This window comes from Massilia pinisoli (assembly GCF_024753285.1).
Lineage (GTDB): Bacteria > Pseudomonadota > Gammaproteobacteria > Burkholderiales > Burkholderiaceae_D > Telluria > Telluria pinisoli.
This window is the reverse complement of sequence record NZ_JANUGW010000001.1, coordinates 115,022-230,364: the sequence shown is the minus strand read 5'-3', so window position 1 is coordinate 230,364 and position 115,343 is coordinate 115,022. Positions and strand designations below refer to the sequence as shown.

Here is a 115,343-nt window from a genome sequence, read left to right as displayed (position 1 = left end):
CTTGTCGACGACGGCACGCGCCTCGCCCTCGGTGTGATAGCCGAAACGGCTGGCGAAATTGCCGAACGCCCAGCGCGGCGGCAGGGGCTGGCGGCCCGTCAGCCGGGTCGTCTCGTCCATCACCTGCGCCCAGTCGTCGCCCGCGATCACCTGGTACGTCTTGCGGCCGCCCATCACTTCGTAGCGCAGGGTGCCGTCCGTGCGGCTGTCGAAATCGAGCCAGCCGGCCTGCGGATTATCGAAGTGCAGCGCGTACTTGTGCGACGACAGCGCCATCGGAATGCCATACCCCATCTGCTCCGCGTGGTTGCCGAAGCCGTAGGACGCCTTGTTGTACAGGCGGAAGCGGTGGCCGCGGCGGTCCATGCCGACGGCGCGCGAGCCGGCCCCGTAGAGCGCTTCGTCGCCCTCCAGCGCGAACTCGATGGTCTCGAGGTCACCCGCGTGGCCGTAACCACCTTTCTCCGCGACGAGCGGCCGGCCCTTGTAAGCATAGCTGATGCGCAGCGGCGACTTCACGACCGTCACCGCGATCCCGTCGGTGACGAGCTGGATGCGGCCGTCCGCCTCCGTGATCGTCGCCTTGGCCTGGCCGGGCGCCAGCACGACGGCATGCGAGACAGGGTCGAAAGACTCGCCGCGCGGCACGAACGTCGTCTCGACGATGTTGGCGTCATACGGCCGGATCAGGTAGCGGCCGTCGCTGGCGGCGATGTCCAAGGTGCCGTTGTCGTTGCGGTAGCCGAGGAACGTGCGGGCATTGGTCTGGGCGGACGCGGGCAGGCTGGCGAGCAGGCACAGGGCGAGCGCGGCGTGGGGGATGGGGTTCATAGTCTCCCGTCGTTGTCGTTGTTGGAAGCTGGAATTCTAACCTGTTAACGTAGAAAAGTTACATCGTAGCGCTACGCAAGGAAAGATCCTGTAAAATATCGCGTAGTTTGACTACTTCGACGCGCCGTGCGGCGGCCTGCCCATTCTCGGGTCAGAATAGCGGCAACGACAACCCACGAGAGACCCCATGCGCATCGCCACCTTCAACGTCAACGGGATCGGCAGCCGCCTCCCCGCCCTGCTGCAATGGCTGGAAGAGACGCAGCCCGACGTCGCCTGCCTGCAGGAGCTGAAGGCGCCGCAGGAAAAATTCCCGGAAATGGAGATCCGCGCGGCCGGCTATTGCCCCATCTGGCACGGGCAGAAAAGCTGGAACGGCGTCGCGATCCTCGCGCGTGGGGTGGAACCGCAGGAATTGCAGCGCGGCCTGCCCGGTGACCCGGACGACGAGCAGAGCCGCTACATCGAAGCGGCCGTGAACGGCATCCTCGTCGCGTGCCTGTACCTGCCGAACGGGAATCCGGCACCGGGGCCGAAATTCGATTACAAGCTGCGCTGGTTCGACCGGCTGCAGGTCCGGGCGCAGGAGCTGATCGACTCGGGTGCGCCCGTCGTCATCGCGGGCGACTACAACGTGATGCCGACGGAGCTGGACGTCTACAAACCGGAGCGCTGGCTCGACGACGCGCTGTTCCGGCCCGAGACGCGCGCGGCGTACCGCCGCTTGCTCGACCAGGGCTGGACGGATGCGCTGCGCACGATGCACCCGGACGAGGTGATCTACACGTTCTGGGATTATTTCCGTGACGCGTACGGCCGCAACGCGGGCCTGCGCATCGACCACCTGCTGCTCAGTCCCGCGCTGGCGCCGAGCTTGACGGCGGCCGGCGTCGACCGCGACGTGCGCGGGCGTCCGAAACCCAGCGACCACGCCCCGACGTGGGTGGAACTGGACTGGCCGAAGATCGGGTGACGGTCAGGCGGCTTTCGTGCGCCGCAACGGCGGCCTTCCCAGCACCATGCCGAGGCGCAGTGCGCTGTCGGTGACGACGTCGATGCCGGGCGTGTAGCCATCCTCGATCCAGCGCAGCGCGATGTGGATCACGCCGCCGACGATGCCCGCTTCCAGCAACGGATCGGCCGGCACGCCGGGCGGCACGACGAAGCGGCCCACCTGTTCGCCGATGGCGCGCAGCGCGGCATCGAACGCCTTGTCCACTTCCCGGCTGACGCCGCGGATCTCGACGAGGAACACCCGCGCCGAGCGGGGTTCGCGCTGCAGCGCCGCGAAATACGTGTGCAGCATCGCGCGCGCGCGCATGACGCGGCTGCGGCCGGCCTGGCGCGCCGCTTCCGTGATTTCGCCCAGCACGCTGTACGTAACGGCGTTGAACGACGCGATCAACAACTCCTCGCTGTTCGCGAACGATTCGTAAAAATACCGCTCGGTGAGTCCGGCCGCTTCGCAGACGGACTTGACAGTCGAATGGCGGTAGCCGCGCTCGCCATACACGGCGACGGCGGCGCCGATCAATTGCGAACGCCGCTGGGCGCGCCGTTCGTCCTGCGGGACGCCGCGATACGGCCGGGCGGTTTGTAAAGATTCTGGAGGCATCCTTCTATTTTCTCACAGAATATTGCGGGCAAAAATGTGACAATATTAAGTGTCAAGATAAAAACAAAACGACACGAGACACGATGCCAGACACCCAACACGCCGACCAGGAAGCCAGCACGGCCGCCGGCACGCCCCCGGCCGGCGCATATGTCGACGTGCTGATCGTCGGCGCGGGCCTGTCCGGCATCGGCGCAGCCTGGCATCTGCAGCGGGGCTGCCCCGGCAAAACCTATGCGATCCTGGAAGCGCGCGCGGCCATGGGCGGCACGTGGGACCTGTTCCGCTACCCCGGCGTGCGTTCCGATTCCGACATGTACACACTCGGCTACGGCTTCCGTCCGTGGCTCGACGGCCGCGCGATCGCGGACGGTCCTTCGATCCGCCGCTACATCGCGCAGACCGCGCGGGACGCCGGCATCGACCGCCACATCCGCTACGGCCACCGCGTCGTCGCCGCGCACTGGGACAGCGGCGCCGCCTGCTGGCACGTGGAAGCGGAGCACGGGGGACGGCGCGTACCGCTGCGCACCCGCTTCCTCTACATGTGCAGCGGCTACTACAGCTACGACGAAGCGTACCGGCCCCGCTTCGACGGCGAGGAGACGTTCACTGGCCGCATCGTGCAGCCGCAGTTCTGGCCCGCCGACCTCGATTACGCCGGGCGGCGCGTCGTCGTCGTCGGGAGCGGCGCGACCGCGGTCACGCTCGTGCCCGCGATGGCGCAGGACGCCGCCCACGTCACAATGCTGAAGCGCTCCCCCAGCTATGTCGTGAGCCGGCCGTCAGAATACGGTTTTGCGCGGCGCTTGCGCCGCTGGCTGCCCGCGCGCGCCGCGTACGCGCTGACGCGCTGGCGTGTGATCGTCGAAAGCATGCTGCTGTACCGCGTGGCACGCACCAAGCCCGATATGGCGAAGCGCAAGATCATCGAGATGGCGCGCCACCAGCTGCCCCAAGGCTATGACGCCGACACCCATTTCACGCCGGACTACAAGCCGTGGGACCAGCGCGTGTGCATCGTGCCGGACGGCGACCTGTTCCGCGCCATCCGCACGGGCCATGCGAGCGTCGCCACGGACCGCATTGCCCGCTACGTGCCGGAAGGCCTGCTGCTGGAATCGGGGCAGACGCTCCCTGCCGACATCGTCGTGCTGGCCACGGGTCTGAAGGTCAAGCTGATGGGCGGTGTCGCGATCACGGTGGACGGCCAGCCGTTCCACGCGAACGACGCGATGTCGTACAAGGGCATGATGCTGTCCGGCCTGCCGAATTGCGTGATGACGTTCGGGTACACGAATGCGTCGTGGACGTTGAAGGCCGACCTGACGGCGGCCTGGGTCGTGCGCCTACTGCGCCACATGGCGCGCAAGCGCGTCGACATCGTCGTCGCGCACCGCGACCCGGACGTGCAGCCCGCCCCGTTCCTCGGCTTCACGTCCGGCTACGTGCAGCGCGCCCGCGACGAGCTGCCGCAGCAAGGGGCGCGCCGGCCGTGGCAGGTCTACCAGAACTACCTGCGCGACATGCTCACCATCCGCCTCGGCCGCAAGGGAACCATGCCATGAAGCTCAATAACCGCGTCGCCGTCATCACCGGCGCCGGCAGCGGCATCGGCCGCGCCACCGCCCTCGCCATGGCCCGCCGCGGCGCCCGGCTCGCCCTCGCGGACGTCGACGGTGACGGCGTCGCCGCCACGGCGCACGAAGCAGCCGCACTGGGCGCCCACGCCACGCACCACGTGCTGGACGTGACGGACAGGGCCGCCGTCGCCGGTTTCCCGGCCGTCGTGCGCGCCGTGCACGGCAAGGTCGACCTACTCATGAACAACGCCGGCGTCGCGCTGGGCGGCACGTTCGAACAGGTCGGGGAAACGGATTTCGACTGGCTCATGGACGTCAACTTCGGCGCCGTCGTGCGCATGACGCGCGCCTTCCTGCCGCTGCTGCACGCGAGCGACGACGCGCGCATCGTCAACGTGTCGAGCATCTACGGCATCATCGCCCCGCCGGGCCAGGCGGCGTACGCCGCCAGCAAGTTCGCCGTGCGCGGCTTTTCCAACGTGCTGCGCCACGAGCTGGCGGGGACGACCGTCGGCGTCTCCGTCGTGCATCCGGGCGGCGTGGCGACGAAGATCGCGCAGAGCGCGCGCGCCCCCGTCGGCGCAACGGCCGAGCAGGTCGAACAGCGGCGCAGGACCACGCAAAAGATGCTGCGCATGCCGCCGGCACAGGCGGGCGAGATCATCGTGCGCGGCATCGAGCGGCGCGCGCCCCGCATCCTCGTCGGCGGCGACGCCAAAGCGGCCGCGCTGCTGGAACGCCTGGCCCCCACCGGTTACTGGAACCTCCTCAAGAAAGCGATCAAGCGATGACACTCGTCCTCTCCCTGCTGGCCGCCCTGGCCCTGCTCGTGCTCCTGTCGTACCTGTTCACTGTCTACATGGCGCGCAAGGTCGAAGCGCTGCTGCCGCCGACGGGCCGCTTCGTCGACGTGCCCGGCGCGCGCCTGCACGTGCGCGAGCTCGCCGGCGGCGACCCCGATGCGCCGGCCCTCCTGCTCGTGCACGGCCTCGCCGGCCAGCTGGACCACTACACGTTCGGCGTGACGGGCCGTCTGTCCGGCCGTTACCGCGTGATCGCCGTCGACCGCGCCGGCTCCGGCCATTCCACGCGCGCGCCGGGGACGCGGGCCGACCTGCACACGCAGGCCGACATGCTGGCGGCGCTGATCGACAAGCTGGGCCTCAACCGGCCATTCGTCGTCGGCCATTCGCTGGGCGGCGCGCTGTCCCTCGCGCTCGCGCTGCGCCATCCGGAGCGCGTGCGCGGCCTCGCGCTGATCGCACCGCTGACGCATATGCAGGAAAAGGTGCCGCCCGTGTTCGAGGGACTGACGATCCTGTCGCCGCTCTGGCGCAACATCGTCGCGTGGACGCTCGCCACGCCGGCGCAGATCAGGAACACCCGCGCCACGCTGGACCAGGTGTTCGGGCCGGAGCCGGTGCCGCACGATTTCGCCACGCGCGGCGGCGGCCTGCTCGCCCTGCGCCCGAGCGCGTTCCTTTCCGCGTCCGACGACCTGCGAGCGCTGCCCGACTGCCTGCCCACGCAGGAGACACGCTACGGCGAGCTCGCGCTGCCCGTGAGCGTCCTGTACGGCAAGGATGACCGCATCCTCGACTGGAAGGCGCACGGCCAGGCCCTCGTCGACAAGGTGGCGGGCGCGCGCCTCGAACTCGTCGAGGGCGGCCACATGCTGCCCCTGACGAACCCGGAAGTGACGACGGCGTTCATCCTCGACGCCGTCGGCGCATGCCACGAAAGCCGGCCGGCGGCCGCGGTCGCGGCCCAGGGCTGACGTTCAGCAGGCAGCGCGGGCGCTGGCCAGCGCCGCCGTCAGCGCGGCGAGGTCGTACGGCTTACGCAGCACGACGGCGTCCGGCCAGTTGTTGACTTCTCCCTTCCCGGTGGCGAACACGATCCGGATGCCGGGCGCCTGGACGCGCGCCTGCGCGGCCAGCAGGTCGCCCGTCATGCCGGGCAGCTGGACGTCAGTGATGAGGAGGTCGCATGCCGGCGAAATCAGCGCGAGCGCCTGGTCCGCTTCGACGGCCTCCAGCACCTCGTGGCCCAGGTGGCGCAGCAGCGCGGCCGTCGCGTCGCGGATCTCGTCCTCGTCTTCCACCAGCACGATGCGCAGCCGGTCCGGCGCCGGCGCGGCGGCCGGCACGATCGGCGGCGCGGCGTCCGCGTGCGCGCGGTTGCGCTGGTTCGCGAGCACCTGGCGGATGCGGCGCGCCAGGCTTTCGCGCGTGTAGGGCTTGCCCAGCAGTTCCACGCCCGGATCGAGCCGGCCGCCATGCACGATCGCGTTTTCCGTGTACCCGGACGTGAACAGCACCGCGAGGTTCGGCAGGCGTTCGCGCGCCATGCGTGCCAGGTCCGGGCTGCGCAGGGTGCCGGGCATGACGACGTCCGTGAACAGCACGTCGATCCGCACGCCCGACTCCACGACGGCCAGCGCGCTCGCGGCGTCGGCCGCTTTCAGCACGCGGTAGCCGAGCGCCGTCAGCATCTCGACGACGGTCGTGCGCACGGCCTCGTCGTCTTCCGCGACGAGGATCGTCTCCGTGCCGCCGACGGCCGCCTGCTGCGCGTCGATCGGCCCCATGGGCTCCTCCGCCGCCGTCGTGCGCGGCAGGTACAACTTGACCGTCGTGCCCTGCCCCGGTTCGCTGTAGATCTTGACGTGGCCGCCGGACTGCTTGACGAAGCCGTACACCATCGACAGGCCCAGGCCCGAGCCCTTGCCCTCGTCCTTCGTCGAAAAGAATGGCTCGAACGCCTGGCGCAGCACGTCGGGCGTCATGCCGGTGCCCGTGTCCGTCACCGCGAGCATCACGTACTGGCCCGGCGTCACATCGCCATGGGTGCGGCAATACAGGTCGTCCAGCACGGCGTTGTGCGCCTCGATCGTCAGCTTGCCGGCGCCGTCCATCGCGTCGCGCGCGTTGATCGCGAGGTTCAGCACGGCGTGTTCGACGTGCGCGACGTCGACAGCGGTGTTCCACAGGCCGCCCGAGATCACGAGTTCGACTTCGATCTCTTCGCCGAGCGCCCGCCGCAGCATGTCTTCCATGCCCGTCACGACGCGGCCGATCTTGACGACCTTCGGCTCCAGCGGCTGGCGGCGGCCGAACGCAAGCAGGTAGCTGGCGAGCTTCGCGCCCTTTTCCACGGCCTGGCGCGCGTTGCCGATCCAGCGCGGCGCTTCGCCGCTGCCCGGGTCCATCTCCAGCAGCTGCAGGTTGCCGGAGATGATCTGCAGCAGGTTGTTGAAGTCGTGCGCGACGCCGCCCGTGAGCTTGCCGATCGTCTCCATCTTCTGCGACTGCTGCAGCGCGAGTTCCGTGCGGCGGATCTGCTCGGCCTGTTCACGGTCGGCCGTGATGTCGCGCCCGATCGCGTGGATGAACGCGGCGTCGGGGGCCGCCGTCCACGACAGCACGCAATGACTGCCGTCCTTGCGCCGGTAACGGTTCTCGAACTTGTAGACGTAGTGGCCCTCGCCCAGCGACGCCATCTGTGCGAGCGTCGCCGCTTGGTCGTCGGGGTGGACGAGCTGCAGGAAGTTCTTGCCGACGATGTCGTGCTCGGACCAGCCGAGCAGCGACTCGAACGACGGGCTCACGGCTTGCACCGTACCGTCGAAGCCCGCGACGAGCATGATGTCGCGCGACAGCCGCCACATGCGGTCCCGTTCCGCCGTGCGCTGCGCGACCTGCGATTCCAGGTCGGCGTTCAGCGCGGCCAGGCGCTCGGCGTTGCGCTTCTGGTCCTCGATGTCGACGGTCGTCCCGATCCAGCGCACGACCTCGCCGTCCGGACCGCGCAGCGCGACGGCGCGCGTCAGCTGCCAGCGATAGATACCGTCCGCGCCGCGCTGGCGGAATTCCGCCTCGTAGTGGGCACCCGTCGCCACGGCCGTCGCCCAGTGGCGCTGCACACCGGGCAGGTCGTCCGGATGCACGGCGTGCGTCCAGCCGATGCCGGCCAGGCCCGCGTAGTCGCGTCCCGTGCACGCATATACGCGGGCGTTGAACCAGTCGCGCCCGCCGTCCTTCGTGGCCGTCCACACCTGGTTCGGCATGGCCTCGGCGAACGTGCGGAATTTTTCCTCGCTCTCGCGCAGCGCGCGTTCCGCCTCGACGCGCTCCGTCACGTCGCTGCCCTGCACGAAGATGCCCAGTACGGAGCCGTCCTCGCGCTTGACGGGCTGGTAGACGAAGTCGATGTAGTGCAGCTTGCGGGTGCCGTCGGGCGCAGCGAGCCACAGGGGGCTGGCCGTCGCCGCGTACGCCGTGCCCGTGAGGTAGACCTGGTCGAGGATCGCGACGACGCCCTGCGGCACCGTCTCCGGCAGCGCCTCGCGCAGCGGCCTGCCGACGAGATCGCGGTGGGCGGCGAGCGCGTGGTAGGCGGCGTTGGCCGAGCGGATCACGTGATCGGCGCCGGCCAGCTGCGCCATGAAGCCGGGCGCCTGCTCGAACATCGTCTGCAGCCGGCCATGCTCACCACTGAGCCAGCGCTCGGCGCGGACCTTGGCCGTCGTCTCGACGACGATGGCGATGACGCCCACGACGGCCCCGCCGGCATCGACGATGGGCGAGTAATCGAGATTCAACCACACCTGCTCGGGACGGCCGCTGCGGTGCAGGATGAGTTCCTTGTCGCGGTACGACAAGGTGCCGCCCGCGAGGCCAACCTTCATCACGTTGTCGTTGAAGTCGGCCACCTCGGGCCAGCCCTCGCGCACCTTCGTGCCGAGCACTTGTGGATGACGGCCGCCGGCAATGGCCGCGTAGCCCTCGTTGTAGATCATGACGCCATCCTCGCCCCACAAGGTGACGATCGGCACGGGCGAGCGCAGGATCAGTTCCACGGTCGTGCGCACGACGTCGGGCCAGCGGACGATGGGCCCAAGGCCCGTGCCGCTCCAGTCGTAGTCGTCGATGATTCCGCCCAGCGAGCCGCCGCCCGCACCGAAAGCCTTGACCGGAGCCGCCTGAGTCAACATCGCGTCGATCTGTCCATTGTGTTGAGAAGTCAGCAATTTTAATCGCGTTTGCGGGCAGGCGGGAACACGATACGCGCGGCCGCGCACACTTGCGCGGACCGGCGCCGTTTCGCTGCGCCGCGTGCTAACTTGCAGGGCTGATGCGGCGGGCATCCGCGCGGCGATCCCGCGTCGGCATGCTGCGGAGCAGCACGAAAATTCCCCGCGAAAACTGCCGTGCGCCGTGTTTCCGGAATTATCATGTTGCTGCCGCACACACCTTACCAAGGGGGAGCGTTTATGAGCCAGAGTCAACCTCTGTCGCTGCACGTCCCGGAGCCTACCGGCCGCCCGGGTTGCAAGACCGATTTTTCGTATCTCGACATCCATGCGGCCGGGTCCACGCCCCGGCCACCCGTCGACGTCCACTATCAGGAGACGGCCGAACTGGCCGCCGGCATGATCCGCGTGCTGGACGACGACGGCAATGCCGTCGGTCCGTGGGACCCGGGGCTGGACCGCGACACCCTGCGCTTCGGCCTGCGCACGATGATGAAGACCCGCATCTTCGACGCGCGCATGGTCATCGCCCAGCGCCAGAAAAAGCTGTCGTTCTACATGACGTGCCTGGGCGAGGAAGCCATCGGCACGGCACACGCGCTGGCGCTGCGCGACGGCGACATGTGTTTTCCCACGTACCGCCAGCAAAGCCTTCTGATGGCGCGCGAGTATCCGCTCGTCGACATGGTGTGCCAACTGCTGTCGAACGAAGCCGACCCGCTGAAGGGCCGCCAGCTCCCCGTCATGTATTCCGAGAAGGCGAAGGGCTTCTTCACCATCTCCGGCAACCTGGCCACGCAGATCCCGCAGGCCGTCGGCTGGGCGATGGCGTCCGCGATCAAGGGCGACACCAAGATCGCGTCCGGCTGGATCGGCGACGGCGCCACGGCGGAAAGCGATTTTCATACTGGCCTCACGTTCGCGCACGTGTACCAGGCGCCCGTGATCCTGAACGTCGTCAACAACCAGTGGGCGATCTCCACGTTCCAGGCCATCGCCGGCGGCGAGAGCGTCAGCTTCGCGTCGCGCGGCGTCGGCGCGGGCATCGCATCGCTGCGCGTGGACGGCAACGACTTCCTCGCCGTGTATGCCGCGTCGTGCTGGGCCGCGGAACGGGCCCGCTCGAACCTCGGCCCCACCTTGATCGAGTGGGTGACGTACCGCGCGGGCCCGCACTCGACGTCGGACGACCCGTCGCGCTACCGCCCTGCCGACGAATGGACGTACTTCCCGCTGGGCGACCCGATCGGCCGCCTGCGCCGCCACCTCATCGCCAAGGGCTGGTGGTCGGACGCGGAGCACGATGCGCTGCAGGCGGAACTGGAAGCGGAAGTCGTGGCCGCGCAGAAGGAGGCGGAACGCCACGGCACATTGATCGACGGCCGCGTGCCCAGTGCCGCGTCGATGTTCGAGGACGTCTACAAGGACATGCCCGAACACCTGCGCCGCCAACGCCAACAACTGGGGGTGTGACGTGAAGCGCGACATCGACAAGGATTTGAAAACGACCCCGATGACGATGATCCAGGCCCTGCGGTCGGCCATGGACGTCATGCTGGGGCGCGACGACAACGTGGTCATCTACGGCCAGGACGTCGGCTATTTCGGCGGCGTGTTCCGCGTCACGGACGGCCTGCAGGCGAAGTACGGCAAGCACCGCTGCTTCGACGCGCCGATCTCGGAAGGCGGCATCGTCGGCACAGCGGTCGGCATGGCGGCATATGGCCTGCGGCCCGTCGTCGAGATCCAGTTTGCCGACTATTTTTATCCGGCGACCGACCAGATCGTGTCCGAGGCCGCCCGGCTGCGCTATCGCTCCGCCGGCGACTTCACGGCGCCGCTGACGATCCGCATGCCTTGCGGCGGCGGCATCTACGGCGGGCAGACGCACAGCCAGAGCCCGGAAGCGTTCTTCACGCACGTGTGCGGGCTGCGCACCGTGATGCCGTCGAACCCGTACGACGCGAAAGGCCTGCTGATCGCGGCGATCGAGAACGACGACCCCGTCATCTTCCTGGAACCGAAGCGGCTGTACAACGGCCCGTTCGACGGCCACCACGACCGGCCCGTCGTCTCGTGGTCCAAGCATCCGAAGGGCGAAGTCCCGGACGGGTATTACACGGTCCCGCTGGACAAGGCGGCGGTGTTCCGCGAAGGGGCCGACCTCACGGTGCTCACGTACGGCACGATGGTGTGGGTGTCCGAGGCGGCCGCACAGGAGACGGGCATCGATGCCGAGATCATCGACCTGCGCACCCTGTGGCCGCTCGACCTGGAGACGGTCGTCGCGTCCGTGCGGAAGACCGGACGCTGCGTCGTCGTCCACGAGGCCACGCGCACGAGCGGCTTCGGCGCGGAACTGGCGGCCCTCGTGCAGGAGCATTGCTTCTACCATCTGGAAGCCCCGATCGAGCGCGTGACGGGCTGGGACACCCCGTACCCGCACGCGCAGGAATGGGCGTATTTCCCGGGACCGGACCGCGTGGGCGCGGCATTCAAGCGAGCGATGGAGGCCTGACCAGATGGGTACGCATGTGATCAAGATGCCGGACCTGGGCGAAGGCATCGCGGAAGTGGAAGTCGTCGCGTGGCGCGTGCAGCCGGGCGACGCCGTCGTCGAGGACCAGGTCCTGGCCGACGTCATGACGGACAAGGCGACCGTGGAGATTCCGTCGCCCGTGCACGGCACCGTCGTCGCGCTCGGCGGGAAAGTCGGTGAATCGCTGGCCGTGGGCGCGGAGCTGATCCGGCTCGAGGTCGAGGGCGCGGGCAATGCGCCGTCGTCCGCGAAGCAGGCCGCGCCGGCCGCGGACGAACCGGCCGATCTGCCGCACGGCTTCGTGCCGGAACCGGCGCGGGTGGCCGAAGCGGCAGCCAGTGTCGCGCAGGCGGCACCGGCCGTCGCGCCGCCCGCGCCGCCACCGTCGCCGCCGCCGCGCCCAGCGTCCGCCCCCGCGCGCGCGCCTGCGCCCGCACCCGCGCTGCGTGCCGCGGGCGAGAAGCCGCTCGCAGCGCCGGCCGTGCGCAAGCGCGCGTGGGACCTCGGCATTGAACTGCAATACATCGCAGGCAGCGGGCCCGCCGGACGCATCACGCACGCGGATCTCGACGCCCACGTGGCCGGGCACCGGACGGGACGCGGCGCCGGCGCCGACACGCGCTACGCGGAGCTGGACGGCGAGGAAGCCGTCCCCGTGATCGGCCTGCGCCGCAAGATCGCCGAGAAGATGCAATTGGCGAAGCGCCAGATCCCCCACTTCACGTACGTCGAGGAAGTGGACGTGACGGAGCTGGAAGCGCTGCGCGGCCAGCTGAACGCGCGCTACGGCGAGGAACGTGGCAAGCTCACGTTGCTGCCGCTGCTGATGCGCGCCGTCGTCCTGGCGGTGCGCAAATTCCCGGACGTGAACGCACGCTATGACGACCAGGCGAATATCGTCACGCGCTACCAGGCCGTCCACCTCGGCATCGCGACGCAGACGGACGCGGGACTGATGGTGCCCGTCGTGCGCCACGCGGAAGCGCGCGACCCGTGGGCATCTGCGACCGAGATCGCCCGGCTGGCCGATGCGGCACGCCAGGGCAAGGCCGCGCGCGACGAGTTGTCCGGCTCGACGATCACGATCACGAGCCTCGGCCCGCTGGGCGGCATCGTCAGCACACCCGTCATCAATCACCCGGAAGTGGCGATCGTCGGCGTGAACCGCATCGTCGACCGACCGGTCATCCGCAACGGCGGCATGGTGGCGCGCAAGCTGATGAACCTGTCGTCCTCGTTCGACCACCGCGTCATCGACGGCATGGTGGCCGCGGAATTCATCCAGACGGTGCGAGGCTACCTCGAGTCGCCGGCAACGTTGTTCGTGGAGTGAGCCCATGGCCGTGACTACCGAAAGCACCACCCTCCTCGTCATCGGCGGCGGCCCGGGCGGCTATGTCGCCGCCATCCGCGCGGGCCAGCTGGGCATCCCGACCGTGCTCGTCGAAGGCGCGGAACTGGGCGGCACATGCCTGAACATCGGCTGCATTCCGTCGAAGGCGCTGATCCACGCCGCCGACGCGTTCCACCAGGCCGCGAGCTACGCGGGCGAGTCGCCGCTGGGCATCTGCGCGGGCGCGCCCACGATCGACGTGACGCAGACAGTCGCGTGGAAGGACGGCATCGTCAAGCGCCTGACGGGCGGCGTCGGCGCGCTGTTGAAGAAGAATGGCGTGACCGTCGTGCGGGGCTGGGCGCGCATCCTGGACGGCAAGACGGTCGAGGTGCAGACAGGCGAAGATGCCCAGCGCATCCGCTGCGAACACCTGCTGCTGGCCACGGGATCAAGGCCCGTCGAACTGCCATTCCTCCCGTTCGGCGGCAACGTCGTGTCGTCGACAGAGGCGCTGGCACCGGCCACGCTGCCGGAGCACCTCGTCGTCGTGGGCGCCGGCTACATCGGCCTGGAGCTGGGCATCGCATACCGCAAGCTGGGCGCGCAGGTGACGGTCGTGGAAGCGGCGGGACGCGTGCTGCCCGCGTACGACGACGAACTGGCGAAGCCCGTGGCGGCGAGCCTGAAGCGCCTCGGCGTCGGCGTGCACCTGGAGTCCAGCGTGATGGGCCTCGCGGACGACGGCCGCGGCGTGCGCATGAAGAACGGCGGCGGCGAGGAGTCCGTGCTGGATGCCGACCGTGTGCTCGTCGCCGTCGGACGCCGGCCGCACACGGACGGCTACGGGCTGGAAAGCCTGCTGCTGGACATGAGCGGCCGCCACGTCCGCATCGACAACCAGTGCCGCACGTCGATGCGCAACGTGTGGGCCATCGGCGACCTGACGGGCGAACCGATGCTCGCGCACCGCGCGATGGCGCAAGGCGAGATGGTCGCGGAGATCATCGCCGGCAAGCGCCGTCACTTCACGCCGGCCGCGATTCCGGCCGTCTGCTTCACGGACCCGGAAGTGGTCGTCGTCGGGATGACGCCGCACGAGACGGCGACGCAGGGCGTCGACTGCATTGCGGCGAGCTTCCCGTTCTCCGCCAACGGCCGCGCGATGACCCTGGAGGCGACGGACGGCTTCGTGCGCGTCGTCGCCCGCCGCGACAATCACGTGATCGTGGGTTGGCAAGCCGTCGGCGGTGCCGTGTCGGAGCTGTCGGCCGCGTTCGTGCAATCGATCGAAATGGGGGCGCAGCTGGAAGACGTCGGGGGCACGATCCACGCGCATCCCACGCTGGGCGAGGCCGTGCAGGAAGCGGCGCTGCGGGCGCTGGGGCACGCGCTGCACATCTGACGCGACAAAGCACGGGCCGGAACACGCCACCCCGACGCGCTCCGCCCGTGCCGCGCACCAGATCGCTGGCACGCCCCCGGTCCCGGACCTGCGCCGGGCCTTGCTCGCTACCTGTCTACTTACGCGCGCGGTCTCGGTCTGTTCCGGCCTGCGCGTCGTCGTCCGACTGCCGGCTGCCCGCATTGCCTGTGCTCAGGCTGCCGATGCCCGTCAGCCCCGTCTGCAATTCGCCCGCTTCCTCGCCGACATAACCTTCGCTGTCCCGGTCCGCGTCGTTGCTCAAGAGGTCATCCGTACGGGCCCGCTGCTGGTTACCGCGCTGGCCGGACTGGCGGCCGACGTCGTCGCCCGTGCCGCCCGTGCCCAGGGTTTCGGCGCTGCTCGTGCCGTCCTTCGTCACCTGGTCGTAGTGTCGCCCTTTGGCGTCCTTGCCTTCGCTTTGCATGGACATGCGGTTCTCCATTCGTTGGCGTTGAATTCATCTTAGTCCGTGGCGTGGACGGGCCCTGTAGGCCGGCATGCGGCCGCCATGTAGGACATATCGGGCGAAAATGCAGCGAGGATATGCTATAAAACCGGGTTGCCGGACGAACAACCCGAACCATGACCGAACCGACCATCCTCGTGATCTACGCCCACCCGGCGCCGCACCGCTCGCCCATCCACCGCCGCCTCGCGGAGACGGCGCGCGCACTGCCCGGCGTGGACTTGTGCGACCTGTACGAAGCCTATCCCGACTTCGACATCGACGGCGAGCGCGAACGGGCGCGCCTCGCGGCCGCGCGCCTGCTCGTCTTCCTGCACCCGTTCCGCTGGTATGGCATGCCGGCCATCGTGAAGGAATGGATGGACGTCGTGTTGCAGCCCGGCTGGGCGTACAACGACGACAACCATACGGGCGAGTGCGCGCTGCGCGGCAAGACGTTCTGGCTCGTCACGACGACGGGCAGCGGTCCGGATGCGTACGGACCCGGCGGCCTGCACGGCCGGCCGTTCGCCGACTTCCTGCCGCCGTACGAGGCGACGGCCGCGCTGTGCGGCATGGGCTGGATCGCGCCCCTCGTCCTGCACGGCGCGGCGCAGGCGACGGCCGACGCAATCGACGCGTTCGCGGCCGAGTTCCGCCACCGGCTGGAAGGCTATGCGGGGCTCGCGGCGGCCGCCGCGGAGGAGCGCGCGCATGGAGCATAACCTGCTGCAGAACGCCGTCATCTACCTGGGTGCCGCGGTGCTCGTCGTGCCGCTGGCGAAGCGCCTCGGCATGGGCGCCGTGCTGGGCTATCTCGTCGCGGGCATCCTCATCGGCCCGTTCGGCATCCGCTTGATCGCGGACGGCGAGGACGCGCTGCACTTCGCCGAATTCGGCGTCGTGCTGCTGCTGTTCCTCATCGGCCTCGAACTGGAGCCGAGCCGCCTGTGGGCGCTGCGCCGTCCGATCTTCGGCTGGGGCGGCGCGCAAGTCGCCGGCGTCACGGCGGGCCTGTTCGGCGCCGTCCTGCTGGCCGGCATCGACTGGAAGATCGCACTGATCGCGGGCCTGGGCCTGTCGCTGTCGTCGACGGCGATCGCGCTCGCGTCGCTGGAAGAACGCAACCTGATGTCGACACCGGCCGGCCAGGCCGGCTTCGCGATCCTGCTGTTCCAGGACATCGCCGCAATCCCGATGATCGCCATCGTGCCGCTGCTGGGCGTGCCGGAATCCGCGGGTGGCGGCGGCAATGCGTGGATCGCCGCATTGAAGGTGGCGGGGGTGCTCGCGGGTCTCGTCGTCGCGGGCCGCTTCCTCATCCGTCCGCTGCTGCGCGTCATCGCCAAGACGGACGCGCGCGAGATCTTCACGGCGTTCGCGCTGCTCCTCGTCATCGCCATCTCGCTGCTGATGCAATGGGTCGGCATGTCGATGGCCCTCGGCGCCTTCATGGCCGGCGTGCTGCTCGCCGATTCCGAATACCGGCACGCGCTCGAGACGGACCTGGAACCGTTCAAGGGCCTGCTCCTCGGGCTGTTCTTCATCGCCGTCGGCATGTCCGTCGATTTCGCCGTGTTCCTCGCGCAGCCGGGGCTGGTGCTGGGCCTCGTCGCCGGCTTCCTCGTGATCAAAGTCGGGGTGCTGTACGGCCTGTCACGTACACTCCACATCGCGCGCGGCCAGCACCTGCAGTTCGCGCTGCTGCTCGCGCAAGGCGGCGAATTCGCGTTCGTCGTGTTCGGCGCGGCGGCGACGGCGCGCGTGTTCTCGCCCGAGGTGGGGTCCATCCTCGTCGTCGTCGTGGCGCTGTCGATGGTCGTCACGCCGCTCGCGCTGATAACGTACGACCGCGTAGCGGCCCGGCGCGAATGCGGCCGCAGCGAGCGCGATGCCGACCGCATCGAGCCGAACGAAGACCACGTCATCATCGCCGGCTTCGGCCGCTTCGGCCAGATCGTCGGCCGCTTCCTGAACGCGAACCACGTGCGGCTGACGGTGCTCGACCACGACCCGGACCAGATCGAGGTGCTGCGCCACTTCGGCTTCAAGGTCTTCTACGGCGACGCGACACGGCCCGACTTGCTCCGTGCGGCCGGTGCTGCGAAGGCCCGCGCCGTCGTCGTCGCCATCGACGACATCGAGGACAGCCTGCAACTCGTCGACGCCGTGCGCCGCGAATATCCCGACCTGCCCGTGTTCGCGCGGGCGCGCAACGTCACGCACTACTACCAGCTGATGGACCGCGGCGTGCAGATGATCGAGCGCGAGACGTTCGAGTCGGCGCTGCGGCTGGGCCGCACCGTGCTGACGGCGGGTCTCGGCCACAGCGCGTACGCGACGCGCCAGGCAGCCGTGAAATTCAGGCGGTACAACAAGCAGACGCTTGATACCGTCTACCCGTATTACAAGGACCGCGAGACGGCCGTGTCGGTGGCCAAGCAGGCGCGCGAGGAACTGGAAGCGATGATGTCGCGCGACCGCAAGGCGTTCGACGAGGAGACCGGTAGCGATTGGGACTAGTAGGGTGGACGGCTCCGCCGTCCACGCGTTCAACTCACGGCTGAAACGCCGCGTCGTGACCGCATCGATAAAAAACGTGGCGCGGCCGCTCACCCGCCGCTTGGACGCGTGGACGGCAAGCCGTCCACCCTACGGTGCCGCTTGAGGTGTCCAGGTGGGGCCCGGCGTGGTCGGCCTCCCGTCGACCCACTCGAGCCGGTCGATGCACATGCGCCGCCCCGTCTGCGCACGATCCCACGCGTGGTACACGATCCACGTCGTGCTGCCGTCCGGCCCCGTCGTGAACGAGTTGTGCCCCGGCCCCAGCAAGGCGCCACCCTTCGGCGTGCGCATCAGCAGCGCCTCGTGGCCGCCGTCCGGCCGCGTGTACGGCCCGAGCGGATGGTCAGCCACGACCCAGCTGACGCCATAGTTGTCGCGCTCCCAGGCGCCGCCACTGTAGAAGCAGTAATAGCGGCCGTCGTGGCACAGCACGGCCGCGCCCTCCACCGTGTGCCAGTCGTACACGCCGCCATACATCGCGCGGCCCTTGCGGAACACGTGCCAGTCTTCGTGCGGACGGACGACGATGCGCGGCTCGCCGGCCAGCGTGGTCATGTCCACGAGGCGGTCGACGACGATGCCCGTGCCCACCCGGTCGTCGTCCGTCGCATCGAGGAAGTCGACGCAATAGAACAGATACCACTGGCCGTCGGCCGCGCGGAACGGGTGGCCGTCGATGGCGAACGTCCGGTCCGGCACGAGCAGCTTGCCGCTGTCGACGAACGGGCCGGCCGGATGGTCGGCGACCGCCACGCGCAGCTTCTGGTCCGTGCCTTCCGGCTGCGACCCTGCCGAATAGTACATGTAGAAGCGGCCCTCGTGGCTCGCGACTTCCGGCGCCCAGTAATGCGTCTCGCCGATCGGCAGCAGCGCATGGCCGACCGGTTGCCACGCCACGAGGTCCGTCGAGCGCAGCACCGGTACCTGGCGACCGTCGGGCGCACCCGGCGCGGTCCCGTACGCGTAGTAGACGCCGTCGTGATGGAGCACGAACGGGTCCGCCATCACGTCGGGATACACCGGGTTGCGGTACGTCGTCGCCATGCGGGCCTCACAGCGAAAAGCGCAAACCGAGCCCGTACGTCGTCGGGTTGTAGCGGATGTCGCGCGGGATCATCGGCGAGCCCAGGTAGCTCTCGTACTTCTCGTGCGTCAGGTTGATGGCGTCGAACTGCACGGACACGTTCTTGTTGATCGCGTACGAGACGCTGAGGTCGACGTACGTGGCCGCCTTCACGATGCGGTCCATATTGAAGCGCGGTTCGGCGATCTGCTCCACGAAGCTGCCGCGGTGCGTGGCCGTCAGCCGCCCCGTGATGCCGTTGCCCTCGTACAGCAGCGCGAAGTTGTAGTTCTTCTTCGCGACGTTCGTCAGCGCAGTCGTGCGGAATTCCGTGCTCGTCGGCGAGACGAGCGTCTGGTTGTCGCCGTCGATCCACGTGTAGTTGAACTGCGCACCGAAATTGCTCCACGGGGCCGGCAGGAAGTCGAAGAATTTCTGGATGCCGAATTCCGCGCCGCGCAACGTGCCCGTGCCTGAATTCTGCGGACGCGTCACGCGATAGGTCTGGCCACCGATCGACTCGTCCGACTCCATGTTTTGCAGATAGCCGTTGATGTCGCGGTGGAACAGCGCGATCTGCGCGAAGCCGTTTTTCGGGAAATAGTATTCGAGCGTGGCGTCCGTGTTCACGGAGCGCGTCGGCCGCAGGTTGGGGTTGCCGGCGGATCCCGTGCCCGGCGCGTTGACGGTCGGTGGAATCAGCGAGAGCGCCGGGTTCAGCGACGCGAAGTCCGGCCGCGTGATCGTCTTGCCGACGGAGAGGTGCGACTGCAGGTTCTCGCGCCAGCCGACGACGGCCGCGAAGCTGGGCAGGAAGTTGTTCTCGGACGAATTCACGTCGATGGGCGTCACGACGTCGCCGATGCGGCTGTTGCCGTTCAGGTTGCGCGCGACGTGCACGTAGCGCGCGCCCACCGTGCCGGACAAATCGATGTCGCCCGCCTTCGTGTTCCAGCGCGCCGCGAGGTACACGGTGTTCGTGCTTTCCCGCTGGCCGAACGCGCGGGTCGGATCTTCGGCCGCGCGGCCCGGGGCCGCGCCGTAGAACGCGCGCACGGCGTCGGCCTGGTCGATCAGGAAGTCGCGCGACGGCGTGAGCCACGGCCCACCGAGGCGGTCGAGGCCCGGCACCAGGGCTTCGAAGCCCGGACCGAATGCATCGACGGGGTTGGCACGTACGTCGCCCGTGATGTCGCTATGGCCTTCGGCGCCGTGGAAGCTGGCGCGGTGCGTCGACAGGCGCAGACCTGCGTCGATGGCGGAGATGAAGCCGTCGCCCATGCGGTACGACACGTCGCCGCGCCACTGCGCCTGCTCGCCTTTCGAGACGCCCCAGTTCTGCACCATCCCGCGCAGCACGAACGCGCGCGGGTCGCGCAGCGCGACGGGGCTCGTCGGCGTGCTCACGCTGTTGTAGCCGCCGTGGCCGTCCGCGCCGTACGTGTAGACGCCGACGCTGGCGCCGGGAATCTGCTGGTCGACGATCACGGTGTCGTTCACGAACGTCGACTTGGTCCAGCCGAAGTTCGTGCTGCCCTTCCACGGGCCGTCGTGGTAATTCAGGCCCACGTTCAGGAAGTGCGACGTCGTGTGTTCCTTCACGCCCCACGTGGACGTGGCCGTGTACGGGTCCCAGTCGTACGGTCCGCCGAACTGCTTGGCCTGCGCGTACGCGGACTGGATCGGGCAGATGACGCCTTCCGGCGTGTTGCAGTAGCTGCCCTGCGGCGCCAGCTGGACGTTGTATAAGGTGGGCGTCCACGTCGTGATGGCGAGGATGTAGTCGACGGCGCTGCGCGCGCGGTAGCCCGTGCCGAGGTATTGCACGCTCGCTTCCAGGTTCGGATTCACCTTCCACTGCAGGGCGCCGTGGATGCTGCCGCGGTCGCGGTCGCCCGCGTTGTAGATGCCGCCCACGTTCGGCAGTTCGCCCAGGCGCGCGTCCGGTGTCAGCGGCGTCGGCGGGCCGTCGCCCAGCCGCGTGCCCACGCCGTTCGCGTCGACGGAGTGCACGTTCACCGGGCGGTCGACCCACTGCACCGGGAAGCCCCAGTGCTCGCGGTTGAACGCGACGTCGAACAGCGCGCCGATCTCGCCGTAGCTCGTCTTCCAGCGGTTGCTGGCCGCGAAGCCCATGCCGGGATTGTTCTTCGTCGGCGTCGCGCTGGACCCCGTCACCTTCTGCCGGCGGTCCTCGACGTAGCCCGTGACGTTCAAGCCCTTCAGGTCGAACGGCTGGCGCAACCGGACGTCGATGCCGCCCGCGATCCCGCCCTCGAGCTGGTTCGGCGTCGCCGTCTTGTACACGTCCAGGCCGCCGATCGATTGCACGGGCAGGTCCTGGTATTGCAGGCGGCGGCCATTCCCCGTGAAGTACTCCATGCCGTTCAACGTGGTCGTGACGTCGGGCAGGCCGCGGATGATGACCTGGCTCGTCTCGCCGCGGTCGCGTCCGACCTGCACGCCGGCGATGCGCTGCAGGGCGTCGCCGGCCGCGCGGTCGGGGAATTTGCCGATGTCTTCCGCGTTGATCGAGTCGACGACCTGTATGGAATCGCGCTTGATCGTCTCGGCACTGCGGATACTGCTGCGCAGGCCCGTGATGGTCACCTGTTGAATTTGCGCGGGTTGCGTCGGCGCGGCCGGCGTCACGGGTGCCTGCGCGGGGACTTCTGCTGGCGGGGTCGACGTGTCCGTCGTCACCTGGTTGTCGTTGGTCTGGGCGCCGGCCGCGTGGGCGCATAGCGCTAGGATGGCCGCGTACACGGGCCGTCTCTGGAACGTGGTCATGCGATTCTCCTCTCGATTATTAGTAATAATTATTATCTTGAAGCTAACGCAAATGCAGGCGCGGCGACGCACGCTTGAACACGGTCGACAGGGGGGATCAGGCCCGCGGCGGGGCCACGGAATCGCGTGCCACCAGAGGGCATTCCATCTTGATGTGGGCCTTGGCGGCGTGGATCGCGCGCACTTGCGCGATGAGAGAATCGGCCGCCCAACGGCCCATTTCGTAGTTTGGTAACAACACTGTGGTCAGCGGTGGATGCGTGTAACGCGCGATGTCCTGGTCGTCATACCCGACGACGGAGAGGTCGCGGGGCACCGCCAGCTTGCGCTCGCGCGCGGCGTCCAGAGCGCCGATCGCCATCAGGTCGTTGGCGCAGAACAATGCGGTGGGCCGTTGCGGCAACGCCAGCAGGTCGAGCGCGCGGGCATAACCGTCGGCCACCTGCCAGTCGCCGGAGCGCACGAGGGCGGGATCGTACGGGATGTCGGCCGACGACAGCGCCTGCCGGTAACCCTTCAGCCGCTCGGCCGCCGCCTCGATCCACTGCTCGCCGTTGATGAAGCCGATGCGGCGATGGCCCGACTCGATGAGGTGCATCGTCGCGGCATAGCCGCCCAGCAGCTCGCTCGGCACGACGGACGAGCGCGTGCGTTCGCGCGCGTGGCAGTTCAGCAGGACGGTGGGCGTACCGGCCAGCGCCGCCGGCACCGTCACGGCGCGCGTGAAGATCGTCGAATAAATCACGCCCAGCAACGCAGGATGCGCCAGCACGCGGGCGAACACGGCCGCCTCCCGCTCCGGGTCGCCCCGTGTGGCGAACACGGCGACGAGGCAATCGTGCTCCCACGCGGCCTCCTTCGCGCCGTCGATGGTCTGCATGGCGTGCGGGCTCGTCGTCAGCTCGTCCGTGAGGTACACGATCAGGTTGCGCGCGGTGGTTTCCGCCGCGGCGTGCGCATGGCGTTCGACGGGATAGCCGAGCTCGCGCGCGATGCGCAGCACGGCGTCGCGCGTCACCTTCGATACCTTCGCCCCGCTCATGTGGTTGATGACCAGCGACACCGTCGACTGCGAGACGCCCGCCAGCTTGGCGATGTCGGTCATCGTGGGGCGACGGGGACGCGGTGGCCTGGTCATGGGTGATTGTATTGGCAAAAGGACATCGTTCGCACAACAGTATCACTAATTATTACCTGCCGCCAGCGTTCCTCGTCAGCGCGCATGGGGACCTTCCCCGCAGCCCGCGAAATAATCGGAGAACGCGCGCACGAACCGTCCGACGTCGGCCGCGGGAAGCTGGTTGATGCCCGCCGCCGCGCGCCGGCCGCCGCCGCCAGGGAAGCCCTCGCACAACACGTTGGCGGGATGTGTGCCCGGCGCGCCCGAACGGACGCTGACGACGAACGCGCCATCGGGACACGGCGTGAGCACGGCAAAGGCGCACGTGCGCTCGGCGGCAGCGACGCGGTTGGCCAGCACGCCGGACACGCGCCGCGCCCAGCACGCCTCGGGCAGCACGTACACGGCGCCGTAGTCCCACTGCCATTGCGGCTCCAGGCCGCTCATGCGCGCGCAATCGTCGCGATACCCGTCGGCCAGCATGCGATATTCGCTTGAGGCGGCGATGAACGCGAACGGATCGGCGTACGGATGGAGCGCCCGGTACAGGGCTTCCGGCGCGACGTGCAGGTCGTCGACGCATTCGCCGTACGCGTTGTAGTTCAAGACCGTGCCCAGTTCCGCGAGCGCATCGGCCTGCGCGGCGGACAAGCCCATGCCGGCTGCCAGTACGCGCGCCGGCCCCGCCAGGTTGTCGCCGAACGCCGCCGCGACAGCCCAGGCCCGGTAGCGTCCCCCGAGGTAGCGGTCGACGAGGAGGCTCGTGCACACGGCGGGATCGTCGTCCCAGAACAGCTGCAGCCGCGGATGCGCGAACGCCTGTCGCGCCGAATGGTGGTCGAACCACGTCACGTGTGCGCCGGCGTCCAGGACAGCGCGCAGCGCCGCCGCATTGGCATCGATGGCGATGTCGAACACCGTTACTTCCGCGTCCTGGGCCGCATCGACCCGCCGGAGCAGCGCGACGTCGCGCTTGACGCCGGTGACGAGCGTGCTTTCGGCCGGATGTGCGAGACGCCACTGGTGCTGCGCGCAGATGCCGTCGGCGTCACCGTTGAAAACGTCGAAACGTCGGATGTCCATGGCTAGCGCAGGCGGTGTCCGAGACTGCCCGCGCATGGAATGTGCAACATGAATTCCCCTGTGAGCGATCCAAGTTAGGTCATCATGCAATCATTTATGACATCATAACAACTTATGCTCATGCAATGCCGAAATCAAGAGGCCGTGCCGGTGACGATTCAGCGATTCATCGACTCGAATCCACGACCGGCGACACCTGCTTCACGGTGCTTCGGGGCCAGATGACGCGGCGCTGACACAGTCTGCAATGTCGGCGGGAATAATAAGGCCACGTATGGATGAGAAACAGAGAAGTCAACTCACGCGGATGGGATGGGACATACACGGAGCCGTTGAAAGTGCGTACCTTCGCCATCCGGCCACCAGGGACGTTCCCGCCGATTGGAAGGAGAAACAGCGCTTGCTCCTGGCGGATATGGCGATCCATTTGCTGCAGACCGCGCTGAAGCCGGGCGCCATCGAACTGGATCAGTTGAAAAACAACCTCCATTCGATCCTGACACTGTCGGATCAATTCTTGCCGCATGCCGGGTTAAAAGCGGCAACCGAGAAACTGTACGCCGAAAGCCCGGTCGGCCCCGCTGTTTGACGAGCAGCGAAGACGGTCGAACGTCTTCCACGGCCTGCTCATGAAATGGCCGCCTTCGGGATGTCACAACCGCTGCGGCCCACTCCCCTGCTCCGACAACTGGTCCAGCGGATTGCGCAGCTTGCACGCCTCGATCGACAAACACCCGCAGCCGATGCAGTCGTCCAGCTGGTCGCGCAGGCGCGTGAGCTGCGCGATGCGGTCGTCGAGCTCGGCCCGCCACAACCGGGACAGGCGGCTCCAGTCGGCCTTCGTCGGTGTGCGTTCTTCCGGCAGCGATGCCAGCGCGGCGCTGATTGCGGCAAGCGGAATCCCGATGCGCTGCGCCACCTTGATGACGGCCACGCGGCGAAGGACATCGCGTCCGTAACGCCGCTGTCCACCCATGCTGCGCACGCTGCGAATGAGGCCTTTCGATTCGTAGAAATGCAGGGCTGACACCGCCACGCCGCTGCGCCGCGCCACCTCGCCCACCGTCAATGGCCGCCCGATGTCGGCCGGATCGATTTTTGCCACTTTTTCCTCTTGACCTCAAGTTAACTCGAGGTTTTACACTGCTTTCCGTCGCTACGCAACCACGAGGAGACCCGCATGAACAAAGCCGTGAGCACCGTCGACATGAACAAGGCCCTGGTCCGCGCGCTGTACGAAGACTGCATCAACGGGCGCGACCTGGACAGGCTGGACACGCTGATCGGTGCCGATTTCGTCGGCGCCCGCGGCGAACGTGGCCCGCGCGAATTCCGCGCGACGATCGAAGCCGTTCTGACCGGATTTCCCGGCGTGCGCTTCGACGTGCATGACCTGTTCGGCGAGGCCGACAAGGTGGCCGCGCGCTGGACGTTCCGCGCCGTGCACGGTGGCCGCTTCGCCGGCCTGCCGCCGAGTCGGGCGGAGGTCACGCAGGAAGGGAACGTGATCTACCAGCTGCGCGACGGGCAGATCGTCCGCGCCTGGCTGCAGGCGGACCGCCTGGGCGTGCTGCAGCAGATCGGCGTGGTGCCGCAGACGTTCGCCCAACCGGCCGAGCCGCGCCCGATCTGACGGTCAGGACGCGGTCGTGGCGCGCTCGCGCAGCATGGGCAGCGCGGCGCCCTGCCCGTCGAACAGCCACGCGCGGGCCGGATCGAAGCGCAAATGGACGGGCGCCCCCGGCGCGGGCAGCGGCACGTCCGGCGGGCATTTTGCAGCGACCATCCCCTCGACGCCGTCGACCTGGACGTAGGCCAGCGTGACGTCGCCCAGGTATTCGGCCAACGCGAGGCGGCCGGGAATGCCCACACCACCAGCCGTGTCCAGGCGCAGATGCTCGGGCCGCACACCCAGCGTGAGCGCAGCGCCGGGTTGTGCCGCGCTCGCGTCGGCGGCGACGTGGACGATGCCGCCACCCGGCACGCGCACGGCCGCGAGACCGTCGGCCTGCCCGTCCAGGGTGGCTGGAAACGCGTTCATGCGGGGCGAGCCGAGAAAGCCGGCCACGAACAGGTTCGCGGGCCGCTCGTACAGTTCGAGCGGCGTGCCCACCTGCTCGATGCGGCCGCCGTTGAACACCACGATCTTCTGGCCGAGGGTCATCGCCTCGACCTGGTCGTGCGTCACGTAGATCATCGTCGCGCCCAGTTCCTTGTGCAGGCGCGCGAGCTCCACGCGCGTCTGCGCGCGCAGCGCCGCGTCCAGGTTCGACAGCGGTTCGTCGAACAGGAACACTTCCGGCTTGCGCACGATGGCGCGGCCGATCGCCACGCGCTGGCGCTGGCCGCCGGACAAGGCCTTCGGCTTGCGGTCCAACAGGTGCCCGATCTGCAGGATGTCGGCCGCGCGCTGCACGCGCTCGCGAATCTGCGCCTTCGGTACCTTCGCCAGATTCAACGCGAACCCCATGTTCTCCGCGACGGACATGTGCGGGTACAGCGCGTAGCTCTGGAACACCATCGCGATGCCGCGTCGCGCGGGCTCGATCGTGTTGCTCACGACGCCACCCAGCTCCAAGGTGCCGTCCGTGATGTCTTCCAGGCCCGCGATCATGCGCAGCAACGTCGACTTGCCGCAGCCGGACGGTCCCACGAAGACGACGAACTGGCCGTCGTCGATGTCGAGGTCGACGCCCTTGATGACGGGGTTGTCCCCGTAGGTCTTGCGGATGCCGCGCAGCCTCACCGATGCCATAAGATCACCTGCTCCTTATCCTTTCAAGCCGCTCGCCGCGAGGAAGCCCTGCGTCACGCGGCGCTGGAACAGCACGTACGCGAGCGCCACGGGCGACGCGCCCAGCAGCGCGGCCGCCATCAGCTGGGCGTAGCGCACGCCGAACGCGTCGTACGTCTGCGTGAGGCCCAGCGGTATCGTCATCATATCGTTCGACGTGACAATGATGAAGGGCCACAGGAAGTTGTTCCACGCGGCGATGAACGTGACGATCGCCATCGCCCACACGATGTTGCCCGAGATCGGGAGGTAGACGCTCCACAGCACGCGCAGCGGCCCGGCGCCGTCCATCACGGCGGCCTCGCGGAAGTCGGCCGGGATCGCGTCGAAGAACTGCTTGAACACATAGATCACGACCGGCGACACGACCTGCGGCAGCACGATGCCGGCGTACGAATTGATGAGCCCCAACTGGTGCATCGTGCGGAACAGCGGCACGAGCAGTGCCTCGAACGGCAGCAGGAAGCCCAGCATCGCGATGCCGAACACGATGCCGCGGCCCTTGAAGCGCAGCTGCGAGAACGCGTACGCGGCCATCAGGCTGACGGTCATCGTCACGACGGTCACCAGCAGCGCGACGATGAAGCTGTTCAGCAGCCAGCGCACGACGTTGCCGGCGCCCAGCGTCTTGCGGTAGGCGTCCAGGGTCCACGTCTGCGGCAGCCAGTGGAAGCGTGTCGCCACCGTCTCCAGCTCCGGCCGCAGCGACGTGGACAGCGCCCACAGCAGCGGAAACGCCCACAGCGCCGCGAGCACGACGGCGCACAACGCGCCCGCGACGGTCCAGAACGACGTCGGCTTCATGCGTCCCTCCGCGCCAGCCACTTGACGATCCAGGCCTGTACCAGCGACAGCAGGACGACGATGGTGACGAACGCCATCGCGATCGCCGCCGCGTAGCCGGCATCGCTCTGCGTGAACGCCGTCTCGTACATATAGTGCAGCGCGACGCGGGTCGTGTTGAACGGGCCGCCGCTCGTCAGGATATAGGTCTGGCCGAACACCTTCAGCGACGCGATCAGCTGCAGGATCGCGGCGGTGGATACGACGGGGCGCAGCGCCGGCCACGTGATCGTGCGGAACAAGGTGAAGCCGCGCGCGCCGTCCAGCGCCGCAGCCTCGTACAGCTCTGCCGGGATGTTGCGCAGGCCCGCGAGAAACAGCAGCACGTTGAAGCCGACCGTCCACCAGATCGTGCCGATGGCGACGGCCGGCAGCGCCCAGTGCGGATCGGCGAGCCACGCGCGTTCGCCGCCGAGCACGTGGTTGACGACGCCGGACGACGGCTGCAGCATCCAGTCGGCGATGAGGGTCATGACGGAGATCGGCAGCACGAACGGCAGGAAGAACGCGGCCTGCAGCCAGCCTTGCACGCGCGTGAAGCGGTCGACGAGCATCGCCATTAACAGGCCGAGGGCGCACAGCGGGATCACGGTCAGCAGCGCGAAATAAAAGGTGTTGCCGACCGAGTCCCAGAACGACGGGTCGTTGAGCAGCGTGTGATAGTTATCCAGGCCGACGAAGGCATTCGTGCGCGTCAGGCTGCTTTCCGTCAGGCTGAGCCAGAGCGTCTCCAGCGCCGGCACGAAGAAGAACAGGCCGAACGCGGCGAGGAACGGCGCCAGCAGCAGCCAGGCGGGCAACGTGTCGCGCCTGGCCGTCGTGGCGCCGGTGTGCGGGGCGAGTGGTGTTTCGTCTCGGCGCATGCGGACCTCAATAACGGGGCGGACGCTTGCGCACGAGGCGCGCCGCTTCCGTCTCGAACCGGTGTACGGCCTGCGCCGGTGTCATGTAGCCGTACAGCGCGGCCGGCAGGAATTTCGACGCGATGGCTTCCAGCGGCCCCGCTGCCCCCATGTACCAGCCATCCGGGTCGTACACGGCGTCGTTCGCGGCCTGTATGTATAGCGCGTTCGGCATCAGGCTCTTCGCCGCGGGCGATTCCGCCACCGGCGCGTAGGCGGGGATGTGGCCGCCCTGCGCCCACCCCAGCGAGTGCTGGCTGACGTAGGCGACGAAGCGAAGGATGGCTTGCACTTTCGCAGGCGTGGGCTCGAGACCGGGGTTCGCAGGCAAAGCGAACGCGTGCGAATCGGCCCACGTGGAGGCGTTCGCATACATCCTCGGCAGCGGCACGATGCCGTACTCGAAGCCCAAGGTGCCCGCCTTCGTCGCACGCACGAGTTCCGGCACTTCCCACACGCCATTCAGCATGAATGCGGCATTGCCGCCCATGAACTGGCTCGTCGAGGCCGGATAATCGAGGCCGGCCTGCGCATAGCCGCGTGTGAACCAGTCGCTGATCTGGGCAAGCGTCGCCGCGCCCGCCTGGCCGTACGTGAAGCGGCCGTTCGCGATGATGGTCACGTTCTGCTGCGCGAGCATCGCGAGCCACAGGCGCCAGATGGCGTACGAACTCTGGCTGCTCTCCATGGTCAGGCCGCGCCGCCCAGTGCGCTCCGTGGCGGCCCGGAACGCGGCCGTCAATTCAGCGATGCCATCGAGCGGTTTCAGGTTGCCCGCGGCGTCCAGCAGGCCGGCCTGGCTGGCGAGCGTCTTGTTGTAGTACAGGACGAGCGGATGCACGTCGAGCGGCACGGCATATGTCCGCCCTTCGTACTGCGCCTTGGCCCATTGGCGCGGCAGGTAATCCTGGCCGCGCAGGCCGGCGGATGCCAGCTCGGCGGGCGAAACGGGCCGCAGCACGCCGCCGCCCGCGAGGTTGACGATGCGCGACAGGTGGATGGTCGCCACGTCCGGTCCGGCACCCACGACCGATGCCGTGATCAGCTTCGTATAAAAGGGTTCGCCCCATCGCAGGGTCGTGCTGACCACGCGCACGTCGCGCTGGCTGGCGTTGAAGTCGTCGACCAGCGCCCGCATGCGCGCGCCGTCGCCGCCCGAAAGCAGCGTCCACATCCTGACTTCGACCTGCGCCCGCGCGGGGGCGCTACCGCCCGCCAGCACGAGGATCAGGGTCGCAAGCAGCGCGGCGGCGCGCGGGAATCCGCGTCGCGCCACGTCGTCTCCTTGTCGTTCGTTGGGTGGAGCGCGTCCTGCTCAGGCGACCTTGCGGCGGGTCCGCGCTCCGGGAGCGCCACGCCCGCGGCGTTCGAAGCCCGGCGGACGCCCGGACGGTCCGGACGCCGGGGCCGGCGGCGCGGGTGACCCGTCGGGCTGGCCGGCCTGCGGCGGCTGGTGCTCTCCCGGATAGGCTAACACTTCCGCCGTTTCTCCGACGCGCGTCCACTCGACGGGGAAATCGGGCCCGCGCCGCGCGCGCCAGCGCTGGCTGTGGCCGAGCGGGTCGAGCACCCAATCCTGCAGGTGCGCCTGCGGTCCGCGCGTCGCCTGTGCCAGCGCTTCGATCGGGGCCTTCGGCACGCGCTCCGCGGTCAACAGGCCGTTCTTTTCCAGGAAGGTGTCCGTGAGCTGCGTGTAGCAGAAGCCGGACAGCGGGCGGCATTTGTGGACGGCCGCCATCAGTTGCTGGTAACGGGCCAGCAATTCCTTGCTGTCCTTCGCGACCGAATAGCCCCAGCCGGCTTCGTCGCCCGGCGTCGACATGGCGACGCCGCCGAATTCGGAGAGGAACAGCGGACGCCCCAGACCGGTGAAGCCGTCGATGACGAGCTTGCGCCGGTCCGGCTGGACGTGTTCCAAGGTGTAGGCGACGGCTTCGCGGCTGCCGTAGCGTTCCACCAGCACGGCTGGATCCTCCGCGTAGTCGTGCACGCATACGAGGTCGCCGCACGGCATCTCCCAGCCGTCGTTGCCGACGACGGGACGCGTGCCGTCCAGCGCCCGCGTCATGTGGTACAGCGCGCGCACGAAGTCGATCTGGCGGCGGTCGTTCATCAGCTCCGGCACGCCCCACGACTCGTTCGTCGGCACCCACGCGACGATGCACGGGTGCGAGATGTCGCGCTCGACGAGCTCCTTCCACTCTTCCATCACGCCGTGCACGGTCGCGCTGGAGAAGCCGTATGCGGACGGCATCTCGCCCCACACGCACAGCCCCAGCACATCGCACCAGTACAGCCAGCGCGGGTCCTCGGATTTCTGGTGCTTGCGGACGCCGTTGAAGCCGAGCCGCTTGATGAGCAGGACGTCGTGGCGCAACTGGTCGCTCGATGCCACCATCAGGCTGTCGGGCCAGTAGCCCTGGTCGAGCACCATGCGCAGGAAGTACGGGCGGCTGTTGAGCACGAAGCGGTCGCCTTCCACGCTGACGGTACGCAGCGCCGTGTAGCTCTGCACGCTGTCGATGAGGCTCCCGTCCGCGGCGCGGATCTCGATCTCCGCATCGATCAGCTGCGGACTCTCCGGGCTCCACATCCACAGGCCGCGGGCGTCGTCGATGCCGGGGTCCGGCAGCTGGAAGATGCGCGACAGGCGCGGCCCCGTCAGCAGGCAGCGGTCGTTGACGAGCAGCCGGTCACCCAGCTTCAACGTCACGTTGGCCATCCCGCCTTCCGGCACGTGGGCGATGTCGGCATCGAGCCGGACCTGCCACGCGGCGACGTCGGACGTCCAGCGCAGCTGCGCCACGTGGGCGCGCGGCAGCTTCTCGATCCAGACGGTGCGCCAGATGCCGCTCGTGCGCGGATACCAGATCTTGTGCGGCTCCGGCTCCCAGTCCATCTTGCCGCGCGGCTTGTGCATGTCCTGCGGGTCGTCCTCGGCCTGCACGGCGATGTCGAGGATGGAACCGTCGAGGTGGCGCGTGACGTCGAGCGAGAACGGGCTGTGGCCGCCGCGGTGCTCGACGGCGAACCGGCCGTTGACCCACACGCGGGCCCGGTAGTTGACGGCGCCGAAGTGCAGCATCAGCCGCTCGTCGGGGCCGGGCACGAGGCCGGGGTCGAGCGGGATCTGGCGCCGGTACCACACGCGCCGGCGGTAGCCGCGGTCGTGCACGCCGCTGGCGCGCGCTTCGGGTGGATACGGGACGATGATCGTGCGGTCGAAAGGCACGTCGGCGGGGTCGACATGCTGGGCCGTATCGTCGAACATGGCCTGCCAAGGGCCGTCGAGGCTGCGCCAGGCGGCGCGCCGCAATTGTGGGCGGGGATATTCCACGTTTGCGCTCCTTCGTCTGCTGTCCAACCTACTCTATGAGCCGCGCCCCGTGCTGGCAAGGCCTTTCACGCTCGGTTACAAACGGGGCATCAAGGCGTCGTATCAGCGAGACAGGCGGGCCACGGACACGTGCTCGAACACCGCGCGGTGGCCGGCACCGCCCATCGCGACGAGACCCAGCCGCGCCTGCGGCCCGAGCCGGTGCGTCCACGTTGCGCCGCCGACCCAGGTGGTCCCGTCGCGGCTCGAATATGCCGTATAACGTTCTTCCCCACCCGCCCGGTGGACATCGAGGCGCAGCCACGTGGTCGGGCCGGGCGTGCCGGCGACCGTGTTGCCGTAGCGCGGATAGTGCGCCGGCACGGGCGCCAGCTCTTTCGCGAACTCGACCTGGTGCAGCCCGCCGTGCGCCATGTCGACGAGCTTGACGTAGTTGTCGTCGTCGCGCATGACGACGACGCCGGCCTGCACCGCGGTCGCGCAGCAGGCGTCGGGCGCGTCCAGCGTGACCTCGGCCTCGATGCGGTAGTCGCCGTCGGGCAGCGGCGTTTGCAGGACGCTCGCCGTGTTCGTGTCCACGTGCAGGTCGGTCCCCTCGGTCGCCAGCGCCAGGCCGTCGCTGCCGAGCGACCAGCTGTCGTCTGCCGGTGCGCGCAGCCAGGTCCAGCGGGCGTCGAGCTTGGGTCCGCGGAACGTGTCCGTCCACAGCGGTGTCGCGCGTTCCGCGCTCGTCTGCGCGGGCGCGGCCGCGCGCGGCCGTGCGCCCGGCGCGACGGCGGGTGCAGCGCGCGGCGCATCGCTGGGCGCACCGCGCGCGACGGGCCAGCCGTCGACCCAGTCGATACGGTCGAGCAGCGCCACGCGCCGCGTCAGCTTGTCGCGGGCGCTGAAGAACGGTTCGCCCACGTCGATGCCGTGGTAGATGGTCCACCACTGGCCGGCCGCGTCGGGAAAGACGGTGTTGTGGCCGACGCCCACCCAGCGGTTGCCGCTTTGAAACAGCACCGGGGTGCCACCCGCGCGTGGCGCGGCCATGTCCTGCCCGAGACTGTCGACGAACGGCCCGGCCGGCGTGCGCGCCCGGCCCACGTACACGGCATACCCCGTCAGCGGGCCGTTGCAGCAATCCGTGGTCGACCCGAACAAATACCACCAACCGTCGTGCTGCACGACCTCGGCGCCTTCGTAGCGCCAGGCGGCGCCGACCCGTTTCGGCTCGCCTTCGACCACGAGGCCGTCCGCGCGCAGCGGCTGCACGAAGATGCCGCCGCCGTAGCTGCCGTAATAGATCCACTTGCGGTCACCGTCCTCGACGACCTTCGGATCGAACGTCCACTCGAAGTCGCAACCGGGGCCGGCCCGGCGCGGCGGGACGACAGGGGCGGCGGCGGGCACCCACGGGCCGGCCGGGTTTTCGGCGATGGCGACGCCGACGGCGCTGTCCTTGTCGCAGCCGGGCTGCGGACTGCGCGCGTCCGCCACGTCCGTCACGGTGAAATAGAGGTAGTAACTGCCGTTCAGGTATTCCGGTTCCGGCGCCCACAGGCCGGACGTGGGCGCCGCCAGCCCGGCGGGACGGTCGGCGAACGCGTCCCCGACGTAGTTCCAGTGCACGAGGTCCGTCGAGCGGTAGATGGCGATCATGTGAAAATGCCAAGGACCGGATTCGCCGTGCTGCGGACGTTCCGTCTTGCTGACCGGGTCGCTCGTGCAATACAGATACCATGTCGGGGGCTTCGCGCGCGGGTCGCGCAGCACGGCCGGGTCGGCGCAGTTCTGCGCGGCGTCGCCGTTCGCCAGGCGCACGGTCAGCGGATTGCGGTAGGTGGCGGCCGGGGCGCCCCATGCGGGTACGGCCAGACCGAGCGCGATCACCCATGCCGCGAGATGCCCGAACGATATCATCGCCCCTCCTTGAGTTGGCGCGAGCTTATCCCAAGCCGTCGCCGGGGGTTGCACGGTTGCGAAAGCGGGCCGCCGGGCGGGCGCCAACACGTGCGCTCTGGTATCATGGGACCTGTTTCCGCTTCGATTTCGCACGCCAACGATGCCCACCACGATGTCATCCCGCACCGCCGCCCGCTTGCTGTTCGCGGTACTGCTGGGCGCCGGTGCGGGCGCCGCCGCGGCGAAGGACGCGCAGCTGCGTCCCTGGCCCGCCGGCCAGCCGACGCCCGCGCTGCAGGTGACGGGCCTCGACGGCAAGGCATGGAACCTGGCCGCATTGCGCGGGAAAGTCGTCGTCGTGAACTTCTGGGCCGCCTGGTGCGGCCCCTGCGTCGACGAGTTGCCCGTGCTGGGCGCGCTGGCGGGACGCGACGGCGTGGAGGTCGTGGGCGTCAACTACAAGGAGCCGCTGACGAGCATCCAGAAGTTCACCGCCGCGCATCCGCTGCCCTACGTCGTGCTGCGCGACCGCACCGGCGACGCGTTCAAGCGCTGGACGCCGGGCGTCATGCCGACGACGATCGTCGTGGACCGGCGCGGGCGCGCGCGCTGGCGCACGGTGGGCGAGATTCCGCCGGACGATACACGGCTGCGCGCAGCCATCGACGCGCTGCTGGCCGAGCCGGTGCCGCAACGATCACACAACCAGAAATAGCAAAATAGAGAACGAGGGAAAACGACCATGCAAGACTCCAACCTGAACACCACCCGCCGCGCGCTGCTGAAAGCGGCCGGCGGCCTCGCCCTCGCGACGGGCCTGCCCGGCACCGTCCTGGCCACGCCAGACCAGGAACGCCATTTCGACCCGCGTCCGGGCGACTGGAAGAGCTACGAGGTGGTGACGAAGGTGAGCCTGCAGCACGCGTCCGGCCCGTCGACCGTGTGGATCCCGCTGCCGTCGATCGATACGGAATGGCAGCGCAGCCTGTCCAGCAACTGGACGGGCAACGCGACGAAGACGCACGTCCAGACCGACCCGCATTACGGCGCGCGCTTCCTCGTCGCCGAATTCGACGGGCGCGTCCCGCCGGCGCTCGAAGTCGTCTCGCGCGTGCAGACGCGCGACCGCGCAGTCGACTGGAAACGCCAGGCGCCGGGCACCGAGACGCCGGAGGACCTGCGCCTGTGGCTGCAGCCGACCGACCTGGTGCCGCTGAACGGCATCGTCAAGAAGACGGCGCTGACGATCACGAAGGGCGCGCGCACGGACGAGGAAAAAGTCCAGCGCCTGTACGACTGGATCGTGCTGAACACGTTCCGCGAGCCGAAGGTGAAGGGCTGCGGCACGGGCGACATCAAGACGATGCTCGAAACGGGCAACTTCGGCGGCAAGTGCGCGGACCTGAACGGCCTGTTCGTCGGCCTCGCGCGTGCGTCGGGCGTGCCCGCACGCGACGTGTACGGCATCCGCGTCGCGCCGAGCGCGTTCGGCTACAAGGAACTGGGCGGCAAGCCGGCGTCGCTGCAGGGCGCGCAGCACTGCCGTGCCGAGGTGTACCTGAAGCGCCATGGCTGGGTCGCGATGGACCCGGCCGACGTGGCCAAGGTCATGCGCCAGGAAACGCCGAACTGGATCAAGGACCCGGACAATCCCGTCGTCGCCCCCGTCAAGCATGCGCTGTTCGGCGGCTGGGAAGGCAACTGGATGGGCTATAACTTCGCGCACGACGTGCGCCTGCCCGGCTCCGCCGCGGGCAAGGTCGGCTTCCTGATGTATCCGCAGGCGCAGAGCAACGGCGAAGCGTACGACCCGCTCGATCCGGATTCGTTCAAGTACACGATCACGTCGCGCGCCCTCTGACCCGCCGATCCGCCATGCCCACGCTCGCGCGCCAACCCGTCGATACCGCCGACCGCAAGGCCGGCAGGCTGCTCGCCGTCGCGGTGCTGGCGTCGCTGCTCGCGTCCACCTGCTGCGTGCTGCCGCTCGCGCTCGTGCTGGTCGGCATCACGGGGGCATGGATGGCCAATCTGCAGGCCTTGAAGCCCGTCACGCCGTACGCCGTCGCCCTCACGCTCGGCGCGCTGGCGTGGGCGGGCTGGCTCGTGTTCCGCCCCGCGCGCGCGTGCGACGTCGCGGACGGCGCTTGCGCGACGACCCGTCCCCTGCTGCGCCGCATATTCATCGCCTGCGCCCTGTTCGTCGCGCTGTTGCTGGGCTTTCCGCTGATCGCCCCATTGTTCTATTGAGGACCGCCATCATGACTCCGACCCGCACCCTCGCCCTCCTTGCGCTGCTCGCCGCCGCCCCGTTCGCCGCAGCCAAGCAGCAGACCGTCCAGCTCACCGTGCCGACGATGGACTGCGCCACCTGCCCCATCACCATCAAGACGGCATTGTCGAAAGTGCCGGGCGTGTCGAAGGTGCAGGTCAGCTATGCGAAGCGCGAAGCCATCATCGTCTACGACGACACGCGCGCCACGGTCGCCGACCTCAAGAAGGCAACCGAGGACGTCGGCTATCCGGCGATGCTCAAGACGTCGCACTGATTACGCGCGCCGCTCGGTCAGGAACACGAGCAGCACCGCCCCGATCAATCCCATCCCCACGGCGCACGCGGCCTGCCAGCCGCCGTGCGCGAAACTCCACGCCCCCAGCGCCGACCCCGTCGCGCCGCCCAGGAAGAACGTCGCCATGTACAAGCCGTTGACGCGGCCGCGCACTTCCGCGCCCAGCGCATAGATCGCGCGCTGGCCCAGCACGAGGTTGCCCGACACGGCGAAGTCCAGCGCGACGGCCGCCCCCACGAGCAGGTACAGGTTTGGCCTACCGCCCGCGGCCGCGCCCAAGGTGGGTACGAACGACAGCAGGCCGAGCACCATGCAGAACGCCGTCGCCGGACGCGTCCACCCGCGATCCGCCACGCGGCCGGAGATCGGCGCCGCGATCGCGCCCGCGACGCCGGCCAGCGCGAACCACGCGATGTCGCGCTGGTTCATGCCGTAGGCCGGGCTCGCGAGCAGCAGCGGCGTCACGGTCCAGAACACGCTGAACGCACCGAACATGCCGGCCTGGTAGATGGCGCGCCGGCGCAGCACGGGCAGGTCGCGCACGAGCCCACGCATCGATGCCAGCAGCGCGGGATACGCGAGCGCCGAATGCGGGCGGCGCGGCGGCAGCAGTACGCGCAACACGAGCGCGAGCCCCACCATCAGCACGGCCGACAGCCAGTACACGGCCTGCCACGACCACATGTGCGTAATAAAACTGGCGACGGGGCGGGCCAGCATGATCCCGAACATCAAGCCGCTGACGACGTTGCCGACCACGCGGCCGCGCACGTGTTCCGGCGCCATGTGCGACGCGTACGGCACGAGCACCTGCACGGCGACGGCGCCGAAGCCGATCAGCAAGGCGCAGGCGAGGAACATGGGCGCGGGTTGCGCGAGCAGCGGCACGAACGGCGCCGCCACGAGCGCAAGGACGAGCAGGCCGACGAGGGCGAGCACGAGCCGGCGGTTTTCCAGCAGATCGCCCAGCGGCACGACGAGCAGCAGGCCCGCGCAATAGCCGATCTGCGTGAGCGTGACGAGCAGCCCCGCCGCGCCGGCCGGCAGGCCAAGGGCTTCGCGGATCGGACCGACGAGCGGCTGCACGTAGTACAAGTTCGCGACGATCAGGCCGCACGCGGCGGCGATCAGGAGCATCAGCCAAGTGGGCATCGCAGGATGCGGTGCGGGCTCAATGCGAGGACGGTCGAGCACTGGGGTGGACAAAGGCGGTGAAGTCAATCCTGCGCTCCAGGCAAAACGGCAAGTGTAACGCGCGCTGCCGATTCTTGCCGGCCGCTGCGCGGCGCGCCTGCCGTCAGGGCGCCTCCATCCAGTCGTATTCCCAGCTCCACGGCATGTCGTCGGGGCCCAGCGCCTGGCGCCCCAGTTCCGGATACAGGCGTTCGGCGCGCACGTCGTTCGACAGCATCACGACGCAGCGCTGGCCCGCCTCCATGCACAGCACGAAGTTGGCCGTCATGTCGTCGTGGCCGCCCTTGAACCAGCCAGTGCCCGAGCGGTCTTCGAACGTGACGACGCCCAGGCCCGACGCCAGCTTCTGCGGCCACGCGACCTCGCCGCCGGCCAGCGTCGGGAACTGGTGGCGCGACGTGATGGGGAGCCACCCGGTCGCCAAGGCGGCGCGCGTGTCCGGGCGCAGACCGTCGCCGCGCATGATGCCGGCCCACAGCTTGGCCTGGTCGGCGATCGTCGTGTCCATCGAGCCGGCCGCGCGCACGCGGTAGCGCCGCTCGTGCGGCTGCATGGCGCCGTCGAAGCCGTAGCCGTCCGCCACGTTCTCGGCGAAGTCGGGACGCCAGTGCATGCTCGTGTTGCGCATGCCGAAGCGGTCGAAGACGCGGCGCTGCATCTCCTGGCCCACGTCCAGGCCCAGGCCGCGCTCAACGATCAGCTGCAGCAGCGTATAGCCCTCGCCCGAATAGGCATAGCGCGAGCCGGGATCGAAGTGGATGCGCAGGTGGCCGTCCGGCTCGAGCCAGCGGAAGTTCGCGAAGCCACCGCTGTGCGCGAGCAGCATGCGCGGCGTGAGCGCCTGCCAGCGCGGGTCGCCGGCGAGGTCGGAAAAATCGTACGGCCGCACGTGGTACGCGGGCAGCGGCTGCGGCAGCAGCTTCGTCACCGGTGCGTCGAGATCCAGCTTGCCCTCGTCCGCGAGCTGCAGCACCATGTATGCGAACGCGGTCTTCGTGAGCGACGCGCCGGACATCACCGTGTCGGGCGTCAGCGGCTGGCCGAGCGCCGCGTTGCGCGTGCCGAACACGCGCACGCGCGCGACCTGGCCATTCTCGATCGTCGCCAGCGCCAGGCCTTGCACCTGCTCGCGCCGCATGACGCGCTGCACCTCGGGGTCGGACAGCGATTGCAGGGGCCGCAGCGGGGGCGCGCAGCCCGCCATCGTCCAAGCCGCCACGCTCAGCGCCAACCATCTCCCCAACCGCATGCATCCTCCACGACCCGCCGGCACCGCCCCGCGCGGCGCCACAACCCGCCATGATGCCATGCCTGCGGAAAAAGCGCCGGGCGCGCCCGTCATTGCGCGCGGCGGTAAACACGCACGTAGTCGACGAGCATCTGCTGGGGGAACACGGTCGTGGCGTCCGGATTGCCGGGCCAGCCGCCGCCGACCGCGAGGTTCAGGATCACGAAGAACGGGTGCTCGAAGACCCAGTCGCCCTTGACGGTGTCGGCCCGCGCCGTGTGATAGAGGACGCCGTCGCGGTACCAGCGGATCTCGCGCGGTTCCCATTCGACGGCGTAGACGTGGAAGTCGTCGGCATAAGTGCCGCGGTCGAGCACGGACGGCTCGCCGATGCCGTGCTCGCCGCTGTAGCCCGGTCCGTGCAGGGTGCCGTGGACGATGGCCGGTTCGCGCCCGATGTTTTCCATGACGTCGATCTCGCCGCAACGGGGCCAGCCGACTTTGTCGACGTCGGCCCCCAGCAGCCAGAACGCGGGCCAGATGCCCTGCCCGCGCGGAATGCTGATGCGCGCCTCGTAATGGCCGTACGTGCGCTCGACCTTGCCGGCCGTCTTGATGCGCGCCGAGGTGTAGTGACGGCCGCCGTAGTCGTCGCGGCGCGCCTCGATGACGAGGTTGCCGCCATCCACGCGCACGTTCTCCGGCCGCGCCGTGTAGAACTCGAGTTCGTCGTTGCCCCAGCCGTTGCCTCCGGTCTCCGGCACCCACTTCGTCCGGTCCAGCACGGGGCCGTCGAATTCGTCGCTCCAGTCGAGCACCCAGCCGGGCGGCTGCGTTTGCATCTGGGCGGACGCCGGCCCCGCCGCGGTCAACCACGCTGCGCCCAACACGGCCGCGATCCTGCGCATCGTCATCGATTCTCCCGTACGGAATGAACTCGAAAAGGCTCAGAAGTGGAAACGCTACCACGCCGTTTCCAATATAGCACTGCCGATTTTTCGATGTCAAACGGGACGACCACCGCCCGTCGCGGCCTCGCTCCGGGATCCGGGGCAACACCAGCTGCCATAAGTGTTGCATGAACGGCACGCGGTGCGGCCATGGTAGCCATGATCAACTGAACAATCCGTTGACAATAAATTTTTCTGACCATAAGATTCGAGCACGATATGGAAACGTTTCCATGCAATTGGAAACGGAAATGATGAGGAGGACAGACGGATTTGAGACCAGCCCGTGCGCGAGCGCCGAAGAATAAACAGAGAAAAACACAGGAGACCCCATGCATTACCCCAAGGCACACCCAAAACTGATCAGCCTGGCCGTGGCGAGCGCGTGCGCCGCCTTCATCCCCGCCTACGCCCAGACCACCGCGGCCGACGACAGCCGCGGCGGCGACATCCCCACCACCGCCGTGCAGCAAGTCGTCGTGACGGGCCTGCGCCAGTCGCTGGCATCGTCGCTGAACCTGAAGCGGCAGTCGGACGGCATCGTCGACGGCATCGTCGCCGAGGACATCGGCAAATTCCCGGACACGAACCTGGCCGAATCGCTGCAGCGCATCTCGGGCGTGTCGATCGACCGCGTGAACGGCGAAGGCCAGAAGATCACGGTGCGCGGCGTGGGTCCCGACTTCAACCTGGTGCTGCTGAACGGCCGCCAGATGCCGACGTCGAACCTGGGCGACCTGAATGGCCGCTCGTTCGACTTTTCGAACTTGGCGTCGGAAGCGATCTCGCAGCTGCAGGTCTACAAGACCAGCCGCGCGGAGAACCCCGCGGGCGGCATCGGCGCCACCGTCAACGTGATCACGGCGCGTCCGCTGGACAAGCTGGGCACCTGGTCCAGCATCGGCATCAAGGCCGTGCACGACACGTCGAACAACAAGCTGCCGGGTGACGTCAAGGCCAGTTCGTCGACGACGCCTGAATTCTCGGGCATCTATTCGACCACGTCGAAGGATGGCCACTGGGGCCTGGGCGTATCGGCCAGCTACCAGGAGCGCAACCTCGGCTTCAACCAGGCGGCCGTGTCGAACGGCTGGCGCGGTCCGTTCCGCGGCGACGAGAACAACTGGGGCACGATCCCGAACGCGGGCCAGCCGGGCTCGGAAAACGTCGGCAACCATCCGAAGCCGACCGATATCTACGAGGTGCCGCAGAACCTCAACTACAGCATGACGGGCGTGAAGCGCCAGCGCACCAACGGCCAGCTCACGTTGCAGTGGCAGCCGGTGAAAGAGCTGACGACGACCCTTGACTACACGTACTCGGAAAACAAGCTGCAGACGAAGCGCAACGACGTCTCCGCGTGGTTCAACTTCGGCCCGTCGGCGTCGACGTGGACCAACGGCCCGGTCGCCGCGCCGCTCGTCTACACGGAGTTCATCCCGGCCGGGAACAGCGACATCGCGATGGGCGGTGCGGACTTCGCCACCAAGACGCAAAACAAGTCGCTCGGCTTCAACACGCAGTGGCGCGCCACGCGCGACCTGAAGCTGGAATTCGACGCACACCACTCCACCGCGGAATCGAAGGCGGACAGCCCGTTCGGCTCCAACAATACGCTGGGCACGGCGAGCTTCTCGCGCGGCGACACGACGGCCGACTTCTCCGAGGACTTCCCCGTCCTGTCGGTCAAGGGCGCCGACTTCGTCAACGCGCCGCAGCAGGTCACGGGCTCCGTGTTCCAGAACGGTTACATGAAGGGCGAAGTGAGCCAGGCCCAGTTCAAGGGCCGCCTGCGCATGCTGGAAGCGTCGAACCTGAACTTCGGCGTCGGTGTCACCAACGTCAAGAACCGCTCCGCGTTCTCGACGCAGCAGCGCGACTCGTGGACCGGCGCGACGAAACCGTCCGACTACCCGAGCAGCCTGTGGCACGCCGACTCCGTGCGCCAGTACTTCGACCAGCTGTCCGGCAGCCGCAACCCGAACCTGTTCAACACGTTCTACACGTTCAACTTCGCGCAAGTGCGCGACACCGTGTCCAAGGCGTCCGGCATGCCCGAGATGTACCTGCCGAAGAACACGTTCGACACCGACCAGCGCACCGAGGAAAAGTCGAAGAACCTGTTCGTCCAGTTCAATACGGACTGGGACACGGCACTCCCGATGCACACGGCGATCGGCGTGCGCTACGAGAAGACGGACGTCGTCTCGACCGCCCTCGTGCCGACGGCCACGTCGATCACGATGGTCTCCGCGAACGAATTCCCCGTGCAATTCGGCTCGCCCTCGTTCACCACGTTGACGGGCAAGTACCACAACCTGCTGCCGTCGGTCGACTGGGACATGGACCTGCGCGCCGACATGAAGGTGCGCGCGAGCTATGGCGAGACGATCGGCCGTCCGCGCTACGACCAGATCGCCGGCGGCCAGATCCTGAATACGCTGGCGCGCGTCGACGGCGGCACGGGCTCGCAGGGCAACCCGGCGCTGAAGCCCGTCAAGTCGAAGAACTTCGACCTGTCGTGGGAGTGGTACTACGGGAAGGACAGCTTCTTCTCCGTCAACGCGTTCTATAAAGACCTGGAAAACTACGCGGGCCAGTCGAAGATCGACGCCACGCCGTTCAACCTGCACACGCCGGTCGGCGGCGCGCTGTGGAACGAAGCGTCGGCATCCGGCTGCGGTGCGGACACGGGCTGCATCCGCAACTACATCTTCACTCACCATCCGACGGCGCCGGGTGTGACGGTGACGGGCACGGACAGCAGCGGCAACCCGACCGGCAGCATCGTCGGCCAGCCGGGCGATCCGGTCGCGCACTTCCAGATCACGACGTTCTCGAACCAGAAGAAGGCGAGCCTGAACGGCCTGGAATTCAACCTCCAGCACATGTTCGGCAACACCGGCTTCGGCGTGTCGGCGAACTACACGTACGTACACTCGGGCCTGCGCTACGACAACGGCAGCACCGGAGAGCAGTTCGCGCTCGTCGGCCTGTCGAACTCCGCGAACCTCGTCGGCATCTACGAGAACGACAAGTGGAACGTGCGGGCCGCGTACAACTGGCGCGGCGAGTTCCTGTCGTCGACGTTCGACGGTTCGGGTCCCAACCCGAACTACGTGGAACCGTATGGCCAGTTCGACCTGTCGGTGGGCTACAATCTGACGTCGAAACTGAGCCTGCAGTTCGAAGGCATCAACCTGATGAACGCGACGAGCCGCGTGCACGGCCGCGACCAGCATCAGGCTCTGTTCGTGACGCAGTCGGGTCCGCGCTACATGGTCGGCGCGCGCTACAAGTTCTAACGTAGCCCATCCGCCGCGGACTCCGGTCCGCGGCGGATGTGTAGCCTGCCGTAATCGGTTTCAGCGTATAAAAAGTTGTTCCAAATACAGCATTTTCAGGTAGACTCATGCGGCCCACCGGAAATAAGGAAGCTGTGATGAGTCAACCCATCCAACAGGTCGTCGTGGTCGGCGGCGGGTCCGCCGGCTGGCTGACGGCGGCCGTCCTCGCGGCCGAGCATCCGCGCCTGTCCGTCACGCTGGTGGAGTCTCCCGGGGTGGCGCCGATCGGCGTCGGCGAGGGCACGTGGCCATCGATGCGGGAAACTCTGCAGCGCATCGGCGTCTCCGAAGCCGCGTTCTTCCGCGAGTGCGACGCCGCATTCAAGCAGGGTTCGCGTTTCGATGGCTGGGTCGACGGTGCTGCCTCCGACACCTATTTCCACCCCTTCTCCCTGCCCCATGGCCACGGCGACGCGAACCTCGCGGCCGCGTGGCAGCGGGCGCACCGCGGCACGCCGTTCGCCGACCTCGTGAGCTACCAGCCGCACCTGTGCCGCGCCGGCTGCGCGCCGAAGCAGCCGCAGACGCCGGAATTCGCGGGGGTCGCCAACTACGGCTACCACCTGGACGCCGGCAAGTTCGGCCTGTTCCTGCAGCGCCACTGCGTCGACAAGCTGCGCGTCCGCCACGTACAGGCGCACGTCACCGACATCGTCTCGCTCGACAACGGCGACATCGCCGCGCTGCGCACGCGCGAGGCGGGCGCGATCGAGGGCGACCTGTTCATCGACTGCACGGGCATGGCCTCGCTGCTGCTGGGCCGCCACTACGGCGTGCCGTTCGTATCGCAGCGCGACGTGCTGTTCAACGACCGCGCGCTCGCCGTGCAGGTGCCTTACCCCACGCCCGACACGCCGATCGCGTCGCAAACCACGTCGACGGCGCAGGCCTGCGGCTGGACCTGGGACATCGGCCTGCCCACGCGGCGCGGCGTCGGCTACGTGTATTCCAGCGTCCACTGCGGCGACGACGAGGCCGAGCGCACCTTGCGGGCCTACCTCGCCGGCACTGGCATCGTCGGCGACATTGCGGCGCCGCGCAGGATCGCGTTCGACCCGGGCTACCGCGCGCGCTTCTGGGAACGCAACGTCGTCGCCGTCGGCCTGTCCGCCGGCTTCATCGAGCCGCTGGAAGCGTCCGCGCTCGCGCTCGTGGAATTGTCGGCCGGCTGGCTCGCCGACGACCTGCCCGCCACGCGCGCGCAGATGGACGCCGTCGCCGCCCGTTTCAACGATGCGTTCATGTATCGCTGGGAGAGAATCATCGATTTCCTGAAGCTGCACTACGTGCTGTCGAAGCGCACGGATGCCGCGTACTGGACCGACCACCGCGCGGCGCGCACGCGCTCGCCCCGGCTGTCGGAACTGCTTGCGCTGTGGCGTACCCGTGCCCCGGCGTGGCGCGATTTCCCGCGCATCGAAGAGATCTTTCCGTCCGCCAGCTGGCAGTACGTGCTGTACGGGATGGGCTTCCGGCCCGAATTGCCCGAGCGCGCGTCCGACCTGCCCGAGCGTGCCGACCAGTTTTTCCGCGATGCCGCGCGGCTCACCGCCCGCATGCTGCCGCAGCTTCCCCCGAACCGCGCGATGCTCGACCACATCCGCCAGTACGGCATGCCGGCGGGCTAGCGACCGCGCCCGGCAACCACCACAACAACGACAACGAAGAGACTACGAACCATGGCCAACCATGCACCCCTGAACAACGTCGACCACAAGAACCTGCGCGTCGTCACCACCCGCGGCGCGGCGTACGGCGACGCCGTGATGTCGGCACTGACCTTCCCCGCCGAATTCCGCGACCTGCAAGCCTGCTACCCGATCGTGTTCGCGCAGGACGGCAACGGCAGCTACGACGCCCTCGCCCTGCTGGGCTTCGAGCAGGGCGAGAACCTGTTCCTCGGCCCGAACGGCTGGGACGCGCCCGCGATCCCGCTGACCGTCGAACGCCAGCCGTTCATGATCGGACGCGGCGACGAGCTGTCCGTCCACATCGACCTGGACAGCCCGCGCGTGCGCGATGGCGGCATCGAGGGCGAGGCACTGTTCCTGACCTATGGCGGCACGAGCGAATACCTGGAACGCATCAGCTCCGTGCTGCGCACGATCCATGACGGCCTGGCTGCGTCGCGCGCGTTCGTCGCCGCCCTCGTCGAACTCGAACTCATCGAATCGTTCGTGCTGGACGTGGAACTGGACGACGGCTCGCAGAACCGCCTGGCCGGCTTCTACACGATCAACGAGGACCGCCTCGCGCAACTGTCCGCCGACCAGCTCGCAAGCCTGCACGCCAAAGGCTATCTGCAGGCGATCTATATGGCCGTCGCGTCGCTGGCCCAGTTCCGCGCGCTGATCCAACGGAAGAACCGCGCCAATGCCGGCCGGCGCTAAACCTGTCCGCGAGGTCGCGGCCGTCGATGGCCGCCTGCCGGACGAGATGTTGCGCGCAACGGCGCCCTACGTCGTGCGCGGCCTCGCCGCCGACTGGCCGCTCGTGCGCGCGGGACGCGAGTCGGCTGAATCCGCGGACGCCTACCTGCGTGGCTTTTATCGTGATGCGACCGTGAATGCGATGCTCGGCCCGCCGCAGATCGGCGGCCGCTTCTTCTACAACGAAGGCATCACCGGCTTCAACTTCCAGAACGTGCGGGCGCGGCTCGACCAGGTGCTGGACGAACTGGCCGTGCACCGCGCGAGGCCCGATCCGGGCGCCATCTACGTGGGGTCCACATCGATCGACGGCGCCCTGCCCGGCCTGCGCGCCGCCAACGACGTCGACCTGGGCGGGCGCGATGCGCTGGCCAGCATCTGGATCGGCAACCGCACCGTCGTCGCCACGCACTACGACCTGCCGGACAACCTTGCCGTCGTCGCCGTCGGCGAGCGCCGCTTCACCTTGTTCCCGCCGGACCAGTTGAAGAACCTGTACGTGGGGCCGCTCGATTTCAATCCGGCCGGCCAGGCCATCAGCCTCGTCGACGTGCGGAGTCCGGACTTCGAACGGTTCCCCCGCTACGCCGAGGCGCTCGACCACGCGCTCGTCGCCGAGATGGGCCCGGGCGACGCGCTGTTCGTCCCGTCGATGTGGTGGCACCACGTGGAAGCGCTGTCCCCGTTCAACGTCCTGGTGAACTACTGGTGGCGCCAGTCGCCGGACTGGATGGACACGCCGACGAACGCGCTGATGCTCGCGCTGCTGACGATGCGCGACCTGCCGCCGGCGCAGCGAAGCGCGTGGCAAGAGATCTTCCGCCACTACATCTTCGAACCCGATGCCGCGACCCTCGCGCACCTGCCGGAAGACGCGCGCTACGCGCTGTCGCCGCTCGACGAGGACGGCGCACGCGTGCTGCGCGGGCAGCTGCTGCGCCGCATCAACCGCTGAAGCCAGGAGGAGACATGGACAACAACAAGCAAACAGGCCTTGGGCGCCCGATCCGCCGCGTCGTCATCGCGGGCGGTGGCACCGCGGGCTGGATGGCCGCGGCGGCGCTGGCGCGCACGCTGGGCAAAGTCATCGACATCAAACTCGTCGAGTCGGACGACATCGGCACCGTGGGCGTGGGCGAGGCGACGATCCCGAGCCTCGTGCACTTCCACCGCCTGCTCGACATCGGCGAGCAGGAATTCATGGCCGCCACGCAGGCCACCTTCAAGCTGGGCATCAGCTTCGAAGGCTGGCGCGCGCGGGGCGAAGACTACATCCACTCGTTCGGCATGACCGGCACGGACCACTGGACCGCGGGCTTCCAGCATTTCTGGCTGAAGGGCCGCGACCGCGGCCTCGCGAGCGACTACGGCGACTACTGCCTGGAACTCGTCGCGGCGCAGGAAAAGCGCTTCGGTCATCTGCCGAACCAGGGCATCAACTATGCCTACCACCTGGACGCGACGCGTTACGCGCGCTACCTGCGCCGCTTCTCCGAGCACTTCGGCGCGGAGCGCATCGAGGCGAAGATCGCCAGCGTCGACACCGATCCGGCCACGGGCCACATCACGGCGCTCGTGCTGGATTCGGGCACCCGCGTGGAGGGCGACCTCTTCATCGACTGCACGGGCTTCCGCTCGCTGCTGCTGGGCCAGACGATGGGCGTGCCTTACGACGACTGGTCGCAATGGCTGTTCAACGACACGGCGATCGCCGTGCAGACGGAATCCACCGGGCCCGCCGTGCCGCTCACGCGCTCGATGGCGCACGACTGGGGCTGGCAATGGCGCATTCCGCTGCAGCACCGCACCGGTAACGGGATCGTGTTCTCGAGCCGCCACGTGGACGAGGCCACGGCGCGCGCCGCGCTGCTCGGTAATGTCGAAGGCAAGGCGCTGACGGAGCCGCGCGTGATCCGCTTCAAGCCGGGCCAGCGCGAGCGCGTCTGGGCCGGCAACTGCATCGGCCTGGGGCTCGCGGCCGGCTTCCTGGAACCGATCGAGTCGACGAGCATCCACCTGATCCAGCGCGGCATCGTGCGGCTGCTGCAGACGTTCCCGACGCACGGCATCCAGCAATCCGACGTCGACGAGTTCAATGCGCAGACCGAGGACGACCTGCGCACGATCCGCGACTTCATCATCCTGCACTACAAGGTCACGAACCGGCACGACACGCCGTACTGGCACGACGCGGCGACGATGGCCGTGCCGGCGAGCCTGCAGCACCGCATCGACCTGTTCCGCGACAGCGGCCGCGTCTTCCGCGAAGGGAACGAGCTGTTCGCGGAAAACTCCTGGGTGCAGGTGATGCTGGGCCAGGGCATGACGCCCGAACGGTGGCACCCGAGCGCGGACCTGATGGGCGACGACGAGTTGCGCGGCTTCCTGGACGGCATCAGGAGCGGCGTGCGCCGCACCGCGTCGCAGCTGCCGCCGCACCAGCAGTACGTCGAGCGCTACTGCCCGGCGGGCAAGCCGTAACCAGGCCCGCGAAGGCGGGCCCGTAGGGTGGGCACACCGTGCCGACCATCCACGCACGAATCATCGAGCGGCGTGCCCGAGGTGCTCATACAGGATCGCGGCACCGATCACGATCAGCACGAGGCCCCCCACGAGCTCGGCGCGCTTGCCCACCAGCTTGCCGAGGCCGCGGCCCACCATCACGCCCAGCGTGACCATGACGAACGTCGAGAAGCCGATGGCGCCGGCCACGGTCACGATGTTCGCATCGATGAACGCGAGACCCACGCCGACCGCGAGCGCGTCGATGCTCGTGGCGAACCCCGTCACCGCGAGCAGCCAGAACCCGTGTGACGACGGTTTCTCGTCCTCGTCGTCCGCGGCGGACAGGCCCTCGCGGATCATGCGCAGCCCGAGGACGAGCAGCAAGGTGAACGCGATCCAGTGATCCCAAGCCTCGACGTAGGGCGCCGCCCAGTGGCCCAGCGCCCAGCCAATGACGGGCGTAATGCCTTCGATGACGCCGAAGATGGCACCCGTGCGCAGGGCTTCGCGGAGATGGGGACGTTGCAGCGCGGCGCCCTTGCCGACGGCGACGGCGAATGCGTCGGTGGACATGGCGAGGGCGAGTGCGGCGGTGGCGACGAAATTCATTGTGTTTCCAGTCGGGCAATGACGATGGCATGCCGGCGCGGCCCGATGAACGCGCAGGCATACCAAAGGTCTTGCCAACCGAAACGGCTGCCCGTACCACGTCCACCGTAAGTCGACGAGTATGTTGATACGGGCGCTTCCGCGGGGTGCGGAAGCAGGCTACTCCCCAATGGGATGCCGGCATTTTACTGCAAAGCCGCCGGCATCGCCAGTGTCAGGCGGTCGACGCGCCCTGCCGATGCAGGTTCGCGTACTTCAACCCGAAGAACAGGATGAACGCATAGCACGCGACCGGGATGAAGAACGATGGCTGCACACCCACGCGGTCGGCCAGCCAGCCCTGCGCGAACGGCACGATGGCGCCGCCCACGATGGCCATGCACAGGATGCCGGAACCCTGGCCCGCGTGGCGCCCGAGGCCGTGCAGCGCCAGGCTGAAAATCGTCGGGAACATGATGGAATTGCACAAGCCGACGGCGAGGATCGCCCACATCGCGGCCTGCCCGTGGCCGAAGACGGCGGCCAGCACGAGCGCGATGGCGGCGAGCGCATTGAACGCCAGCGCCTTGCCGGGGCTGACGACGCGCATCACGCCGAAGCCGATGAAGCGGCCGATCAAAGCGCCGCCCCAGTACACGCTGACGTAGCTCGCGGCCCGCGCCGCCGGCATGCCGGCCACGTTCGGCTCACCCAGGAAATTCACGAGGAAGCTGCCGATGCTCACTTCACCGCCCACGTACAGGAAGATGGCGACGGCGCCCAGCACGAGGTGGTGGTACTGCAGCGCCGAGCCGGTCGTGGCGGCGACCGCGTCGTCCGCGGCCGCGTGGTCGATGCGGGGCAGCCGGGCCAGCGCGAACAGCGCGGCGAGGATCGCGAGCGCCGCCGCCAGTGCGAGATAAGGACCCTGTACGGTGGCCGCCTCGTGCGCGCGGTGCGCCGCCTGGCCGGCCGCGTCCTGCACGGTGAACTCGTACGTGACCGTGCCCGCCCCGCCGAGGATCAGCATCCCGCCCAATGCCGGGCCCACGGTCGTGCCGAGCGAATTGAACGCCTGCGTCAGCGTGAGGCGGCTGGATGCCGTCGCGGCCGGGCCGAGCACCGTCACGTACGGGTTCGCGGCGACCTGCAGGATCGTGATGCCGGCCGCCAGGACGAAGAACGCGAACAGGAATAGGCCATAGCCGCCTTGCGCGGCCGGATAGAACAGCGCGCAGCCGACGGCCGCGATCAACAGGCCCGTGACGGCGCCCTTCTGGTAGCCGAGCCGGCGGATCAGGGCGCCGGCCGGCAGCGACACGATGAAATAGGCGCCGAAGAAGCAGAACTGCACGAGCATCGCCTGCAGGTAGTTCAGCGTGTAGATCGCCTTCAGATGGGGGATCAACACGTCGTTCAGCGATGTGAGCAGGCCCCACATGAAGAACAGGATCGTGACGATGACGAGCGGTCCCGTGTTCGTCGTGCTCGCGGAGGGTGCCGCCGTCACGGTCGTGGACGGGTTGGGGGTAGCTGCCATGAGGTCTCCTCGTTTTGGTTATCGTGTTGCGGCGTCGAGCAGCGCGGCCACGCCGCGCAGTGCGGGATACGGCTCGGTGACGAGCCACGTCGGTATGCGCGCCAGATAAGGCTGCAGCCTGCCCTTGCCTTCGAAGCGCGCGCGGAATTCGGAGGCGTGGAACAACGGCCCGAGACGGGGCACGATGCCGCCGCCGATATACGTGCCACCCGTCGCGCCGAACGTGAGCGCGACGTTGCCGGCCACGCTGCCGAGGATGGCACAGAACGCGTCGACCGTCGCGCGGCACGCGGCGCAGCTGCCGTCCAGCGCGCGCGCTGAAATGTCCGCCGCGGCCAGGCTGTCGCCGGCCAGCGCGCGGTGGATCGCTTCCAGGCCCGGACCGGACAACAGGCGCTCGGCCGATACATGGCCGTATTCCTCCCACAGGGCGTCCAGCAGACGCATCTCGGCGCGTGTGACGGGCGCGAAGCTTGCATGCCCGCCCTCGCCCGGCAGCGCGATCCAGCGTCCTTCGCCTGCCGGTACGACACCGGAGACGCCCAGCCCCGTGCCGGGGCCGACGAGGCCCATGGGACGGCCGTCGACGGCCGCCGCCTCAGGACCGCCGATCCGTACGCGGCCCGTTGCATCCAGGTGCGGCAACGCCTGCGCCAGCGCCGCAAAATCGTTCACGACCAGCAGCGTGGCGAGGCTGCACGCGTCCTTCAGGCCGGCGATGGAAAAGCGCCAGTGGTGGTTCGTCATGCTCACGACGTCGCCTTCGACCGGATTCGCGATCGCGATGGCGGCGTGGCGGATATCGTCCGTCGCGCGGCCGCGCGCGGTGGCGCGCGCGAGGTAGGCGTCGATCGCGTCCTTCACGTGATCGTAGTCGCGGCAAGCCAGCACCTCGATATCGGCGAATCCGCCGCCCGGCGCCTGCAGTGCGAAGCGGGCATTGGTACCACCGATGTCGGCCAGCAGCCGGTATGCGCTCATTGCAGGTCCTCGCAAGCGACAGCGTCCGCGGCACTCGTCACATCGACGTTGCCGAAGGCGGCCGCGAACGGCCCATCGCTCGTCACGCGGAACGGCGTGTCGACGCGCGCCCGGTCGGCACCGTGCGCGCGGAAGCACGCCAGCGGAATCGCGACGGACTGCCGGCCTTTGCCCGCCAGCCGCGTGAACAGCCGTGTCGCGTCCAGCGCCGTGCCGCAGGGTGTGCCGCCGCACGCCATCGCGATCGTGACCTTGCCGGCCGGGGCGCGGTCCACGAGCGTGTCGAAGCGCAGCGCGGCCTTCCCGGCCAGCGCGGCGGGCAAGACGAGCGGCCTGGGGCCATGCGCCTCAAAGGTCGCGGGCCCCGTCCACGTGACGAGCTTCGCATCCTGCTGCGTCTTGATCTGGGCGATGGCCACGGCGATGCCCGGCAGGCTCGTGCCCGCATTCAGGTCCGCGCCGAGCGGCACGGCCTGCGTGCCGCTGACGATGCGCAGCGGGAAGCTGGCGCGGTCGGCCTGGCCGTACACGGTGTACGTGTCGGCGCTGCTGCAACCACCCGCCGGGTACGTCGCATCGAGCGTCCCGAGGTGCGAGCGCTCGCCGCGCTTCAGGCCATAGCCGTAGGCGAACAGCGGCGCATACCCCGCATCGCCCACGTTCAGCGGCGTCTGGCACACACCCTTCGGCCACGAGAACGACAGCTTGCCCGTGAATTCATACGGCTTCGCGCCCTTGTCCGCGACGAGAAGGTCGGACACGCCCTTGCCTTCCGTGCCCGGCAGCCATGCGGCGATGAACGTGTCCGACAGGTTCAGCAAGTCGTTGACCCACAGCGGGCGGCCGGACAGGAACACGGTAACGACCGGCTTGCCCTTGCCGTGCACCTTCTGCAGCACGGCCAGGTCTTCCGGATAGCGGCTGGAATGGCGCAACGTGCCGGACGGCGCGATGTCGCCATCGCCTTCCGCATACGGTGCCTCGCCGATCACGGCGATGACGGTATCGAACTGCGTCGGGTCGACGTCCGCCGCGTCCGCACTGTACGTCACGTCGACGCCGGCGGCCTTCAGGCCCGCGAGTATCGTGTCGGCCTGCGGGAAGTCGGCATTCGTGTTCGCCGTACCTTGCCACGTGAGCGCCCAGCCGCCCGTCTGGTTGGCCATGCTGTCGGCGGCCTTGCCGACCACGAGGATGCGTTTGGAAGGCGCCAGCGGCAGCGCAGGCCCTTCGTTCTTCAGCAGCACCAGCGATTCGCGCACGGCGCGGCGGCCGAGGTCTTTGGCGAGCAGCGCATCATCCTTGCCGGCCCAAGCGGACTGCGACGGCCGCTTGCCGAACACGCCGGCGCGCAACTTCACGCGCACGATGCGGCTGACTGCATCGTCGATGCGCGCCTGCGGGATGCGTCCGGCCTCCACGTCCTGGATCGTGTTCGCGATGAACGCCTTCCAGTCGGTGGGCGCCATCACCATGTCGACGCCGGCGTTGATGGCCTGGACGCAGCTGTCGTTGCGGCAGCCGGGCACTTCGCCGATGCCGTTCCAGTCCGTGACGACGAAGCCGTCGAAGCCCATCTTGTCCTTCAGGATCTCCGTCAGCATATAGCGGCTGCCGTGCACCTTGCCGTGGTCGCGGCCCGCCGCCACGTCGTTCCACGAATTGAACGAGGCCATGACGGTCTGCGCGCCCGCCTCGATCCCGGCGTAATAGCCTTGCGCATGGATGTTGATCATGTCGCGCTCACTGACCTTCGCGACCCCGGTATTGACCCCGAATTCCGTGCCGCCGTCCGCCATGAAATGCTTGACGCTGGCGATGACGTTCACATCGCTCTTGAATGCATCCTGCAGGCCCTTGACGTACGGGCCGGCCAGGCGCTTCACGAGCTGGGGGTCTTCCGAATAGCTTTCGTACGTGCGCCCCCAGCGGTCGTCGCGCACGACGGCGACGGTCGGGCCGAATGCCCACGCGATCCCCGTCGCACGCACGGCCTTTCCGGTCGCGGCGCCGATCGCGCGCGCGAGGTCCGCGTCGCGCGTGGCGCCCAGGCCGATATTGTGGGGGAACATGGTGGCGCCGTAGACGTTGTTATGGCCGTGGACGGCATCGGTACCCCAGATCATCGGGACCTTGGTCGCCATGTCCGTCGCCATCGACGCGTCGTAGTACGCGTCCGCGAGCTTCAGCCAGTCGGCGGCGTGCGCGTGCTTGTCGTTGCCGGGCCAGCTGCCGCCGCCGTTCAGCACGGAGCCGAGGTAGTACGTGCGGACGTCGTCCGGCGTCACCGTCTTGATCTCCGCCTGCGTCATCTGCCCGACCTTCTGCGCGAGCGTCATGTGCGCAACGATCTCGCGCACGCGCGCCTCGAGCGCGGCGTCCGGGCGGATGGCGCTGCGCAGGTGCGGCCAGCTCGTCAGCGCGGGTGCGGCCGGTGCGGCGGCGGTGCCGCAGGCGGCCAGCGCCAGTGCGCACGCGGCGGCCAGGCGGAGGGGGATGCGCGTGCGCGCCGTCCGGGTGCGGTGGATGGTCATGCGGGTGTCTCCGGTGGTGTCGTTATGGGTCTGCGGTTGTGGTTGGAAACGATTCCAACCACGTTGGCAGATTATTCAATGCAAACACCCGCGCTGTCAATCACCCGTTGCGAAAGGCCCGCCGATCAGTTCCGGCCCAGGAAGGCGCGATACCACTTCGCGCTGTCCTTCAGCCGGCGCTGCTGCGTCGCATAGTCCACGTGCACGAGGCCGAAACGGCGCAGATAGCCTTCCGCCCACTCGAAGTTGTCGAGCAGGCTCCAGGCGAAATAGCCTTTCACGGGCACGCCGTCAGCGACGGCCTGGCGCAGCGCGGCCAGATGGCGCATCAGGTAGCGCCGCCGCGCCGTGTCGCGCACGGCACCGTCCGTGCCGACGACGTCGTCGTAGCAGGCGCCGTTCTCCGTCACGTACAGCGGGCCGGGACGGTAGTCGCGGTCGACGCGTGCCAGCAGTTCCGCGAGGCCCTGCGGCGCCACTGGCCAGCCCAGCGAGGTCGTCTCGCCTTGCGCCGGCAGCACGCGCGTGCCGAGCGGGCCGTGGCCCGGCGCATCGGCGACCGTCTCCGGAAAGTAGTAGTTCACGCCGAGGAAGTCCGTCGGCGCGGCGATGGCGTCCATGTCGCCGGGCAGCACGACGGGGGCTGCCTCCCCCACCTGTGCGAGCGTAGTGGCCGGGTAGCCGCGGCCATACAACGGGTCGAGGAACCAGCGGTAGCGCATACCGTCATGGCGCTCCATCGCCGCGACGTCGCGCGGGTCGGCGCTCGCGGACCGCAGCGGGTGCAGGCTCAGGGCGATGCCGACCTTCGCATCCGGCACGATCGCGCGGATCAGCGGGACAGCCTTACCGTGCGACAGCAGCACGTGGTGCGCCACCTGCAGCGCCGTGCCGAAATCCTTGAGGCCGGGCGCATGCCAGCCTTCGTAATTGCCGAGGATCGCCGTGCACCACGGCTCGTTGTGCGTGATCCAGTGCGACACACGGTCGCCCAGGCGGCGCGTCATCGCATCGGCGAACTCGAGGAACGCATCGACGGTGCTCCGCGCGGCCCAGCCGCCGCGGTCCTGCAGCCATTGCGGCAAATCCCAGTGATACAGCGTGGCCCAGGGCTGCAGGCCCCGCTCCAGCATGCCGTCCACGAGGCGCGAATAGAAATCGAGGCCCTTTTCGTTTGGCCTGCCGCTCGTGCCGTCGAAGATCCGCGGCCACGCGATCGAAAAGCGGTACGCGTTCAGCCCCAGGTCGCGGCCGATGTCCAGGTCCTCGGGCCAGCGGTGGTAGTGGTCGCACGCGACGTGGCCGGACGAGCCGTCGCGGATCGATCCGGGTGTCGCGGCGAAGCGGTCCCAGATCGATTCGACGCGGCCGTCGACGGCACCCGCGCCCTCGATCTGGTACGAGGACGTGGCGCAGCCCCACAGGAAATCGGCGCCGAAGTCGGCGCGCCGGGGTGCATGGGGTTCGTCCGCGCCCGGCGGGAGGTCGTTGTTGGTCATCGTAGTCGGTTTATCGTTGTTGTGATTGGAAAGCTTTCCATGACGGCACCGAAAAAAGGCGCGCATGGAGTCGCGCGCCCCGGGGTGCCGGTGCTGTATCAGGCGGCCTTGCGCCTCCCGCCGGGCGCTGCGGCCAGCGACGCCCGTTGCGTAAGGCTGACGGGGAATTCGCGTGTGACGGGTCGGCGCAAGTCGTAGCACAGGTTGAGCAAGGCGTTGATGCCGTTCTGCGTCATCTCGCGCCATGGCATGTGCACGGAGGTCAGGCGGGGTGCGGAGAATTCGGCGCTCGGCGTGTCGTCATAGCCCAGCACGGACAGGTCGTGCGGCACGCGGATGCCGGCCTCCTGGAAGTATGACAGCGCGCCCACGGCCATCTCGTCGTTCGCGCAGAACAGCGCCGTGCACGGATAGCCGGAATCGACCAGCTGCTTCGCGGCGGCCCAACCGCCCGCCGGCGAAAAGTCGCTCTCCAGGCGCCACACCTTGTCCGGGTCGATGCCGTTGTCGCGCAGCTCGCTCATGAAGCCGGCGATACGGGCGCGGTTGTCCTCGAGCTGGCGCGGGCCTTCGACGACGGCGATCTTGCGGTGCTTGTGGTCCAGCAGCGCACGCGCGGCGAGGCGGCCGCCCAGCGTGTGGTCGACGGTGAAGCACTGGTCCGGCATCGAATCGAAGCTGTGGTTCAACGCGACGAGCTGCCCTGCCTTCGCGCCCAGCGCGGCGACATCGTCTTCCTGCAGCGCGCTCGTCATCACGACGAGACCGTCGCACCCGCGCTCCACGAGGAATTCGATGCCCTCGACGGCCTGGCGACGCTCGTCGCCGAGGCCCACGCCGAACGCGAGCACCATGTGGACGCCGGCGGTGCGCAGCTCCGTGTCGATGATCTGCAGGATGGGCGTATAAAACGTCCCGCTCAGCACGGGGATGTACACGCCGACCATGCGGCTTGTGCCGGACAGCAGCGCGCGTGCCGCATGCGACGGCCGGAAGCCCAGTTCGTCGATCGCCTTCTTCACGCGGGCCAGCGTCGCCGGCGACACCGATCCCTTCCCGCTCACCACGCGCGACGCGGTGCCGAGGCCCACGCCGGCCAGCTTCGCTACGTCCTTGATAGTCGCCACAAACTCTTCCTCAATGCTGATGATTCACGGGCCGCCGACGCGGCGCACCCGAAGGATACTGCATCCGCGCCGTCACAGTCGATTTCCCGTCTGCGCATCGAACAGCGATACCCGCGCCGCATCGATGGCGAAGTCCACGCGGTCGCCCGGCGCATGGCGGCACGCGTCGTGCACAAGCGACGCGAGCGTTGCGCCGCCGCAGCGCAGCCAAACGACATGGTGATTGCCCATCGGTTCGACCAGGGTCACCTCCCCCGCCATGGGGCCATCGGCGCAGAGCGTCACGTGTTCGGGCCTGACGCCCAGCACGGCCGCCCGTGCCGCGCCCGCCGTCGCGCAGGCGGGCGCGAGCTCGATGCCGTCGCCCGTAAAACGTCCGGCGCCATCGAGCGTGCCGTCGACGAAGGCCATCGCCGGCGCGCCGAGGAAACCGGCGACGAAGCGGTTCGCGGGACGCTCGTAGACGTCGAGCGGCGTCCCGATTTGCCGGACCTCCCCTTTTTCCATGACGACGATGCGGCTCGCGAGCGTCATCGCTTCCACCTGATCATGGGTCACATAGATCATCGTCGAGCCCAACGTCCGGTGCAGCACCTTCAGTTCGCGCCGCAGTTCGGCGCGCAGCTTGGCGTCCAGGTTCGACAGCGGTTCGTCGAACAGGAAGACCTGCGCCTCGCGCACGAGCGCGCGCCCGATCGCGACGCGCTGGCGCTGCCCGCCGGACAATTGCGCGGGCTTGCGGCGCAACAGGACATCCAGCTGCAGCATCGCGGCGGCGCGGTCGACGCGGCGGCGTATCTCGGCCTTCGGCGTGCCCGCGATGCGCAGGCCGAACGACATATTGTCTTCCACCGTCATCGTCGGATACAGCGCGTACGACTGGAACACCATGCCGATTCCGCGCTCGCTGGGGTCCGCATCCGTCATGTCGCGGCCGCCGATCTCGATGGCGCCGGAATCCGCGTCGACGAGGCCCGCGATGCTGTGCAGCAGGGTCGACTTGCCGCAACCGGAAGGCCCCAGCAGCACGAGGAATTCGCCCGGTTCGACGGCGAGGTCGAGGTCGCGGATGATGGGCTTGCCGCCCAGGACGATGTTCAGTTTGCGCAGCGAGACGTTGGCCATCCCTTATCCTTTCACGGCACCCGCGGCGATGCCGCGCACGAACCAGCGGCCCGAGACGAAGTACAGCGCCAGCGGCACGAGCCCCGTGAGGATCGTCGCCGCCATGTTCACGTTGTACTGCCGGGTGCCCGTCGTCGTGTTGATCACATTGTTCAGCTGGACCATCATCGGCATGTGGTCGCGTCCCGCGAACACGAGGCCGAGGATGTAGTCGTTCCACACGCCGGTCACCTGCATGATGGCGGCAACGACGACGACGGGCAGCGACATCGGCAGCATCACCTGCAGGAAGATGCGCCAGAAGCCGCCGCCATCGATGCGCGCCGCGTGGAACAGCTCGTGCGGCACGCCGCAGTAGTAATTCCGGAAGAGCAGCGTCATCACAGGCATGCCGAAGACGAGGTGCACGAGGACGATTGCCGGGAGGCTGCCGAAGATGCCGGCCAGCGCCAGTACGCGCACGAGCGGGTAGATCATCACTTGCACCGGCACGAACGCGCCGGCCATCAGGATCGCGAACAGCACGTTCGCGCCGCGGGGGCGCCAGAACGACAGCGCGTAGCCGTTCACGGCGCCCAGCAGGATCGGCAGAATCGTCGACGGCACGGTGATGGCGACGGAATTCCAGAATCCCGTGCGCACGCCGTCGCACGCGGCGCCCGTGCACACGCCGCTCCACGCGAGGCGCCACGGCTCGAGCGTCGCAGCGTGCGGCAGCGCGAAGATGCCGCCCTGGCGGATCTCGTCCATCGTCTTCAGCGACGTCACGACCATCACGTAGAGCGGGAGCAGGAAGAACAGCGCGGCGCCGAGCAGGAAGACGTACAGGCCGATGCGCGCGGGCGTGAGGCGCCGGCGCGCGCGGCGCACCGCAGGCGCGGGCGCCGTGTGCGCGGACGGTGCCGGCGCGGCCAGCGGCGGTGCGGTCGTCTCGGGGTTCATGCGGCCTCCTTGCGGCTGCGGGCATACGCATACGGCGCGAGCAGCGCCAGCACCGGCACGAGCAGCACGATCGCGCCGGCCGAGGCGAGGCCCACGTTCGAGCGCAGGAACAGATGGTCCATGATGAACTTCGCAGGCACTTCGCTGGCGATGCCCGGCCCGCCCTGCGTCATGGCGACGACGGCGTCATACAGTTTCGCCACCGCGGTCGCGAGCAGCAGCAGGACGGTGGCGATGGTCGGCCACAGCATCGGCAGCACGATCTGGGCGTACACGCGCCAGGCGGGGATGCCGTCCAGCCGCGCGGCCTTCCAGATTTCCGGATCGATGCCGCGCAAGCCTGCGAGCATCAGCGCCATCACGAGGCCGGACGCCTGCCACACGGTCGCGGCGACGACGGTGTAGATCGCATCATCTTGCGACACGATCCAGTCGAAGCGCACGTGCGTGAACCCGAGGGAACGCAACGCGCCATCGACGCCGTCGCCGGGCGTCAGCAGCCATTGCCACACGAGGCCCGTGGCAACGAACGACATCGCGTACGGATACAGGAAGATCGTGCGGAACACGCCCTCGCCTTTCACGTTCTGGTCGATGAACACGGCGAGTAAGAAGCCGATGACGAGGCTCGCCAGCACGAACAGCACGCCGTACGCGGCCAGGTTGTGCAGCGACAGCATCCAGCGCTCGTTGTCGAACAGGCGGTGGTATTGCGCGAAGCCGATGAAGTGCCCGGACGGGAACGTGCGCGAGCCCGTCAGCGAAATATAGAAGGTCCACAGGCCGGCGCCGAGGTAGCCGAGCGCCGCGACGATGGCCATCGGCAGCAGCGCGGCGAATGGCGTGGCACGGGAGAGAGAGCGGCGCGCCATGTCAGTAGCGCAACGCCGAGGCGATGCTGTTCTGCGCCCGCTCGACGGGCATGTCGGTGTTCCAGAACGCCGTCAGGACGTCCTGCAGCGCGCCGTTCTGGTCGGGCGACAGATAGATTTCGGGCACGCCGACGGGCCGCCGCGGGTCGCGCAGGATCGCCATGCCCTGGCGCGCGCACGCGTCGAACCCACTGTCGTCCGCATCCAGGCGCACGGGGATCGAGCCTTTCAACTTGTTGAACGCGCGCTGCACGGCGGGCTTGGCGACGACGTCCACGAGCAGCTTCTGCGCGCGCAAGGTGCCCGCCTCAATCGTTTTCGGGAACACGAACACGTCGCCCTGGATCAGGTAGGGCGTGTCCGCCGAGAGTCCCGGCAGGCAGCCGAACTGCCGTCCTGGCGCCTGGCCCGCGGCGATGAATTCCCCCTTCGCCCAGTCGCCCATGATCTGCATGCCGGCCCTGCCGGCAATGACGAGCGCCGTCGCATCGTTCCAGTTGCGGCCCGGCGACGCGGGATCGACATAAGCCTGCAGGCGCTTGAACGCGACGAGCACCTTGCGGAAGGCGTCCGACCGGATGGCCGCCTGGTCGCGGTCGCGGATGACTTTCAGGTACAGGTCGCGCCCGCCGAGGTTAGCCAGGACCATCGAGAACAGCAGGTTCTCCTGCCACGCCTGGCCGCCGTGCGCGAGCGGGATCAGGCCGGCGGCCTTCAGCTTGTCGAGGTCCGCGAACAGCTCGTCCATGCTCGCGGGCTCGCGCGCGATGCCGGCCTTCGCGAACGCGGCCTTCGAATACCAGATCCACGTCAGCATGTGGAGGTTCATCGGCACGGCGTACCAGTGGCCGCGCACCTTGATGACGTCGACGATGGGCGCCGGCAGCACCTGGTCCCAGTGGTCGCGCCGGGCCACGTCGTCGACGGTGCCCAGCATGTCTTCCTCGATGATGTCCAGGAACTGCTTCGACGTGTTGAACTGCGCCGCAGTCGGCGGGTTGCCGCCGATGATGCGGTTGATGGTGACGGCGCGCGACTGGTCGCCGCCGGCGATGGCGGTATCGACCCACGTCCCCCCGGCGTCGCGGTAGGCCTGCGCCACCTGCTTCACGGCGGCCGATTCGCCGCCTGACGTCCACCAGTGAATCACCTCGGCCGTCGGCCCGGGGGATGCGGCGGATGCGGCGGATGCGGCGGACGCGCACAACCACGCGCACAGCAGCCACCTGCGGGTTCCGTACATGCTGTCTCCGTTATGGCGTCCTGGCGGGGCCGGCGCCTTGTTCTGGTCTGTCGCGGGAAGCATGGAAACGTTCCCATGACAGCTGCCCGACTATAGCACCGGGCCAAAATCGGTGTCAAACATCAACCTGGGATTGTCCTACAGCCGACCTGCGGCGGCGAGTGGATTTGCATTAAAACAACGCGCCGGCCGCCGGAGCGCCGGCCGCCGGGTCTTCCTGCACTTTCACGAGCGCGTCCTGCAACATGCCGAACAGCGTCCGCGCCGCCGGCGCCATCGTGTGATTGCGCTTGCTGATCAGGCCAAGGGTGCGGTGGATCGCCGGGTTCACGAGGGGCACGCCCACGATCGTGTCCGGCCGGCCCGGCAGCACGGACAGGCCCGGCACCGCTGCGACGCCCATCCCGGCTTCGACGAGGGCCAGCACGCCGGACACGTGGTTCACCTCGCACAGGATGACGGGATGCTTTTCGACGCCGGCCAGCGCCGCGTCGATGACGCTGCGGTTGCCGCTCGACTTCGCGACGGAGATATAGCGCTCGCCCACCGTGTCCTTCCAGCTCAGCGACTCACGGTCCGCCAGCGGATGATCGTGCCGCATCGCCAGCACATAGCTCTCCACGTAGATCGGCTCGAACACGATCTCCGGGTCCGCCGCGCCCGTGAAGTTGATGCCGAAGTCCGCCTCGCCCGCGAGCACGAGGTTCAATACGTCCTGCGCGCTCTCGTCGTGCACGCGCACGCGGATGCGCGGGAAGCGCTCGCTGAAGTCTTTGAGGACGGCAGGCAGGAAATGCCAGACGGCGGACGGCACGCAGGCCAGCGTGACCGTACCCGTCCGGTGCGCGGCCAGGTCGGCGACACCGAGCACGGCGTCCTCGAGGCCATCGAGTGCCGTGCGCACGTTGACGAGGAACGTCTGCCCCACGTTCGTCAACTGCACGCGCCGCGTCGTGCGCTCGAACAGCTTGACGCCAAGCCCCTCCTCCAGCTTGTCGATGCGCCGGCTCAGCGCCGATTGCGAGAGGAACAGGTCGTCCGCCGCCTGCCGGAAGCTGGCGCGTTCGGCCACGGCGACGAACGCCTGCAAATCGTGCAGATCGTAATTGATGCGCATGATGCATTAATCCGCTTGAAAATTGCAATTATCAAATTATGCCATCGGGCGCATGATTCGACCACTCAACCACTGCCTCGACAAGAAGGCATCCAACAAGGAGACACCGTGCGCCATTCCTGCGCCCTCACCATCCTGCTCGCGACGAGCGGGACCTGCCTGGCCCAGTCCGGCATCAACCTGTACGGCATCGTCGACGTGGGCGTCCGCGCCACCGACGGCCTCGCCGCCAACAATGCCGCCGCGCCGGCGGGGAGCACCACCTCGATAGGCAGCGGCATCGACCAGACCAGCCGCTGGGGCATCAAGGGCGCCGAATCGCTGGGCGGAGGCTGGCGCGCCATGTTCCGCCTCGAAGGCGGCATCAATGCGGACACGGGGTCGCAAGCCAAGAGCGACCGCCTGTTCGACCGCCTCGCGTACGCCGGCTTCGAATCGCCGTACGGCACGCTCGCCTTCGGACGCCAGGCCAACCTGATCTCCGACGCCCTCGTCGCCGTCGACCCGCTGGGCAAGCGCTTCGCGTCGTTCAACCCGAACGTCAACGTGGCGGGCCTGAGCAACACGGCGTTCGGCACCCACTCTTTCGGCCGCCAGTACGGCCCGAGCGGCTATGCGGACAATTTCTACCGCCTCGACAACACGATCAAATACACCGCGACCGTCGGCCCGTGGCAGGCGCGCGCCGCGTATTCGGCGGGCGAAGTGGCGGGCGATTCGTCCGCGTCGAGCAGCCACGGCGTGGCGCTGGCCTACGTGCGTCCGGACTTCGCCCTGTCCAGCGCGACGATGCAGTTCCGCAGCCGCGAAGGCCTGCCCCTCGATGCCTGGTCGCTGGGCGCAGCGACGCACCTCGGCGCGTGGCAATTCAAGGCCAACGCGGCGCACAACGTGGCCGACACGGGACCGGGCAAGTCGGTGCACCAGCGCGTACTGTCGGCCGGCGCGAGCCACCCCATCTGGCGCGACGTGCTCGTGACGGCGGCCTGGTACAGCGTGCGGCGCGAAGCGACCGCGTTGCGCGACGACGGCTTCGACCGCGGTTTTCTATTCATCGAAAAGGCGCTGGCACCGCGCACTACCGCGTACGCCGAAGCCGACTACACCGTATGGCGCGGCGACGCTGCAGGCCTGACGGCAGGACGCGCGAACGACCACCACGGCACCGGCCTCACACTGGGCCTCATGCACAAATTCTAAAAGGAGCACGTATGCGACCAAACTTTCTGAAGCACAAGGCGCTCGCCGCCCTCGCCGCATTTGCGCTGAGCGCAGCGGCCCACGCCGCCGACCTGCACGTCGTCAGCTCCGGCGGGTTCGCCCAGGCCTACAAGGACCTCTCGCCGCAATACGAGCGCGCCAGTGGCGACCATCTCGTCTCGGAATGGGGCCCGTCGATGGGCGCGACGAAGAACGCGATCCCGGCCCGCCTCGCGCGCGGTGAGCAGATCGACGTCGTGATCATGGTCGGCGACGCGCTCGACAAGCTGATGGACGAAGGCCGCTTGGAACCAGGCAGCAAGGTCGTCCTGGCCAACTCGCCCATCGCCTGCGCCGTCAAGCACGGCGTCCCCATGCCGGACATCCATACCGTCGACGGCCTGCGCCAGGCCTTCCTCCACGCGCACCGCGTCGCGTACTCCGACAGCGCGAGCGGTGAATACATCAAACACCAGCTGCTGGAGAAGCTGGGCATCCGCCAGCAGATGGAAGGCAAGGCGGCGCAGATTCCCGCCACGCCGGTGGGCGAGATCATCGCGCACGGCGAAGCGGATTTCGGCTGCCAGCAGCGCAGCGAACTGAAACCCGTGCAGGGGATCGACGTCGTCGGCGTGCTGCCGGCCGAGGTGCAGCTCAAGACGGAATTCTCCGGCGCCGTCGTGCGCGGCGCGCGCAACCCCGAGTCCGCGCGCGCGCTGCTGCGCTTCCTGGCGGCGCCCGCCAACGCCGCCGCCATCGAGGCCACCGGGCTCGAACCCGTCGCGGCCACGCATTAAACACGATCAGCAGAGGTCATCATGACTATTCACTCCACCGCCAACGCCCACACCGCCGCACCGGCCGCATCCGCGCCGGCGCGCCCGCCGTCGAAGCTGGCCACGGTCATCCGCGTCACGAGCGGGAACTTCATCGAAATGTATGATTTCTTCCTGTTCGGCTTTTACGCGAACCAGATCGCGCGGGCGTTCTTTCCGGCGACGAGCGACTACGCGGCGCTGATGATGACCTTCGCCACATTCGGCGCCGGCTTCTTCATGCGGCCGCTGGGCGCCATCTTCCTGGGCAGCTACATCGACCGCATCGGCCGCCGCAAGGGCCTCGTGCTCACGCTCGGCATCATGGCGTCCGGCACCGCGCTGATCGCGTTCGTGCCCGGGTATGCCACCATCGGCCTGCTCGCGCCGTTGCTCGTGCTGATCGGCCGCCTGCTGCAGGGCTTTTCCGCCGGCGTGGAACTGGGCGGCGTCTCCGTGTACCTGTCCGAGATGGCGACACCGGGCAACAAGGGCTTCTACGTCAGCTGGCAATCGGCCAGCCAGCAGGTCGCCGTGATCTTCTCGGCGGCGCTCGGCTATGGCCTCAATCACGCCATGCACAAGGACGTCATCGCCGATTGGGGCTGGCGCATCCCGTTCTTCGTCGGCTGCTCGATCATCCCCGTCGTCTTCTATATCCGCCGGTCGCTGCAGGAAACCCAGGCGTACCTGCAACAGAAGTCGCACCCGACGTTCCGCCAGATGATGCGTACGATCGCGCTGAACTGGCCCCTCGTGACGGTGGGCGCGATGCTGGTCGTGATGACGACGGTCGCGTTCTACCTGATCACCGTGTACACGCCCACGTTCGGCAAGAGCGTCCTCAAGCTGAGCACCGAGGACAGCCTGCTCGTCACCCTGTGCATCGGCCTGTCGAACTTCATCTGGCTGCCGCTGATGGGCGCCGTGTCGGACCGTATCGGCCGCTGGCCCGTGATGGCCGTCTGCTCCGCGCTGGCCGCGGTGACGGCCTACCCCGCGCTGTCGTGGCTGATCGCCCATCCGAGCTTCGGCAATATGCTGATGATCGAGCTGTGGCTGTCGTTCCTGTACGGCAGCTACAACGGCGCCACCATCGTCGCGCTCACGGAGATCATTCCCGTGCAAGTGCGCACGACCGGATTCTCGCTCGCGTACAGCCTCGCGACGGCGCTGTTCGGCGGCATGACGCCGCTGCTGTCCACGTGGCTGATCGACGCGACCGGCGACAAGGCGGCGCCCGGCTACTGGATGGCCTGCGCCGGTGCGATCAGCCTGGTGGCCACCTTCCTCGTGTATCGCGGCATCGTGAAGGAGCGCGTCGCAGCCTGACGCGCGCTTGCCCCGCCGGCGCGCTTTCCCGTATGATGCGGACCCGACCCCGCAAGCACGACGTACGAGACCGCGCCGGTGACCCAGCCCCCTACTTCCTCTCCCGATCCTCGCGCGCACAAGGCCGCGCGCGTGCGCTGCGTGACATCGATCGCCGCGATGCGCGCCGCCATCCGCACTGCGGCGCGCGACCTGCCGCCCCTGCTGGCCGTGCCCCGCACGACGATGCCCGGCCGCGCCGCGTTCCAGGCCCGTGCGGCCGAAGGACTCCCCTTCATCGTCACGGGTCTCGTCGACCGCTGGCCGTTGTGCACCGTCACGCGCGACGTGCTGCGCGAACGCTTCGGCGACGTGCCCGTGCGCGCACGCGTCGGCGACTACATCGGCACGGCGTTCGCGCCGGACCGCGCGATGCAGGACATGACGTTGCGCGCCTACCTCGACCTGGTCGCCGCCGGCACGGAAGCGCTGCCCCCGTACGTCGGCAACCTGGAAATCGCCGCGTTGAACGGCATGTGCCACTGGCCCGGCTATTTCAGCAAGATGGGCCCGCCGCGCTTCTGGCTGGGCCCCGCCGGCACGGTCACGCCGCTGCACTGCGACTACGACGACAACATCTTCGCGCAGGCGCTGGGCACGAAACGGATCTTCCTCGCGCCACCCCATCACGACGAATTCCTGTACACGCGCGAGGCGAATCCCGTGCTGCACGGCTCCCCGTTCGATCCCGAAAGCCCGGACTACGACCGCTATCCACTCGCACGCCAGGCCGCCATCGTCGAATGCACGGTCAGTCCCGGCGAGATGCTGTACGTGCCGGCCGGGTGGTATCACCAGGTGCGGGCGCTGACGTTTTCGCTGTCCGTCAACCGCTGGGCGCGGGCGCTGCCGCTCGCGCTGAAGGACGACCCCGCGCTGCGGCGGCCGGACTAGCTCAGGGCTGCAGGCGGTAGCCGACCGCCGTCTCCGTCAGCAAATGCCTCGGCTGCGCCGGGTCGTCTTCCAGCTTCTGGCGCAAATGACCCATGTAGATGCGCACGTAGTGGCCGTTGTCCGCGTTCGACGGCCCCCACACCTCGCGCAGCAGTTGCGGCGCCGTGACGACGCGGCCCACGTTCGCGAGCAGCACGGACAGCAGCTTGTATTCGGTCGGCGTCAGGTGCACGGGCTGGCCGTCGCGCTGCACGGTGCGCCGGTGCAGGTCCACGTCGACCTTGCCGAACGTGACCCGCGCGGACGTGTCGCCGCCCGCCTTGTGCTGGCGCCGCAGCGCCGCGCGCACGCGCGCGAGCAGCTCGCCGATGCCGAACGGCTTCGTCAGATAATCGTCCGCGCCGGCATCGAGCGCCGTGATCTTGTCCGCCTCGTCGATGCGCGCGGAAAGGACGATGATCGGCACGGGACTCCAGCCGCGCACGTCGCGGATCAGTTGCAGGCCGTCGCCGTCCGGCAGGCCGAGGTCGAGGATGATCAGGTCGGGCGTGCGCGTGCCGGCGTCGATCAGGCCGCGCTTCAGGGTTTCGGACTGGTGCACCTGCCAGCCCTCGCCCTCTAGGGCCATGCGGACGAAGCGGCGGATCTGCGGCTCGTCCTCGACGATGAGGGCGACGGGTGCGGCGGTTTCATTGCTCATGCTGGTCGATCGGAAGGTCGTTGGAATCGGTGTCGCGCGGATCGGGTTCGCCATCCGGCAGCGGCGGCGGCTCGCCCAGCGGCAGCGTGAATTCGAAGCAGGCGCCGGCATCCGGCAGGTTGCGGGCATGCATGCGGCCGCCGTGCGCTTCGACGATGGCGCGGCAGATGGCGAGGCCCAGTCCCACGCCGGCGATCGACGATTCCTGGCGGCCGCGCACGAATTTCTCGAACAGTGCGTCCTCGCGGCCCGCCGGCAGGCCGGGACCGTCGTCGCAGACGGCCACGCGCAGTTCGCCGTCCGCCGCGCGCGCGACGACGGTGACGCGCGCGTGCGACGGCGTGTACTTGCCCGCATTTTCCAGCAGGTTGCACAGCACGCGTTCCAGCAAGGTGGCGTCGAAGCGCACGAGCGGCAGGCCGCGCGGTATGTCCGTGCCCACCGTGCGCGTCCCCAACTGCCAGCGGCAGATGCGCAGCGCGCTGCCGATCGTTTCTTCCACGAGCTGCCACTGCAGGTTCAGCTTCACGCCACCGCTCTGGATGCGCGCCATGTCGAGCAGGTTCGCGACGAGGGTGCTCATGCGCCGCGCTTCGTCGCGCAGCGCGTTGGCCAGTTCCAGCTGCGCGGCCGCGAGCGGTGGCCGCGACAACGTCAGCGACTCGGACAGGCCGACGAGCCCCGTCAATGGCGTGCGCAAGTCGTGCGACAGCGCAGCCAGCAGCGAATTGCGCAGGCGCTCGCCTTCCATGCGCACGACGGCGTCCTGCGCCACGTCGACGTAATGCACGCGTTCCAGCGCGATGGCGGCCAGCGCGGCGAAGGCGTCCAGCAGTTCGCGCCGTTCCGGCACGAGCAGCGCCGCGACGTCCGGCACGCGCACGGCGAGCACGCCGCGCGACCGCATCGGCGCCAGCAGCGGCAGGTACAGATACGGATTGCTGGGCAAGGTGGCCGTACCGGCGCCGGCAGGTGCCGCGTGATCGAACGACCACTGGGCTGCGGCCATGTCCAGCACGCTCAGCACGGGCGGCCGGTCTTGCGCGTCCGCGTCGGCGTCGGGCCAACGCAGGCGGCCGTTGTCGTCCGGCAGCAGGATGGCGGCGCGCGCGTCGAAGGTGCGGGCGAGGAAGCGCCGCGTGATCTCGAACACCTGCTCCGTCTGCAGCGCGACGGACAGCGCACGGGCGAATTCGTACAGCGCGCGGGTGCGGGCCTCGCGTCCGATCGCGGCCTGCGCCTGTTCGCGCAAGTCGGACGTCAGCCGCGCCGTGATCCAGCCGACGGCCAGCATCACCGCCAGCGCGACGGCGTACTTGAATTCGCTGACGTCGTACTGGCGGCGCGGCGCGGCGGCGACGAGCGCGCAAAAGCCGACGAGCGTCGCGGCGATGGCGGGACCGCGCCCGAGGCGGATGGCGACCAGTACCACCGTCAGCAGGAACAGCATGGCGACGTTTGCCACGTCCAGCAGCGGGAGCAGCGGCAGCGCGACGATCGCGGTCGCGAGGCTGGCGCCGGCGGCGGCCAGGTAGCGGTGCGGTGCGAGCGCACCATCCACATGCGCGTCCGCTGCGGCTCCGGCCGCGGGCTGCGCGCCACCGGATGACGCCACCTGGACGAGATCGAGGCCGGGCGCCGCCTGCGCGAGCCGCTGCGCGAACGGGGCGCGCCACCACGAGGTTGTTCCGTCGCGTGCCACCACGGCCGTCGCGCAGCCGTGGCGGCGCGCGTAGCCGGCGACGACGGCCGCCGCATCATGCCCTTCCAGCACCGCGGTCACGGCACCTTGCGCGTGCGCGCGGCGCAGCAGTTCGAGCGTGCAGAGGCGCGCGGCCTCGCCGCGCCGGCGCGTCTGCGCGTTCTCGACGAGCACCGCGTGCCACGGGCCGCCCGTGAGCGTCGCGAGCCGCGCGGCCGCGGCCACCGCGGCCTCGTCGGCCGGACCGGCGCCGAGCACGGCCAGTACGCCATGGCCCGCCTGGGCAAAACCGGATGGATTCGGGATGTCGGAACTCTGCATGCGTGGATGGTAAGCGATCGCCCGTAAAAGCGGCATAAAAATCACCACGTTTACGCGGCGTTTACACCGCCCCGCCCACCATTTACGACAATTTTCAGGGCACGGCCCTATCGTGGGCGCCTTGTTCCACGACCCGTTCGCACCCATGGCATCCACACTTTCCACTTTGCGCACCGCCCTGCTCGGCCGGCCCCTCGACCCGCTGCGCCAGGATACGCGCCACTCCCTCACGCTCGCCGCCTTCCTCGCGTGGGTCGGCCTGGGTGCGGACGGCCTGTCGTCGTCGGCCTACGGTCCCGAGGAAGCGTTCAAGGCGCTGGGCGGCCACGCCCACTTCGGCCTGTATCTGGCGCTGGCGACGGCGGCCACCGTCTTCATCATCGCATTCGCCTACAACCAGGTGATCGAACTGTTCCCGACGGGTGGCGGCGGCTACCGCATCGCCACCGTCCTGCTCGGGCCGCACGCGGGCCTCGTGTCGGGCGCCGCCCTCGTCGTCGACTATGTGCTGACCGTCGCGATCTCGATCGCAAGCGGCGTCGACGCGCTGTTCTCGCTGCTGCCGCTCGCCTTCCAGACGTGGAAGCTGGGGACGGAGCTGGGGCTTGTCGTACTGCTGCTGTGGCTGAACCTGCGCGGCGTGAAGGAATCGATCAAGGTGCTGCTGCCGATCTTCCTCGGCTTCGTCGTCACCCACTTCCTCGTGATCGTGTACGGCGTCGCCGTGCAGGCCGGCCACATCCCCGCGCTGCTGCCCGACACCGTGCGCGAAACGACGGGCCTCGCCGGCGAGACGTCGTGGTTCTTCACGCTCGCGCTGCTACTGAAAGCCTATTCGCTGGGCGGCGGGACGTACACCGGAATCGAGGCCGTGTCCAACAACGTGAACTCGCTCGCGGAACCGCGCGTGCGCACGGGCCGCATGACGATGCTGTACATGGCCTGCAGCCTCGCGTTCACGGCCGGCGGCATCATCTTCCTGTACCTGCTGTGGCATGCGACGCCGCAGGACGGCCAGACCTTGAATGCCGTCGCCTTCCGCGCGATCCTCGCGCATGCGGGCCTTACCGGTCCGCTGCTGGGCATCGTCCTCGCCGTCACCTTGGCGTGCGAAGCCGGCCTGCTGCTCGTCGCCGCAAACACCGGCTTCCTGGGCGGCCCCGCCGTGCTGGCCAACATGGCACAGGATTCGTGGGTGCCGCACCAGTTCCGCTACCTGTCGAGCCGCCTCGTCACGCAGAACGGCGTGCTGCTGCTCGGTGTCGCGGCCGCCCTCGTGCTGCTCGCGAGCGGCGGCCGGGTCGACCTGCTCGTCGTCCTGTACAGCATCAACGTGTTCCTCACGTTCAGCCTGTCCTTGCTGGGCCTGTGCCGCTACTGGCTACGCCACCGCGGCGACGCCGGCTGGATGCGCCGCCTGCTGCTGTCGCTGAGCGGCCTGGCCGTCACCGCCAGCATCCTCGTCGTCACCGTCGTGGAAAAATTCATGGAAGGCGGCTGGGTCACGATCGTGCTGACGGGCCTCGTCGTCGCGCTGTGCCTCGCCGTGCGCGCGCACTATGCGGACACGCGCGCGCGCATCGCCGACGTCGACCGCGTGTTCGCGGCGCAGCCCGCGGGCCCGTGCACGGACACGCCGGCACCGGCACCGGATGCGCCGACGGCCGTGTTCATCGTCGGCAGTTCGCGCGGCGGCGGCCTGCACGCGCTGCTGTGGGTGCAGCGGATGTTCCCCGGCCACTTCAAGAACGTCGTGTTCGTGGCCGCGCGCGCCGTCGATGCGCACGCCTATGGCGGCGAAGGCGAGATCGAGGTGCTGCGTGCGAAGGCCGAGGCGACGCTCGACGACTTCGTGGGGTTTTGCCGCAGCCACGGCATCCCGGCCACGTCGCGCCTCGGTTTCGGGACGGACGCTGTCGCCACGTTGACCGAGATGTGCCGCGACCTGGCCAGCGACTTCCCGCACGCCGTGTTCTTCACGAGCCGCCTCGTGTTCCAGCGCGATAACCTGTTCACACGGCTGCTGCACAACCAGGCAGCGCTTGCGATCCAGCGCCGCCTGCATTTCGACGGCTTGCAGATGATCATCCTGCCGATGAAGGTATAGGATCGGGATAGCGGCGGCCAGCTAGTCTGGATGCCAGCACGACAGCGCCGGCTTATCTCCCCGGCACTCTGTGCAGGTAAGCGGCGTGGGTCGGCATCGAGGCCACGTAGGCGTTGATCTGGTCGCGTCGCTGGTGCAGGCCGCGCAGCGCTTCCTCGAACGGCACCTCGTTGATCACAGGGTCCAGTCGTTCGGGCCAGTTCTCCATGCCGGCATAGATCGCCAGCCAGCTTTCGGGCACGAAACCGTCTTCCTTGTATTGGTTCAGCTCGCCGGTCTGGCGCCAGACATGCATCCTGAAGGCCAGCGACTCGGGCAACTCCATGCTGGACACGTCGCGCCACAATTGGCTGTCGCGCCGCTCGGTGAGGCAATAGTGCAGGATGATGAAGTCGCGGATGTTCGCGAACGCCTTGAGCATGTTCTTGTTGTAGTCGTTCACGGCGGACGCGGTGGGCTGCTTGCCCGGCACCAGCAGGTCGATCATCTTGAGCAGGCCGCGCTGGATCAGGAAAATGCTCGTCGATTCAAGCGGCTCCAGGAAACCCGACGACAAGCCCAGCGCAACCACGTTGTGGACCCAGAAGCGCTCGCGATGGCCCGTGGTAAAGCGTAGCAGGCGCGGTTCGGCCAAGGCCGGGCCTTCGAGTTGCTCAAGCAATTGCTCGCGCGCGCGTTCCTCATCGATGTAGCGGGTGGAAAACACATGGCCGTTGCCGATGCGGTCGGTGAGCGGAATCCGCCAGGCCCATCCCCCTTCGAGCGCTGTCGCGATGGTGTGCGGGGTGAGCTCGGTCCCGCTCGGCTCGCAGGGCACGGCCCAGGCCCGGTCGACCGGCAGCCAGTGGCTCAAATCGACAAACGGCTCTTCCAGCGTGCGACCCAGCAGCAGGGAAGTGAAACCGGAGCAGTCGATGAACAGGTCGCCCGCCACGTCGCGGCCATCTTCGAGCTTCAGCCGGTCGACGCCGCCATCGGCGCGCCGCGTGGCACCGACGATGCGCCCTTCGGTGCGCCGCGCGCCGCGCTTTTCCGCGATGGCGCGGAGGAACCTGGAGTAGAGGACGGCATCGAGATGGTAGGCGTAGGTAAACAAATTGCTCTGTTCCGAGGGCGGCTTGACGAAGCGGCCCTGCATGGCCATCACGCTGGCCAGGCAATGCTCACCCAGCACGCCCAGCGCCGGATCGTTTACCCGGCGGTACTGGCTCCACAGGGACGTGGGACCGGCGATGTCGGCGAAATTGCCAAAGGTATGGAAATAGTGGTGGTTCTCCGTGCGCCAGTTGCGAAACTCGGCGCCCACTTTGAAAGTACCGTTGGTGGCGCGCAGGAACTCGGTCTCATCGATGCCGACCCGTTCATGAAAAAGGCGGATGAATGGAAAGGTGGCCTCGCCCACGCCCACAATGCCGATCTCTTCCGATTCGACCAGTTCAACCTCGCTGCCCGGTAGCAATGTCGCCACCGCAACCGCGGTCATCCAGCCGGCAGTGCCGCCGCCGACAATGACAATGCGTTTGTAAGCCGTTTGCAATTCCTGTCCCCTATTTTGGTAAAAAAGGCGGCCGAAGCCGCCTTGTCGAGCGCAGCGCCGGCTCGCGCCGGCGCGGCGACGTCCTTAGAACGTATAGCCCATCGAAGCGCGGAAGCTGCGTCCCGGGGCATTCCACGAGCGGCCGACAAAGCCGATGCTCTGTTGTTGCGTCTGGCGGAACACGACGTTGCTCAGGTTGCTGACGTTGAAGCTGGTCCACATGTGGTCGCTGACCTTGTAGTTGAGACCAGCGTCCCATTGGCCGGCGGCCTCCGCCCAGATTGGCAGACCAAAGCTCACGTCGTGGGGCACCTTGCCGCCGTTCGCTGCGATCTGGGCCGGATCGGCGCTGGGAGCCCACCAGCCCGTCGCACCATCGTTGCCGGTTGCCATCATGTAACGATCACGCCAGCTGTAAGCCAGCCGCATCGACAGAGGGCCGCGGTCGTACATCAGGGCCAGGTTAAAGGCACGCGGGGACGAGTACGGCAATGGCATATCCCCCGTGAACGGAAGCCCGTTGGTGTCGCAACCACTCAGATTGCTGGCCAACGAAAGACTGCCACGCGCGCAATAAGGCTCGTTGAACGGGTGATACATCGTCTGCCTGCCCTTGATGTAGCTGAAGTTCGAGCTGATGCCAAACCCTTTTGCCCAATCCGGCAGCGCCTTGTCCAGGAAAGGCAGTTTGTCCAGGTAAGTCATGCCGGCGATTTCGGCGCCAACCGCCCACAATTGCGCTGCGTTCGCTGGCCCCGAGATCGTGAATTCCTGTGGATTGCCGGCGATGTCGTTGATGGTCCTCGTGTAGGTTTGGGTCATGATGATGTCCGTGACCTTCTTGGCGAATGTGCCGAAGGTCAGCGTCTGCCCGTCGCGCGGGTACCATTCCAGCGTGAAGTCGAGATTGTTCGACTTGAGCGGCCGCAGTTTTGCATTGCCGGTGTTATTACCTATGTAGTCGACCCTGGTAGGCAGGTTCGTCTTCGCGTCCGTCGTCACGCTCTGGCTCAGGGTGATGTACTCCTGCATCTGGTCGAAGCCCGGACGGTACATGTTCCTGGACACCGCCATGCGGGATTGCAGCTTGTCGGTCCAGTTCACCTTCAGGTTGAGGGTGGGGATCAGATCGATATGGCTGCCGCCCAGGGACAGGGGCACCTTGGTATACGCGAACCGGGGCAGGCTGGGGTCGGACTTGTCGTCATATTTCGGATCGAAGATCATGTAACCGTTTGCCATCGTCTTCGTACGAACCAGTCGCGCGCCCAACGAGCCTTCCACCGGATACTTCCAGTCGTCGAAGCCGAAGCGCACGGTGCTATACAGGGCCTCGGTACGTTCGGCGTGCGTACTGGTGGCGCCGGCACGGTTGAGCGAATCCTTCGCCGACGGATCGTTGGTCAGGCTCTCCGGCCTCCAGTCCGCGCCGACAGCGTCACAGTTTGGCGTGTTGCCCTTGAAGACTGCTTCATCGACACACATCTGTTTGTTCATTGGCAACAAATACTTGACGTACGCGCTCGGATAGCCCCGCACCAGGCTCATCGTGGGCACCACGATCGTCGGCGGCGCCTGCAGTGCCCCGTTGAAGAAGTTGGGGAACGTGTAGACTTGGGTGCCGCCCGGGACCTGATAGTGCGGGTCGCTCATGTACGCAAAGTTGGACCTTTGCCAGCCCACGTTCTGGGGTGTCCTGTCTCCGTATGTGGTGGCCTGCGATACCGCCCAGGGTTCGGCCAGGCTGTGCCATCCGGAGCCGGTCGAATTCTCGTGGGTCGACTTGCGGTACGTTATGCGTGCGCCAAAGCGCACATCGCGCAGGACAGGGTTGTCGAACGTGTATTTGGCGTCGCCCTTCCACGCATACAGGTCGGCCTTGGCTGCTGCCAGGGCCGGCTGGAAGGCGTTCCAGGTATAGTTCTTGTAATCGGCAAGGAATGCGCGGGCCTTGTCGTCGAATCCGACGATCGGTCTCGAACCGGAAAGGTCCAGGTACATGCTGGGCACGAACGTTTGAAGGTTGACCAGTTCGCCATCGCTGTTGTTGTTGGCGTGCACCCATTGCAGATCGTTCTGGAACGCCCAGCTCTCGTTGAGCCGGAATTTCGTGTTCCAGGCAAGTTCGCGCGTGCGTCCCACCACATGGGTGTAGCTCGTGCTCGTACCCGCGAGAATGCCGCCCTCCGGGAACTGGTTCAGCCCGAGGCTTGTGGGATAGGTCAGGGTGCCCGACTGGAAAACGCCTCTCTGGTCATACTTGGCGTTCGAGTATTGCATGCCCCACGGCTGGTCCCCCCCCGAGAAGGTACCATTACCGGTGCCGACCTCGGTGAATTTGGAATCGAAGTACGTCAGCGCCGTTTCGACGCGGTCATTTCGCCACTGCACTGCCCCGTAGAGACCCTTGCGCGTGGATGTGCCTTCGGAAGTGTTCCAGTACGTGCCGCCGGACGGTACCCACAGCGTTTTGCCCTCTTCGATATCGGTGCGCGGGACGTACGGGCTTTGACTGAGCGAGTCACTGCGGTAACTGTTTCTGTTCGCCGACACATCGATCAGGGCGCCGAATTCGCCAAACCTCGTCTTCCAGCGGTTGGAGTACAGCCCGGACACGGCCGGCGCGGTTTTCTTGCCGAGAACGGTATAGTTGGACGACGCGGAGAACGAGCCGTACTGTTCTTTCACGTCGAACGGGAGGCGCGTGCGGAGGTTGATCTGGCCGCTGATGCCGCCTTCGATCAGGTCGGACGACGGGTTCTTGTACACGTCCACGCCCGACATCAGTTCCGGCGGAACATCGCCCCAGCTCAGTTCACGACCGGGCCAGCCGGCGGAGAAGCTTTCGCGTCCGTTCAGCGTCGACGAACCCCAGGAAAGGCCACGAATCTGCACGCCCGAACCCTCGACGTTGAAGCCAGTGGTCGCATTGCCCAGGATGCCGCCACCCACGCGCGAGCGGTTGCGGTCCATCGTGACGCCGACCACCCGCTGCAGCACTTCCGTGATCGACTTGTCCGGCAGCTTGCCGGCTTCGTCCGCCACCACGGAGTCGACGATCTCCTCCGCATTCTGCTTGATCTTCGCGGCAGTCTGCAGCGCCTGGCGCTGCCCGGTCACGACCACCGTCGCCGCTTCGCCACTCTGGCCGTCCGCCGACGTATCGGTCGTCTGCGCCATCGCAACCCCACTGCACAGCAGGGCGCACTGCGCCGCTGCCAGTGCCAGTGCGGTCATTTTGAGAGGCTTCCTCTCAATCTTCGTCTCAGTTTTTCTCATTATCGATACCCTCAATTAAAATATCTGTGTGTCCACCGCGCCGAGCGGAGGCTGCAACCGGTCATACGCCGTCATTGGAAGAGAATGGGTCCGCTCAGGACCATCTTCGATCCGTTCATCGGTGCCACCTGGGTGAACTGGATCATGGAGACGGGATACGACTGCAGCTCGTTCCACATGTCGAGGCCTGCCAGTCCGCAAGCTTCGCTGATCGAGAAGTTGTCCTTGAGATTGAGGGAATAGTCCGTGGCCGCCGCGACGGTCGGCTTCAGCGTCGTCGTCAGCGTCACATTGCAAGCGTTGCCGCCTTTCAGGTTGAAGTGGCCGAGAACCAGGTCGATCTTGATCCCGTCGTTGCCCGTCGCGACCCATTCCGGGTTCACCGCGAGGTTGAACTTCAGGTTTTCCTGGATATCGATTTGCGGACCGTTCAACGTATCGCCTCCCTGGTTGAGGGCAATGCCGTCACTGGCGCCCGCCTTCAAGCCAGCAGCATGGATCCAGAACGTTTCCTTCGCCGGGTCGGTCCCTTGGCTGGTGAACGAGAGGTCGGTCGAGGTGGTGGATTTATCGCAGCTGTCGCACCACCACCAGTTGCCGTGGTGGCCGATGCCGCCGCCTTCGTTCGTCGTGTCGCCGTCCTTGTAACCGCTCAGGAACGTCAGCGCAGTCGGTAGAGCGGTGCCGATCGGGATGTTGATGGTCTTCAAGCCCGCGGCAGCGAAATCGTCGGCCACAGTCGTTGCAGTGACCGCGCACATACCATTGTCCAGTTTCGTCAGCGTGCTGCCGCTGACCGTGCACACTGCCGGCGTCGTACTCTCGAAGGTAATGGCGTGGCCCGGCGCATTGGAGGTGGCGGTCAGCGCTACCGTATTATTGTCCAGCACCAGGTGCCCCGGGTTCGGGAACTTGATTTTTACCGGGAATTTAGGAATGACAAACAGCTGGCTGACCGACGCTGCCGCGTAGCCTTTGGCTGCCGCCGCGGTTGCCGTCACAGAGCATTCGCCGACCTTCAGCAGGGAAAGCACATCGCCGCTGACGGTGCAAGTGGTTGGCGTATTCGACGTGTAGGTGATCGGACCACCGCCCGCTGCTGTCGCGACCAGTTTCACGGTCGTGGTCGTGGGCGGGATGCTCACCGTGCTGCCGCCCGGGTAATTGAACGATACACGCTGCACGATGCCGCCATTGGAACTGTCGCCACCTCCTCCACCGCCGCAGGCCGTCACCAGCGCGGCGCAGGCCAGGGCAATCGCCCGGACCTGGAATTTCGTCTCTTGTCTCGACATGAGTGTGTCCTCTCGTCTGATCTGTTGTGTGGAAAGCACGTCGTCTTGGTTAGCGACGTGGATGTCTATAATCTATTTAGAACAATCAAGGTGAATGCTGCGCTAGCCAGTTCTCGTCGGCAATTCTGCAAATCATCAGGGCAACGAGAAAATCCCGTAACGAATGTATGTGCCGGAAAATTCAGCTATTTGAATGCGTAGCCCAGCGCCGAGGTGTCGCAGAGGCGCGACAGTTCGAGTGGTATGCTTGAGCGATGTCTATGCACATTTGGGTCGACGCCGACGCCTGCCCCGCCGTCATCGAGGGCATCCTGTTCCGAGTCGCCGAAAGGGTGCCCGTCGAGGTCACGCTGGTCGCCAACCAGCTCATGCGCGTGCCCGGTTCGCGTTTCATCCGCGCGCTGCAGGTGCCCGCCGGCTGGTACGCGAAGGACACCATCGCCCAGCAGCTGACGATGCGCGTTCATGGACGAGTTGCGTGGCAGCGGTGTCGATACGGGTGGACCGCCCGCATTCAGCCAGGCCAACCGCCAGAAGTTCGCGCACGCGCTCGACCGCGAACTGGCGCGCCGCCGCAACCGTCCCGCCTGGGCCGGACCGGCGCTCAGCCGTGTTCCGGGCGCACGCCAGAGCGCTTCCAATGCGCGTGGCTGGTGAACATCGTCGGAGTGTTTTTGCAACCTGATCAGAAACGTCGCGCGTTCGCGCTTGCTGGGGGCGCCGGAGCAACTGTCGCAATTGCGACAATCATCAGGACAGTGAGAAAATCCCGCAGAAGGTGATCAGGAGCGCAGGGAAGCCCATCAGATCCGTTGTGGAAGGGATGCCGGCCCCGCGCAGAGGCGCGAGGCGATGCAGAAATACGACAGTGCAGCCGGGACGGCTGGCTCGATGCAAGTGTGGAGGACGGTCAGCCGAACAGCTTCTGTGCAGTCTTCGCGACCAGTTCGCCCTGGTGGCGCGCGCCATCCAGTTCGTTCCTGCTCGGCTGGCGCTGGCCCTGGCCGCCCGCGATGGTGCTGGCGCCGTACGGACTGCAGCCTGTGATCTCGTCGAGTGTCATCTGGCCGGCGAAGCTGTACGGCAGGCCCACGATGACCATCCCGAGGTGCAGCAGGTTCGTGATGATCGAGAATTGCGTCGTCTCCTGCCCACCGTGCTGCGTGGCCGACGACGTGAACGCGGCGCCCACCTTGCCGTTCAGGGCGCCCTTCGCCCACAGGCCGCCCGTCTGGTCGAGGAAGGCGGCCATCTGCGACGGCATGCGGCCGTAGCGCGTGGGCGCGCCGATCACGATGGCATCGTAGTCCGGCAGCTCGTTGACGGTGGCGATCGGCGCGGGCTGGTCCAGCTTGAAATGGCCGTTGCGGGCGACTTCCTCCGGCACCGTCTCCGGCACGCGCTTCACGTCGACCGTCGCGCCGGCCGCGCGGGCGCCGTCCGCGAGCGCCTGCGCCATCTGTTCGATGTGTCCATACGTCGAGTAATACAGCACCAGTACCTTTGCCATGTCCGCTCCTTCGCTCGTCCCACGCGACGCCACCGGCTGACGCCTTGCCGTCGCCGGCCCATGCGGCCGCGACCCGGACATGCTACCCGAACAAGGCCCGCATCACGCGCACGCGTGCTCGGCGGCCAGGCGGTACGGCGAGCCGCGCGCCCAATCCAGCAGCTCCGCGGCGGGCATCGGCGCAGCGACGTAAAAGCCCTGGGCTTCGTCGCAGCCCAGCGCGTGCAGCGCGTCCCAGATGCGGGCATTGCTGACGCCTTCCGCCACGACGCCCATGCCGAGGTCATGCGCCAGATGCACGGTGGACTTGACGATGGCGGCGGCGCGGCGGTCGTCGATCATCTGCATCGTGAAGCCGTGGTCGATCTTGATGACGTCCACCGGCAGGCGGCTCAAGTAGCTCAGCGACGAATACCCGGTGCCGAAATCGTCGATGTACAACCGGAAGCCCATGCCGGACAGGCGTTCCAGCTCCGCGATGCTCTCGGCCGGGTTTTGCATCAGGCTGCTCTCCGTCATCTCCAGCCCGATCAGGCCCGCGCACGCACCGTGCTGCTCCAGCAGGTCGCGCAGGTGTTCCGACAGCGACAGCGCGGCGATGTCGCGCGCGGACAGGTTGACGGCGATGGGCATGCGCACACCCTGCGCCCGCCATGCTTCGCACTGCGCGACGGCGCTCGCCAGCATGTGCTGCGTGAGCACGTGGATCAGGTCCGTCGATTCGATCAGCGGCATGAAGGTCTCGGGGCCGATGCAGCCCTTGTCCGGATGGACCCAGCGCACGAGCGCCTCGACGCCGACGATCTCGCCGCCGCCCATCGTCACCTTGGGCTGGCAGAACAGCTGGATCTGCCCGGCCTCGATGGCGGCGCGGAAGTCGCCGATCAGCGACAGCCGGTCGGGCGTGTGCGGGTCGTCTTCCGCGACGTAGACCGCGACGTTGCGCGCCATGCCGGCCGCCTGGTACAGCGCGATGTCGGCCTTGCGCAGCAACGTGTGGTAGTCGAGGCCCTGCGAGGGCGCGAGCGCGATGCCGACGCGCGCGCCGATCTCGTACGAAATGCCGGCGACGGCGAACGGCGCTTCCAGTGCGCGCAGGATGTTCTGGGCCCAGCGCCGCGCCTCCTCCTCGTCGGCACCGTCGAGCACGATCGGGAAGCGGGCGTCGCCGCGCGCGACGACGCCGGCCTGTCCGACGACGCCGGCCAGCCGGTCCGCGACGAGCGCCAGCAGCACGTCGCCGTATAAATGCGTCAGCGCGTAGTTGACGTCGCGGAAGCGCACGAGGTCGACGATCAGGCAGGCGAGGCGCGCCTGGCCGCGTCCCCGCCCGCCGCCACGCCGCAGCTGGACCAGGCGGTCATCGACTTCGCGCTCGAACAGGTTCATGTTCGGCAGGCCCGTCACCGGGTCGTAATACGCGAGGCGGCGCACGTTGTCCTCGGCGCGGCGGCGCTCCGTCACGTCCTGCACGAGGCCCAGCATCTTGACGACGCGGCCCGACTCATCGCGCCGCACCTCGGCCACGGAATGCAGCCAGCGCACCTCGCCGTCCGGCCGCACGAGCCGGAATTCGATGTCGTACTTGTAGTCGGGGTCGTGCAACGCGCGTTCGCGCGCCCGCTCCGCGAACGCGCGGTCGTCCGGGTGAATGCGCGCGTAGATCTCGGCCGTCGATACCGGGGTCTCGTCCGGCCCGAAACCCATGATGCGGTAGCCTTCCGGCGACGACGTCACGTGCTCGTCGCTGGCCGCGTCCCAGATCCAGTTGCCGATCATCGCGAGGGCCTGGGCGCGGTGCAGTTCGTTCTGGATGTCGCGCAGCTGTCCTTCCGCCTCCACGTGGCGCGTGACGTCCTGGAGGACGACGAGCACGGCGTCGCGGCCGTCGTAGTTGATGGCGCAGCACTGCAGGATCGCGTGGCGCACGGTGCCGCCCGCGCCGGCGATGTGGCGCATCTGCGCATGGAGGCTGCATACGTCGGGACTCAGCCGGCCGGCGCCCCAGCCGCCGTCGTGCGCGTCGTCGTGCGCGTACAGCTCGGGCAGGCGCTTGCCCAGCAGGCCGGCGCGCGTGCGCCCGAGGTGCTGCAGGGCCCCCTCGTTGGCATCGAGGATTTCCTGCGAGGCCGGGTCGCAGACAAGCATCGACAGCGGCGTGCCCTCGAATAGGGGGCGGCACCATGCGCTCGCATCCGCGTGCGGGAACTGTGCAGCCATGGGGGCTTTCCTTTCGATGTTATAACGTGCCATCATGAAGTATAGCGCAAACATCGATAACAAATTATTATCGAATCCCTGTCAAGATAGACAGGTAACCCGCTTTTCGGACATGCTCCGGAACGGTCCGCCGGTCCGGTCCGGCGCTTTTTCCACATTCCAACGGAGCACACATGACCAACACGGTACGCTGGGGCATCCTCGGCACGGGCAGGATCGCCCGCGATTTCGCGACCGCGCTGCGCGACACGCCCGGCGCCACGCTGGCCGGCGTCGCCTCGCGCGAACGCGCAACGGCCGAGGCATTCGCCGACGAATTCGGCATCCCCCTGCGCCTGGCCGGCTACGACAGCCTCGCCGCCTGCCCCGACGTGGACCTCGTCTACATCGGCACCCCGCACGCCATGCATGCGGAGAACGCGCTCGCCATGCTGGCGGGCGGCAAGGGCGTCCTGTGCGAGAAGCCGTTCGCGCTGAACCGCGCCCAGGCCGAGCAGGTCGTCGCGCTCGCGCGCAGCCGCCGTGTGTTCCTGATGGAAGCCATGTGGACCCGCTTCATGCCGGCCCTCGCCGAAGCGAAGCGCATCCTCGCGTCCGGCGTGCTGGGCGAGGTGTCGCAGGCCAGCGCCGACTTCGGCTTCGCCGCGCCGGGCGGACCGGAGTCGCGCCTGTTCAACCCCGCCCTCGGCGGCGGCGCGCTGCTGGACGTCGGTATCTACCCGCTGTCGATCACCGCGTACCTGCTCGGCGCCGTGGAAACCGTGCGGGCACAGGCCGAGCTGGGCCCCACCGGCGTCGACCTGCAGACCGTGTTCACCTTGCGTCATGCGGGCGGCGCGCTGTCCACGTGCGCCTGTTCGCTGAAGGCGCGCACGCCGGGCCTGCTCACCGTGTCCGGCCCCAACGGGCACCTGCGGCTGGACGCACCGTTCCACCGCGCCCCGACCGTCACGTTGACGCTTGCCGGCGAGCCCCCGCGCGAGATCCCGACGCCCTACCTCGGCAACGGCTATGTGCACGAAGCGATCGAAGCGCAGCGCTGCTGGAAGGAAGGCCTGATCGAAAGCCCGGCCATGACGCATGAGCAGACCTTGCACCTGATGGGCGTGCTGGACGAGATCCGGCACCAGATCGGCGTGCGCTACCCGGGAGATTGAGACCGTGGACAGGGCCCGCGTCCGGCGGTTGACATGGCGGCGCGGCGGCGGCATACTCGCCGCTGTTAGCGCTATCACCCGAGGTGGACGAAGAGCCGCCCGATCACTTACCGGAGACGCAGATGGCCAGTCCGACCGCCTTCCTTGACGCCGCCGCACCGGCCGGAGCCGCGCGATGACGGCCGCCCTGCCCCGCGCGGCAACGGCAAGCACCGCGCTGCCGTGGCGCGAAAAACTGGCCTATGGCGTGGCCGACATGGGGTTCAATTTTTACTGGACCAACATCGCCACGTTCCTGCTGATCTTCTACACGGACAGCTTCGGCATCTCGGCCGCCGCAGCCGCGACGATGATGTCGGCCATTAAGATCGTCAACGCGTTCACGGACCCGCTGATCGGCGCCGCCGCCGACCGTACCTCGACCCGCTTCGGCAAGTTCCGTCCATGGCTCGTGTGGATGTGCGTGCCGCTGGCCGGTGCCGCCGTCCTCACGTACACGACACCGAACCTCGCGGGCGATGCGAAGCTCGCGTGGGCCTACGGCACCTATCTGCTGATGATGGTGTGCTACACGTGCGTGAACATCCCGTACAACGCGCTGTCCGGCGTGATGTCGGCCGATCCGCAGCAGCGCTCCACGATCAACGGTCTGCGCTTCATCTTCGCGTTCGCCGGCAGCACGCTCGTGACGGCGGCCACGCCCGACCTCGTGCACTGGCTCGGCGCCGGCGACGATCGGCGCGGCTGGCAGCTGACGATGCTCGTGTGGGCCGTCGCGGCATCGCTGCTGTTCGTGCTCACGTTCGCGGGCACGCGCGAACGCATCGCGCCGCCGCCGGGACAAAAGAACGCCGTGTGGCGCGACGTGCGCGACCTCGCGGGCAATCGGCCGTGGGTCGTGCTGTTCTTCCTCGCGTTGATCATCATGGTGACGATCACCTTGCGCACTGCCAGCGCCGCCTATTATTTCAAGTACGTCGTGGGCCGGCCGGACCTGATGCGCACGTTCGTGCCCATGTATATGGTGGCTGCCGCCGTCGGCGCCGCGCTCACGCCGCTGCTCACGCGCTGGGTCGACAAGAAGGCGCTGATGATCGTCCTCATGAGCGCCACGGCCGTGCTGTCGGCCGCGTTCTACGTGGTGCCGGCCGACCAGGTGTGGCTGATGTTCGTGCTGCAGGGCGGGCTCGGTCTCGTGCTGGGACCGAAGTCGCCGCTCGCGTTCTCGATGTATGCCGACACGGCCGACTACAACGAATGGCGTACGGGCCGCCGCGCCACCGCGATGACGTTCGCCGCCGCCACGTTCTCGCAAAAGCTCGGCACCGCCGTCGCCGTCGCCGTGATCGGCTCCGTGTTCACGGCGCTGGGCTATGTGCCGAACGCCGTGCAGGCCAGCGGTTCGCGCGAAGGCATCGTGTGGCTGATGTCCTTCATCCCGGCGGCCTTCGCCACCCTAGCAGTCGCCGTGATGTGCTTCTACAACCTGAACGGCGGACAGCTTGCGCGCATCCAGGCGGACCTGGCGTCGCGCAAGCCCGCACCCTGAATCAACGACAAGGAAAGACGATGCTGCAACCGACCGAGAACGGCGCCCGCTACGAACTCGCCAGCCCGACCGCCATGCCGAACGCCGGCGGCTTCCTGTGGAACCGCCGGATGATGATCCAGGTGACGTGCCGCGGCTACGCCACCGCCCAGTTCATGCAGCCGGAACCGGCCAAGTATTCGCACGCGCCGAACCTCGAGGCGAAGACCTTCATGCAACCGGAGCATGCCTACTACGCGCACCATCCGGGCCGCTTCTTCTACGTGAAGGACGAGGACACGGGCGAGATCTTCTCCGCCCCGCACGAACCCGTGCGCGCGGCGCCGGACCGGTTCGCGTTCTCCGTCGGCCGCGACGACATCGCGTGGACCGTGGAAAAGCTGGGCATCCGCGTGGACCTGCGCGTCGCCCTGCCCGTCGACGACGTCGCCGAGATGTGGACGCTGGCCATCACCAACGTCAGCGGCCGCCCGCGCCGCATCAGCGTCTACCCGTACTTCACGATCGGCTACATGTCGTGGATGAACCAGTCGGCCGAGTACCGCGCGGACTTGACCGGCATCGTCGCGTCGAGCATCACGCCGTATCAGAAGCTCCAGGACTATTTCAAGAACAAGGATTTCAAGGACACGACGTACCTGCTGTGCGAGACGGCACCCGACGCGTGGGAAGCGAACCAGGGCCAGTTCGAAGGCGAAGGCGGCCTGCACGCGCCAAGCGCGCTGCGCGCGCCGCAACTCGCGGGCGGCGACGCCCGCTACGAGACGCCCGTCGCCGCCGTGCAATACCGCCTCGCGCTCGCGCCGGACGCCAGCGCGACGCGCCGCTTCCTGTTCGGCCCCGCGCGCGACGATGCCGAGATCGCGGCCATGCGCGACCGCTACCTGAGCACCGACGGCTTCGCGGCCGCCGCACGCGCGTACGCCGCATACGCGGACCAGGGCGCGGGCTGCGTGCAGGTCGAAACGCCGGACGCGGAATTCGACAACTTCGTGAACCACTGGCTCGCGCGCCAGGTGTTCTACCACGGCGACGTGAACCGCCTCAGCACCGACCCGCAGACCCGCAACTACCTGCAGGACAATATGGGGATGGCGTTCATCAAGCCGGCCGTCGCGCGCGCCGCCTTCCTGCACGCGCTGTCGCAGCAGGAAGCGAACGGCGCGATGCCGGACGGGATCCTGCTGTTCGAAGGCGCGGAACTCAAATACATCAACCAGGTGCCGCACACGGACCATTGCGTGTGGCTGCCCGTCTGCCTGCAGGCCTACCTCGACGAGACGGGCGACGCGGCGATCCTCGACGAACCCGTGGCGGGCACGGACGGCACGGTGCTGACGGCCTACGAACGCATCGGGCTGGCGATGGACTGGCTGCTGTACAAGCGCGACCACCGCGGCCTGTCGTACATCGAACAGGGCGACTGGTGCGACCCGATGAACATGGTCGGCTACAAAGGACGCGGCGTGTCCGGATGGCTGACCGTGGCCGCGGCGTACGCGCTGCGCCTGTGGGCCGGCGTATGCGCTGCGCGCGGCGACGAGCGGCGCGCGGAGCACTTCCGCGCCGGGGTCCTCGACATGAACATGGCCGCCAACCTGCACTTGTGGGATGGCGCGTGGTACGCGCGCGGCATCACGGACGATGACGTCGTCTTCGGCGTCAGCCGCGACGCGGAGGGCCGCATCTACCTGAACCCGCAAAGCTGGGCGTTCCTCAGCGGCGCCCCGAACGCGAGCCAGCGCGCGACGATGCTCACGGAAATCGACGCGCAACTCGACACGCCGTACGGCGTCCAGATGTTCGCCCCGCCGTACAGCGCCATGCGCGAGGACGTGGGCCGCGTCACGCAAAAGCACCCCGGATCGGCGGAGAACGGAGCCGTGTACAACCACGCCTCCGTGTTCTACATCTACAGCCTGTACACGATCGCCGAGGCCGACCGCGCGTGGGATGCGCTGCGCAAGATGATTCCGGGCCCCGGCGCGGACGACTACCTGCGGCGCGGGCAGCTGCCCGTCTTCATCCCGAACTACTATCGCGGCGCGTTGAAGGAGTACCCGCGCACGGCCGGGCGTTCCAGCCAGTTGTTCAACACGGGCACCGTGTCGTGGGTCTACCGCGCGATCGTCGAAGGATTGTGCGGCCTGAAGGGCGATGCGGCGGGGCTCGTCGTGGATCCGCAGCTGCCGTCGCACTGGTCCGGCATGCGCGTGCGGCGCATGTTCCGCGGTGCGACGTTCGATGTCGGCATCTCGCGCGGCGCGGTCGAACGGACGACGGTCGTGTGCGATGGGCGGCCGCTGGCGGAGGCGCGTGTGACGGACATCGAGGCCGGGCGAACGTATCGGCTCGAGGTCACGGTACCTTGATCAGCAGCGGACGTAGTCCAGGCCGGTCCTCGCCGGCCTTGTGCACGAATCGAAGACGGGCAGCGGCGTCGACACGGCACCGATCGCGATCGCGCCCAGACCGAGCCGGTACTTGGCGCCCGGCTGTGGCGGCGGGATGTCGAAACGGATGAACACGTTGCCGTGGTGCGCGGTGCGCCGAGGGTTGACGTTCGCGGGCACGGGCAGGACCGGCCCCGGCGTCGACCTCACCGCGGCGCGCTCCATCGGTGCCCAGCCCGCTTTATGCATTGGCATCTCACGGAGAAAGTTATCTTTCTTATCAAAAAATGTAAATGCGGTAGAGTATTCTGAATAACCGATTGTACGTCGAAAATATTTACATGCCGTAAATGCGTTATGCGTAGCGCCCTATATGTATTTGATTCTACAAAAATATTTTCCCATGGCATAAACTTTGCTGCATTAATTCCGGCTGCTTGCAAAACCGGGGGTGTCAGATGGATCTGGTTTCTGAGTCAATCAGACCGCCTTAGGGGCCTATGAAAAGCGGTCCAGGGCAGCGCTGGTCAGCTGCAAACAAGAGACAAGTGCAATTCAACGCACGGTGCATATCAAAAATGATTAAAAGGAGAATCGTATGGCAACGCTAAAGAGAATTGCTTCAATCCTTACACTTGTCCTGATGCCTCTCGCAGCAAACGCCACGCCGAGCATCACCAACGGTAGCTTCGAAACTGGCGACCTGACCGGCTGGAGTGGTACCGCTACAACCGATGGGTATGGCTATAACGCGTTTGGAACGACTTACGGATCCGGGATGGACGGTACCCACTGGATGTGGCTTGCGGGCTACGAACTGGGACGGACGCTCGAACAGACCGTTGGCGGCCTTTCAGCCGGTACGACGTACCGTATCAAGTTCATCATGGCTTCTGAGTACATCAATAACGACCAACTGAATCTTTCGGTTGATGGGGGCCCGGCGACATTGTTTACGGCGCCGGCCATCAGCGCCACGTTCTGGGATAACTGGGTCGAAAAGACATATGATTTTACGGCGTCGGGCGCCTCGGCACTCATCCAATTCAGCTCATTCGGTCTCAATGCTGCTGGATATGACGTCGGTTTGGACAATGTCCGTATCGAAGCGGTTACCACTTCAGTACCCGAGCCTGCGTCCCTTGGGCTTCTTGGCTTGGGTCTGACGGGCATGTTTTTCGGTAAGCGCAAGAAGAGTTAAGTTCGCCAGACCTGTTTTCTGATTGGCCGGGCATGTCGAAAATGCGCTTTTCATACGCATTTTCATGATGCCCGGCTTTCGGCTGAAAAAAGTCCAAATCTCACCGATATCGACAGCTCTACCTGGCCGACTTACCCGCCGGGAAATCGACACGAGTCGCCTCGTTATACGTCGCCACGCCTGTCCATAACAGGATGAGAATCGCGATCCCCGTCCCCGCAATCCGATCCGGCGTCGCAGTTACCCAGGCGCGCGCCCGGCTGCCTCGTCTGGTGAACAGAAAAATCGCACCAAAGCCCGCTGCACCAATGATGACCCCAGGAAGTAAAAACTCGAACATCCGCCCATCCACTGAACAAAATAAGTGAAAGAGCAACTGTAACCCAGCTTTTTCCCATTCTCAACGGATATTGCGGACAAAAAAATAGGACCGGGAGCGTATCGCAGCCGGTCCTGAAGAGGAGATTTGATCGAAGAATGCGCAGCCCCCCGCGCATCCCACACCGCCGCAGCGCCGCACATTGGTAGCGCTAACAAGCAATACCCACAGTGTAACGTTTCCACGAAAAATGTAAAGCGCAATGCGATGATTATTTGGCGACAGCGCGGCTCGGAGGAACGGCCGGTCAGGTGCTTTCCCGCTCGCGCAAGGTAAAACCCAGGTCGATGCGGCGTTCGCGCGGCTCGCGTCCGCCGATCACGTCCAGCAGCAGCGAGGCGGCCTCGTAGCCGATACGGTAGCGCGGCGTGTCGATGGTCGTCAGCGACGGCACCATCCACGCCGACGCCGGCAAGTCATTGAAGCCGGCGATGGCCACGTCCTGCGGGACGCGGATGTCGTGGCGCTGGCAGTAATAGATGGCGCCGTGGGCCAGGTCGTCGTTGCAGAAGAACACGGCGTCGCAATCGGGCAGCGTCTCCAGCGCCTGGCGCATCAGCTCGGCGCCGAGCGCGATCGTGGACGGGTCCGGCACCATGATTTCCAGGCGCGGGTCGGCGAGGCCCGCCGCCTGCATGGCCTGGCGGTAGCCGTCGGCGCGGCGCAACGTGCGCTCGTCGAGCTGGGCGCCCACGAACGCGATGCGCCGGTACCCACGTTCGAGCAGGTGGCGCGTGATCGCGTGGCCGGCGTCGTGCTGCGAAAAGCCGACGGACAGCTCGGTGGGGTCCTCGGCCAGGTCCATCATCGACACGACCGGCATGCGCGACCCGGCCAGCATGCGCTCGACCTGCTCGCTGTGCGTCAGGCCGGACAGCAGGATGCCGTCCGGGTTCGACTGCAGATAGGTGCGCAGCAGCTTTTCTTCTTCGGCATCGGAATAACGCGTGTTGCCGATGAGGAGTTGATACTGCCCATGTTCGATCGCATCATGGATACCGTCCAGCACCGCCGTGAACACGACGTTCGACAGCGACGGCACGAGGGCCACGATCACGCGCGACTGCGCGGACGCGAGCGCACGCGCGGCACGGTTCGGCACATAGCCCAGTTCCACGACAGCCTGCTCCACCTTGGTCCGCGTCGCGTCGGACACGAGTTGCGGCTGGCTCAGCGCGCGCGACGCCGTCATCGTCGATACGCCCGCGTGTGCCGCCACCTCTTCCAGCGTGGTCCGCCCCGTGCCCCTTACCTTCCCAGTACTGCTTCTGCTCATTGTTGTTTTCGTAAATGCTGGCCGCCGCGCGTGCCGACCATGGATTCCGCCATGGATTGGACATTTTGTCAATGTGTTGACATGCAATCGTTCCCAACCCGCGTTGCATTTCCGACCAAGGCCCAGCCCTGTCCGACACGTCCTACAGCCCTTTGACGCCTGCTCCGATTGTCGCTCCTGCCAGTCGGCCTACCATGAGGTTTCACGTACCGATCAAGGAGACGACTATGCCGACCAACCGCGAAAACAAGGGCAAAGGCTCGAAAGGCAGCAATTACGATCTGGGCGACCAGCAGAATTCCGACCTGGCCAGCGGGCCGGGCGACAACGCGCAGCGCAGCGACCAGGGCAGCCAGCAGAGCGGCAGCCTCGGCCAGGGCAACCAGTCGCAATCGGACCTGGGCAGCGGTCCGGGGGACAATTCCCGCATGCGCCAGGGCGGCAATCAGCAGAGCCAGCGGAACCAGCAGAGCCAGCAGAGCGACAGCCAACGGGGCAACCTGCAGAGCGGTGGCCAGGGCAGCCGGTCCAGCCGGAGCCAGCTCGATCAGGACGACCTCGATTCCGACGACAACCTGCAGCGCTGACAGCAGCGCTGCCTGACCGCCGGCCCGCCGCGGAGGTGACGGGCCGGCATCCGCACGATTGTGGCATCCACGCCTCATCGTCTGAAATAGTTGCCGCACAGAATGATATAATGCCTCGGCTCGCGCTTCCAAGCGCGTCCGCATCCGGCGCGCCGTCGCGCCGCCTCCGGCCCTCCCAAGCGACCCTGGAACCCCATGATGAACGCGCCGGCCCTGCCCGCCTCCGCCGCTGACTACATCGCGCATATCGACCTCGCTTTCGAACTGATGGCCGTGCTGGACGCCTCCGGCCGCATCGTCCGCGTCAACGCGGCCGCCGGCGACATCCTCGGCTACACACCGGCCGAACTGGCCGGACGCCCAGTCACGGACCTGCTGCACCCCGACGAGCGCGCGGATCTGGCTGCGCTGGGCGCCGAGGTGTTGAAAGGGCATGCCTGCCGCGAACGCGAACTGCGCTGGCGGCGCAAGGACGGGCAACCGGTCTACCTGTCGCTGTCGGCGCGCTGGTCGGAACGGGCGGGCCTCGTGTACGCGAGCGCGCGCGACGTCACGGCGCACCGTGCGGCGCGCGAAGAACTGAAACTGTCACGCGAACGCTTGAACGCCATGTTGGAGAGCATCGGCGACGCATTCTTCGCGATCGACCGCGACTGGCGCATCATCTACGCGAACCGCAAGGCCGCCGCGTTCATCGGCGTGGACATCGGCCCGAGCCTGGGCCGCCACCTGCTCGACGTATCGCCGGAACTCGAAGGCACGCCCATCATCGAGCACTACCGGCAATCGTTGGCCGACGGCGAACCCGGCTTCTTCGAAGCGTTCTGGGAACCGTCGGGCACATGGCTCGAGGTACGCTGCTATCCGACCGCGGACGGCCTGTCCGTGTACTTCCACGACATCACGGCGAAACGCGCTGCGCTCGACGCCGTCCACAAGAGCGAAAAGCGCTTCCGCAGCCTGTTCCAGCAAGCGGGCGACAGCATCGTCATCGCCGACCGCGACCTGCGCATCGCGGCCGCCAACGGCCGCGCGTGCAGCAGCTTCGGTTACACGGAAGCCGAATTCGTCGGCCTGCCGGTCACCCGCATCGACGGCCATCACGCGTACACACCGGGCATGCTGGCCAGCCTGCGCGCCGGCCACACGCACCTGCTGCGCATGACCAAGCGGCGCAAGGACGGCAGCAGCTTTCCCGCGGAGGTCCACGTGTCGCGCTTCGAGGACGGCGGCCAGGAATACTTCCAGGCCATCGTGCGCGACCTGACGGAACGCGAGGAGGCGGAACGCCAGCTGCGCGCGAGCGAGCAGCGCTTCCGCGAAGTGATCGAGATGACGCCGGCCGGCTACGTGCTCGCGGGCGCGGACGGGCGCGTGCTCGACGTGAATCCCGCGCTGTGCAACCTGTCCGGCCACGCGCGCGATGCCCTGCTCGGCCGCACGCTCGACGACCTGTTCGACACCTTCCCGTGGCACGGCCTCGCCGCGCACGACGCGCAAGGACACGTGCAGGGCGTGGAAGCGATCCTGCGCCATGCGCTGGGCGGCCACGTGCACGTGCTGTTCAACGGCAGCGTGCGGCGCGATGGCGCAGGCAACGTGACGAGCGTCACGGGACTGATGAGCGACATCACGGGCCGCAAGCAAGCCGAAACCCGGCTGCAGCAATTGGCCACGCACGACACGCTGACGGGCCTCCCGAACCGCGCGTTGCTGCACGAACGCGTCCAGCACATGCTCGACGCTTGCCCGCAGGGCCGTACCGTGGCCGTCATGTTCCTCGACCTCGACCGCTTCAAGGAAGTCAACGATTCGTTCGGCCACGATCTTGGCGACGTACTGCTGTGCGAAGTGGCGGCGCGCCTGCGCAAGGTGATGCGCCCAGGCGACGTCATCGCCCGCCTCGGCGGCGACGAATTCGTCGTGGCGGCCGAGTGCGCGGGTCCCGCGGATGCCGGCGCCATCGCACAGAAGCTGCTCGACGCGCTGGGCCTGCCCGTGCGCGTGGGCGGACAGGACGTGAATGCGGGCGGATCGATCGGCATCAGCATGTACCCGCACGACGCCTCCACGCGCGAGCTCCTGTTCCAGACGGCCGACACGGCAATGTATGGCGCCAAGCGCGCGGGCCGCAACCGCTACCGCTTCTTCGAACCGGCGATGACCTTGGCCGCGCAGGCCCGCATGGCGCTGGAGATGTCGCTGCGGCCCGCGCTGGCACGCAGCGAATTCGAGCTGCACTACCAGCCGCGCGTCGACCTGCGCACCATGCGCGTCGTCGGGCTGGAAGCGCTGATCCGCTGGAACAGCGCCGACCTCGGACGCGTCTCGCCGGGCGAATTCATCGGCATCGCGGAAGAGACGGGCCTGATCGTGCCGATCGGCCGCTGGGTGCTGGAAGAGGCCTGCCGCCAGACGCGGCGCCTGATCGACCGCCAGGGCCGCGCGATCCGCGTGTCGGTGAACGTGTCCGCGCGCCAGCTCGCGCAGGCCGGCTTCGTCGACGAGGTGCGCGACGTGCTCGCGCGTACCGGTTTGCCCGCCGCCTGCCTGGAACTGGAATTGACGGAAAGCGCGCTGATCGAAGACATGGCACGCACGGCCGCCATGCTGGACGAACTGCGCGTGCTGGGCGTGAAGCTCGCCGTCGACGACTTCGGCACCGGCTATTCCGGCCTCGCCTACCTGCGCCGCCTCCCGATCGACATCCTGAAGCTCGACCGCTCGTTCGTCCTGCAGGACGACGGCCGGATCAGCGCATTCGACTTCGTCAAGGCGTTCGTCGACATGGCGCACGCGCTGCGCCTGTCCGTCGTCGCGGAAGGCGTGGAAACGGCCGACGTGCTCGAGTTCCTCCGTGCCGCCGACTGCGACGAGGTGCAGGGCTACCTGCTGGCGCGGCCGATGCCGCTGGACGCGCTCGAGGCCTGGCTCGACGCGGCGACCGAAGGCTGACCGGCCGCGGCCACGCGTCGAACCGTGGCGAACACAATGTTACATCGCCGCCGCCGCACCGAACAGGTGGGTTCCCGCTCCCAGCGACGCGAGTGCAGCTTTGTCAATAAATTCGTGACCCGTGCGCACGCCGCCTGGCGTTATACTCGCATGCACAATCCATAATTTCATCATACGGAACCGCCACGACCCCGCCAGGCTGCGCGCGCCTGGCCCAACAAGCACAGCATGAGAATCAGCAAAGAGAAGGCCGCCGACAACCGCGCCGCATTGATCCGGGCGGCCAGCAAATTGTTCCGCGAACGCGGCATCGACGGCGTCGGTGTCGCGGAGATCAGCAAGGAAGCCGGCCTGACGCACGGCGCCCTGTACGCCCATTTCCGTTCGAAGGAAGAACTGGCGCTGGAGGCCCTGTCGTATGGTCTCGACCAGTCCAATTCGCGCATGTATTCGGCGACGTCCGACGGCATGCCCGACCTGGACCGCTTCCTCGACCGCTACCTGGCGTTCGACAGCCGCGACGACTACGGCGACCGCTGCCCGATGGCCGCGTCGGCCAGCGAAATCGGACGCCAGGACACGGCGATCAGCGCCCGCTTCGCCGAAGGCTATATGGTGATGGTGCGCGCGTTCGAGCGCCAGATCGAGCACAACGAGCCGGACAGCGATGCGCTGGCGCGGGCGATGGTCGTCGTGGCCACCCTGATCGGCAGCCTCGCCGTTGCGCGCGGCGCCGCGAAGGGCAACCCGGCCGTGTCGGAACAGGTGCTGCAGGCCGCGCGCCGCATGCTCGACGAATTGATGCTGGCGCAGCCGCACGCCCATGCGCCCGCGCGCCGCGACGACCGGCCCGCGGCCTGATCGCCGGCCGGGGCCGCGCCCTACTTCGTGACGCCGATCGGCGTGCGGTGGCCGCCCTTGAACGTGTACAGCGTGAGGACGCCGTCGCGGATGTCGCCGTGGGCGTCGAACGCGATGGTGCCGGTGACGCCGGGATAGCGTACCTTCGCCAGCTCAGGCAGGTATTTTGCCGGTGCGCTGGAACCGGCCTTGTCCATCGCGGACGCGATCGCCAGCACGGCGTCGTATGAATACGGCGCGATGATCTGCACGTCGATGCCGTAGCGCTTCTTGTAGTCGGCGCGGAACTTCTCCATGCCGGCCTTGCCCTTGTCCTCGACGCCGCCCGCTTCCGCGCACACGACCTGGCCATCGGCCATCGTATTGCCCGACAGCGGCTGCATCGCATCCGAGCAGATGCCGTCGCCGCCCATCATGCGCGCGTTGATTCCCAGCTGCTTCATCTGGCGCAGCATCGGGCCCGCGACGGCGTTCATGCCGCCGAAAAAGACGAGGTCCGGATTGCTGGCGCGGATCTTGGTCAGGATCGCCGCGAAATCCGTCGCCTTGTCGTTCGTGAATTCGCGCGCGACGGGCGTCACGCCCTGCTGGCCCAGGCTCTTCGAGAATTCCGTCACGAGGCCCTGGCCGTACGCCGTGCGGTCGTCGATGACGGCGATGCGCTTCGCGCCCATCGTCTTGACGGCGTAGCGGCCCAGAGCGCGGCCGAGCTGCACGTCGTTCGCGACCACGCGGAATGCCGTGTTGTAGCCAAGCTGCGTGTATTTCGGGTTCGTGGCCGACGGCGAGATCTGCGGGATACCCGCGTCGTAATAGATCTTCGCGGCCGGGATCGTCGTGCCCGACGTCTCGTGGCCGATCACGGCGTTGACCTTCGCGTCCGCCAGCTTCTGCGCGGCCGCCGTCGCCGCCTTCGGGTCGCCGCCGTCGTCTTCCGGCACGAGGACCCACTTGACCTTCTTGCCGCCGATGGTCGCGCCGCGCGCGTTCAGCGCGTCGACGGCCATGCGGGCGCCGTTTTCGCTGTCCTTGCCAAAATGGGCCACCGGACCCGTGATGGCGGCAGCGTGGCCGATCTTCACGACTTCCTGGGCCGTGGCCAGGCCCGCTGCGGCCAGTGCCGACACCAACAAAACGCCCTTCTTCATTCCATCCTCATCTAAAAACATGATTCTTTATTCCAAAACATTAGGGTAGCGCGGATGAGCGGATTTAACAAGTATTGCAGTGCAACGTAAAGTTTCAGGCACAATGGGGTTTTCCGTTTGCCAGGCTCCGATGAACGCCGACTCACCGTCACCGCTTCCCCGACTGGGCGCTGCCACCCTGCTGCGCGCCCTGTTCAAGCACCCGCGCCGCCTGAACGGCGTGCCCACGCCGCGCACCACCTACATCCTCGACCGCATCGACCCGCACCAGCTGCGCCGCTACCGCCAGGCGCTGGGCTTCCGCGACGACGGCATCCCCCTCACCTACTACTACCTGCTTGCGCAGCGCGCGCACGTGGCGACGATGCTGGACGATGCCTTCCCGTTCCGCCTGCCCGGCACCGTGCACACGGAAAACGCGCTGCGCGCGCTGGCGGAACCGCTGCGCGACGTGCCGCTCGTGCTGGCCACGACCGTCACCATCCGCCCGCCGGCCGAGAACGGCGCCGTCGTCGCCGAACTGGACACGGTGGCCCGCCAGCAGGATACGGTCATCTTCACCTGTCGCAGTACGTACCTCGTCGTGCGCGGCCAGCGGCGCCAGGGCCGCGCGCGCCAGGACGCGAAAGCGCTGCCCGTGCTGACGGGCTGGCGCATCCCGCGCAGCATGGGCCGCGCCTATGCCCGCATCTCGGGCGACTGGAACCCGATCCACTTGTGGACATGGTCGGCGCGCCTGATGGGCATGAAGCGGCCGATCATCCACGGCATGCATACGTTGGCGCGCGCCTGCGCCGAGCTGGAACAGGCGTGCGGCCGCCGCATCCTCGCGCTGGAGGGGCGGTTCCGCGCGCCCGTGCCGCTCGGCAGCGAGCTGGTGCTGGGCGCCGACCTCGCGGCAGGCAGTTTTGCCGTGGGCGGCGGCGGCCGCGTCGTCGCGGAGGGCAGCTTCCGCACGGTTTGATATAGATCAAACAATTTGTGGCGCGGATTCGTCATGCTGGGGCATCGCACCGGCCAGGAGAACCGCCATGTATGATCGCATCCTCGTCCCCACGGACGGCTCCGACGTGTCCGCCGCCGCCGAGCGGGCCGCCATCGCGTTTGCGCGGGCGCTCGGCAGCGAGGTCGTCGTGCTCGCCGTCGGCCAGCCGCGCCTGCCCGCCGCGTCGGCGGAAGCGGCGATGACCATCGACCCCGGCCTCGACGAGGCCGAGCTGCTCGCGGCAGCCAACGAGCACGCGCAGCGCGTCGCCACGGCCGCCGCCGCCGCGGGTGTGCGCTGCACGCCGATCGCCCTGCTCGATTATTCGCCGGCCGAAGCGATCATCGCCACCGCCGAAGACCGCAAGTGCGACCTCGTTTTCATGGGCTCGCACGGCCGGCGCGGGTTGTCGCGGCTGCTGGCCGGCAGCGTGACGCAGCAGGTGCTGGCCGAGTCGCGCGTGCCCGTACTCGTCATGCGGGCGGCGCATCCGGCGTCGTAGGGCAGCTTTACCAGCGCCGGTACAGCGCGACGGTCAATGCACGCTGGTCGGCCGCCCCGCCCGTCCGCGCGAGGCTCGCGCCCACGCGGGTGCCCCACGCCGGCGTCCAGTAACGCACCCACGTGACCGTCCCGCCGCCGGAGCGGCTCTGGCCGCCCACGAGGCTCAGCGGATCGTCGCTGCGGCCGCTGTTCAGCGTCGCTTCGAGATAGGTGTCGGCGTCGCCGGCATAGAACCAGCGGGCCAGCAGGCGCTCGCCCGTGCCGTGCGACCCCGCGGACACGATGTTCTGGTGGCGCAGCTGCACATACCAATCGCCCGTGTACTTCGCGATGCTTGCGCCGTAGATGTTGACGCGCCCCGCAAACCCGAGCACGTCGTCGCTGACGGACGCTTCCCAGCCGTTGCCGAGCGACTGATACAGCTCCACGCGCCCCCCGTTGGCGGGAAACAGCCGGGCCGCCGCGGCGCGCTGGTAGCGCACGTTCGCGTACGCGCCGGACCACAGGCCCACATAGCCATCGAGCGCCCATGCGACGTCGTGCTGGCCGAAGCGATGCGCGCGCAGCGTCTCGAACGCGAGCGAGCCCGCGTTCGTGTAGTGGCGCACGCTGACCGTCTCGTCGTTCCAGCGCGGTCCCCGGCCCGGGTCCGTCCAGGCGGCCGACAAGCCTGCGGCCCACGTGTAGCCGTGTGCGAGCGCCGCGTCCAGATTGCCGGCGCGCGGTTGCAGCGCCGTGGCCAGCGCATCGGCCGCATCGCCGGTCGCACCGAGCGCGCGTGCCCGATCCAGGTCGGCCCGCGCATCGGCGTCGCGGCCCAGCGTCCGCAGTGCACGGCCGCGGGCCAGGTATGGTGCCGGATCGCCTGGGCGCAGCGCGATCAGGCGCCCGTAGGCCTCGACGGCCTGCGCCGGGCGGCCGCTCCATAGATACATGTCGCCGAGCGCCGACCACGCGTCCGCGTACGTGGGCGCGGCCGTCGCGGCGGCGCGCAAGTCGCGTTCGGCCTCCGGCCAGCGCTCGAGCCGCGCAAGGACGATGCCGCGTCCGAGCAGCACGTCGGCGTTGCCGGGTGATCGTGCGAGCAGCACATCGTAGGCCGCGACCGCCTCGTCAGGGTGGCCGCCGTTGGCCAGCGCGCGCGCCCGCGCGTAGGCGTCATCGAAGGTGATCGTGGTGGCCGCAGGGGCCGGTGTGGAGATGGCAGGAGGCGACGGCGGAACCTGGAAAGCAGCGGGCATCGGGCGATCGGAAAGTGGCTCGGAGGGGCGGCCGCGAAAGGCGCCGCCTTGCCGGCACTGTGCCGAGATCCGCCGCGAGCGTCAAGGCGCGCACGGTTGGCGACCGGTCAGACGGCCGACGCGCCCAGCCTGCGCAGGTGGTCGCCCCACGTGGCGACACGTTCCGCCGACAGCGCGTGCGCCCGTCCGATCAAGGTCGTGCGCACGGGGCGGATGCCCGCCCGGCCGAGGATCTGGCGCCGCATCATCTTGACGCCGTAGCCGCCATAGCCCCAGCGGTAGACGACGGCCGGCATCTCCATGCTGACGACGAGGCGCGCACTGCGTCCGCCCAGCAGGCCGGCGCCGAACGGCCGGTGCGGATCGTCCATGAACACGCCGGGGCGCGTGACATGTTCGAGGAAGCCCCGCATCAGCGCAGGCATATCGCCCATCCAGAGGGGATAGACGAATACGAGGTGGTCGGCATGCTGGATCGCCTCCTGCACGGCTGCCAGCTGCGGCGGCGGCGAACCGTGCCACCATTCGGACGGGCTGGTCAACAGGGGAAAACTCATCCGCGCGGGCTCGACGACATCGACCTCGTGCCCCGCATCCCGCGCTCCCTCGACATAGGCGTGCGCCAGCGCGTGGCACAGGTGCGGCCGATGGCAGTCCGGATGGCCCTGGATCAATAAGATGCGCGCCCCCATCAACGGCCACCGTGTCCACGTTCGACTTGTACAGCGCTCATTTCTCGCTTTCGATATGTATTCCGTCAACTAGGCTAACCGAACACAACGTTGCTACGTTGCGAGATATCAAACGACACGGATCTTTTCGTGCTACGGGCACACTAAGAATATTCTGATTTTTCCGGCTTGTTTTCCGACATGGTCCATCTGGACCGGCACGCGGCGTCGTTACAACCGTTTCGTCATGTAGTGGGCGGCACCGGGATACGTGGAAAGCACAGCATCGTCACCCGCCGCCGGCACGTAGCCGAGACTTTCCCAGAATGCGAGGGAATCCTGTACGGACACCAGCGCTGCGTGGCGCAGGCCGCGTCCGGCCGCATCGTCGTGCAGCCGCGCGACGAGCTTGCGAGCCACGCCCTGCCCGGCCGCACGCGGCGCAACGGCCAGGTCGTGTAAGTACAGCGTGTCCGGTTCCGCGGGCACCGCGAAAGCGCCGCCCAACGGCGTGACCTTGCCGAGGCGCGACGGATACGCGAACAGGTAGGCGCACACGCCATCGTCATCGCGCGCGACGAATACGGTGCCGGGACTTGCCGCGAGCCGCGCCAGCACGACGTGCGCCGGTTCCTGCATCGCGGGCGGATAACATGCGGCCTGCACGTCCAGCACGCCGGCGAGATCGTCGTGCGCCATCGGTCCGATCCGCATCAGGCACCGGCCAGCGTACGTGCGACGAAGGCCGCGGCGTCCGCGACGCGCGTGGCGGCGTCGGGCGCGTCCGCGCGCGCGGTACGCGCGGGCGCGAAGGCAGGCAGTGCAAGCAGGATCGCGCGGCGGGACAGGTCGGTCATCGCGTCTCCATGTAGTAAGCGACGCCGCATTATGCCGCAACGTCACGCAACACACCGCGTCGCGGTTGCCCGTCCCGCACGATCCGCGCTATGGTCCTGGTTCGACAGCGCAACGCCGACGATCCGGCGCGCCCACACGAGCGCGGGGCCATCCCCCGCCAACCGACTGGAGACAGCATGCGTCCTCGTTCGACCCGCAACTCTGTATTACCCTTCGTCCTCGCCGCGCTGTGCGCGGGTCCCCACGCCCACGCGGCCAGCCGCACGGATGCCGTCGACGTGTTCATCGGCACAGGCGGCGACGGCCACACCTTCCCCGGCGCGACGCGCCCGTTCGGCATGGTGCAACTCAGCCCCGACACGCAGGTGCGCCACTTCCGCCAGAGCTATCCGTGGGCGGCCGGCTACCGCTACGAGGACGATTCCATCCTCGGCTTCTCGCACACGCATTTCTCCGGCGCGGGCCACTCCGACCTGGGCGACGTCCTCCTGATGCCGACGAGCGGCGACGTGAAGCTGGAGCCGGGCTATCCGCAGCGCCCGTTCAGCGGCTACCGCTCGCGCTTCTCGCACAAGGACGAGCATGCGGAACCCGGCTACTATGCCGTGCGGCTGCAGGACAACGACGTCGACGTCGAACTGACGGCCAGCGAGCGCGTGGGCCTGCATCGCTACCGCTTCAAGCCGGGGGCGGACGCGAACGTGATCCTCGACCTGCGCTCGAGCATCTACGACTGGTCCGGCAAGAACCTGTGGTCGCGCCTGCGCCTGCGCGGCAACGACACCGTCACCGGCATGCGCGAGACGCGCGGCTGGGCGCCGGGACGCCAGCTGTATTTCGCGATCCGCTTCTCGCGCCCGATCGTCACCCACCAGCTGATGAACCGCGAGGAAGGCGTCGAGTACAAAGGCTTCGCGGCGCCGGGCAGGACGCCGGCCGAGAAGATCCTCGTCGAAGGCAAGGCGCTCGAAGGCACGTTCGACTTCGGCCGGCCAGCGGACGGCACGGTCCTCGTGAAGGTCGCGCTGTCCCCCGTCAGCGAAGACGGTGCACTGGCCAACCTCGACGAGATGCCCGGCTGGGACTTCGACCTGGAGCGCCACCGCGCGCACGACGCGTGGGAGAACGCGTTGGCCGCCCTCGACGTCGACGCGCCCGCGCCGATGACGCGCATCGTTTACACGAGCCTGTACCACGCGCTGCTCGCGCCGAGCCTCTTCATGGACACGGACGGCCGCTACCGCGGTCCGGACAACCAGGTGCACGAGGCGCGCGGCTTCCGCTTCCACTCCACGTTCTCGCTGTGGGACACGTACCGCGCGCTGCATCCGCTGCTCACGTTGATCCAGCCGGAGCGGCGCAACGTCGACTTCGTGCGCTCGCTGATCGAGTCGCAGAAGGCCAGCCCGTACGGCATTCTGCCCGTGTGGCAGTTCGCCGGCCAGGAGACGTGGTGCATGATCGGCTACCACGCCGTGCCCGTCATCGCCGACGCGTACATGAAGGGCTTGAAAGGCTTCGACGCGGACGAGGCGCTGCGCGCGATGACGGCCAGCGCGGAGTACGGGCCGTATGGCGGGCTGCAGTACTACATGAAACTCGGCTATGTGCCGATCGACCTGGAGCCGGAAGCGGCGTCGAAGACGGTGGAATACGCATTCGACGACTGGACCATCGCGCGCATGGCCGCGAAGATGGGCCGGCGCGACGTCGCGGACCGTTATTTCAAGCGCGCGCAGAACTGGCGCAACGTGTTCGACCCGCAAACGGGCTTCGTGCGCGCGAAGAAATCGGACGGCACGTTCCGCGAACCCTTCGATCCGGTGCGCTCGAACTTCGGCAGCGACTACACGGAAGGTAGCGCTTGGCAGTATTCCTGGTATATGCCGCACGATAACGCGGGCCTCGTCAACATGCTGGGCGGCGACGCTGGCCTGATCGCGAAGATCGACCAGGTGTTCGACGCGAAGGTCGATCCCACCGTGTACGCCCACATGGAGGACATCTCGGGCCTCATCGGCCACTACGCGCACGGCAACGAGCCGTCGCACCACGTGGCCTATCTGTACAACTATGCGGGGGCGCCGTGGAAGACGCAGGCGCGCCTCGCGCAGATCGTCGCGAGCCAGTACCGCGACGCGCCGGACGGCCTCGCGGGCAACGACGACCTGGGGCAAATGTCCGCGTGGCTCGCATTCACCGCGTTCGGCTTTTATCCCGTGGCGCCGGCCAGCAACGAGTACGTGATCGGGCGCCCGTTCGTCGAGCGCGCCACGCTGAACCTGCCGAACGGGAAACGCTTCACGGTGCGCACCGAAGGCTTGTCCGACGCGAATCCGTACGTCGGCAGCGTCACCTTGAACGGCCGCCCGCTCGCACGCAGCATGCTCGGACACGAGGAGATCATGGCCGGCGGCGAACTCGTGTTCCGCATGCAGGCCACGCCGAACAAGGAATGGGGCAAGGCGCCGTCTGCGCGGCCGTACACGCAGACGGCGTATTGACGATCAGCGCCGCCGCATGCTGGCGACGGCAACGCCGGCCAGGATGACCGCGAAGCCCGCGGCGTGGTACACGTGCGGCGGCTCCTTCAGCAGCGGCCACGCGGCCAGGGTGGCGAACAGCGGGATCAGGTACACGGTCAGGCTCGCGCGCGCGGGACCGGCCGCCGCGACGAGGCGGTCGAAGAAGAAGTAGGCGCCGAGGCTCGGCACGATGGCGAGGAACGCGAGCGCCGCGTACAGGCGGCCGTCGGCGAAATCGGGCACGTTGCCGCTGGCCGCTTCGATGGCGGCGAACGGCGCCAGCACGAGCGCCCCGCCGCCGATCAGTGTGGCCAGCTTGACGGTGGCCGGCAGCGGCGGCAGCGGCAGACGCTTGTTGAAGACCGTGTAGAGCGACCAGCCGCACGCGGCCAGCACGACCCACAGGTCACCGCGGCCGAATTCCAGCTGGCCCAGGGCCGTCACGTCGCCCTTCGACAGCACGACGAGCACGCCGAGAATCGCGAGGAACATCCCGCCCGCCTGGCGGCGCGACAGCGGTGCCTTCCACACGAGCGTCTCGATCATCGTGACGAGCGCCGGGCAGGCCGCCAGGATGATCCCGACGTTGGCCGCGCTCGTATGGCACGCGCCGATATATTGCGGTGCAACGGACAAGCCCATGCCCAGCCCCGCCAGCAGCAGGATGCGCTGCCAGTTCGCGCGCAGCGTATGGCGCAGCGCCCACATGCGGGGTCCGCACGACGGCAGCAGCACGAGGAACGCGAGCAGCCAGCGGCCGAACGCGAGGAACACGGGCGGGATGCCCGCGCCCTGCGTCCAGCGGGCGACGACGAGATTGGCCGCGAACAACACGGGGGTGATCAACATGAGCGGGAGCTCGGCTGCGAAGGGATCACTCCGATAACCGGCGCCCGCCCGCGACACTGCATTCGACACGACGACTCCTGAACGAAAAGCGGCCGGCGCCCGCACGCCCCCGTCGGGAATGGTGCGCCGCAAAAAACTGGATAAGCGACGAGCATCTTACGGGAGCGGGCGTAGAATGTGCTTCTGTTCCGCCGCAGAAACTAAGCCAAAATCAGAAGGACCATCTACGGATCAGCCTAAAACGCGATAGAATCTGCGGACTTATCAGGAAACCACGAAGGAAGCACTACAATGAAAGACGGCCAGCTGGACGAGATTGACCGCCAGATCCTGCGCACGCTCAGCCGCGACGGACGCATCAGCAACCAGAAACTGGCCGAGACGGTGCACTTGTCGCCGACGCCATGCTGGCACCGCGTCAAGACGCTCGAAGACGCGGGCTATATCACGGGTTATATTGCGATGCTGGACCAGCGCGCGCTGGGGATGCCGGACACCGTGATCATCGAGGTGACGGTCGACCGCCACGACGACGAGATCTTCAAGGCATTCTCGGACGCGCTGGCCGACCTGCCGGAAGTGATGGAGGCGTATCTGCTGTCGGGGGAATACGACTACCTGATCAAGGTGGCCGTATCGGGGACGGAAGGCTATGAAAAATTCCTGCGGCAGAAGCTGTACAAGCTGCCGGGGGTGACGCGCACGCGGTCGACGTTCACGTTGCGTTGCCTGAAGCGCACGCCGTCCGTCAGTCCGTGAATCTGCAATAGCCGCTGGCCGGGTTTGGTGGGCACGGGGCGCCCACCATGCGCATGAGACGCCGGAGCGTTATTTCTTGGCTTTGAGCTCGCTCACCTCGGCCCGCAGCTTGCTGCGTTCCGCCGTCGATTTGTCCAGCTTGGCGCGCAGATCGTCCAGCTCCGCGGACAGGCTGTCGCGCGCCGTCGTGGCGCCCACGAGTTCCATCTCGGCGCGCAGGCGTGCGTCCGATTCGGCGGCCATGTCCGCGATCTTGCGTTCCAGTTCCTGGCGCAGCTGCGTCAACTGCTGTTCCTTGCCGTCGATGGCCAGCTGATCCTTCGCCTTGCTGACGAGGGCATCCATCGCGACCTGGCGCGCATTCTTCAATTCCGCATTCAGGCGCTCGATCGTTTCGTCGCGCTCGGCGATCGCTTCTTCGGACGCGGCCGTGACGTTCGCCACTTCCGCCCGCAGCGCGTCGCGCTCGCCTTCGAGGGCTTCGCTGGACGCGCTCAGCGCTTCGATGTCGGCCTCGTTGCGCGCCAGCGCCTCGCGGTCGCCCGCGCCGGCCTGTTCCGCGAACTTCAGCGCCCAGTCGGCCAGACCGGCCAGCAATTCCTTCGGCAGTTCGGCCTTGGGCGGCGCGGCCGGCTTCACGTGCGTGGCACGCCATGCGGCCAGGTGCTTGAAGATTGCCGACGGCGAGCCTTCGCCGAGGAAGTCCTGCACGGCCTCGATGGTGACCGGTTCCCCATCTTCCTGCAAACTCTGGGCTGCGCGTGCAACGTCGTCGAACGTGACTTCTTGGCCTGCCATAAGGTCTTGACTCCTGCGTCGTGGATTTCGGAGTGCGTATGATACGCTACGGCATCATTCCCATGCGGAAATCCGACACGCGCGCACCGTGAGTGTTGCGTGGCGGATGCGTTAGCGCGCCGTTTATTTCACAATTGTCCACGTCGGCGCGCCGCCCGGCATCAAGCTGTCGACGCGACGACCTGCGGGAACGGACGGATCTGATTGCGGCCGCCCTCCTTCGCCTCATACAGCATGGCATCGGCCGCGAGGAACAATTCGTTTTCGCTGCGCCCGGACGGATAGGCGGCGAGCCCGCCGCTGAACGAGAAGTGGCGCACGTCGCCCGGCTTGACTTCGAACGGCGTCGCGCCGAACGCCTGGCGCATCGCGTCGAGCCGGTGCCAGCCCTGCTCCAATGCGCAATCCCAGAACACGACGACGAATTCCTCGCCGCCGAAGCGGCTCAGCAGATCGCCGTCTCCCATCCGCGGCGCGAGCGTCAGCGACAACCGCTTGATGACAATGTCGCCAAAATAATGGCCCCACGTATCGTTGATCGTCTTGAACTTGTCGATGTCGATCACGCCGAGGCACAGGGGTTTGCCTTCCAGCGCGGCACGGCAGATCAGGGCCTGCGCCTTGTGCTGCAGGCCGATCTTGTTCAGCAGGCCCGTCGCGCGGTCCTTGCCGATGAGGTCGCGGGCGACGCGGATCTTGTCCGCGCGGTTGAGCAGCTGACGCGCCAGCAGGTCGGGGTCGTCCATCGCCAGCAGCGCATCGAAACCGCTGTCCAGCGCCCGGCGGGCCTGACCGGCGTCGGCACGGCGCTGCAGCAGCGTGATCTCGCGCACGGGATCCGCTTCGATATTGCGCTTCAGCACGCGCACGACGGCCGGCGTGCGCTCGTATTCCTCGTCCGTGATCAGCACGATGTCGGGCCGCAAGTCCTTCACGCGCAGGTGCAGCGTCTGCGGGTCGGTGTGGTAGACGAGTTCCACGCGTTGCTCGCGCAGCGCGGCGTCGTCCCAGCCGGGCGGCGTGCCCAACATCGCGACGCGCACGACGTCGCTCCGCTTCTGCTGCACGAACAGGTTAAAGAGCTTATCCACGAGCACATCGTTGGCGATGGGCTTTTCCGCATAAGCAAGACAATTGCTGTCGACGAGGCGTTGCTGCAGGGGGAACCGGCTGCCCTGGCGCTCGCTCTGCAGGTAGACGTAGCGGTGACCCGACGGCAGGCGTTGCAGCAGCTCGCCCAGCAGCAAGGTCTTGCGGGCGGCCAGCAAGTCGGACTGCATGTTGTACAGCGCGTCCAGTTCGATCAGGAACAGGCTGTCGCCCGCATCGCGCTCGACGGCCTGCACGAAATCGCTCAGCTCGTGGAAGAAGCGGATATCGAAATCGTATTTATGAGCATGCAACAACAATTCATCCTGGTTGTCCTTGATGAAATATCTATGCGACAAGAACAACACATGATTCTTGTACAACGGAAGTTCGCCTGCCATTGTTACGCCTTCAGGATGGATAGACACATTGGCGTTGCGCCAAGCTCCAGCATACCTTTCTTTGCGCCATGCATAAGCACAAACGGCGGTTTTTTTTGCCGTTCCTCGCCTGATCTGTGTGTTATCAGGAAAATATGTTGTGCAATGACAAATAATTAACGTTCAGGACACAGTTTTACCCATCACGCTGCCCAGCTTGTCGGGATTGCGCACGACGTAGATGGCGGCGATACGGCCGTCTTCAATGTGGATCGAGGTGATCGCGTCCGGCACGCCATTGCGCCAAGTCAGCAGGCCCGGCGTGCCATTGACTATGACGACGTCGTGACGGGTGTCGATGCCCGACCACTTGCGCTCGATGCCGGCCACGAGGCGGCCCACGCGATCGGCGCCGAACACGCATTTGACGGTCGTCTTTACCTTGCCGCCGCCGTCGCCCGTGTACGTTGCGTCGGTCGCCAGCAGCGCCTGCACCCGGGCGGGATCGCCGGAGCGCGATGCCTGCACGAAGCGGCCCAGCAATTCCAGGTGCAATTCGCGGTTGACGGCGAACCGGGGCCGCTCCGCGCGCACGCGCTCGCGCGCCCGCTGCAGCACCTTGCGGCACGCCCCTTCCGTCTTGCCGACCATCGCGGCGACCTCGGCATGGTCGAAGTCGAACACTTGGTGCAGCAGGAAGACGGCACGCTCTTCCGGCGCCAGCCGTTCCAGCATCAGCAGGAACGCGGTCGAGATGTCGCCGGCCGCTTCCAGCGCGCTTTCGGGCGAGTCGACCGTATCGTCGACGAGGGGTTCGGGCAGCCAAGGCCCGACGTAGCGTTCGCGTTCCGCCTGCGCCCCGCGCAGCCGGTCGATCGACAGTCGCGTGACGACGGTGACGAGCCACGCTTCCGGCGTGTGCGCGCCGTCGCTGCCGCCGTTCTGCCAGCGCAGCCACGCTTCCTGGACGATGTCCTCCGCATCGGCGCGGATGCCGAGCATGCGGTAGGCGATGCCGAACAGGCGCGGACGCAGGCGGACGAAGAGGTCGAGCGGGGTGACGGTGAGGGAATCCATATCCATTAGACGGATGATGGACCCTTTTCGTGACAGCGTGGCCCGGACGTCAGCCCGAACCGCACGCGGCATCGGGCCGCAGCCGCGCGTGCGACTTCCCCGGCCGCACCCGCATGGGCGCACGCGGCACGTCGAGCCGCACTGGCGTCAGCTTGCCACCATACGCCGGCATGTCCGGGTCAATGTCCACGGTGGCGCCATCCGCCGCCATGCCCCCGAGGAACGCGCCGATGGCGATGCGGACGATCGTGCGGTTGTCCGGCTCCGTCATGGTGAGCTGCTTGTTCAGGTAGAGAAACGTACACGCGGGACCGTCCGGTGCGGCGATGTCGACTCGCTTCGGCAGCGAAAACCCATAGCGGCCCGTCGCCCACAGCTTGACGACGCAAGTCCCGTGCTCCGGTGACGAAAAAGTGAAGTTCATGCGGGGATGCTAACCGCCGTCGGGCATCTGCACGTGTCGAATTTGTTCCAAACCGTAACGGGTGGAACACCTCTTTCCGCATCACATCTTCATCTCGAGGTTGAGGCCCACGCGCGTCGCGCCCCGCTGCCAGTTGGCCTGGCGCGACAGCCCGCCCGCATCGTCATAGGCACTTTCGGACGCCATGTCCATGCCGAGGATGTTGTTCAGGGTGAAGCGCAGCTGCAGGTGCGCATCGAGCCTCCACGCGGCGTACGCATCGAGATCGCGCCGCGTCTGCTGGCGGCGGGTTTGCGCTTCCGAAATGCGCACCCAGCCGCCGCGCTGGTACGCCATGCTGGCACCCAGGCTGAGCCGGTCGTGCCGGTAGTCGACGCCGGCGTTCGCGGACAGAGGCGTCTGGCCGTCGAGGCGGTTGTCGGGGCCGGGCACCGTGGACACGGTTGACCAGTTGCGCGCGACGCTCGCCCGGACATCGACGCCGGCCGCACGCGGGTCGAGCAAGCGCAGCGGCAGCTTGAACTCGGCCTCCAGCGAATGCACGCGCGCGCTGCCGTCGTTCAGCGGGCGGTAGATCCAGCGGCCGTCCGGATCGAGATCGAGTCGGGTGCGGATGTAGTCGCTGATGAGGCGCTGCGAACCGCTGACGGACACCATGCCGCCTTCCGGCCAGTACTGCTCGAACGCGACGTCGATGCCGTTCGCCAGCTCCGGGCGCAAGCCGGGATTGCCGCTGGAATCGGCGCTGAAGCGGCTGTTCAGCGCCGCCAGGTAGCGGCGCGCCGTCAGCTGGTCGACGGTCGGCGCCTTGTACGTCCGCGTGTAGGCGAACCTCATCTGGCGCCCGCTGGTGCCGGGAAATTTGTACAGCGTCTGCGCGACGGGGCTCAGCACGTGGCTGTTCGTCGTCGTCCCGGGCGCATCCGTCGCCGTGCTGTCCGTGCGTACACCCTCCCAGCGCCCGCCCAGGTAGACGGACAACTGCTTGTCGATGCTCCACTCGTCCTGCACGAACCCGGCGAGGCGCGTCACCTCGGGCTGGAAGCCTTCGACGACGTGCGTCGGCGCTGCGTCGTCCTGCTGCTCGTGGCGGTCGAGCGTATCGTCGTTGCGCTGGCGGCTCGCGTCGATGCCTGTCACAAGCGAATGGCCGTCGAACAGCGTCCGCGTGAACTTGGCGCGGAACGACGTGCGCCGCGGGCGATACACGGTGTCCCAGTCGCGCGCCAGGTGGTGGGCCGCGCCCGCGGAAAAATAATCCGTCGCGTTGTCGTTGTCGTCGCGGCTGCGCTCGCCGGACAGCTTCACGTCCAGCTTGCCGCCGCCGACCTTCGCAATCCAGCCGATCTCGCCCCGCATCATCCATTGCTTGCCGGTCGAACGGCCCGGCATGTCGATCCAGTCCGGGTCGCCGAACGAGCCGACGCGGTTGTCGTCGTGGGTGAATGACGCCCACGCGTGGCTGCTCGCCTGCAGGCCGCCCGACAGATTGAGTTCGTTGTCGTCGTCGAGCTTCCAGCTCACGCTCGGGAACAGCACGGCGCCGCGATACGGGCCGCCGCCGCGGTAGGTGGCTTCGCGCGCCTGCGCGAGCGTGCCGTCCGGCAGCGTCAGGGTGTCCGTGCGGGTCGACTCGAATTCGTTGTGGCCCGCGAACGCCGTCCCGCTCACGGAATACGACAGGCGGCCCATCTTCTCGCCCCAGGTGCCGCCCGCCGAGACGTTGCGCTGCAGCGGCGAGCGCGACACGTTCAGCCGGAAGTCGCGCTGCGGCTTGCTCACGACCTTGCGCAGCACGATGTTGATCGTGCCCGCGATGGCCTGCATCGAGTACTCGGCGCTCGCCGCGCGGATCACCTCGATGCGTTCGATCTGGTCGGGCGTCAGCGCCTCCAGCGAAAAGCCGGGCGGCGGGCGGTCGCCGTTCACGAGGATCTGCGTATAGCCGGCGCCGAGGCCGCGCATCCGGATCGTCCGGTCCGTCACCGTGACGCCGGGCGCACGCTTCAACACGTCGAAGATGTTGTCGTCGCCGTATTTGCGGATCTCGTCCGCGCCCAGCACGGTCTTGCTGGCCGTGTCGTCGCGGCGCGGATCGTAGTTGCCTTTCACTTCCACGCGCTGGATCGCCTTGTCCTTGGCGGCGGACTTCGCGACCGCCTTGACGTCCTCCTTGGCATCGGCGTCTGCCTGGACATTCTGCGGCGTGGATTGCGCACTGGCGATGGCGGGACAGGCGAAGGCGGCGATGGCGATGGCGATGCGAAGAGCGGTGGGATGCATTGAACTCGTGGACGATTGTGTCAATACGCTTGCCGCTACGGCAGGCGCGCAAATAAGTCCACTAGCTTAACAAATTCTGGCGGACGCAAAGGCGCGCATTGTCACGCCGCGCCGAGACCCGCGAGGATGACGCGTACCCCTGCTTCCACGAACGCTTCCGGCGCGCCGATGTCGTCCTTCGTCAGCACGCCGTTGGCGGCCAGCAGGGTCATGCCGTGGATGTGGGCCCATAACAGGCCCAGGACCTCCTTTGCGGGGCGCCCTCGCGGCAAGTCGCCCGCAAGCTGGGCGTGGCGGACGATGCGCAGCAGGATGGCGCGCGTGCGCTCGAGCGCCGGCAGCGGCCGCGCCCTGTCCCACAGGCCGCGGTCGGTGCCGAACATCACGTGGGCATGGGCCGGGTGGTCGACGGCGAAGCGGTAATAGCACGCGCAGGCCGCGTGGATCTGACGGCGCGGGTCATGCGGGTGCCGCGCGGCCGCGTCGTCCAGCGCCTCCGCGAGCAGGCCGAAGCCGATGTCGCCGATCCGGTCCAGCAACAGCTGCTTCGAGCGGAAATGGCGGTACGGCGCCATGTGCGAAATGCCGGCCGCGGCGGCGACGTCGCGGAACGTGATGGTGTTCGGGTCGCGGCTTTGCATCAGCTCGAGGAACGTCGCGACGATCAGCTCGGGGAAGTTGCGGCCGCGCGCGGGTGCGCCCGTGCCCGCATCCACAGCCTCCGCCACCGTCGTGTCCACCTGCTCCTTCATCGCCGTCCGGTCCTCCGTCGGGCCATTCTACGCTCATGCGGCGGTCCGCGCCCGAAACGCGGGAATCGTGCGAATTCAGCCATTTTGGGTCGACGCTATGCCCGCCACGACAAACGCACCCTTGATTTGGCGAAATATGCGTTCCCTCAAGATATAATCGGAACGCCATGCTGTTGCGCCGCCTTCACTCCTTACTGATCGCCTTCATGCTGTTCGCGGCAGGCGGCCGCGCGGCCGCCGGGACCACGTACACGTTCGGGGGCAATGCCACTGTCGGCAGTTGCACGCTGGCCGGCGCCACGTACACGTGCGCCGCCCTGCCCCTGACCCAGTGGGACGATTCGATGATCATCGCCAGCGGCTACACGGTGAAGATCACGTCGAACGTGAGTTTCGAGTCGACGCAACACCTTGCCATGAGCGGCAGCGCCGTCCTGTCCAGCACGGGCGACCTCGACATCGGGGGCATCAAGGGCAGCAATCTGAACATAGCCAGCGGCACGCTCGTCGCTGGGAAGACGTTCACCGTGGGCAGCCAGACGCAGGACCTGACCGCGAACATCCAGGCCGGCTACGCGAAACTGGGGAGCGGTTCCACATTGACGATCAACGGCAACGTCACGGCGACGGGCAACGTTGACATTGCCTCGCACGCGACGATCACCGGTGCGATCACGGGCGCCGCCGTGACCGCGGCGTCGGGCGTCAGCCTGTACGGCAATATCACTGGCAGCAAGTCGTTCACACTCGGCTCGGGGAACACCGTCGTGGGCGACATCACGGCGCCCGTCGTCAACCTGCTGCCCTCCGATTCGAACGTGACGGGCAACATCACTGCGACGACGTCGCTCGAACTCGGTTCGAGCGTGCGCGTCAAAGGCAACGTCGTGACCGGTACGCTCACGGAGGATTCGTCCGAAGCCATCATCGACGGCAACGCGACCGTCGACAGCGCGGTCCTGCAGTGGCACGGCCGCGTCACACAAACCATCTACTGCACGGGCGGCACGGCGACGGGCAAGTGCGACTGCGTGACGAACAACAGCGGCTACCAGGTCAACACCGCAAGCGGTCCTCACTGCGAAGGCAAGACCGTCCCGCTAGACCACTTCACGATCGGCTACGACAAGACGGCCAGCGTGTGCGCGCCGGCGAAGGTGACGGTAACGGCGTGTGCCAACGCGGCCTGCACGGCCACGTATGGCGGCGGCGCCTCGGTGACGCTCGCGCCCACGGGGCAGACGGTCGCCGTGCCCGCGTCGGGCGTCGTCCAGGCCGACGTCGCCTACACGCAGGCGGGTACCAACGTGCTCGCCATCTCGAGCCCATCCACGCCCACGCCGACCGTATGCTGGCGCAACGGCGACGCGGCGCCCGGCGCCGATTGCCAGGTCAACGTCGTGAAGTCGGGCTACCTCCTGACGCCCGCTCGCTCGGCGTTCTTTGCCGAGAACCAGGTGCAGCCGGACAAGGACACGCTGACGCTCGCCGCCGTCCGCTACGACGACACCAGCAAAGCTTGCGTCCCCATCTTCGGCAACGTGTCGCGCAACGTCACGTTCACGTGCGGCTACGCCAAGACGGCGACGCCGGGCATCCTGCCCGTGCGGCTGAACGGCATCGCGCTCAACGCGACGCAGAACACGGGCGCCGCGTGCGACGGCACCGGCCGCACCATGAGCCTCACGTTCGACGCGAACGGCAAGGCGACGTTCCCCATCCAGTACGCGGATGCCGGCCAGGTCACCGTGACGGCGACGGACAACGGTCCCAACAGCCCCGGTTCCGCGACGGCGACGCCCATCTTCGTCCCGGTCGCCTTCCGGGTCGGGCTCGGTGCGAACAGCAGCTACGTGGCGGGCGATCCGTTCACGGCCATCGTGACGGCCGTGAACGGCCTCGGCGCAACGACGCGCAAGTTCGGCACGGAATCACCGGCGGAAAGCGCGGTGCTGGCCGCGGTGGGCTGCCAGCCCAGCAACGGCAATGGCCTGCTCGGCAAGTCGTCGACGATCAGCGGCGGCGTGCAGACGTTCGCGCTCACGTGGAGCGAAGTGGGCACCATCGACCTCGCGGCGACGCTCGCGAACAGTGACGGCTATCTGAGCAGCGGCGTGCGGCCGGCGGCCGCGACGACCAATACGGCCGGCACCGGCTGCACGGGCGCGGCGGGCCGCTTCATTCCCGCTTACTTCAAGGTCACCGCCGATCCGGACTGGAAGCGCACGTTGTCGGGCGGCACGCAGCTGCAGTACTACTCGGGCGAGCCGGCCATGAAGGTGACCGTGACCGCCTACAACAGGGGCAACGGCGTGACCTATAACTATGCCGGCGGCGACGCCCGCGACGTGACCTTCGCTGCGTTCGACACGGCAGGCAGCACGCCGGTCGGCAACGGCCGCTTCAGCCGCTCGGCCACGTATCCGGTCAGCGACACCACGGGTAAGGCGCAGCTGCGCGCCAACGACTTCGTCGCCGGCGTGGGCACGTGGACGGGCAGCTACACGTTCACGACGAGCCCCACGGCGCCTACGCGCGTGCGCGTGCGGGCGACGGACACCGACAACGCCAGCTCGGCCGCGGCGGAGCCCGTGTTCATGGTCCGCAGCGGCCGCGTGCACATCGCGAACGCGTATGGCAACACGACCGGCCTGCTCAGGATTCCCGTGAACATCGAGTTCTACACGGGCCAGACGTGGGTCCGCAACTACGAGGACACGACGACCACGTTCGCCAGCACGGCCGTCTCCCTGGGCCGCACACTGAACGCGATCGCCGTCACGCTGACGCCCTTCGCCAACGGCGCCGCCACGTTGGGACTGACCCCTGCCGCCAACTCGGCCGGCGCCAGCGTGCCGTTCGCCATCAACCTGGGTGCGCCTGTGCCAGGCGCCAACACGTCGTGTTACTACGTCGCAGCCGCGGGCACCGCCCAATCCAGCATGGTGGACAGCACGGGCGCCGGCCTGCCGTTCCTGCGCAGCGCCGATCCGTCGTGCGGCAAGACGAACGTCGACCCGTCCGCGATGGCCACCTTCGGCATCTTCGCACCGGAGACGAAGCGCATCATCCACATGCGTGAGGTGTACCGATGACGCCCCGCGCACGCACGGCCGGCTTCACGATGGTCGAACTGGTCGTCGTGATGATCCTCGTCGGCGTGCTCGCCGCGATCGGCATCCCGCGCCTGATGGGCGACAAGGGCATGCAGGCGGCCGTGTTCGGCGACCAGGTCGTGAGCGGCCTGCGGCGCGCGCAAAAGATCGCGACGGGGCACCGGCGCGTCGTGTGCGCGACGGTCGGCACGCAGGCCGTGATCCTGCGCCTGAACGCGTGCGACGCTACGGGCCTTGCCATCGGCGGCGTCGACGACGGCGACTTCGCGACGACCGACAGCGCCTTGACGGCAACGCCTGCCGTCACGCTGTACTTCCAGCCGGATGGCCGGATCACGTCGGACGCCGCCGGCACGACGGCCGTCACGGCGGCCATCGCCATCGCGGGCGCGAGCGGCGGCCAGACGACGACGGTCCGCACCATCAACGTGGAAGGGTCGACCGGCTATGTTGAATAGGCACAGGCGCAGCGCGGGCGTCACGCTCGTCGAACTGATCGTCGCCCTCGTCATCATCGGCGTGGCGCTCGCGGGCATGGTCGCCGTGTACACGGCCACGACGCGTTCCAGCACCGATCCCGTGATCGTCCAGCAAATGGAAGCCATCGCCGACAACATGATGGAAGAGATCCTCATGAAACCATACGCGCGGCAGTCCGGCATGCCGGTACCGGCGGCGTCGGACCGCGCCAACTACAGCACCGTGAGCGACTACGACGGCTACGGCGCGAACCTGCAAGGCATCCGCGACGTGGAAGGCAACCAGATTCCCGGCCTCGAACGCTACAACGTGGCCGTCAGCGTCAAGGCGACGTCGCTGACGAACGTGCCGGGCGCGGACGCGCTGCGCATCGTCGTCACCGTCACCGTCAGCGGGACGGATCCTGCGCTGCCGAAACCCATCGTGCTGACCGGCTGGAGGACCAATCCATCATGACCCGCCAGCGCGGCTTCACCCTGGTCGAACTGATCGTCGTGATGCTCATCGTCGGCATCATCGCCGGCGTCCTCGTGCTGCAACTGCGGCCCGCCATGCAGTCCTATCTCGCGATCCGCCAGCGCGCCAACCTCACGAGCCAGGCCGACGCGGCACTGCGGCGCATCATCGGCGAGGTGCGCACGGCCGTGCCGAACTCGCTGCGCTACTCGTGGGAATCGCAGCAGACCCAATGCATCGAATTCGTGCCGACGAAGGACGGTGGCCGCTTCCGCACGGCGCAGGACTACACGAACGTCAACCAGCCGCAGGGCGCCACGCTCGTGCCGGGCGTGCCGGTGACGACGTTCGACACCTTGACGGACGTCGACCCGACGGTCGTGCCGCGCGACCTCGTCGTCGTGGGTAACGTCAACCGGGACGACGTCTATGCCGGCACGGACGTGGGCACGATCCGCACGATCGCGGGACCCACACCGAACGTGGCGCGCAACACGATCACGCTGGAGACGGCCACCACGTTCCCCGCCGGCTACGAGGGCGGCCGCTTCCTCGTGATCCCGCAGGCCGAACGGGCCGTCACGTACACGTGCACGATGCCGACGTCGGGCGGCACAGGGACCATCGTCCGCGTCACCGGCTATACGCCGAACGCCGCGCCATGGAAGACCTGCCCGACGGGGCCGGCCATCCTCGTCGCGAAGGTCAGCGACTGCAGCTTCCTGTACCACGAGAGCCAGGGCGCCACGCAGCAGAGCGGCTACCTGCAGCTGCGGCTCGGCCTCACGGACGGCGACGAATCCGTCACGCTCACGATGGGCGCCCACGTGGAGAACGTACCATGATGACCCCGCGCCCGCAGGCCGCGCGCGCGGCCGGCTTCGCGTACATCGCGGCCGTCGTGTTCCTCGTCGTGCTGGCCGGGTTCGCGCTCGCCGCGCTGCGGTTGTCCGAGTCCGCACAGGCCACGGCGAGCCAGCAGATACTGGGCGCGCGCGCGGGCCAGGCCGCGCGCGGCGGGCTCGAATGGGCGTTCTACCGCCTGAAGGCGCCCGGCGCGACCTGCGGCCCGGTGCAGTCGGTCACGTTGACGGACTTCGTCGCCGACACCGGATTCAAGGTCACGCTGACGTGCGACATGAAGACCTATTCCGAAGGCCAGACACCCACGGTCGCTCCGCTGATGAAGAACGTGTTCCAGCTGACGGCCACTGCGTGCAACGGCACGGCCGCCGTCTGCCCGGACAATGCCGCCGCCACGGGCGCGGACTACGTCGAACGCAAGCGCAGCGCCTCGATCTGCATCGCGGCCGACGGCACCGATTGCTATTGAGACTCGCCATGTCGACGCAAGCACCGCACCGTTTCCAGCCTTCGCTCACCGCGGTCGACGCGCTGTTGACGGACGGCCGCAGCCGCCGCGTCGAAGGCTGGCGCCGCGGCGCGCTGGAATTCCTGTGGTTCGGCATCAAGGAAGCCCGCGCCTGCCTGTTCGCGGGGCTGTTCTTCACCGCCGTGCTGCTCGTGCCGCGCGCAGGCGTGTTCGGCGTGCCCCGCTACGACCTGCTGCTCGTGGCGGCGCTCGCGATCCAGGCGTGGATGGTCGCGGCCGGGCTGGAGACGCGCGATGAACTGAAGGCGATCTGCCTGTTCCACGTGCTCGGCTTCGCGCTGGAGGCGTTCAAGACGTCCAGCGGGATACGGTCGTGGAGCTATCCGGACTTCGCGTACACGAAGATCATGGGCGTGCCGCTGTTTTCCGGTTTCATGTACGCGGCCGTGGGCAGCTACATCACGCAGGCCTGGCGCCTGCTCGACCTGCACGTGCGCCATCATCCGCCGCACTGGATGGCGGCGCTGGTGGCGGCGCTGATCTATCTGAATTTCTTCACGCACCACGCGCTGGGGGATGCGCGCTGGTACCTGGCGGCCGTCGCGCTGGGGCTCTACGCGCGCACGACGATCACCTTCCGCCCGCTGGACCGCGAGCGGCGCATGCCGTTATTGCTGGGATTCGTGCTGATCGGGTTCTTCATCTGGCTCGCCGAGAACGTCAGCACCTTCTGGGGGCTGTGGCGTTACCCGAACCAGTTGGGCGCCTGGTCGGCCGTCCACGTCAGCAAGTGGAGTTCGTGGTCGCTACTGGTCATCATGACGTTCACGATCGTCGCGAACCTGAAGCACGTCAAAGCGCGGATCCATGTACCAGATTGAGACCCTTGGCGAACGCCATCGCAACGGGTAATGCGCACAGCACGATCATTACGCCAATGCGCACACGGCGGGCGCGCTGCTTTTGTTCCACCAAACGCGAAACGCGGAATCCTGCATCGTGGTTCATGGAAGTCCTTTCAGGTGTTATGAATTAACCAATCATAGTATAGAGCGGGAGAAACCTGCGACACGAATGGTTGTCTCCCCTATCCGATGCCACCCGGACAATTTAAATTGCGCTCGGGTAAAAGATCAGATTACACCTCTTGGCTATACAAATCCATGCGCCAGATTCACACTTGATCGAAAATCGTAAAATCGTCTGATTTTTTCCACGCTCAGCTGCGGTCGACGACGAGGGCAAGTTGCCCATCGCGCACGACGAACTCCGATTCGCCCCGCAGCGCAAGCCGCGTGCCGGCCGGCGGCCCGCCCGGCACGTC

Annotated in this window: 95 protein-coding genes, 1 pseudogene and 1 riboswitch (2 of these 97 running past the window's edge); of the genes and pseudogenes, 44 read left to right on the top strand and 52 right to left on the bottom strand. The window is 67.7% G+C overall.

The window, feature by feature from the left end; translation table 11 throughout:
- On the bottom strand, positions 1-831 hold the 5' portion of the coding sequence (locus NX784_RS00945) for a glycoside hydrolase family 31 protein (RefSeq protein WP_258814801.1). 1,569 nt of this gene lie to the left of the window's left edge; only the first 831 of its 2,400 coding nucleotides appear in the window; its start codon is at positions 829-831; its stop codon lies beyond the left edge, outside the window.
- A 187-nt stretch (positions 832-1,018) separates the two neighbouring features.
- Between NX784_RS00945 and xth the strand changes: the two genes are divergently transcribed.
- Positions 1,019-1,804 (top strand): exodeoxyribonuclease III, encoded by a 786-nt coding sequence (gene xth / locus NX784_RS00940; protein ID WP_258814800.1) that lies wholly within the window; start codon positions 1,019-1,021, stop codon positions 1,802-1,804.
- Between the two features lie 3 nt (positions 1,805-1,807).
- On the opposite strand, the gene NX784_RS00935 is transcribed toward xth, so the two are convergent.
- Positions 1,808-2,446, bottom strand: coding sequence for a TetR/AcrR family transcriptional regulator (locus NX784_RS00935; protein WP_258814799.1), 639 nt, complete (start codon positions 2,444-2,446; stop codon positions 1,808-1,810).
- An 83-nt stretch (positions 2,447-2,529) separates the two neighbouring features.
- Between NX784_RS00935 and NX784_RS00930 the strand changes: the two genes are divergently transcribed.
- From NX784_RS00930 to NX784_RS00920, 3 genes are read left to right on the top strand one after another with little or no spacing between them, the layout of a single operon-like run.
- A complete protein-coding gene (locus NX784_RS00930; RefSeq protein WP_258814798.1) occupies positions 2,530-4,014 on the top strand; it encodes a flavin-containing monooxygenase in 1,485 nt (494 codons plus the stop codon).
- Positions 4,011-4,820, top strand: coding sequence for an SDR family NAD(P)-dependent oxidoreductase (locus NX784_RS00925; RefSeq protein ID WP_258814797.1), 810 nt, complete (start codon positions 4,011-4,013; stop codon positions 4,818-4,820). Before NX784_RS00930 ends, NX784_RS00925 begins: the two co-directional genes overlap by 4 nt.
- The gene (locus NX784_RS00920) at positions 4,817-5,806 is read left to right on the top strand and encodes an alpha/beta fold hydrolase (protein ID WP_258814796.1); all 990 of its coding nucleotides are present in this window, start codon (positions 4,817-4,819) and stop codon (positions 5,804-5,806) included. Before NX784_RS00925 ends, NX784_RS00920 begins: the two co-directional genes overlap by 4 nt.
- A 3-nt stretch (positions 5,807-5,809) precedes the next feature.
- Here the strand turns inward: NX784_RS00920 and NX784_RS00915 are convergent, their stop codons facing one another.
- Complete coding sequence (locus tag NX784_RS00915; protein ID WP_258814795.1) at positions 5,810-9,025, bottom strand: PAS domain S-box protein; 3,216 nt, start codon at positions 9,023-9,025, stop codon at positions 5,810-5,812.
- A 279-nt stretch (positions 9,026-9,304) separates the two neighbouring features.
- Here NX784_RS00915 and NX784_RS00910 point away from each other — a divergent pair, with 279 nt between their 5' ends.
- The 4 genes from NX784_RS00910 to lpdA are packed head-to-tail and all read left to right on the top strand — an operon-like array spanning position 9,305 to position 14,341.
- Positions 9,305-10,537, top strand: a complete 1,233-nt coding sequence (locus NX784_RS00910) for a 3-methyl-2-oxobutanoate dehydrogenase (2-methylpropanoyl-transferring) subunit alpha (RefSeq protein ID WP_258814794.1) — start codon at positions 9,305-9,307, stop codon at positions 10,535-10,537.
- Between the two features lie 40 nt (positions 10,538-10,577).
- Complete coding sequence (locus NX784_RS00905; protein ID WP_258815068.1) at positions 10,578-11,582, top strand: alpha-ketoacid dehydrogenase subunit beta; 1,005 nt, start codon at positions 10,578-10,580, stop codon at positions 11,580-11,582.
- Positions 11,583-11,586: 4 nt separating this feature from the next.
- Positions 11,587-12,936 (top strand): dihydrolipoamide acetyltransferase family protein, encoded by a 1,350-nt coding sequence (locus NX784_RS00900; protein ID WP_258814793.1) that lies wholly within the window; start codon positions 11,587-11,589, stop codon positions 12,934-12,936.
- 4 nt (positions 12,937-12,940) lie between these two features.
- The gene (lpdA, locus tag NX784_RS00895; protein WP_258814792.1) at positions 12,941-14,341 is read left to right on the top strand and encodes a dihydrolipoyl dehydrogenase; all 1,401 of its coding nucleotides are present in this window, start codon (positions 12,941-12,943) and stop codon (positions 14,339-14,341) included.
- A gap of 115 nt (positions 14,342-14,456) precedes the next feature.
- On the opposite strand, the gene NX784_RS00890 is transcribed toward lpdA, so the two are convergent.
- Positions 14,457-14,792 carry a hypothetical protein gene (locus NX784_RS00890; RefSeq protein ID WP_258814791.1) on the bottom strand — a complete coding sequence of 112 codons (336 nt, stop codon included), beginning with the start codon at positions 14,790-14,792 and terminating at the stop codon, positions 14,457-14,459.
- A gap of 152 nt (positions 14,793-14,944) precedes the next feature.
- On the opposite strand from NX784_RS00890, the gene kefF reads away from it, so the two are divergent.
- On the top strand, positions 14,945-15,532 hold the full coding sequence (kefF, locus tag NX784_RS00885; RefSeq protein WP_258814790.1) for a glutathione-regulated potassium-efflux system oxidoreductase KefF: 588 nt from the start codon (positions 14,945-14,947) through the stop codon (positions 15,530-15,532).
- Positions 15,522-17,330, top strand: a complete 1,809-nt coding sequence (gene kefC, locus NX784_RS00880; RefSeq protein ID WP_258814789.1) for a glutathione-regulated potassium-efflux system protein KefC — start codon at positions 15,522-15,524, stop codon at positions 17,328-17,330. Before kefF ends, kefC begins: the two co-directional genes overlap by 11 nt.
- Positions 17,331-17,459: 129 nt before the next feature.
- Here the strand turns inward: kefC and NX784_RS00875 are convergent, their stop codons facing one another.
- The 4 genes from NX784_RS00875 to NX784_RS00860 all read right to left on the bottom strand — a co-directional run bounded on the left by NX784_RS00875 (position 17,460) and on the right by NX784_RS00860 (position 23,428).
- Complete coding sequence (locus NX784_RS00875; RefSeq protein WP_258814788.1) at positions 17,460-18,416, bottom strand: glycoside hydrolase family 43 protein; 957 nt, start codon at positions 18,414-18,416, stop codon at positions 17,460-17,462.
- Between the two features lie 7 nt (positions 18,417-18,423).
- The gene (locus NX784_RS00870) at positions 18,424-21,225 is read right to left on the bottom strand and encodes a TonB-dependent receptor (RefSeq protein ID WP_258814787.1); all 2,802 of its coding nucleotides are present in this window, start codon (positions 21,223-21,225) and stop codon (positions 18,424-18,426) included.
- A gap of 97 nt (positions 21,226-21,322) precedes the next feature.
- A complete protein-coding gene (locus NX784_RS00865; RefSeq protein WP_258814786.1) occupies positions 21,323-22,363 on the bottom strand; it encodes a LacI family DNA-binding transcriptional regulator in 1,041 nt (346 codons plus the stop codon).
- Positions 22,364-22,438: 75 nt separating this feature from the next.
- Entirely contained in the window at positions 22,439-23,428 is a 990-nt protein-coding gene (locus NX784_RS00860; protein ID WP_307735679.1) for a hypothetical protein, read from the bottom strand.
- A 274-nt stretch (positions 23,429-23,702) separates the two neighbouring features.
- Between NX784_RS00860 and NX784_RS00855 the strand changes: the two genes are divergently transcribed.
- Complete coding sequence (locus tag NX784_RS00855) at positions 23,703-24,017, top strand: hypothetical protein (protein WP_258814785.1); 315 nt, start codon at positions 23,703-23,705, stop codon at positions 24,015-24,017.
- 63 nt (positions 24,018-24,080) lie between these two features.
- Here the strand turns inward: NX784_RS00855 and soxR are convergent, their stop codons facing one another.
- Positions 24,081-24,533 (bottom strand): redox-sensitive transcriptional activator SoxR, encoded by a 453-nt coding sequence (gene soxR / locus NX784_RS00850; RefSeq protein ID WP_370662898.1) that lies wholly within the window; start codon positions 24,531-24,533, stop codon positions 24,081-24,083.
- A 75-nt stretch (positions 24,534-24,608) separates the two neighbouring features.
- Between soxR and NX784_RS00845 the strand changes: the two genes are divergently transcribed.
- Positions 24,609-25,061, top strand: coding sequence for an ester cyclase (locus NX784_RS00845; protein ID WP_258814784.1), 453 nt, complete (start codon positions 24,609-24,611; stop codon positions 25,059-25,061).
- A gap of 3 nt (positions 25,062-25,064) precedes the next feature.
- Here the strand turns inward: NX784_RS00845 and NX784_RS00840 are convergent, their stop codons facing one another.
- From NX784_RS00840 to NX784_RS00815, 6 genes are all read right to left on the bottom strand, one after another.
- A complete protein-coding gene (locus NX784_RS00840) occupies positions 25,065-26,183 on the bottom strand; it encodes an ABC transporter ATP-binding protein (RefSeq protein WP_258814783.1) in 1,119 nt (372 codons plus the stop codon).
- 15 nt (positions 26,184-26,198) lie between these two features.
- Positions 26,199-27,026, bottom strand: coding sequence for a carbohydrate ABC transporter permease (locus NX784_RS00835; RefSeq protein WP_258814782.1), 828 nt, complete (start codon positions 27,024-27,026; stop codon positions 26,199-26,201).
- Positions 27,023-27,928 (bottom strand): carbohydrate ABC transporter permease, encoded by a 906-nt coding sequence (locus tag NX784_RS00830; RefSeq protein ID WP_258814781.1) that lies wholly within the window; start codon positions 27,926-27,928, stop codon positions 27,023-27,025. Before NX784_RS00830 ends, NX784_RS00835 begins: the two co-directional genes overlap by 4 nt.
- Positions 27,929-27,935: 7 nt before the next feature.
- Positions 27,936-29,243 (bottom strand): extracellular solute-binding protein, encoded by a 1,308-nt coding sequence (locus NX784_RS00825; protein ID WP_258814780.1) that lies wholly within the window; start codon positions 29,241-29,243, stop codon positions 27,936-27,938.
- Positions 29,244-29,282: 39 nt separating this feature from the next.
- Positions 29,283-31,304 (bottom strand): glycoside hydrolase family 2 protein, encoded by a 2,022-nt coding sequence (locus NX784_RS00820; protein WP_258814779.1) that lies wholly within the window; start codon positions 31,302-31,304, stop codon positions 29,283-29,285.
- 102 nt (positions 31,305-31,406) lie between these two features.
- Positions 31,407-33,209, bottom strand: a complete 1,803-nt coding sequence (locus tag NX784_RS00815) for a glycoside hydrolase family 43 protein (protein WP_258814778.1) — start codon at positions 33,207-33,209, stop codon at positions 31,407-31,409.
- A 154-nt stretch (positions 33,210-33,363) separates the two neighbouring features.
- Here NX784_RS00815 and NX784_RS00810 point away from each other — a divergent pair, with 154 nt between their 5' ends.
- The 4 genes from NX784_RS00810 to merP are packed head-to-tail and all read left to right on the top strand — an operon-like array spanning position 33,364 to position 35,740.
- Positions 33,364-33,906: a TlpA family protein disulfide reductase gene (locus tag NX784_RS00810; protein WP_258814777.1), complete on the top strand. Its 543-nt coding sequence runs from the start codon at positions 33,364-33,366 to the stop codon at positions 33,904-33,906.
- 27 nt (positions 33,907-33,933) lie between these two features.
- A complete protein-coding gene (locus NX784_RS00805) occupies positions 33,934-35,052 on the top strand; it encodes a transglutaminase-like domain-containing protein (protein ID WP_258814776.1) in 1,119 nt (372 codons plus the stop codon).
- Between the two features lie 14 nt (positions 35,053-35,066).
- Entirely contained in the window at positions 35,067-35,441 is a 375-nt protein-coding gene (locus NX784_RS00800) for a mercuric transporter MerT family protein (protein WP_258814775.1), read from the top strand.
- Between the two features lie 11 nt (positions 35,442-35,452).
- On the top strand, positions 35,453-35,740 hold the full coding sequence (gene merP / locus NX784_RS00795; RefSeq protein WP_258814774.1) for a mercury resistance system periplasmic binding protein MerP: 288 nt from the start codon (positions 35,453-35,455) through the stop codon (positions 35,738-35,740).
- On the opposite strand, the gene NX784_RS00790 is transcribed toward merP, so the two are convergent.
- The 3 genes from NX784_RS00790 to NX784_RS00780 all read right to left on the bottom strand — a co-directional run bounded on the left by NX784_RS00790 (position 35,741) and on the right by NX784_RS00780 (position 39,097).
- Positions 35,741-36,913 carry an MFS transporter gene (locus tag NX784_RS00790; RefSeq protein ID WP_258814773.1) on the bottom strand — a complete coding sequence of 391 codons (1,173 nt, stop codon included), beginning with the start codon at positions 36,911-36,913 and terminating at the stop codon, positions 35,741-35,743.
- 145 nt (positions 36,914-37,058) lie between these two features.
- Positions 37,059-38,204, bottom strand: a complete 1,146-nt coding sequence (locus NX784_RS00785; RefSeq protein WP_258814772.1) for a serine hydrolase domain-containing protein — start codon at positions 38,202-38,204, stop codon at positions 37,059-37,061.
- A gap of 89 nt (positions 38,205-38,293) precedes the next feature.
- Positions 38,294-39,097, bottom strand: a complete 804-nt coding sequence (locus tag NX784_RS00780; RefSeq protein ID WP_258814771.1) for a glycoside hydrolase family 16 protein — start codon at positions 39,095-39,097, stop codon at positions 38,294-38,296.
- 368 nt (positions 39,098-39,465) lie between these two features.
- On the opposite strand from NX784_RS00780, the gene NX784_RS00775 reads away from it, so the two are divergent.
- The 5 genes from NX784_RS00775 to NX784_RS00755 all read left to right on the top strand — a co-directional run bounded on the left by NX784_RS00775 (position 39,466) and on the right by NX784_RS00755 (position 47,390).
- A complete protein-coding gene (locus NX784_RS00775; protein ID WP_258814770.1) occupies positions 39,466-42,438 on the top strand; it encodes a TonB-dependent receptor in 2,973 nt (990 codons plus the stop codon).
- A gap of 137 nt (positions 42,439-42,575) precedes the next feature.
- Complete coding sequence (locus NX784_RS00770; RefSeq protein ID WP_258814769.1) at positions 42,576-44,108, top strand: tryptophan halogenase family protein; 1,533 nt, start codon at positions 42,576-42,578, stop codon at positions 44,106-44,108.
- 51 nt (positions 44,109-44,159) lie between these two features.
- On the top strand, positions 44,160-44,870 hold the full coding sequence (locus NX784_RS00765; RefSeq protein ID WP_258814768.1) for a SapC family protein: 711 nt from the start codon (positions 44,160-44,162) through the stop codon (positions 44,868-44,870).
- Positions 44,854-45,864 (top strand): cupin-like domain-containing protein, encoded by a 1,011-nt coding sequence (locus tag NX784_RS00760; RefSeq protein WP_258814767.1) that lies wholly within the window; start codon positions 44,854-44,856, stop codon positions 45,862-45,864. The genes NX784_RS00765 and NX784_RS00760 overlap by 17 nt, the downstream gene beginning before the upstream one ends.
- Before the next feature lie 14 nt (positions 45,865-45,878).
- Positions 45,879-47,390, top strand: a complete 1,512-nt coding sequence (locus tag NX784_RS00755; RefSeq protein ID WP_258814766.1) for a tryptophan halogenase family protein — start codon at positions 45,879-45,881, stop codon at positions 47,388-47,390.
- Between the two features lie 60 nt (positions 47,391-47,450).
- Here NX784_RS00755 and mntP read toward each other — a convergent pair whose 3' ends face one another.
- From mntP to NX784_RS00700, 11 genes are all read right to left on the bottom strand, one after another.
- The gene (mntP, locus tag NX784_RS00750; RefSeq protein ID WP_258814765.1) at positions 47,451-48,023 is read right to left on the bottom strand and encodes a manganese efflux pump MntP; all 573 of its coding nucleotides are present in this window, start codon (positions 48,021-48,023) and stop codon (positions 47,451-47,453) included.
- A 5-nt stretch (positions 48,024-48,028) separates the two neighbouring features.
- Positions 48,029-48,204: riboswitch (yybP-ykoY riboswitch) on the bottom strand.
- A gap of 33 nt (positions 48,205-48,237) precedes the next feature.
- Positions 48,238-49,542, bottom strand: coding sequence for a sugar MFS transporter (locus tag NX784_RS00745; RefSeq protein WP_258814764.1), 1,305 nt, complete (start codon positions 49,540-49,542; stop codon positions 48,238-48,240).
- Between the two features lie 18 nt (positions 49,543-49,560).
- On the bottom strand, positions 49,561-50,523 hold the full coding sequence (locus NX784_RS00740) for a glucokinase (RefSeq protein WP_258814761.1): 963 nt from the start codon (positions 50,521-50,523) through the stop codon (positions 49,561-49,563).
- Positions 50,520-53,057 (bottom strand): glycoside hydrolase family 3 protein, encoded by a 2,538-nt coding sequence (locus tag NX784_RS00735; protein WP_258814760.1) that lies wholly within the window; start codon positions 53,055-53,057, stop codon positions 50,520-50,522. The genes NX784_RS00740 and NX784_RS00735 overlap by 4 nt, the downstream gene beginning before the upstream one ends.
- A 125-nt stretch (positions 53,058-53,182) precedes the next feature.
- Positions 53,183-54,556 (bottom strand): GH1 family beta-glucosidase, encoded by a 1,374-nt coding sequence (locus NX784_RS00730; protein ID WP_258814759.1) that lies wholly within the window; start codon positions 54,554-54,556, stop codon positions 53,183-53,185.
- Between the two features lie 98 nt (positions 54,557-54,654).
- Complete coding sequence (locus NX784_RS00725) at positions 54,655-55,683, bottom strand: LacI family DNA-binding transcriptional regulator (RefSeq protein WP_258814758.1); 1,029 nt, start codon at positions 55,681-55,683, stop codon at positions 54,655-54,657.
- A 72-nt stretch (positions 55,684-55,755) separates the two neighbouring features.
- On the bottom strand, positions 55,756-56,808 hold the full coding sequence (locus tag NX784_RS00720; protein WP_258814757.1) for an ABC transporter ATP-binding protein: 1,053 nt from the start codon (positions 56,806-56,808) through the stop codon (positions 55,756-55,758).
- A gap of 3 nt (positions 56,809-56,811) precedes the next feature.
- Positions 56,812-57,750 carry a carbohydrate ABC transporter permease gene (locus NX784_RS00715; protein WP_258814756.1) on the bottom strand — a complete coding sequence of 313 codons (939 nt, stop codon included), beginning with the start codon at positions 57,748-57,750 and terminating at the stop codon, positions 56,812-56,814.
- Complete coding sequence (locus NX784_RS00710) at positions 57,747-58,622, bottom strand: carbohydrate ABC transporter permease (protein ID WP_258814755.1); 876 nt, start codon at positions 58,620-58,622, stop codon at positions 57,747-57,749. Before NX784_RS00710 ends, NX784_RS00715 begins: the two co-directional genes overlap by 4 nt.
- Position 58,623: 1 nt before the next feature.
- Complete coding sequence (locus NX784_RS00705) at positions 58,624-59,865, bottom strand: ABC transporter substrate-binding protein (protein ID WP_258814754.1); 1,242 nt, start codon at positions 59,863-59,865, stop codon at positions 58,624-58,626.
- 172 nt (positions 59,866-60,037) lie between these two features.
- A complete protein-coding gene (locus NX784_RS00700; protein ID WP_307735675.1) occupies positions 60,038-60,982 on the bottom strand; it encodes a LysR family transcriptional regulator in 945 nt (314 codons plus the stop codon).
- Between the two features lie 108 nt (positions 60,983-61,090).
- Between NX784_RS00700 and NX784_RS00695 the strand changes: the two genes are divergently transcribed.
- The 4 genes from NX784_RS00695 (at position 61,091) to NX784_RS00680 (ending at position 65,262) form a co-directional block, all read left to right on the top strand.
- Positions 61,091-62,182, top strand: coding sequence for a porin (locus tag NX784_RS00695; RefSeq protein WP_258814752.1), 1,092 nt, complete (start codon positions 61,091-61,093; stop codon positions 62,180-62,182).
- A gap of 11 nt (positions 62,183-62,193) precedes the next feature.
- Positions 62,194-62,979, top strand: a complete 786-nt coding sequence (locus NX784_RS00690; RefSeq protein ID WP_258814751.1) for a substrate-binding domain-containing protein — start codon at positions 62,194-62,196, stop codon at positions 62,977-62,979.
- A 21-nt stretch (positions 62,980-63,000) separates the two neighbouring features.
- Positions 63,001-64,329, top strand: coding sequence for an MFS transporter (locus NX784_RS00685; protein WP_258814750.1), 1,329 nt, complete (start codon positions 63,001-63,003; stop codon positions 64,327-64,329).
- A gap of 78 nt (positions 64,330-64,407) precedes the next feature.
- Complete coding sequence (locus NX784_RS00680) at positions 64,408-65,262, top strand: cupin-like domain-containing protein (protein ID WP_258814749.1); 855 nt, start codon at positions 64,408-64,410, stop codon at positions 65,260-65,262.
- A gap of 1 nt (position 65,263) precedes the next feature.
- Here NX784_RS00680 and kdpE read toward each other — a convergent pair whose 3' ends face one another.
- Positions 65,264-65,962, bottom strand: a complete 699-nt coding sequence (gene kdpE, locus NX784_RS00675) for a two-component system response regulator KdpE (RefSeq protein WP_258814748.1) — start codon at positions 65,960-65,962, stop codon at positions 65,264-65,266.
- On the bottom strand, positions 65,952-67,985 hold the full coding sequence (locus tag NX784_RS00670) for an ATP-binding protein (RefSeq protein ID WP_258814747.1): 2,034 nt from the start codon (positions 67,983-67,985) through the stop codon (positions 65,952-65,954). Before NX784_RS00670 ends, kdpE begins: the two co-directional genes overlap by 11 nt.
- 145 nt (positions 67,986-68,130) lie before the next feature.
- Here NX784_RS00670 and NX784_RS00665 point away from each other — a divergent pair, with 145 nt between their 5' ends.
- On the top strand, positions 68,131-70,092 hold the full coding sequence (locus NX784_RS00665; RefSeq protein WP_258814746.1) for an APC family permease: 1,962 nt from the start codon (positions 68,131-68,133) through the stop codon (positions 70,090-70,092).
- A gap of 52 nt (positions 70,093-70,144) precedes the next feature.
- On the opposite strand, the gene NX784_RS00660 is transcribed toward NX784_RS00665, so the two are convergent.
- The 3 genes from NX784_RS00660 to NX784_RS00650 form a co-directional block, all read right to left on the bottom strand.
- Positions 70,145-71,629, bottom strand: a complete 1,485-nt coding sequence (locus tag NX784_RS00660; RefSeq protein WP_258814745.1) for a tryptophan halogenase family protein — start codon at positions 71,627-71,629, stop codon at positions 70,145-70,147.
- Between the two features lie 84 nt (positions 71,630-71,713).
- Positions 71,714-74,866, bottom strand: coding sequence for a TonB-dependent receptor (locus NX784_RS00655; protein WP_258814744.1), 3,153 nt, complete (start codon positions 74,864-74,866; stop codon positions 71,714-71,716).
- 113 nt (positions 74,867-74,979) lie between these two features.
- A complete protein-coding gene (locus NX784_RS00650; protein ID WP_258814743.1) occupies positions 74,980-76,203 on the bottom strand; it encodes a hypothetical protein in 1,224 nt (407 codons plus the stop codon).
- A gap of 260 nt (positions 76,204-76,463) precedes the next feature.
- Between NX784_RS00650 and NX784_RS00645 the strand changes: the two are divergent.
- Positions 76,464-76,860 (top strand): annotated as a pseudogene (locus NX784_RS00645) (DUF188 domain-containing protein).
- Between the two features lie 253 nt (positions 76,861-77,113).
- On the opposite strand, the gene wrbA reads toward NX784_RS00645, so the two are convergent.
- Together wrbA and NX784_RS00635 are read right to left on the bottom strand one after the other, a co-directional pair.
- The gene (gene wrbA, locus NX784_RS00640; protein WP_258814742.1) at positions 77,114-77,713 is read right to left on the bottom strand and encodes an NAD(P)H:quinone oxidoreductase; all 600 of its coding nucleotides are present in this window, start codon (positions 77,711-77,713) and stop codon (positions 77,114-77,116) included.
- 102 nt (positions 77,714-77,815) lie between these two features.
- Positions 77,816-79,933: a putative bifunctional diguanylate cyclase/phosphodiesterase gene (locus NX784_RS00635; RefSeq protein WP_258814741.1), complete on the bottom strand. Its 2,118-nt coding sequence runs from the start codon at positions 79,931-79,933 to the stop codon at positions 77,816-77,818.
- A gap of 173 nt (positions 79,934-80,106) precedes the next feature.
- Here NX784_RS00635 and NX784_RS00630 point away from each other — a divergent pair, with 173 nt between their 5' ends.
- The 3 genes from NX784_RS00630 (at position 80,107) to NX784_RS00620 (ending at position 85,011) form a co-directional block, all read left to right on the top strand.
- Positions 80,107-81,090, top strand: a complete 984-nt coding sequence (locus tag NX784_RS00630; RefSeq protein ID WP_258814740.1) for a Gfo/Idh/MocA family protein — start codon at positions 80,107-80,109, stop codon at positions 81,088-81,090.
- A gap of 175 nt (positions 81,091-81,265) precedes the next feature.
- Positions 81,266-82,639, top strand: a complete 1,374-nt coding sequence (locus NX784_RS00625) for an MFS transporter (protein ID WP_258814739.1) — start codon at positions 81,266-81,268, stop codon at positions 82,637-82,639.
- A 20-nt stretch (positions 82,640-82,659) separates the two neighbouring features.
- Positions 82,660-85,011 (top strand): GH36-type glycosyl hydrolase domain-containing protein, encoded by a 2,352-nt coding sequence (locus tag NX784_RS00620; RefSeq protein WP_258814738.1) that lies wholly within the window; start codon positions 82,660-82,662, stop codon positions 85,009-85,011.
- Here NX784_RS00620 and NX784_RS00615 read toward each other — a convergent pair whose 3' ends face one another.
- Complete coding sequence (locus NX784_RS00615; protein ID WP_258814737.1) at positions 85,012-85,281, bottom strand: hypothetical protein; 270 nt, start codon at positions 85,279-85,281, stop codon at positions 85,012-85,014.
- A 349-nt stretch (positions 85,282-85,630) separates the two neighbouring features.
- Between NX784_RS00615 and NX784_RS00610 the strand changes: the two genes are divergently transcribed.
- On the top strand, positions 85,631-86,233 hold the full coding sequence (locus NX784_RS00610; protein WP_258814736.1) for a PEP-CTERM sorting domain-containing protein: 603 nt from the start codon (positions 85,631-85,633) through the stop codon (positions 86,231-86,233).
- A gap of 626 nt (positions 86,234-86,859) precedes the next feature.
- Here NX784_RS00610 and gntR read toward each other — a convergent pair.
- The gene (gene gntR / locus NX784_RS00605; protein WP_258814735.1) at positions 86,860-87,888 is read right to left on the bottom strand and encodes an HTH-type transcriptional regulator GntR; all 1,029 of its coding nucleotides are present in this window, start codon (positions 87,886-87,888) and stop codon (positions 86,860-86,862) included.
- Positions 87,889-88,115: 227 nt separating this feature from the next.
- Here gntR and NX784_RS00600 point away from each other — a divergent pair, with 227 nt between their 5' ends.
- The 3 genes from NX784_RS00600 to NX784_RS00590 all read left to right on the top strand — a co-directional run bounded on the left by NX784_RS00600 (position 88,116) and on the right by NX784_RS00590 (position 92,291).
- Positions 88,116-88,475, top strand: a complete 360-nt coding sequence (locus tag NX784_RS00600) for a hypothetical protein (protein WP_258814732.1) — start codon at positions 88,116-88,118, stop codon at positions 88,473-88,475.
- 195 nt (positions 88,476-88,670) lie between these two features.
- Complete coding sequence (locus NX784_RS00595) at positions 88,671-91,430, top strand: bifunctional diguanylate cyclase/phosphodiesterase (protein ID WP_258814730.1); 2,760 nt, start codon at positions 88,671-88,673, stop codon at positions 91,428-91,430.
- Between the two features lie 228 nt (positions 91,431-91,658).
- On the top strand, positions 91,659-92,291 hold the full coding sequence (locus tag NX784_RS00590; protein ID WP_258814729.1) for a TetR/AcrR family transcriptional regulator: 633 nt from the start codon (positions 91,659-91,661) through the stop codon (positions 92,289-92,291).
- A 20-nt stretch (positions 92,292-92,311) separates the two neighbouring features.
- Here NX784_RS00590 and NX784_RS00585 read toward each other — a convergent pair whose 3' ends face one another.
- Positions 92,312-93,439, bottom strand: coding sequence for a branched-chain amino acid ABC transporter substrate-binding protein (locus NX784_RS00585; RefSeq protein WP_258814728.1), 1,128 nt, complete (start codon positions 93,437-93,439; stop codon positions 92,312-92,314).
- Positions 93,440-93,569: 130 nt separating this feature from the next.
- Between NX784_RS00585 and NX784_RS00580 the strand changes: the two genes are divergently transcribed.
- Both NX784_RS00580 and NX784_RS00575 read left to right on the top strand, forming a co-directional pair.
- The gene (locus NX784_RS00580; RefSeq protein ID WP_258814727.1) at positions 93,570-94,403 is read left to right on the top strand and encodes a MaoC family dehydratase; all 834 of its coding nucleotides are present in this window, start codon (positions 93,570-93,572) and stop codon (positions 94,401-94,403) included.
- Positions 94,404-94,470: 67 nt separating this feature from the next.
- A complete protein-coding gene (locus NX784_RS00575) occupies positions 94,471-94,926 on the top strand; it encodes a universal stress protein (protein ID WP_258814726.1) in 456 nt (151 codons plus the stop codon).
- Positions 94,927-94,933: 7 nt separating this feature from the next.
- Here the strand turns inward: NX784_RS00575 and NX784_RS00570 are convergent, their stop codons facing one another.
- The 4 genes from NX784_RS00570 to NX784_RS00555 form a co-directional block, all read right to left on the bottom strand.
- Positions 94,934-96,169 carry a YaiO family outer membrane beta-barrel protein gene (locus NX784_RS00570; RefSeq protein ID WP_258814725.1) on the bottom strand — a complete coding sequence of 412 codons (1,236 nt, stop codon included), beginning with the start codon at positions 96,167-96,169 and terminating at the stop codon, positions 94,934-94,936.
- Positions 96,170-96,276: 107 nt separating this feature from the next.
- Positions 96,277-96,861: an NAD(P)H-dependent oxidoreductase gene (locus NX784_RS00565; protein ID WP_258814724.1), complete on the bottom strand. Its 585-nt coding sequence runs from the start codon at positions 96,859-96,861 to the stop codon at positions 96,277-96,279.
- Positions 96,862-97,071: 210 nt separating this feature from the next.
- Complete coding sequence (locus NX784_RS00560; RefSeq protein WP_258814723.1) at positions 97,072-97,539, bottom strand: GNAT family N-acetyltransferase; 468 nt, start codon at positions 97,537-97,539, stop codon at positions 97,072-97,074.
- Between the two features lie 14 nt (positions 97,540-97,553).
- Positions 97,554-97,697: a hypothetical protein gene (locus tag NX784_RS00555; protein WP_258814722.1), complete on the bottom strand. Its 144-nt coding sequence runs from the start codon at positions 97,695-97,697 to the stop codon at positions 97,554-97,556.
- 177 nt (positions 97,698-97,874) lie between these two features.
- Here NX784_RS00555 and NX784_RS00550 point away from each other — a divergent pair, with 177 nt between their 5' ends.
- Positions 97,875-100,202, top strand: a complete 2,328-nt coding sequence (locus NX784_RS00550) for a GH92 family glycosyl hydrolase (protein WP_258814721.1) — start codon at positions 97,875-97,877, stop codon at positions 100,200-100,202.
- Between the two features lie 3 nt (positions 100,203-100,205).
- Here NX784_RS00550 and NX784_RS00545 read toward each other — a convergent pair whose 3' ends face one another.
- Positions 100,206-101,072: a DMT family transporter gene (locus NX784_RS00545; RefSeq protein ID WP_258814720.1), complete on the bottom strand. Its 867-nt coding sequence runs from the start codon at positions 101,070-101,072 to the stop codon at positions 100,206-100,208.
- A gap of 291 nt (positions 101,073-101,363) precedes the next feature.
- Between NX784_RS00545 and NX784_RS00540 the strand changes: the two genes are divergently transcribed.
- Positions 101,364-101,831 carry an Lrp/AsnC family transcriptional regulator gene (locus tag NX784_RS00540; RefSeq protein WP_166859308.1) on the top strand — a complete coding sequence of 156 codons (468 nt, stop codon included), beginning with the start codon at positions 101,364-101,366 and terminating at the stop codon, positions 101,829-101,831.
- 69 nt (positions 101,832-101,900) lie between these two features.
- On the opposite strand, the gene NX784_RS00535 is transcribed toward NX784_RS00540, so the two are convergent.
- From NX784_RS00535 to NX784_RS00510, 6 genes are all read right to left on the bottom strand, one after another.
- Complete coding sequence (locus tag NX784_RS00535) at positions 101,901-102,629, bottom strand: DNA-binding protein (protein ID WP_258814719.1); 729 nt, start codon at positions 102,627-102,629, stop codon at positions 101,901-101,903.
- A gap of 161 nt (positions 102,630-102,790) precedes the next feature.
- Positions 102,791-104,032: a GGDEF domain-containing protein gene (locus NX784_RS00530; protein WP_258814718.1), complete on the bottom strand. Its 1,242-nt coding sequence runs from the start codon at positions 104,030-104,032 to the stop codon at positions 102,791-102,793.
- A gap of 249 nt (positions 104,033-104,281) precedes the next feature.
- Positions 104,282-105,181 (bottom strand): RNA polymerase sigma factor SigJ, encoded by a 900-nt coding sequence (gene sigJ / locus NX784_RS00525; protein ID WP_258814717.1) that lies wholly within the window; start codon positions 105,179-105,181, stop codon positions 104,282-104,284.
- 43 nt (positions 105,182-105,224) lie between these two features.
- The gene (locus NX784_RS00520; RefSeq protein WP_258814716.1) at positions 105,225-105,599 is read right to left on the bottom strand and encodes a hypothetical protein; all 375 of its coding nucleotides are present in this window, start codon (positions 105,597-105,599) and stop codon (positions 105,225-105,227) included.
- Positions 105,600-105,680: 81 nt separating this feature from the next.
- Positions 105,681-107,882, bottom strand: coding sequence for a TonB-dependent receptor plug domain-containing protein (locus tag NX784_RS00515; protein ID WP_258814715.1), 2,202 nt, complete (start codon positions 107,880-107,882; stop codon positions 105,681-105,683).
- A 101-nt stretch (positions 107,883-107,983) separates the two neighbouring features.
- On the bottom strand, positions 107,984-108,634 hold the full coding sequence (locus tag NX784_RS00510; protein ID WP_258814714.1) for a TetR/AcrR family transcriptional regulator: 651 nt from the start codon (positions 108,632-108,634) through the stop codon (positions 107,984-107,986).
- Positions 108,635-108,801: 167 nt separating this feature from the next.
- Between NX784_RS00510 and NX784_RS00505 the strand changes: the two genes are divergently transcribed.
- From NX784_RS00505 to NX784_RS00480, 6 genes are read left to right on the top strand one after another with little or no spacing between them, the layout of a single operon-like run.
- Positions 108,802-111,729 carry a polymer-forming cytoskeletal protein gene (locus NX784_RS00505; protein WP_258814713.1) on the top strand — a complete coding sequence of 976 codons (2,928 nt, stop codon included), beginning with the start codon at positions 108,802-108,804 and terminating at the stop codon, positions 111,727-111,729.
- Entirely contained in the window at positions 111,726-112,208 is a 483-nt protein-coding gene (locus tag NX784_RS00500) for a pilus assembly FimT family protein (RefSeq protein ID WP_258814712.1), read from the top strand. The genes NX784_RS00505 and NX784_RS00500 overlap by 4 nt, the downstream gene beginning before the upstream one ends.
- Complete coding sequence (locus NX784_RS00495) at positions 112,198-112,686, top strand: prepilin-type N-terminal cleavage/methylation domain-containing protein (protein ID WP_258814711.1); 489 nt, start codon at positions 112,198-112,200, stop codon at positions 112,684-112,686. Before NX784_RS00500 ends, NX784_RS00495 begins: the two co-directional genes overlap by 11 nt.
- On the top strand, positions 112,683-113,531 hold the full coding sequence (locus tag NX784_RS00490) for a prepilin-type N-terminal cleavage/methylation domain-containing protein (RefSeq protein WP_258814710.1): 849 nt from the start codon (positions 112,683-112,685) through the stop codon (positions 113,529-113,531). Before NX784_RS00495 ends, NX784_RS00490 begins: the two co-directional genes overlap by 4 nt.
- On the top strand, positions 113,528-114,019 hold the full coding sequence (locus NX784_RS00485) for an MSHA biogenesis protein MshP (protein WP_258814709.1): 492 nt from the start codon (positions 113,528-113,530) through the stop codon (positions 114,017-114,019). Before NX784_RS00490 ends, NX784_RS00485 begins: the two co-directional genes overlap by 4 nt.
- 8 nt (positions 114,020-114,027) lie before the next feature.
- Positions 114,028-114,900: a DUF817 domain-containing protein gene (locus NX784_RS00480; RefSeq protein ID WP_258814708.1), complete on the top strand. Its 873-nt coding sequence runs from the start codon at positions 114,028-114,030 to the stop codon at positions 114,898-114,900.
- Here the strand turns inward: NX784_RS00480 and NX784_RS00475 are convergent.
- Positions 114,872-115,027, bottom strand: coding sequence for a hypothetical protein (locus NX784_RS00475; protein WP_258814707.1), 156 nt, complete (start codon positions 115,025-115,027; stop codon positions 114,872-114,874). The two genes, NX784_RS00480 and NX784_RS00475, sit on opposite strands and share 29 nt — an antisense overlap.
- Positions 115,028-115,238: 211 nt before the next feature.
- Positions 115,239-115,343: the 3' portion of a nuclear transport factor 2 family protein gene (locus NX784_RS00470; RefSeq protein ID WP_258814706.1), read on the bottom strand. 291 nt of this gene lie beyond the right edge of the window; 105 of the gene's 396 nt are visible here — the last part of the coding sequence; the start codon falls outside the window, past its right edge; its stop codon occupies positions 115,239-115,241.

Excerpts from the sequence above, each read along its gene's own strand:
- NX784_RS00890 (WP_258814791.1), bottom strand. The coding sequence starts at position 14,792 with ATGTCCATGCAAAGCGAAGGCAAGGACGCCAAAGGGCGACACTACGAC.
- NX784_RS00900 (WP_258814793.1), top strand. The coding sequence starts at position 11,587 with ATGGGTACGCATGTGATCAAGATGCCGGACCTGGGCGAAGGCATCGCG.
- NX784_RS00930 (WP_258814798.1), top strand. The coding sequence starts at position 2,530 with ATGCCAGACACCCAACACGCCGACCAGGAAGCCAGCACGGCCGCCGGC.
- NX784_RS00515 (WP_258814715.1), bottom strand. The coding sequence starts at position 107,882 with ATGCATCCCACCGCTCTTCGCATCGCCATCGCCATCGCCGCCTTCGCC.
- NX784_RS00790 (WP_258814773.1), bottom strand. The coding sequence starts at position 36,913 with ATGCCCACTTGGCTGATGCTCCTGATCGCCGCCGCGTGCGGCCTGATC.
- NX784_RS00805 (WP_258814776.1), top strand. The coding sequence starts at position 33,934 with ATGCAAGACTCCAACCTGAACACCACCCGCCGCGCGCTGCTGAAAGCG.
- NX784_RS00575 (WP_258814726.1), top strand. The coding sequence starts at position 94,471 with ATGTATGATCGCATCCTCGTCCCCACGGACGGCTCCGACGTGTCCGCC.
- merP (WP_258814774.1), top strand. The coding sequence starts at position 35,453 with ATGACTCCGACCCGCACCCTCGCCCTCCTTGCGCTGCTCGCCGCCGCC.
- wrbA (WP_258814742.1), bottom strand. The coding sequence starts at position 77,713 with ATGGCAAAGGTACTGGTGCTGTATTACTCGACGTATGGACACATCGAA.
- NX784_RS00840 (WP_258814783.1), bottom strand. The coding sequence starts at position 26,183 with ATGGCATCGGTGAGGCTGCGCGGCATCCGCAAGACCTACGGGGACAAC.
- NX784_RS00935 (WP_258814799.1), bottom strand. The coding sequence starts at position 2,446 with ATGCCTCCAGAATCTTTACAAACCGCCCGGCCGTATCGCGGCGTCCCG.
- NX784_RS00700 (WP_307735675.1), bottom strand. The coding sequence starts at position 60,982 with ATGCGCATCAATTACGATCTGCACGATTTGCAGGCGTTCGTCGCCGTG.
- NX784_RS00475 (WP_258814707.1), bottom strand. The coding sequence starts at position 115,027 with ATGAACCACGATGCAGGATTCCGCGTTTCGCGTTTGGTGGAACAAAAG.
- NX784_RS00665 (WP_258814746.1), top strand. The coding sequence starts at position 68,131 with ATGGCATCCACACTTTCCACTTTGCGCACCGCCCTGCTCGGCCGGCCC.
- NX784_RS00740 (WP_258814761.1), bottom strand. The coding sequence starts at position 50,523 with ATGAGCGCATACCGGCTGCTGGCCGACATCGGTGGTACCAATGCCCGC.
- NX784_RS00570 (WP_258814725.1), bottom strand. The coding sequence starts at position 96,169 with ATGCCCGCTGCTTTCCAGGTTCCGCCGTCGCCTCCTGCCATCTCCACA.
- sigJ (WP_258814717.1), bottom strand. The coding sequence starts at position 105,181 with ATGGATATGGATTCCCTCACCGTCACCCCGCTCGACCTCTTCGTCCGC.
- NX784_RS00505 (WP_258814713.1), top strand. The coding sequence starts at position 108,802 with ATGCTGTTGCGCCGCCTTCACTCCTTACTGATCGCCTTCATGCTGTTC.
- NX784_RS00735 (WP_258814760.1), bottom strand. The coding sequence starts at position 53,057 with ATGACCATCCACCGCACCCGGACGGCGCGCACGCGCATCCCCCTCCGC.
- NX784_RS00630 (WP_258814740.1), top strand. The coding sequence starts at position 80,107 with ATGACCAACACGGTACGCTGGGGCATCCTCGGCACGGGCAGGATCGCC.
- NX784_RS00705 (WP_258814754.1), bottom strand. The coding sequence starts at position 59,865 with ATGTACGGAACCCGCAGGTGGCTGCTGTGCGCGTGGTTGTGCGCGTCC.
- NX784_RS00480 (WP_258814708.1), top strand. The coding sequence starts at position 114,028 with ATGTCGACGCAAGCACCGCACCGTTTCCAGCCTTCGCTCACCGCGGTC.
- NX784_RS00540 (WP_166859308.1), top strand. The coding sequence starts at position 101,364 with ATGAAAGACGGCCAGCTGGACGAGATTGACCGCCAGATCCTGCGCACG.
- NX784_RS00510 (WP_258814714.1), bottom strand. The coding sequence starts at position 108,634 with ATGAAGGAGCAGGTGGACACGACGGTGGCGGAGGCTGTGGATGCGGGC.
- NX784_RS00500 (WP_258814712.1), top strand. The coding sequence starts at position 111,726 with ATGACGCCCCGCGCACGCACGGCCGGCTTCACGATGGTCGAACTGGTC.
- NX784_RS00755 (WP_258814766.1), top strand. The coding sequence starts at position 45,879 with ATGGACAACAACAAGCAAACAGGCCTTGGGCGCCCGATCCGCCGCGTC.
- NX784_RS00730 (WP_258814759.1), bottom strand. The coding sequence starts at position 54,556 with ATGACCAACAACGACCTCCCGCCGGGCGCGGACGAACCCCATGCACCC.
- NX784_RS00550 (WP_258814721.1), top strand. The coding sequence starts at position 97,875 with ATGCGTCCTCGTTCGACCCGCAACTCTGTATTACCCTTCGTCCTCGCC.
- NX784_RS00770 (WP_258814769.1), top strand. The coding sequence starts at position 42,576 with ATGAGTCAACCCATCCAACAGGTCGTCGTGGTCGGCGGCGGGTCCGCC.
- NX784_RS00835 (WP_258814782.1), bottom strand. The coding sequence starts at position 27,026 with ATGAAGCCGACGTCGTTCTGGACCGTCGCGGGCGCGTTGTGCGCCGTC.
- NX784_RS00635 (WP_258814741.1), bottom strand. The coding sequence starts at position 79,933 with ATGGCTGCACAGTTCCCGCACGCGGATGCGAGCGCATGGTGCCGCCCC.
- NX784_RS00690 (WP_258814751.1), top strand. The coding sequence starts at position 62,194 with ATGCGACCAAACTTTCTGAAGCACAAGGCGCTCGCCGCCCTCGCCGCA.
- NX784_RS00715 (WP_258814756.1), bottom strand. The coding sequence starts at position 57,750 with ATGAACCCCGAGACGACCGCACCGCCGCTGGCCGCGCCGGCACCGTCC.
- NX784_RS00490 (WP_258814710.1), top strand. The coding sequence starts at position 112,683 with ATGACCCGCCAGCGCGGCTTCACCCTGGTCGAACTGATCGTCGTGATG.
- NX784_RS00925 (WP_258814797.1), top strand. The coding sequence starts at position 4,011 with ATGAAGCTCAATAACCGCGTCGCCGTCATCACCGGCGCCGGCAGCGGC.
- NX784_RS00670 (WP_258814747.1), bottom strand. The coding sequence starts at position 67,985 with ATGCAGAGTTCCGACATCCCGAATCCATCCGGTTTTGCCCAGGCGGGC.
- lpdA (WP_258814792.1), top strand. The coding sequence starts at position 12,941 with ATGGCCGTGACTACCGAAAGCACCACCCTCCTCGTCATCGGCGGCGGC.
- NX784_RS00905 (WP_258815068.1), top strand. The coding sequence starts at position 10,578 with ATGACGATGATCCAGGCCCTGCGGTCGGCCATGGACGTCATGCTGGGG.
- gntR (WP_258814735.1), bottom strand. The coding sequence starts at position 87,888 with ATGAGCAGAAGCAGTACTGGGAAGGTAAGGGGCACGGGGCGGACCACG.
- NX784_RS00600 (WP_258814732.1), top strand. The coding sequence starts at position 88,116 with ATGCCGACCAACCGCGAAAACAAGGGCAAAGGCTCGAAAGGCAGCAAT.
- NX784_RS00810 (WP_258814777.1), top strand. The coding sequence starts at position 33,364 with ATGTCATCCCGCACCGCCGCCCGCTTGCTGTTCGCGGTACTGCTGGGC.
- NX784_RS00760 (WP_258814767.1), top strand. The coding sequence starts at position 44,854 with ATGCCGGCCGGCGCTAAACCTGTCCGCGAGGTCGCGGCCGTCGATGGC.
- NX784_RS00650 (WP_258814743.1), bottom strand. The coding sequence starts at position 76,203 with ATGTCGAGACAAGAGACGAAATTCCAGGTCCGGGCGATTGCCCTGGCC.
- NX784_RS00785 (WP_258814772.1), bottom strand. The coding sequence starts at position 38,204 with ATGCGGTTGGGGAGATGGTTGGCGCTGAGCGTGGCGGCTTGGACGATG.
- NX784_RS00860 (WP_307735679.1), bottom strand. The coding sequence starts at position 23,428 with ATGGACATCCGACGTTTCGACGTTTTCAACGGTGACGCCGACGGCATC.
- NX784_RS00800 (WP_258814775.1), top strand. The coding sequence starts at position 35,067 with ATGCCCACGCTCGCGCGCCAACCCGTCGATACCGCCGACCGCAAGGCC.
- NX784_RS00655 (WP_258814744.1), bottom strand. The coding sequence starts at position 74,866 with ATGACCGCACTGGCACTGGCAGCGGCGCAGTGCGCCCTGCTGTGCAGT.
- NX784_RS00745 (WP_258814764.1), bottom strand. The coding sequence starts at position 49,542 with ATGGCAGCTACCCCCAACCCGTCCACGACCGTGACGGCGGCACCCTCC.
- NX784_RS00830 (WP_258814781.1), bottom strand. The coding sequence starts at position 27,928 with ATGCGCCGAGACGAAACACCACTCGCCCCGCACACCGGCGCCACGACG.
- mntP (WP_258814765.1), bottom strand. The coding sequence starts at position 48,023 with ATGAATTTCGTCGCCACCGCCGCACTCGCCCTCGCCATGTCCACCGAC.
- kdpE (WP_258814748.1), bottom strand. The coding sequence starts at position 65,962 with ATGAGCAATGAAACCGCCGCACCCGTCGCCCTCATCGTCGAGGACGAG.
- NX784_RS00545 (WP_258814720.1), bottom strand. The coding sequence starts at position 101,072 with ATGTTGATCACCCCCGTGTTGTTCGCGGCCAATCTCGTCGTCGCCCGC.
- NX784_RS00870 (WP_258814787.1), bottom strand. The coding sequence starts at position 21,225 with ATGACCACGTTCCAGAGACGGCCCGTGTACGCGGCCATCCTAGCGCTA.
- NX784_RS00815 (WP_258814778.1), bottom strand. The coding sequence starts at position 33,209 with ATGATATCGTTCGGGCATCTCGCGGCATGGGTGATCGCGCTCGGTCTG.
- NX784_RS00615 (WP_258814737.1), bottom strand. The coding sequence starts at position 85,281 with ATGCATAAAGCGGGCTGGGCACCGATGGAGCGCGCCGCGGTGAGGTCG.
- NX784_RS00485 (WP_258814709.1), top strand. The coding sequence starts at position 113,528 with ATGATGACCCCGCGCCCGCAGGCCGCGCGCGCGGCCGGCTTCGCGTAC.
- NX784_RS00915 (WP_258814795.1), bottom strand. The coding sequence starts at position 9,025 with ATGTTGACTCAGGCGGCTCCGGTCAAGGCTTTCGGTGCGGGCGGCGGC.
- NX784_RS00685 (WP_258814750.1), top strand. The coding sequence starts at position 63,001 with ATGACTATTCACTCCACCGCCAACGCCCACACCGCCGCACCGGCCGCA.
- NX784_RS00535 (WP_258814719.1), bottom strand. The coding sequence starts at position 102,629 with ATGGCAGGCCAAGAAGTCACGTTCGACGACGTTGCACGCGCAGCCCAG.
- NX784_RS00765 (WP_258814768.1), top strand. The coding sequence starts at position 44,160 with ATGGCCAACCATGCACCCCTGAACAACGTCGACCACAAGAACCTGCGC.
- NX784_RS00580 (WP_258814727.1), top strand. The coding sequence starts at position 93,570 with ATGAACGCCGACTCACCGTCACCGCTTCCCCGACTGGGCGCTGCCACC.
- NX784_RS00875 (WP_258814788.1), bottom strand. The coding sequence starts at position 18,416 with ATGGCGACGACGTACCGCAACCCGGTGTATCCCGACGTGATGGCGGAC.
- NX784_RS00620 (WP_258814738.1), top strand. The coding sequence starts at position 82,660 with ATGCTGCAACCGACCGAGAACGGCGCCCGCTACGAACTCGCCAGCCCG.
- NX784_RS00610 (WP_258814736.1), top strand. The coding sequence starts at position 85,631 with ATGGCAACGCTAAAGAGAATTGCTTCAATCCTTACACTTGTCCTGATG.
- NX784_RS00920 (WP_258814796.1), top strand. The coding sequence starts at position 4,817 with ATGACACTCGTCCTCTCCCTGCTGGCCGCCCTGGCCCTGCTCGTGCTC.
- NX784_RS00495 (WP_258814711.1), top strand. The coding sequence starts at position 112,198 with ATGTTGAATAGGCACAGGCGCAGCGCGGGCGTCACGCTCGTCGAACTG.
- NX784_RS00565 (WP_258814724.1), bottom strand. The coding sequence starts at position 96,861 with ATGGGGGCGCGCATCTTATTGATCCAGGGCCATCCGGACTGCCATCGG.
- NX784_RS00625 (WP_258814739.1), top strand. The coding sequence starts at position 81,266 with ATGACGGCCGCCCTGCCCCGCGCGGCAACGGCAAGCACCGCGCTGCCG.
- NX784_RS00855 (WP_258814785.1), top strand. The coding sequence starts at position 23,703 with ATGGATGAGAAACAGAGAAGTCAACTCACGCGGATGGGATGGGACATA.
- NX784_RS00720 (WP_258814757.1), bottom strand. The coding sequence starts at position 56,808 with ATGGCCAACGTCTCGCTGCGCAAACTGAACATCGTCCTGGGCGGCAAG.
- NX784_RS00710 (WP_258814755.1), bottom strand. The coding sequence starts at position 58,622 with ATGGCGCGCCGCTCTCTCTCCCGTGCCACGCCATTCGCCGCGCTGCTG.
- NX784_RS00865 (WP_258814786.1), bottom strand. The coding sequence starts at position 22,363 with ATGACCAGGCCACCGCGTCCCCGTCGCCCCACGATGACCGACATCGCC.
- kefF (WP_258814790.1), top strand. The coding sequence starts at position 14,945 with ATGACCGAACCGACCATCCTCGTGATCTACGCCCACCCGGCGCCGCAC.
- kefC (WP_258814789.1), top strand. The coding sequence starts at position 15,522 with ATGGAGCATAACCTGCTGCAGAACGCCGTCATCTACCTGGGTGCCGCG.
- NX784_RS00520 (WP_258814716.1), bottom strand. The coding sequence starts at position 105,599 with ATGAACTTCACTTTTTCGTCACCGGAGCACGGGACTTGCGTCGTCAAG.
- NX784_RS00910 (WP_258814794.1), top strand. The coding sequence starts at position 9,305 with ATGAGCCAGAGTCAACCTCTGTCGCTGCACGTCCCGGAGCCTACCGGC.
- NX784_RS00775 (WP_258814770.1), top strand. The coding sequence starts at position 39,466 with ATGCATTACCCCAAGGCACACCCAAAACTGATCAGCCTGGCCGTGGCG.
- xth (WP_258814800.1), top strand. The coding sequence starts at position 1,019 with ATGCGCATCGCCACCTTCAACGTCAACGGGATCGGCAGCCGCCTCCCC.
- NX784_RS00780 (WP_258814771.1), bottom strand. The coding sequence starts at position 39,097 with ATGACGATGCGCAGGATCGCGGCCGTGTTGGGCGCAGCGTGGTTGACC.
- NX784_RS00585 (WP_258814728.1), bottom strand. The coding sequence starts at position 93,439 with ATGAAGAAGGGCGTTTTGTTGGTGTCGGCACTGGCCGCAGCGGGCCTG.
- NX784_RS00560 (WP_258814723.1), bottom strand. The coding sequence starts at position 97,539 with ATGGCGCACGACGATCTCGCCGGCGTGCTGGACGTGCAGGCCGCATGT.
- NX784_RS00555 (WP_258814722.1), bottom strand. The coding sequence starts at position 97,697 with ATGACCGACCTGTCCCGCCGCGCGATCCTGCTTGCACTGCCTGCCTTC.
- NX784_RS00595 (WP_258814730.1), top strand. The coding sequence starts at position 88,671 with ATGATGAACGCGCCGGCCCTGCCCGCCTCCGCCGCTGACTACATCGCG.
- NX784_RS00590 (WP_258814729.1), top strand. The coding sequence starts at position 91,659 with ATGAGAATCAGCAAAGAGAAGGCCGCCGACAACCGCGCCGCATTGATC.
- NX784_RS00845 (WP_258814784.1), top strand. The coding sequence starts at position 24,609 with ATGAACAAAGCCGTGAGCACCGTCGACATGAACAAGGCCCTGGTCCGC.